This is a genomic window from Bacillus sp. FJAT-50079 (assembly GCF_018343515.1).
In the GTDB taxonomy this organism is placed as follows: domain Bacteria; phylum Bacillota; class Bacilli; order Bacillales; family Bacillaceae_C; genus Lederbergia.
In genome coordinates, this window is record NZ_JAGYPD010000007.1 from 115,343 (window position 1) to 230,685 (window position 115,343).

Here is a 115,343-nt window from a genome sequence, read left to right on the forward strand (position 1 = left end):
TGGCGTTAACATTGTAGAAAGTGAATGGTCGTCTTAAATTAAAAAGCTTGTCTGGGGGGAATCGAATGCATTCGTGCCGTGCATTGTAAGTACTTCATCAACGGTGTAAATGGAAATCCTTTTCGAAATCCCGCACAATGTAAAAGCTTCGTCACAAGGTAAATCGAATGCGTATCGAATGCCCGTGCAATGTAAAAACTTCGTCACAGGGTAAATCGGATGCGTATCGAATGCCCGCACAATGTAAAAACTTCGCCACAAGGTAAATCGGATGTGTTTCGAGTGCCCGTACATCGTAAAAACTTCACCACAAGGTAAATCGAATGCGTATCGAATGCCCGTGCAATGTAAAAACTTCGCCACAAGGTAAATCGAATGCGTATCGAATGCCCGTGCAATGTAAAAACTTCGCCACAAGGTAAATCGAATGCGTATCGAATGCCCGTACAATGTAAAAACTTCGCCACAAGGTAAATCGGATGCGTATCGAATGCCCGTGCATCGTAAAAACTTCACCACAAGGTAAATCGATGCGTATCGAATGCCCGTGCAATGTAAAAACTTCGCCACAAGGTAAATCGGATGCGTATCGAATGCCCGTGCATCGTAAAAACTTCACCACAAGGTAAATCGAAAGAGCTTCGAATGCCCATGCAATGTAAAAACTTCGCCACAGGGTAAATCGGATGCGTATCGAATGCCCGTACGTTGTAAAAACTTCGCCACAAGGTAAATCGGATGCGCTTCGAATGCCCATGCAATGTAAAAACGTCGTCATAGGGTAAATCGAATGCGTATCGAATGCCCATGCAATGTAAAAACGTCGTCATAGGGTAAATCGAATGCGTATCGAATGCCCATGCAATGTAAAAACGTCGTCATAGGGTAAATCGAATGCGTATCGAATGCCCGTGCAATGTAAAAACTTCGCCACAAGGTAAATCGAATGCGTATCGAATGCCCGTACAATGTAAAAACTTCGCCACAAGGTAAATCGGATGCGTATCGAATGCCCGTGCATCGTAAAAACTTCACCACAAGGTAAATCGATGCGTATCGAATGCCCGTGCAATGTAAAAACTTCGCCACAAGGTAAATCGGATGCGTATCGAATGCCCGTGCATCGTAAAAACTTCACCACAAGGTAAATCGAAAGAGCTTCGAATGCCCATGCAATGTAAAAACTTCGCCACAGGGTAAATCGGATGCGTATCGAATGCCCGTACGTTGTAAAAACTTCGCCACAAGGTAAATCGGATGCGCTTCGAATGCCCATGCAATGTAAAAACGTCGTCATAGGGTAAATCGAATGCGTATCGAATGCCCATGCAATGTAAAAACGTCGTCACAGGGTAAATCGGATGTGCTTCGAATGCCCATGCAATGTAAAAACTTCGTCACAAGGTAAATCGATAGTCCTTTTTATATAAAAATCGAGTGAAGAAAACCTTCACTCGGTTTATTTTAAATTTCGCTTCCATCATTATGAGCAGGTAGCATCATCCTAAGGGCTTTATCCTTTCGATATCCAAGCACGTATTCTGCCTGCATAATTGTATGGATCTCGCGTGTTCCTTCGTAGATCACCGGCGCTTTTGAATTTCGCAAATAGCGTTCAACGGGGTATTCATTTGAATACCCGTATGCACCGTGAATTTGCACGGCATCATCCGCTGCTTGATTGGCAAAATCACATGCTTGCCATTTGGCGAGCGATGTTTCTTGAGTGTTTCTTTTCCCGCTGTTTTTCAGCTCTCCAGCCCGATAGACGAGGAGGCGACTCATTTGTAGACCTGCTTCCATGTTTGCGATCATTTGTTGGACGAGCTGATGCTTGCCGATTGGCTTGCCAAATGTTTTACGATCATGGCAATATTTTATACTAGCTTCCAGACATGCCATGATTAAACCACAAGCACCTGCCGCAACGGTAAACCGCCCGTTATCAAGCGCAGACATGGCGATTTTAAAGCCTTCTCCTTCATTTCCAAGAACATTTTCTATCGGTACTTTTATATTGTCAAAATAAAGTTCTCCCGTATTGCCGGCGCGAATGCCTAATTTTCCTTTGATCGCTTTTGAGGAAAAGCCCTCCATCGTTCGTTCCACGATAAAAGCAGTGATGCCCTGATGTTTCTTTGCTAAGTCCGTATACGCAAAAACAAGGAAATGATCAGCTATGTCACATAAAGAAATCCATGTTTTTTGTCCGTTTAATACATAATGATTCCCGATTTTCACAGCCTTCGTTTGTATTGCAGCGACATCTGATCCTGCATCAGGTTCTGTTAACGCATAGGCGCCGATTTTTTCCCCTTTTGCTTGCGGGATTAAATATTTCTGCTTTTGTTCCTCTGTTCCCCATTGCAATAATGTCATTGAATTTAAGCCGGTATGAACGGAAACCGCCGTACGAAACGCGGTGTCCCCACGCTCAAGCTCCTCACAAACAATCGCCAAACTGTTATAATCCATCCCGCTGCCACCATATTGTTCCGGTATACAAACCCCCATGAGACCAAGATCAGCAAGCCTTTTTAAAATCCTTTGATCAAAATGCCCATTAGCGTCCCAATCTCGAATATACGGCATGATTTCTTTATCAACGAATTGTCGTACTGTTTTCCGAAGCAATTCCTGTTCAACAGTAAAATCGAAATTCATGAAATCACTCCCTTTTTATCTGTTTATGGTTTTTGATCCGGGAAAAGACCATTGTTTTTAATAAGTATAAACTTTTCATATTAAAGGTTGGGGCATGCTTGACTCAGAGTTACAAGTCAAATTGATATGATGCTTAGAAGCTGACTGCTCGCAATTTCCCTTGCTCATTTCTTTTCAAAATGTACTTAATCAAACGTTTGATTAGGGGAAGGAAGCCTAGAATGGCAATATTCTTTGGGTTTATCTTTTTCATTCCCTATACAAACGAATAATAACTTAAAATAACACCGATCCTCAAAATCCTTTGAAGATCGGTGTTATATGTTAACTCACGTTGTCTCCCTCTCGATTAATTTCACAGGGATGACAATATCAAGCTTTGCTCTCGTTTCTTCTTTGTTAATAAAATTCAATAAGGCATTTGCTGCTTCTTCGCCTAATTTCTTTTTGTTTTGGTCAATGGTTGTAATGCTTGGATAGCTATATTTCGAAATAGAAATATTATCAAAGCCGATGATTTTTACGTCTTGTGGCACGCTTATATTATTTTCTCTCATTGCGATTAATGCACCAAGGGCAAGCCAATCATTTGTGGCGAAGACGCCATCAAAGGTAATTCCCTCTTTAATGAATTTATCCACGGCTACCTTTGCTTCTTCGAAGGTAGTGTAGGTCAGGTCGATGATTAGTTCATCGCGGACTTTGAGGTTCCCTTTCTTTAAGGCATCTGCATATCCTTTATATCTTAGACGGATCGTTGAAAGGTCTTTTCTACTTCTAATGAGTAAAATATTTTTGCATCCTTCGTTTATTAATTTTTCTGCGGCAATATATCCGCCTACATAGTTATCTGATTCCACGATGGCAATGTTTTCATCAATATTAGGCTTGCGGTCGATACAAACAATCGGTATATTTCTGTGCAATGAATGGAGCGATAGATCTTCATTCCCTGATATATAAATTAATCCATCCACATTTTTCGCATCAAGGCTCTTTAAGTATTCCTGTTCTTTTTCTTCTTCATTGTTCGTATTACATATAAATACAGAATACCCTTCAGAGAAAAAGAAATTTTCAATTTCCAATACGATGCTGGAGAAAAATTCGTTTTTTATATCGGGAACGATTACACCAATGGATTTCGATTGTCTCATTCGTAAACTTTTGGCCACCATATTTGTTTTATAGCCGTACTCCTTGATAACGGCACGTACTTTTTCTTCTGTTTCTTTAGAAAATCTGCCATTTTGGTTGATTACCCGAGAAACAGTTGCGACAGATACATTGCATAATTCCGCAATCTCTTTCATAGATAAATTCTTTTTTTGGTTCATCGTGCACCTCACACATACTAATACTCCGATCATCACTATGCTACTATATAAATTTATTTTGTGAAAGCAGGGGAACCATTAAAATGAAGGACCTAACTCTAAATTTAGAGTTAGGTCCTAACATGCGTTATTTCACGTTGATTAATGGCTCACCATGCTTTACATCTCCAGCATTTAAAATGGATACATCAGTAAAGGATGCTGCATTTGTCACAATGACAGGTGTGTAAATCGGATATCCTTTTGCTTTAATTTGTTCTAAATCAAATTCTGCGATTAAATCTCCCGCATTCACATGCTGGTCTTGTTCTACATGTGCAACAAAAAGCTCGCCGTTCAATTCAACTGTGTTAATACCGATATGAATTAATATGTCGGCACCGTTAGCTGTTGTAATTCCATAAGCGTGCTTCGTAGGAAAAACGGTTGACATGACACCACTTGCAGGTGCATAAACCTTTCCATCAGAAGGAATGATGGCAATTCCTTCACCTAATAACTTTTCGGAAAATACACCGTCAGCTACTTCTTGTAAATCGACTACTTTCCCTGTGATAGGGCTGTTGATCACTTGCTCGCTATCGTTTGATGCAGGAACTGTTTTAACATGGTTCACTTGTTCTTCATTTTCACCATCTTCTGTTTCTTCGTCCACAGGATCTTCAAATCCTAAAATCATTGCTGCCACAGCTGCAACGACAAAACAGATTAATAAACCGATAACATATTTAGTGAATGTGCTTCCTACGAAAGCAGGTAAAGTTGTTAATCCACCGAATACAAAGGCATTGGCAATAACTTGGAACCCACCGATAAATGCGCCCCCAGCAGCACCACCAATAATTGCCGCAATGAATGGACGTTTAAGTTTAATGGCAACACCATAGATTGCTGGCTCTGTAATTCCCGCAAAGAAAATAGAAATTAATGCAGAAAGGGAGAATGAACGCATTCTTTTATTTTTTGTTTTAATTAAGACACCTAATGTTGCACCAGCGATACCAAAGTTAGCAGCCGCTGTAAGTGGGACAATTTTATCAAACCCTAATGTACTAATATTGCTGATCATAATTGGGTTAACTGCCCATTGTAATCCGAAAACAACGAAAACATTCCAAACGCCACCGATTAATGCACCGGTAATCCAACCATTTGTTTCACTCAAGTAATTAATCGCATTTGCTAGCCCTTCACCAACGTAAACACCGAATGGTCCGAATGCAATTGCTGTAAGAGGAACAATTATAATAAAAGAAATAAGTGGAACTAAAATGATTTGCATGCTTCTCCAAATATGCTTTTCTAAAAATCTTTCTAGATAAGAATATGCCCAAATTGCTAATATTGCTGGAATAACCGTCGAAGGATATGACATCAATACAACTGGAATACCAAAGAAATCAGTTGTTGCTCCATTTCCTAGCCCTTCAAGTAAACCCATGAAATCAGGGTGAATGAGGGAAGCTCCTATTACTGCTGCGATATATGGATTTGCTCCGAATCTTTTAGCTGCCGTCACAGATAGTAAGATAGGCAAGAAGTAGAATACACTTAATGATGCAGCTGATAAGATGCCGTATGTTCCAGAATCCTCGCTTATCCAACCAAGTTGATTACAAATCATTAATAATCCGCGTAATACCCCGGCACCAGCCAATACGGGCAATAATGGTGTGAAGATCGCCGATACGACGTTAAAGAATCGACCGATCACATTTCCAGATGCCTCTTCTTTCGGTGAATCTGATTTTTTTACTTCAATATTTGCTACATTTAATAAATCTTTATAAACATGTGAAACATGTGTACCGATAATGATCTGATATTGTCCGCCTTTATTAACGACAGACAATATATCAGGAGAGGATTTAAGTGCTTCTGTGTTTGCTTTTGAATCATTTTTTAATTTAAAGCGTAATCTCGTTGCACAATGTGTGACGGATGAAATATTATCTTCTCCACCTATATTTTTAACAATCATTTTTGCTAATTTTTCGTAAGTCATGGTGTTTTTCCCTCATTTCCAAATAGATAAGCGCTTTCCAGGCGAGCAAAGAAAAATAAGGGAGTACTTATTTTTCTTTGGATACCTATATTTAGCATAAAAATTGATCTTCAATTGTGCCAATCATTTCAACACGATTAGCATGTCTTCCACCTTCAAACTCTGCTTCCAGCCAAGATTTAACAATCATTTTAGCAAGTTCGCTGCCAATGACACGAGAACCGAAAGCGAGGATATTCGTATTATTATGCTGCTTAGAAAGCTGAGCCGTATAAGGCTCGCTACATACAACTGCACGAATTCCTTTTACTTTATTGGCAGAAATAGAAATTCCTACTCCAGTTCCACAAATTAAAATACCTGCATCTGCTTTCTTCTCAACAACTTCAAGTGCGACTTTCTGTCCGTATTTAGGATAGTCCGTGCGCTCTGATGATTGTGGGCCAAAGTCGACAACTTCGTGGCCGAGTTCTTGTAAGTATTCAATAATAGTTGGCTTTAATTCTAATCCAACATGATCACTTGCAATTGCAATTTTCATCATTTGTTCCTCCTATATTATAAAGCCCGAAGCTTCTCTGTAATTGTTTTGTATGATTCTTCTTTTCCAAAAAGGGCAGAGGTTCCTAATACAAATCCTTCAACTCCAACCGCTGATAACTCTTGAATTTTTTCTGGTGAAATCGCACCATCCACAACGACTTGGAACTGATTATTACCTTCATTTTTTATTTTGCAAAGCTCTTCGATTTTGTCGTTTACAAACGGTAAATATTTTTGTCCTGCAAATCCTGGGTTTACAGTCATGACGAGTACGTAATCGACTAAGCTTAATAACGGCTCGATCGATGCGATCGATGTACCAGGGTTAATAGCAATGCCTGGTTTGACATCATTTGTACGAATCCGGTCGATCGTTCTTGCCGGATGCATGTCCGTTTCAGGGTGGAAATAAATAATATCTGCGCCTTTCTCTGCGAATAAATCAATATAAGCAGACGGATTATCAATCATTAAATGAACATCAACGGTTTTTTTTGTCGCTGACCGGATGTACTCAAAATCTTGCAGCCCCATTCCAAAGTTTGGGACAAAATTCCCGTCCATGATGTCAATATGATAAATATCAACATTGGCTTCTTCTAATGCGTTCATTTCATCTTCCAAAGATCGGAAATTAGCGCACATCATAGAAGGACAAATTAACTTTTCCATGCTTAACACCTTCATTTCTTTTTATTTAATGCACATCGAGTAATCGTTTACCCATATGAGTAAACGATTACTCATCAATCAAAATAAAAATAAGGATGAGTTGTAAGTTTCGATGATACTTGGGTAATCGTTTACCTAATTTCATATTAACACGTTATGATAATAAATCAAGCTATTTTTGCAACTTCCTATTTCTTCGAAGAAGGAAATTGTCATGAAGTATACCAGACCAGTTATAACCAACATTAATTAAACGCTTGATTAATAGGATGCACATCGTAGGGGTTTATTTTGATTAAAAAGGGAATAGGATGGCAGAGATCATTTTTAGGAGGCAGATAAGAATGAAGATCAATGCTTTAGTTTTAAATTGCACGCTGAAAAAAAGCAGTGAACAATCGAACACCCGAGCATTAATCGAAAAGGTCACGGAAATTTTCGAGGAAAAAGGTATCAATACGGAGATTTTAACGATGGCTGATTACGATATAGGATTAGGAATTACCCATGAAGCAGTCAGTGAAAAAGATGAATGGCCAATGATCTTTGAAAAAGTGAAGAATGCCGATATTTTAATTATTGGTTCTCCAATTTGGCTGGGAGAACAAAGCAGTGTAGCTGTGAAAACAATCGAAAGACTATATGGAGGAAGCGGGTTAACAAATGAGAAGGGACAGTATATTTACTATAATAAAGTAGCCGGTGTCGTTGTTACTGGAAATGAAGATGGAGCGAAGCATGTTTCACGCTCGCTCATTTATTCCCTTTCTCATATAGGTTTTACGATTCCTCCGAATGTTGATACATATTGGGTTGGAGAAGCGGGGCCTGGACCATCTTTTATTGAAGCGAAAGGTGACCAAAATGATTTTACTATGCAGCATGCAAAAATCATGGCTTATAATCTAATCCATTTCGCCAAACTTTTTAAGAACCATCCCATTCCAGCAGAGGGAAATATAATCAAATAATTGTCATCTGCTTTAAATCATTCGATAAAGTTCAATAGCGATGTATATAGCTACACACCAAATAATAATTGCTGATACTTTATTAATGATCTTTAAAAAGTTACCTGTTTTATCAAAATTGCCGAGGGCTCTTCCTGCTATCGCTAGTCCTAGGAACCACAGGCAAGAAACGATAATGCAAGCCCCTGTAAATAAAATCTTTTCTGATCCAATGTAATTGAGTGAACTTGTTCCGATTACACCGATCGTATCAAGGATGGCATGAGGGTTTAGCAAAGATACGGATAAAGCGAACATAATCTGTTTTTTCGGAGACATTGCTTCAGTTTGTTGGCTTCCGTTTGTAGGGGAACTCTTCCAAACGGACCAGCCCATATATAGTAAAAATAATAATCCGATTGAAAAAAGGATCGTTTGTAAAATGGGAACCGTTAATACAATCATCGATACACCTAAAACAGCTAATAAAATGAGTAGAGTATCACAAATTGATGCTGTAATAATGACAGGAATGACTCCTCTGAATTTTCGCTGTGAAGCACCTTGATTAAAAATAAATACATTTTGTGCACCGAGTGGAAGAATTAACCCGAGTGCCATAATAAATCCGTGTAGGAATGCAGTTAACATGAAAGATCTCCTATTCTATCACTTTTTCTATTAGATTATACAATAAATCATGACTAAAGCTTTCCCTGATGGAAAAACTATTAAAGGAAATGAATCATTACTTGTTGAATTATATTAACGAAACTTAATTTTGGAGGGGAAGAAATGTTCAATACGATCGACGAGTTTTTAACAAACTGGGGTCATGAAAGTGGATCAACGCAAAAAATATTGGACGCTCTATCAGATGAATCGCTTAAACAGGAAGTTTCACCGCAGGACCGTACGTTAGGAAGAATCGCTTGGCATATTGTGACAACCATTGATGAAATGATGAGTCGCACAGGACTTATGCTCGAAGCTACGCCAGAAGATGCTCCAGTACCAGCATCCGCCCAAGAGATCGCCAACGCTTACAAAGTGTCTAGTGAGGCGATGGAAAAAGCAATTCAAGAACAATGGAATGACGAAACGTTAAAAGAAGAAAAGGATATGTATGGGCAAATGTGGACGATTTCGACTGTACTCAGCCTCATCATTACACACCAGGCACATCATCGTGGGCAAATGACTGTACTTATGCGTCAAGCAGGTTTAACGGTTCCTGGTGTATATGGACCGGCAAGGGAAGAATGGGCAGCATTTGGTGGACAACCGCCAGAAGTTTAAGAAGGATAAATATTAATGAATAAATAGTGAAAAACAGGTATACAAAATCAATCGTCTGATTTTGTATACCTGTTTTTTATTTGCAAATGATAATTATTATCGTTATACCAACTGTTCATATTGATAACATTAATAATCATTCTCAATTAAGTGAACTAATTCTCATTTATATTTGACAAACAAGAACTTATTTAATATGATAACTATATAATAATTATTATAAAGTAAGTGATAAATCTTATCAATTAAACAGATGGGGAAGGTGAAGTGATGAGCTCTCAAGTAGAAACGCTAGAAAATAAACAAGTCGTCACTAAAACAAATATAATAGAGAAGATAAAGACGAATGGTGAATTAATTGCAGCTGCTGGAAGTGGGGTGCTCATCTTATTAGGCTGGCTTGCTGATAAAGGTGGATTTATTACTGCATCAATTATTTTGTATGTCGTTTCTTTTTTTATCGGCGGTTATGCGAAGGCAAAAGAAGGCATTGAAGATACAGTTCAGAATAAAAAGCTCAACGTTGAAATGTTAATGATTTTAGCAGCAATTGGTTCAGTGATCATCGGTTATTGGATAGAGGGAGCGATATTAATCTTTATTTTCGCGATGAGTGGCGCCCTTGAAACGTACACGATGAATAAAAGTCATAAAGAGCTTTCAGCATTAATGGAAATGCAGCCAGATGAAGCGTTGAAAATAACAGATCATGGGGAATATTATGTTCCGGTTTCTGAATTAATTGTCGGTGATTATATTTTAATCAAACCGGGAGAAAGGGTTCCATCTGACGGTGAAATTACGAATGGAATGACAAATATAGATGAGGCTGCGATTACGGGTGAGGCAACACCTGTTTTTAAAGGAATCGGTGAGGAAGTTTTTGCTGGGACGATGAATATGAATGGCTCGATTACCGTTCGTATTACAAAGCCGAGCAATGAAACACTGTTTCAAAAAATCATTGAGCTCGTCCAATCTGCGCAAAGTGAAAAATCACCATCACAGCTGTTCATTGAACGCTTTGAAGGAAAATATGTAAACATCGTGTTAGCGGTTGTTACAATTATGATTTTTCTTCCGCATTTTCTGCTTGGCTGGAGCTGGAACGAATCGTTTTATCGGGCGATGATTTTGCTTGTTGTCGCTTCTCCGTGTGCGCTCGTTGCATCAATTACGCCGGCAACCTTAGCGGCGATTTCAAATGGTGCAAAGCGCGGGATTCTTTTCAAAAGTGGAATCCATTTAGAACAATTAGGTCATTTACAGGCGATTGCGTTTGATAAAACAGGGACACTTACGAAAGGGAAGCCGGAAGTAACAGATGTGATCGTTCGTGAACAAATGGATGCAGACGAGGTACTTCAGGCGATTGCATCGATTGAAAGGCACTCTAATCATCCATTGGCGAATGCGATTGTAAAATACGCTCGAACAAACATGGAGAGACCGTTTATCGAGCCGGACCAAATTAAGGATGTTCCTGGTTGGGGAATGGAAGCTGTCATTGACCATGTGCAATGGAGAATAGGAAAAAAAGGTTATTTTGATCAAGCAGCCGTAAAGCAATTTGTAGATAGTCCAGAAAGCAAGCTTGCAAGTGAAGGGAAAACGGTCGTATTTGCTGAAAAAGCCGGGGAACTTGTCGGATTAATTGCGCTGAAAGATATGGTCCGTGCTGAAACGAAGGAGGCAATTGATCAAGTAAAGCGTCAAGGAATTTACACGATCATGCTTACTGGAGATAGTGTAACGACCGCTGAGGCGGTTGCAGCTGATACTCATGTTCATGAGCGAATGGCCGAATGTTTGCCGGAGAACAAAGTGGAACATCTCCGAGCATTAAAACAAAAATATGGGAATGTGGCGATGGTTGGCGATGGAATCAATGACGCTCCCGCACTGGCAACAGCGAATGTTGGCATTTCAATGGGTGAAGGAACGGATGTTGCGCTTGAGACAGCTGATATTGTGCTGATGAAAAATGATTTATCACGCATTCCAGAAGCGATTCAATTATCGAAGCGAATGAATCGGATCATCAAACAAAATATTATTTTTTCTATTGGCATCATCCTTCTGCTCATTGCCTCCAATTTTCTACAAATGTTGGATTTGCCGTTTGGGGTAATAGGTCATGAAGGAAGCACAATTTTAGTCATTTTAAACAGCTTGCGTCTATTGAAGTAGGTATAACCATTTTTGACTTTTAAAAAAATGATATTGACTTCTAAAAAATACCTGCCTATAATACAATTTAAATAATTAAATCTAACTAGTACTGACCGGACAACCGGAAATACTCCCTTTTCATGAAAGTGGTATTTCTGGTTGTCTTTTTTATTTCAAGGGAAACGGGGAGCTCGTACATCACTTTAAAAAAATAATAATACTTCGTTCTTATCGAGAGAGGTTGAGGGAATGGCCCGATGACACCTCAGCAACCACCGTTTCATGCGGAAAGGTGCTACATCCAGCAAGTTGGAAACGACTTGAAAGATGAGAAGAAGCCTTCTGATATAGCGATATGTCTATTTAGGGCCTTCTTCTTGTTAAGAAGGCTCTTTTTTATTGGAAAAAGCCTTCTTATCAAAACATAAACATGGGGAGGTTGGAGAGTTATGAGTTTATTAAATAGTTTGCAAGAGCGAATATTGATCGGGGATGGGGCGACTGGAACTCTGCTCTATTCATACGGAATCGATCGTTGTTTTGAAGAGTTGAATCTCACACATCCAAATGAAGTAAGCCAAGTTCACCAAGCATATTTGAATGCAGGCGCAAACGTCATACAAACAAACACGTATGGAGCAAATTATATAAAGCTTTCAAGATATGGTTTAGAAGAAAGGGTAAAAAGGATCAATAGTGAAGCAGTGAAAATCGCGAGAAAGGCAGTAGCTAATAATGCTTATGTCGTGGGTACGATTGGCGGCATCCATGGTTCAGGTATACGGATTGAGACGAAGGAAGAATTGAAACGGAGTTTTCGCGAGCAGCTATACTGCTTGTTGCTTGAAGATGTTGATGGCCTTTTACTGGAAACATACTATGATTTTGATGAATTGACGACCGTTTTAAAAATTGCTCGTGAAGAGACAGATATTCCAATTATTACGAATGTATCGATGCATGAACCAGGAGTATTGGAAAGTGGAATTGAACTATCAGATGCATTTGTTCGTTTAGAAGAGCTAGGTGCAAATGTTGTTGGAGTGAATTGCAGGCTCGGTCCTTACCACGTTCTAAAAGCGTTGGAAACCGTCCCGATTCCAACTAAAGCATTTTTATCCGTTTACCCGAACTCAAGTCTTCCGGAATATCGCGAAGGTAAACTCCGCTATAAAACGGAGCCAGCTTATTTCGAAACGTATGCCCGTGATTTTCGCAATCAAGGTGTGCGATTAATGGGTGGATGTTGCGGGACAACACCAGAACATATTAAAGCACTGGCAGAAGGTGTGAAAGGATTGGCACCGATTAAGAAAAAGGAGGTGAGAAGTAAAAAAAGGGTAGAGATTGCTGAATCAAAACAACCGGATCACTTAACTTTATTTGAAAAAGTAAAAACAAGGAGATCAATCATTGTTGAATTGGATACCCCGAAACATTTAGATACGAACAAGTTTTTCGAAGGGGCACGAGCTCTAAAGGAAGCTGGAGTTGATGGGTTGACACTTGCCGACAACTCACTCGCTTCACCGCGTGTATGTAATTTAACAATGGCCTCACTCGTCAATCGAGAGCTTGATTTGCCTTCACTCGTTCACATTACATGCCGAGATCGAAATATCATCGGGTTACAATCCCATTTAATGGGTTTACATACATTAGGAGTCCGAGATGTATTAGCGATTACCGGTGATCCAACGAAAATTGGAGATTTTCCAGGCGCGACCTCTGTATTTGATGTCACATCATTTGAACTCATTAAGCTAATCAAGCAGTTTAATGAAGGGAGATCATTGTCGGGAAAGTCGCTTAAAGAGAAAACGAACTTTCATATTGCGACAGCTTTTAACCCTAATGTTCGAAATATTGGCAAAGCAGTTGAGCGATTAGAGAAAAAAATTCATTATGGGGCGGATTACGTCATCACACAACCTGTCTTTAGCAAAGAGAAAATCATTGAAATTAGTGAAGCGGCGAAGCATATAAAGGCGCCAATTTACATTGGGATTATGCCGCTCGTCTCAACACGAAACGCGGAGTTCCTTCATAATGAAGTGCCTGGAATCAAAGTGCCAGATGACATTCGCGCAAGAATGGCTGCAACGGCAGAAAACTCCGAGCAAGCAATCCAAGAAGGACTGCAAATTGCCAAGGAATTAATCGATACAGCGATGGTGCATTTTAACGGAATTTATTTAATCACACCATTTATCCGCTATGAATTAACGGTTGAACTATCCGCCTATATTCAACAAAAAGATCAACAAATAGCGGAAACGAAAGAATCACAATTTATCAGCTAACAAGAAATAAAAATGAAAGCAGGGAAATATTATGGCAAACGTATTAAGTTCAAATGTAGGATATCCAAGAATCGGTGAAAAACGTGAATGGAAAAAAGTGTTGGAAAAGTTTTGGAATGGGGACATTACTGAAGAAGGTCTGTTAAAAGAAACAAAAGCATTGCGATTAGATGGATTAAGAAAGCAACAAGAAAAAGGGATTGATCTCATTCCAGTTGGAGATTTTACATTATATGACCATGTGCTTGATACATCGATGATGTTTGGAGTTGTCCCAAAGAGATTTCAACATAATGGAACGAACTCATCATTGGAGACGTATTTTGCCATTGCTCGTGGAACAAAACAGGCCGTCGCCTCAGAAATGACCAAATGGTTTAACACAAACTATCATTATATTGTTCCAGAGTTTGATGATGTAAACCCAATATTAGTAGAAAACCGCCCGCTTACTTTTTATAAAGAAGCAAAGGAAGAATTAGGGATTGAAGGGAAGCCGGTCATATTAGGCCCGTTTACATTTTTAAAACTAGGAAAAGGAATCGAAGATTTTCCGGGACTGTTGAAAACATTCCTACCCCTTTATATTCAAGTATTGCAAGAGCTGAAAGAAGCTGGTGTTAAGTGGGTTCAACTTGATGAGCCGATTTTTGGAACGAATTTAACAGATGCCGATCTTGTACTCATTGAGCAAGTCTATGAATCAATTGCGCAAGCAGTACCAGGAATTAACATCATCGTCCAAACTTATTTTGAAACAATTGATTTTTATAAAGAAATTGTTCAGTTACCCGTTGCGGGAATTGGGCTAGATTTCATCCATGGAGATACCCTTCAGTCATTACGACAAAATGGATTCCCGAAAGATAAAGTGCTTGCCGCTGGGGTGATTGACGGAAGAAACGTCTGGCGTGCAGATTTGGAAAAGAAGCTCGATCTTCTAGCAACGATTCAGCAATTTGTTGATAAAGAAAGAATCATTGTTCAGCCATCATCCTCTTTACTGCATGTGCCCGTAACGAAAAAAACGGAGGAGGCACTCGATCCAATTATTAAAGCTGCACTATCATTTGCAGATGAAAAGCTTGAGGAAGTCGTCACGCTTGCGAAAGGTTTGAAAGATGGAAAGGAAAGCATTGTCGTAGAGCTCGAAGATAGTCATCATGCGATTCAGGCGTTAAACGATTCAACATATCGAAAAAAATCAGCAGATCAAATTGATGCTAACGAATTAAGTGCTGAGCGTGCTTTGCCATTCGCTGAAAGAATCGCTATTCAAAAAGAGATTTTGCAACTGCCATTATTACCGACAACGACGATCGGAAGTTTGCCGCAAACAGCGGAAGTGAGGAAGCAACGTTTAAAATGGCGCAAAGGTGAGTTGTCAAATCAAGAATACGAACAGTATATACAAACAGAAACGAAAAAGTGGATTCAAATTCAAGAAGAAATCGGTCTTGATGTGTTAGTCCACGGTGAATTTGAACGAACAGATATGGTTGAATATTTTGGTGAAAAGCTAAACGGCTTTCAAATTACCCAATTTGGCTGGGTTCAATCATATGGGTCACGTTGTGTGAAGCCGCCAGTTATTTTCGGCGAAGTATCATTCACACAAGCGATGACAGTAAAGGAAAGCGTCTATGCGCAATCATTAACGAATAAACAAGTGAAAGGAATGCTGACAGGTCCTGTCACCATTTTAAACTGGTCATTCGTCCGCGATGATATTGCTCGCTTCGATGTACTTAACCAAATTGCCGTTGCATTACGAAAAGAAATCGAAGAGTTGGAAAAGAACGATATTACAATTATTCAAGTGGATGAACCAGCGCTTAGAGAAGGGCTTCCACTCAAACGCGATCAATGGGAAACATACTTGCACGCCGCGGTCCATGCATTTAAGTTGGCAACAGCATCAGTAAAAAATAGCACACAAATTCATACTCATATGTGTTATTCGAGCTTCGGAGATATTTTTGAAGCGATCAGTGCGTTGGACGCAGATGTCATTTCCATTGAAACGTCGAGAAGTCACGGGGAATTAATTTCAACATTTGAAGAAAATATTTATGACAAAGAAATTGGGCTCGGCGTGTACGATATTCATAGTCCGCGAGTGCCTAGTAAAGCAGAAATCAAAGAAAATATTAATCGTGCGCTACAAACGATTCCTGCCAAGCAATTTTGGGTCAATCCAGACTGCGGCTTGAAAACGAGAAAAGAAAGAGAAACGATTGCTGCTTTGAAAATAATGGTAGAAGCCGCAAAAGAGGTAAGAGAAGCGCAACTTGCTTCGGTAAAATAAGAAAAGTGATTTGATCAACCGAAAGCTCCTGGCGATTCGGGAGCTTTCGCTAAATATGAATGAGTGGAGGAAAGAACGATGAACTACCAACTCGGAATTCTCGATCAAAGCCCGATCTTCCCTAATGCTTCGGCTTATGATGCTTTGCAGCAGACGATTCAATTGGCACAAAAAGCAGAAAAGTGGGGATATGCTCGTTTTTGGGTATCGGAGCACCATCAATTGGAACAAGTGGCAGGATCTTCGCCTGAAGTGTTAATTTCACATTTACTTGCGCGAACGAATACGATTCGAATCGGTTCAGGAGGAGTGATGCTTCAGCATTATAGTCCTTATAAGGTCGCGGAAAACTTTCATGTGCTATCAACATTAGCACCAGGAAGGGTTGATCTTGGTGTAGGAAAAGCACCAGGAGGATTTCCGTTATCGACAAAAGCATTACAGTTTGGAAGGGTGAACGATGGCAGGGATTTTGAAGAACGCTTAACTTTCTTGCAGCAATTAATTGAAGACTCCATTGCTGAGGGCGATCCGTATAAAGGTCTTCAGGCACTGCCGAAACCGCCGGAAAGTCCAAAAACTTTTTTACTCGGTTCTAGCGCAAATAGTGCTTTGCAAGCAGCTAAGCTTGGCATTCATTTCGTCTTTGCCCGCTTTATTAATTACGATGATTCGATACTAAAAGAAGCTGCTGAGGTTTATCGGAGTACGTACCGAAATGGCCGTTTCATTGTTTCTTTAGCAGTGATTGCGGCACCGACTCAGCGAGAAGCAGAGGAGTTGGCAAGCAATCATAAGTTATTTCGCATCCATCTTAAAAACAGTGGACGCACATTAACGGTTCAATCGTATGAACAGGCACTTGCTTTTGAGAAACAGGCAGAGGAACCTTTCGAAATTGAAGAAATACCTGCTGATATTATTGCCGGAACACCTTCATATGTGAAGGAATTATTAGATGAGCTTCATCAATCATATCAAATCGATGAATTTATTTTGCATACACCACTGCAAAAAGAAGAAGAGCGCGTTCGATCATTTCAATTGCTGAGCCCGTTAGGCATAGAAGGAATTAAAAGCGAAGAAAGAGATAGCGAATATGTCTCATAAAAAAATAAAATTGGGGATTATGCTGCACGGTCCTGGGAGCCATATGAACGCATGGAAAGATCCAGATGTTCCGAAAGATGCGAGTGTGAACTTGCAACATTATCAGTCGGTCATTCAGCGAGCGGAAAAAGCCGGTTTTTCCTTCGCATTTGTTGCAGATGGATTGTTTATTAATGAAAAATCGATCCCACATTTCCTGAATCGTTTTGAACCAATCACAATTTTATCTGCTCTAGCAGCGGTCACTGCAAAAATTGGTCTTGTCGGTACGGTCTCGACGTCATACAGCGAACCATTCACTGTTGCCAGACAATTTGCATCACTCGATAAAATTAGTGACGGTCGTGCAGGTTGGAACGTCGTTACTTCACCGTTGGAAGGAAGTGCAAAAAATTATCATAAAGGTGAACATCCATCACATACACAAAGATATGAAATAGCGGCGGAATATTTAGAAGTCATGAAAGGATTATGGGATTCCTGGGAAGATGATGCATTTATTCGCAACCGTGAAACAGGTCATTTTTTTGATCGAAACAAACTGCATCCATTGAACCATGAAGGCCATTACTTTTCAGTTGCAGGGCCTTTGAATATTGAACGCTCAAAGCAAGGACAGCCGGTTATTTTTCAAGCGGGGGCTTCTGAAGTAGGAAGAGATTTTGCAGCACAAGAGGCAGATGCGGTATTTACAAATGCTGAAACGTTGGAACAAGCGAAAGCATTTTATGATGACGTGAAAGCACGCGTGGAAAGGAAAGGCCGGAATAAAGAGGAAGTGCTCGTTTTTCCTGGAATCAATCCGATGATCGGCTCGACAGCAGCGGAAGCAGCAGAAAAATATGAACGAATTAAACGTCTAGTTTCCATCGAAGAAGCTCTGAACTATTTAGGCCGCTATTTTGACCATTTTGATTTCAGTGGTTTTGCCTTAGATGAACCGTTTCCGGATATTGGAGATGTCGGGAGGAATAGCTTTCAATCAACAACGGATCAAATTAAACAAATGGCGCAGCAGGAAAACTTAACTTTGCGGGAAGTCGCATTACGAGTTACAACACCTAAAAGTTCTTTTTTTGGGACATATGAACAGGTTGCTGACCAATTAATTACGTGGTTTGAACAAAAAGCGGCAGACGGTTTTATCTTCAGTGGTCCTGTACTAGGAAGCATGTATACAGATTTTATTGACCATGTCATTCCAATTTTAGAAGAACGAGGCTATTATAGCTCGCATTATGATAGTGACACATTAAGAGGTCATTTGGGATTGCGGTACAAAGAAAATCACTATGCAAGAATCATTCAATAAAATAGGGGGAATTGATTATGAGTAAAGCATTATCAGTCATTGTTTGGTCTAAAGAAGGCTGTCATTATTGCGAAGAGGTAAAACAGTTTTTGCAAGAAAAAGAGATTCAGTATGAAACCGTCGATGTGACGAAGCATGATGAGAGAAGAGATATTTTAGAAGTGAAATATGGTGTGCGCTATGTTCCGGTTGTTGAAATTGGCCGTGGCAGCGTGTATGAGGGGGTAACGGAATTAGGCATTCCACATTTGGAGAAAGCACTTGAACGAGTACAAAGGGTAAAAATTTAAATGTTAATCCGACTAAATCGATAAGTTAAGTTTGGTGTATGGAGGAGGTTTATATGGTCGACACAGTTATTGTTCAGGATTTAGTTGAGGAAGAGAAAGAAGCCGTTCGTCAATTACTAGTGGAAAGCTATCTACAATACGAGCAAGGATATACGGATCCGCAAGTATGGAAAGATTATTTGCAGGATATTATCGCTTCGGTAGATAATCCGCACGTCGATAAGATTTTAGTCGCGAAAAATGGTCAAGGAATTATTGGAAGCTTGCAGCTGTTCCAATCATCTGACCTAGCATATGAAAGACCAGAGCTGCAAATTTACTCGCCGATTATTCGCTTGCTTGCCGTCCATCCAAGTGCAAGAGGGCATGGTGTGGCACAAGCGCTATTAAAGGCAAGTGTAGACTATGCGAAAGCTTTAGGAGCAGAAAATCTATATTTGCACACGAGTGATTCCATGCAAAAAGCAATTCGGTTATATGAATGGCTTGGCTTTAAGCGAGATCAAACGAAGGAATTTATGAAGAGTGATATTTTAGTAAAATGCTATCGGTTTGATTTATCCCACATATAAGCTGACGTAAGACTTCCGCTTTAAAATAAAGAATTCTCAACATTAGTTAGTGGCACCTGAAAATCCGGTTGATCGAGGTCTGAACGATGCAGGCCACAACAGCGTTGCCACTGGACGTGGTGATTTTAGCCGGTGTACCTTTGTTCTTCTTATCAGGGGGGAAGAACCCAGCTGATGAAGTTTCACTGTATTAAGGAGGAAAATGGATGAGTCAAACATTATTAGAGTCGCGGTTAATCACGATCTTCCGCCATTTGCATCAGCATCCGGAAGTATCGATGAAAGAATACGAGACGACAAAATCCATTCAAAATTGGTTAGAAGAGTCGCAGATTGCGATTCGACCAACGAAGCTGGAAACGGGAGTGTTTGCCGATATTATTGGGGGAAAACCCGGACCAGTCATAGCGATTCGGGCTGATATTGATGCATTGCCAATCGAAGAAGAAACTGGACTTCTATATGCGTCGAAAGTCAAAGGTGTCATGCATGCTTGTGGTCATGATTTCCATACGGCTGCTGCGATTGGAGCCGCTTATTTATTAAAGGAGTGCCAATCTGAGCTGAAAGGGGATATAAGGTTTATTTTTCAACCTGCTGAAGAATTAGGCGGAGGAGCGGAACAGGTAATAAAAGACGACCAGCTTCAAGGTGTTCATGCGATCATTGGTCTTCATAATAAGCCTGATTTACCAGTGGGAACGATTGGATTAAAGGATGGTCCATTAATGGCATCAGTCGACCGCTTTCATATCGTACTGCATGGGAAAGGAAGTCATGCTGCGATGCCGCAAAACGGGCAAGATCCAATTGCAGCAGCAAGCCAGCTCGTTACCGCTTTGCAGACGATTGTGAGCAGGAATGTTTCACCGCTGCAAAGTGCTGTTGTAAGTGTTACGAAAATAACGGGCGGAACGACTTGGAATGTCATTCCTAATGAGGTCACGCTAGAAGGGACGATTCGGACCTTTGATCACTCCATACGCGAAGAAGTAAAGGCAAGATTTAATGCGATTGTCCAAAACATAGCCGTTGCTTTTGGCCAAGAAGCGACAATCGGTTGGTTCCCAGGTCCACCGCCACTATATAACCATTCGAAAATAACGGATATTGCCCGTAAAACGGCAAAGCAGCAGTCCTTGCATGTTATTCAGCCAGAGCCAACGATGGGGGGAGAAGACTTTGCGTGTTATCTTGAACAAATCCCTGGTACCTTCGCTTTTTTTGGCACAAATGGCAAGGAAGATTGGCATCATCCAGCCTTTACTATCGATGAAACAGCAATTGTAAAAGCCGCTTATTTTTTATACGAAACGGCAAGGAATTTATTAGACGAAAGTTTTACAAATACAGATGAATAAGGGAGAAGAGAAAATGACAAAGACAAAAGGGTTACTCGTTACATTATTGGCATTCGTACTATTTGTATTAGGAGCATGCAGCAACAATGGGAAAACAGCAGCGGAAAATCAAACAGACAAAAAAGGAGAGGTTACATTAAAAATTAGTGCATCATCGACACCACATGCAGAGATTTTAGAGTTTATCGCACCAGATTTAGAAAAAGAAGGGGTGAAGTTGGATATTGTCATTACGTCAGACGGTATTCAAACGAATCAACAAACAGCGGATAAACAATTGGATGCTAACTTTTTCCAACACACACCGTATTTAGAGCAAGTAAATAAAGATAGTGGTTTAGATTTAGTGAACGTATTAGGGACACATATTGAACCATTTGGTGTTTACTCAAAGAAAATCAAATCGATTGAAGAATTGTCCGACGGTGCAAAAATAGGTATACCGAAAGATCCTGTAAATTTCTCACGTGCATTATTGCTTTTTGCATCGGCAAATATTATTGAATTAACTGAGGATAAATCAGGTGATTATACGATTGAAGACATAACGAAGAATGAGAAAAACTTAGAGTTCATACCTGTTGATGGGCCCGTGCTTGTTCGTTCTCTTGATGATGTAGAAGCTTCGGCGATTAATACGAATTATGCGCTTGAGGCGAATTTTAAACCGCTGGAAGATGCGCTTATTATTGAAGGCAATGATTCACCGTATGTGAACATTTTAGTTACTCGTCCAGATAATAAAGATGACGAAGCGATTCAAAAGCTCATAAAAGCTTTAACGACAGAAAAAGTTAGGGAATTTATTTTAGAGGAATACGATGGTGCCGTTGTTCCTGCATTTTAAGCAAGAAAGGAGGCTGCAGCTATGATTGAATTCTGTGAAGTATCGAAAGTGTTTGCTAGTGGCAATCGGCAAATTGAAGCCTTAAAGGATATTAATATGACAGTGGAAAAAGGCGATATCTTCGGTGTCATCGGCTTTAGTGGAGCAGGGAAAAGCACACTCATTCGAACCGTCAATTTATTAGAATATCCGACATCAGGAGAGGTCATTGTTGATGGTGTTAATTTAGCAAATTTATCCGAAAGAAATTTGCGTGAAGCAAAGAAAAAGATCGGAATGATTTTTCAACATTTCAATTTGCTCAATTCAAAAACGGTCTACGATAATGTTGCCATGCCATTATTATTAAGTAATAAAAAGAAAAAAGAGATTAAAAAGCGTGTGGATGAAGTTCTTCGTTTTGTCGGATTGGAAGATAAAGCGAAGAATTATCCTGACCAGTTATCCGGCGGACAAAAGCAACGCGTTGGAATTGCCCGTGCCCTAGTTACAAATCCATCGATTTTATTATGTGATGAAGCGACATCGGCATTGGACCCACAGACAACAAAGTCTATTTTGCAGTTATTGAAGCAAATTAATCAACAATATAAAATTACGATCCTTATCATCACACATGAAATGGAAGTAATAAAAGATATTTGCAATCGGGTCGCAGTGATGGAAGACGGACGTGTCATTGAATCAGGCAATGTGTTTGATCTTTTTGCTCAGCCACAAACGGAGACAACGCGTAATTTTGTTCGATCGGTTGTTCGTGATGAAGTGCCAGCAAGTGTGTATAAGTTGTTAAAAGAACATGATCAGCTTTCACGTATATATAAAATTGATTTTTTTGGAGCAAGTTCGGGGCAGCCAATCATTTCGAAAACAGCAAAAAAGTATCAGGTCGATCTTAACGTCTTATTTGGCAATATTACGGAGTTGCAAGGGATTCCATTTGGTAATTTGATCGTTGAATTAATCGGTGACGATCAAGAAATTGGGCGAGCAATCCAATTTATCAAGAGTCAAAATGTTGAAGTAAAGGAGGTAAAGGCGAATGGAAGTAAGCACACAGATTATCGTGAAAGCCGTCTGGGATACGCTTTACATGGTTAGTGTATCGCTCTTTTTTGGCAGCATCATCGGCATCCTATTAGGGATATTATTAGTTGTAACGCGAAAAGGCCATATTTTGGAAAATAAATTCATTTTTAATCTTGTCAACCCGGTCGTTAACATATTTCGCTCGATTCCTTTTATTATTTTGCTTGTCGCAATCATTCCCTTCACAAGGCTTCTTGTCGGTACATCGATTGGGACGACAGCGGCAATCGTTCCTCTTGTTCTCCATATCGGTCCGTATTTTTCAAGACTTGTTGAGAACTCTTTGTTGGAAGTTGATGAAGGCATCATTGAGGCTGCGAAGGCGATGGGGGCTTCTCCATTCCAGATTATTTATCGGTTTTTAATTCCGGAAGCTTTTGCATCGTTAATTTTAAGTGTGACGACCGCAACGATTGGGTTAATTGGTGCGACTGCAATGGCCGGAGCAATCGGAGGAGGAGGACTTGGTGATGTCGCCATCACGTACGGCTATCAACGCTTTAGCACAATTACGATTCTTGTTACAGTCATCATTTTGGTCATCATGGTTCAGGCAATCCAAGGCCTAGGAAATATATTGGAACGAAAAATTAGACGGGTGCAATGAAACGAAGGGGGAGGCGCTATGAAAAAATGGATTATCCCGGTCATGCTTATTTTTGGGATGGTTTTAACTGGCTGCTCAAGTAATGAAACAAAGGCAGATAAAGGAAAGACGGAAATAAAAGTAGGGATAAGAAGTTCAGAGCTTCGTACTTGGGAGTTTTTACAAGAAAGAGGGAAAGAATCAGGCTTGGACATTGAACTTGTCAATTTTTCCTCAGCGGTTGATCCGAATCAGGCGTTAGCAGCAGGTGATATTGATGTAAATGCTTATCAGCATGTTGCGCATTTAGATTTTTATAATAAAAGCAATAAAACAGAACTCGTTCCAATCGGAGCGACGATCATTGCTCCGCTCGGTTTGTACTCGAATAAATATCAATCGGTCGATGATATCCCTGATGGTGCACAAATTGCTGTTCCAAGCGACCAATCGAATTGGGGGCGCGCTCTATTGTTGCTGCAAGAAGCAGAATTATTAAAAGTTGTCGATGATTTTGATGGAAACGGTGGAGCGGATAAAATAAAGGAAAATCCCAAAAAACTTGAAATTGTTCCAGTGGACGCTGCCAATACGCCACGAGTGATGGAAGATACGGCGGGATCAGTCATTAATAATGGGGTTGCAGTTGAGGCGGGCCTTTCATTAAAAGATGCACTTATTCATGAAAGTATTACGGCTAAACCTTATATTAATGCAATTGTAGCAAGAGCTGAAGATCAAGATAATGAGTTGTTTAAAAAATTAGTCGCTCTTTATCAATCAGAAGAAACAGCTGCATTTATTGAAGAGACGTATAAGGGAAACTATATTCCTACTTTTATTAGTTTGGAAGAGCTAGCGACGTATAAGGAGACGTATACGAATAACTAGAGAGGAGCATTTGATTATGGCAAAGGAAAGACAAATGAAGCTAGCAGCTTATTTAATCGGCTCAGGGATGCATGTTTCCTCATGGCGCCACCCGGCGGCCAAACCGAACGCAAGCATTGATATAAAAACATTGCAGAACCTGGCGCAAATTGCCGAAAAGGGAAAATTTGATCTTGCATTTATTGCGGATAGCTTAGCGATTAATCATGAATCACATCCGCAAATCCTTAATCGATTTGATCCGATTGTGCTCATTACGGCCTTAGCTGCGGCAACAGAAAAAATAGGAGTGGGGGCAACAGCCTCTACCACGTATAGTGAGCCGTATATTCTCGCGCGCCAGTTTGCCTCTGTTGACCATATTAGCGGTGGCCGCGCAGGATGGAATTTAGTGACAACGGCGGATGCGACAGGGGAAACGGCGTTAAATTTTAGTCGGGAAAAGCATTGGGAGCATGATCATCGTTATGAACGTGCAGAGGAATTCATTGATGTTGTCCAAGGATTATGGGATTCATGGGAGGATGATGCGTTTGTTTATAATAAAGAGACGGGCCAATTTTACGATCCATCTAAGTTGCATGAGGTAAATTTTAGAGGAAATTATTTTTCGGTAAAAGGTCCATTAAACATTGCCCGTTCACCACAAGGACAGCCGGTCATTATCCAGGCGGGGGCTTCCGTACCTGGACAGCGATTAGCTGCTCGAACAGCAGAAGTCGTTTTCGTCCATTGGGATGATATTGAACAAGCAAAACATCATTATCAAACGTTTAAAGCGCAATTGAAGGACTTTGGAAGAAGTGAAGACGAACTTCATATCCTTCAAGGCATTTCTCCGATCGTTGGGGAAACAGAGGAAGTGGCTCTTGAAAAATATGAGCAATTGCAAAATCTAATTGATCCTTATGAGAGCTTGAAGTTCGTATCTGGTTATATGGGAAATGTTGATTTCTCCAAATACTCTCTAGAAACGCCAGCAAAGGAAGTCGAGTTTCCAGAAGTAAATAGCATCCAAAGCCAATTTAATGAAATGAAAAAAATCATTGATGAGGAAGATTTGAAAGTAGGCGAGCTATATACGCGATTTTTCGGTGCGGCGAAAAAGGATCGATTTGTTGGAACACCAACACAGATAGCAGATGAAATGGAAAAATGGTTTACAGAAAAAGCAGCTGATGGATTTATGATCCAATTTCCTTTATTACCGAGTAATTTGCAGGACTTTGTAAAATTAGTTATTCCTATTTTACAAGAGCGTGGATTATTCCGTTTAGATTATGAAGGTGAAACACTGCGTAGCCATCTTGGTTTAAAAAAACCGGTCAATCAATTTGTTTTAGAAAAAGCGACGCTGTAAATGAAAATAAGTCTGTCTAAAAGATAATACTAATTGGTCTTTTGGTAAACATCGTGCACTCGATTTCCACTATTGGTGGTTTATTGCCGGAAAGGGTAAATCGTGCGAGTTTCGAATGCCCGTATTGGTAGCCTTTTTTCGGAAAGGGTAAATCGAACGAGTTCCGAATGCCCGTATTGGTAGCCTTTTTTCGGAAAGGGTAAATCGGTCGAGTTCCGAATGCCCGTATTAGTAGCTTTTTTTCGGAAAGGGTAAATCGTGCGAGTTTCGAATGCCCGTATTGGTAGCCTTTTTTCGGAAAGGGTAAATCGAACGAGTTCCGAATGCCCGTAATGGTAGCTTTTTTTCGGAAAGGGTAAATCGGTCGAGTTTCGAATGTCCGTAATAGTAGCTTTTTTTCGGAAAGGGTAAATCGGTCGAGTTTCGAATGCCCGTATTAGTAGCTTTTTTTTGGAAAGGGTAAATCGAACGAGTTTCGAATGCCCGTATTAGTAGCTTTTTTTCGGAAAGGGTAAATCGAACGAGTTCCGAATGCCCGTATTAGTAGCTTTTTTTCGGAAAGGGTAAATCGGTCGAGTTTCGAATGTCCGTATTAGTAGCCTTTTTTCGGAAAGGGTAAATCGGTCGAGTTTCGAATGCCCGTATTAGTAGCTTTTTTTCGGAAAGGGTAAATCGAACGAGTTCCGAATGCCCGTATTGAAAACTTTCCGCGGGAGAAGGGCAATCGGATGAAGTTCGACTGACTAAAATGATGTAAATAGGCTATCAGGAGGAAATGGTTAACTACCTGTGCAGAAAAAAAGGGGCTATTCTGACTTCTAGGACAGCCCCTTTTGATACTAGACGTTAGTTGAGCAAGCAACTTCAACTTTTCGTTTTTTTGCTAATGAGCAATGTAATTTGTGCCATTGTAAATGAGAGGGAAGACTTCTTTCGATAAGCTAAATATTTAGGCTTCCAAAAATCTGCATATTTATCTTTAAATTTTCTTAAGCCTTTGAAATGATAGAAAAACTGTCCATGCAAAAACATTTGCGCAGCAATTTTTTCACTTAAAAATGAAAATTTTGAAAGACCGACATTTGAAAGAGGTGCCATTCCTAAGTTAAATATTTGATAGCCTGAATCCTGTGCCCAATGAAATAAGGAAAGAAAAATAAGGTCCATCGTTCCGTTTGGAGCGTTAGGAGTAAATCGCATCAAATCAACGGAAATCATTTTCTTGTTATTATACATCGGCATAATACTAGCAAAGCCAAGCGTTTGATTCGGCCCTTTTAATACGATTATATTTGCCTGATTTAAGTAATGCTCATCAAAATAACCAAGAGAAAAACCTTTTTCGTTTCTCTCGCCAAGCCATTGATCAGAAACCACTTTTAATTCTTGAATGAGTGCTAGATTATATGGTGGGCTGAGGATTTCCGCTTTATAGCCTTCCCTTTCAAATTTATTCACAATCGTCCTGAAATTTTTTGCCTTTTTCCCTGAAAGTGAAAAGTTATTTAATTGAATAAAGGCTGCTTCTCCGAGCTTAAAGAAGTCAAAACCATATTCGTGTAAGTATGGGATTGTTTGATCGCTAATTTCGTAAAAGACGAGCTGGTAGCCGTATAAATCAGCGGTTTCCAAGAAGTTTGCGATTGCAGAAGAGAAATCCGCTTCCTTTCCAACGGGATCACCTAAAATGATGATTTTATCCGCATATGTTTGATACGAAAAAAGAACAGTATTTTTTTCATTCCAAAAAACAAATTTATCATGTAAAAAAATGAGATGGGACATCTCAGTTCCTGTATATGTTAAAAGATGCTGTTTAATCTTACCCTCTTGATCAACCGAAGCTTCCATTTCCATTTGTTTTGGCTGGCGAATGACATAGCCTAATATTAATATAATCCCTGCAATAACAATGCCGATAATGGCACTATAAAATAAATCGCGGTAATCAGTAATAATATAAGGTTGAAGTTTTACCGGGAGATTGAATTTAGCCGTTGGTAAATTAACATAGCCGATGACTACATACATAGCAGTAATAACAAATATAATGGCAAAATCAAAAATGGCCTTTCCCCAAGTTAATACATATCCCTCTCGGTAGAAGCGTTTTTTCGACATTACTAATAGCAGGGCGACAATAAATAGGAAAATCGTTTCTTCATAATCGATTCCTTTTAAAACGCTGAAGATCGCAGCGAGCGAAAGCACAAAAATGGTTAAATGATACGCTCTTTTTACTTTATACTCAATTCCTCTACATAGACCGAGTAATAAAAATCCGGCGGCGACCGTTAATTGATGGGATACATTCATGACTGGCTGTGATAAAAATTCCTCAGCAATTTTTAAACGGTTCAAAATGCCCGGAACGGCCGCTGAAAGTAATAAAATAAGTCCTGACAAAAATACTAATAAAGTTAATAATGAGTGGCTAACGTTTTGAAAAATAATATTAGGTAAATTGTTCCATGATCGGTTCCATTTGTCCCAGTATTCTTTAATGAATAAGATGGAAGATAGAAGAAATGGAAAGAAAAAATAGCTTAAACGATAAAAAATAAGTAACGCAAGTACTTTTTCATCTTGAATGCCGACACTTTCCATTCCCCATATGAAGACAAGATCAAACGATCCAATTCCGCCTGGAATCATACTGACAACACCCGCACTGCAAGCAATTAGAAAGATAGGTATTAACTCACGCACAGAGATGGAAATATTTAATGCGGCAACTAAATACCAAATGACGAAAAAGATGGCAATCCATTCAAGCAACGATGCCATGACCAGCTTGGCAATGGTTTGCCCGTTTAAAGAGGCGGCATTCCCTCTTTTATGCCGAAACCATTGAAAAAGTAAAAGTAATGGTAAGTAACAGCATACAGCTATAACGGCTAAAATGATCCATTTTGTATTGCTTAGTAGCGAAAAGTCTCGATAGCCAACTAGGACGATCCATGCAAGGAGTGAAAGGCCAGTTAAAGAAAAAAGCGTAATTGATGTTATATTTCCTAGTAAACCTTGCTTTTCAGCTTTATGTTTTGTGAAAAAGTAACTTCTAAGCGCTAAGCCAATGATCCCGCCAAACCCCATAATGTTTGAAAATGTATTAACAATAAAGGATTGTTTCAACAACATTTTTAACGGGATATTTATACCTAAAATCTTTACGAGAATTACATCATATAAAAACATTGGAGAAATGGCACAAAATCCAATGAGAAAAATTAATACGAACTCCAAATTGTTTAGATGACTTACTTCTTTTCGAAGCAAATCCATATTTGTTTGACTTCCGATTTTTTGAATCTCAAAAATAGCTAATACTAAAAGGAGTAACGGAAACAGCATTTGCAGTAACTGAAATAACCGTTCCTTACGAATCCACTTCAATATGAATCACCTCACCAGAGCATCGGGAAAAATAAATCTGATTGTATCGTACCACTAATAGGTTAAAAAAAGTGGTGAAAAGTATGATTTATTTCAATTATTTATCGATAGATGTAATGAATAGACAACCGCCGGTTCCTTAGCAAAAACCGGCGGATTGCTCACTTATTGATCAGATTTTTCTGCGCCATTTTAATCATTTCTTTCACCATATTGCCACCGATCTGACCACCAATTTTTCCCGCTTGCTCAGAAGTAAGCTGGCCATTGTATCCTTTTTTTAGCGGAATGCCTTGTTCCTTGGCGACTTCGTATTTAACATTATTAGGATCTGACATATTTACATCATATCCTTTTGCTTTCATTACGCGTCCTTTTAATTCGTTTAACCCTTCACGAGCTTCGGGAACTAGAATTTTGTTATTCCTTGCCATACATATCCCTCCTCTTAGGATAGTATTTCCCATAACAAAATACATATGAAATCGGGAGCTACTTTTCAGTACAGCAAGTCTGAGGTTAGTGGAGATGAATCGTCTTAGGAATTGGCATGGAACGACAAAAAGTGAAGTGGTCAGTAGAAGTGTATTAGATAACTGTATTGAAAGCCAGCATACGAAAAAAGTGCTTTAAAGTATCTTTCAAAGCGGCGTTGAAGGACTAAACTTGGAAAAATACGGTAGAGTAGCTTTTGTAAAGAAGATGGAAGGATAAAGTCAGCCAAGATAAGAAAAGAACTGCCCTTTGTGATGGACAGTTCTTTTGATTTATATTTCTGCCCTCTTCAACATAATTCGAGTTGTGGACGGCGTTAAAATACTTGTCTTTTCTCTTGTTCCTCGACACCTTGCATATATTTAATTCTGCGTTGTGCCGATGCTTGGCTTACTTGTTCGTCTGCGTGATAGGAAGAGCGGACTAACGGACCTGACTCACAATGGCTGAATCCTTTTGATAAGGCGATTTGCTTCAATTCTTCAAATTCATCAGGGTGGTAATAACGTTCAACCATTAAGTGTTTCTTTGTCGGCTGTAAGTATTGACCGATTGTCATAATATCGACGTCATGCGCGCGCAAATCATCCATCGCTTGTATAATTTCTTCCTTCGTTTCACCAAGACCGACCATAATGCTCGATTTTGTCGGAGTTAAAGGAGAAATTTCTTTGACGCGTTTTAATAATTCTAGAGAACGGTCATATGTTGCTTTTGCCCGGACCCGTGGCGTTAAGCGTCTAACGGTTTCGATATTATGGTTGAAAATATCAGGGCCACTAGCCATCAAATTACTTAAGCTTTCATAATCACCTTTCATATCTGATGGTAATATCTCAATCGTACACCCTGGAACTTTACGACGAATCGCTCTCACGGTTTCAGCAAATACTGCCGCGCCGCCATCATTCAAATCATCACGGGCAACAGCTGTCACAACGACATGCTTTAATCCCATGATTTCCACAGAATCGGCTACTCGCTCTGGCTCGCCCCAATCAAGCTCGTTTGGCAATCCTGTTTTTACCGCGCAAAAACGGCACGCCCTCGTACATACATCACCAAGAATCATAAATGTAGCTGTTTTCCGCTCACTCCAACATTCGTGGATATTCGGGCAACGTGCCTCCTCACAGACCGTGTTTAGCCCTTTTTCCCGCATGAGCTTTTTTAATCCAAGATAGGACTCATTCGTATTGATTTTTGTTTTTAACCATTCCGGCTTCCTTATGTACTCTTTTTGACGAACCATTATGCAAGCACCTGCTTTCGATTTCTGTTCATATTCCATTCTGTTGAGCGATATTTCGCATCAGCTAAGGCGTGAACCTCTTCCCACTGCTGATCAGTAAGCTCGAATGTTTTCAACTGTAAGTTCAATGCTTGTTCAAAGCCTTTTGTAAAAGCTTTTGCAGCCATTTCATATGTAATTTTCGTTTCTGACACTTCATTCATTGCAATTGCTTTATTAGAAAAAGCCTTTCGTTGTCTTTCTCTCAATTTCTCTGTTGAAAAAAGAAATAAATCAAATAACATTTGTTTATCAATTGTAAAAGGGAGCGATCCGTGCTGGAGCAGTACTCCTTTTTTTCTCGTTTGCGCATGTCCGGAGATCTTTTTTCCGTCTACGAGCATTTCATAATCGGAAGGCTTTTCAAAACAAACGGCAGTTCCTTGCTGTCTGTATTGTTCCTCTGGAAGTGTGTAGTCGGCGTGAATACCAAGCTCTTTAAATCCAGCCATAATGCCTTTCGATAAAGTAAAATAAGCCTCGCGGATTGAATCCGAAATGTATGGATTATCTTCTGAAACAACAACACTATATGTGAGCTCATCATCATGTAAAACAGCACTTCCACCGGTCAGTCGACGGACAAACTCACAGTCATAATGGTCAATAGATGAAAAGTCAATGGATTTTTCAACCTTCTGAAAATGACCGACGGAAAGTGTTGGTTTGGACCAACCATAAAATCTTAGAATAGGTGGAATTCTTCCCTCGCTATGCCAGTGAAGGAGTGATTCGTCCAAGGCCATATTCACCGCGGCATCGTGATAACCAGTATGGAGCAAACCCCATGTATCATTCACTATTTCTTCCTCCTTATGATAAAAACGCATATTGTAAAATGCGCCTCACATTCCCATGCTGGGATTCCATAATTGAGTAGCTTTCGTATGATTCTTTTCCGGCAATCCAATAGAAGATTAAACCAACCATAATTATAGGGTATATCAAAATATTATACAAACGTTAGGAATTTTTTAAAAAAGGATTGTCTTTTTTAAAATAAGGGAATATACTACATTACAACAGTAATGCACTATGTCGGAAGGAGGGTATACGTGATTTTACAATCAGATGGTATAAAACCGATTTACGTGCAAATTGCGGAGTGGATTGAAAATGAAGTCATAAGTGGTAGCTTTACGACAGATGACAAAGTTTATTCGCAATATCAGTTGGCAGAGATGTTTAATATTAACCCCGCAACCGCGGCTAAAGGGTTGAACATATTGGTGGATGAGCAAATCCTTTATAAAAAGCGCGGGCTTGGCATGTTCGTCTTGGAAGGTGCAAAGGAGAAAATTTTGCGCAAACGAAAAAACGAAACATTAAAAGGACTCATTCGTGAGCTTGTCGTAGAAGCAAGCAGGCTTGGAGTTGAAGAGAAAGAATTGTTACAAATGATCAAGGAAGCGAGGCGAAAGCATGATGGAAGTGATTAAAAGTATGGAATTAACGAAGAAATATGGACGGGCGACAGTATTAGATCATATGTCTTTTGCGATTCGTGAAAACACGATAACGGGATTGATTGGGAGAAATGGGGTTGGGAAAACAACACTTTTGAAAATCCTTGCTGGATTTATCCATAAAACGTCGGGGGAAGTAACTGTTTTTTCTGAACGACCGTTTAATAGCTTAATCGTATCTGCAAATAGCATTATGATTGACGATCAAATGACGTGGCCACCGTCGATGAATTTGACTGAACTGATGGCTAGTGCAAGCAGCTTTTATCCAAATTGGAATGCGGAGTTAGCGAACGGAATGATCGAATATTTTTCGCTCAACCCGAATCAATCTTATGAACGCTTATCAAAAGGAATGAAGAGCACGTTCAATCTGATCATCGGCATCTGCGCTAGATGTTCGTTGACGATATTAGATGAGCCGACGACGGGAATGGATGCGGCGGTTCGCCAAGATTTTTACCGGGCGTTGTTAAAAGATTATCTCGCTCATCCACGCACGATTATTCTTTCAAGTCACCACTTACATGAAATCGAGCACCTGTTAGAGGATGTTCTGCTAATGAACGATGGAAAGGTGCATCTACACTTACCGATTGCCGAATTAAAGGAGCGGGCAGTCGGCTTACAAGGGATAAAGTCAGCAGTCGTTGGATGGACGATGGGGAGGAACATTCTTCATGAAAAAGAAATAGCACCTGGACGGGTGTTCTCGGTTGTGAGGAATGACTTTACTGAAGCGGATTTTGAGAGCGCCAGACTTGAAGGCGTAGAAATCAGTTCCATTTCAGCAAACGATGTATGCATCTATGAAACGAACAAAAACAAGGGGGGAATTGATGATGTCTTTCATCGAAATGAGTCTGACTAATGTCGTGAAAAGGCAATTTCGCTTTAAGCTAAAGGCATACAGTGGCATGTTTGGTACACTTGTCATTATGCAGTTGATCGGCTTAGTCTTTTCGTTATTAGGGCCATATCAATATTCCGGTTATGGATTGACTTCAGCCACGAATGTTAGCTTTCACTATTATTCCACCGATGTAGTTATTTTGTTTACAATGCTTTGGGCGTTTATTTCTGCACTTTTAATAACGACTAAGGCGACAAGATACGATGATTTTGCTTTTATTACGAATCGTATGAGCAGTTTGCTAGCGAATATTCTCTTTCTTTTCGCGGCAGGTGCAGTCGGTGGAATTTCAGCAATTTTATGCAGCTATATCGTAAAAATATTTTATTACTTTACGGGAAATATTGAATTCATGAGCAGTTCCCCTGGGCAAATATTCATTGGCTTTGTAGCTGCGACACTCTACGTCTTTCTATTTAGTGCTTTCGGATATCTCATTGGGGCATTCATTCAAATGAGCAAACTATTCATCATCATCTTCCCAGCACTTTTTATCGGCATGATCGCAGTCGGGGTACCGTTAGGGCAGGAAGAGAAGATAACGGCAATTTATCATTTTTTTGCATCTGAATCATCGCTTCTCTTGTTTGCATTAAAAATCATTATTGTATCGGGGCTTTGCTTTGTTTGTTCAGCTGCAATATTGAATCGTATGGAGGTGCGTAAATAATGGTCGTTTTGCCGACTCTAATTTTAATTTTGCTTATATTCATTGGCGTACCGTTATTTGCCATCTGGCTTCGTCGTCTTTCCCGTTCCAATCCGAATCGTAAGCGGATTGTGAAAATCGTAGTTGGACTCTATTTTTCCATCTTAATCGCAGCCCCGCTTGTATATGGCTTACTGCCAAATAAGCCTTCACATATCGTATTTGTAAAAGAAAAGGAAGCAAATGAAAGAACGGTGCAATTACGTAATGCTCTTTTCCACGGAAGAACTGATACGATTGAAGCGGATTTTATTAAAAATCAGTGGAAATTCGAATATGATGGCAGTAAACTTCAAATCGCACCAACAGAAGGATTTTTCGAAGGAGAGATTGTCATCGAACGAAAGACAGAAGCGGACGGAATGATTGAGGCGACGTATTATATGAGTACAATCTTAGCTCAAGTAGATGTAACAAAGGATTTGATTGTCCCCAATATTAAATTGAATAAAGATCGTTTGGAAATTGCCAGCAATCCTGGAACAATAGAGATCAGCTACTCATTTATGAAAAAAGAATTTCCAATTAGTCAATTTACGGGGGAGAATTTATTTGCGTCCTATTTTAGCGAGCCGCGCCAGTCGGTTGATATATTGTATTTGCGCATTCCCAAAAATGTAGATGTAATTAATGATCAGTATTTAGCGATTAGCTATATAGGGCATTAAATGTTCGGCCTCCGCGTTTAAATCCAAAAATTATGGCAATCATGCTAAGGATTCTAAACATAGGAGGTTTCCAATGATGAAAAAATGGCTTATGTTTGCGATGGCAACCGTTTGTTGTCTCTTCATTGTTGCTTGTTCTGCTAATGAAGAGGTAAACCCACAAGCAACAGGCGATGATGCCGTTCCGGTGAATAGTCATACACCAATCGAAGTAGATTTGATCAACACAAAAGGGGACAGTATCGGAAAAGCAACATTATCTGAAACAGATAAAGGCGTAAAGATTGCGGTAAAAGCGGAAGGGCTTGAACCAGGAACGAAGGCGATTCACATTCATGAAACAGGTAAATGTGTAGCACCTGACTTTACTTCTGCTGGCGCTCATTTTAATCCAGGCCAGCGTGAGCATGGCTTCGAGAATCCGAACGGCTTCCATGCGGGAGATTTGCCTAATATTGAAGTGTCAGCCCAAGGTACGGTCAATGCTATCATTACCGCACCGAATGTAACACTAAAGCAAGGTGAAAATTCTTTGCTTGATGAAGATGGAAGTGCTTTGGTCATTCATAAAAAAGCAGATGATTATAAAACGGACCCAGCGGGAAATGCCGGTGATCGAATAGTGTGTGGTGTAATAGGAAAATAATTAATAGGCTGCCTTGATTTGCTGAGGCGGCCTTTTCAATATATCAATTCTGAATGGTTGACCGTGATAAGGAAAATAAGACAAACTAGTTTTAATTCGAATTAGCAGAAGTCCCTCATTTCTATAAAGAGTTGAAGAAAAATTTTGCAGCTAGTGGGTTAAGCGAAGCTTCTACATTTCTTATTAAGGAATACCCTATATTAGCATAAGCGCTATTTTTAGGAGATGCTGTTTCGTCAAGCAGTTGAAAGAAGTGCCTATGTTGTTGATATATTAATTGGAAAAATAGAGAGGTCACACAAAAGCCATATTACTTTCCAATTTGGTAGCAAAGAAGAGGCATAAGTATATATATTCAAGAAATGGGTTATTTTTGGCAAGAAGAAGTTTTGCTTGAGTGGATAATGGAACAATATTAAAAGATTCGTCAAAATGAAGAGAGGTAGGGATATAACTAAAGCGATCAAATCTAAAGGAGAACAATAGAATAACTTAGCGTAGGAAATATACGTAGACTCCTGCGGGAGAAAAGGCCACGGTGAGACCTCGCAGTTCATAGCACGAGGAGGCTCAACAGCCACCCGTGGAAAAAGTGAAGTATATTTCCGGGGACGAGTTATTTGCAGTTGCCATCGTTCGCATTTGGATTTGATAAAAAGCTTTTGTCCCAGCCTCTTTCTTTTTTATTAATTTTTAATGCTTATCGGAATGGCATTTTAGGTTTCTAGAGATTAAAAATTTGCAAGAAGAAATAAATTATTGTTGACAAAAAAATAGACTGCGTTTATATTTAATTTATAAACAACTTGTTATAACGTTATATCTATCTCTTGTAATAAAGCGTTTACAAAAGGGGGTGTATTAGAAAATGAGTATAAGATTAATTTCTTCTCATATTTTTTTCACTCAACTTGTTATAACGTTATATCTATTTTGCGGCTTAAAACAGTAGTTTCATAAGAATATGTAAATAATCTTCATTTAACTTGTTATAACGATATACCTAGTGGTAGGATCGAAAAGTAGAAATGAAATAATTAATTATTTTAGATAGGTGATATTAAATGAAAGCATTTGTAATCGATAAGCAGTCAAAGCTTCCACTACATTTTCAAATCTATGAAGATATTAAGGGGAAAATAGAAAGTAAAAAATTACAAGCAGGTGACAAGATTCCTTCTGAAAAGGAACTTCAAACTTTATATGATGTTAGTAGAATTACGGTAAGGAGAGCTATACATGATTTAGAAAATGAGGGATTTGTTAAAAAGTCTCAAGGAAAAGGTACCATTGTTTGTAGCACTAAACAAAAATATGATTTAAAAAGGCTAAGTAGTTTTAGTGAAGATGTAAAGGAACATGGAGAAATATCAAGCTCTATTATTCGTGAATTCAAAATTGTAAAGGCTGATCATAAAACAGCTTATTCATTGGGAATATTGGAGGGAGAAGAGGTCTACTATTTAGAAAGGAGCCGGTTAAGCGGTGATACTGTAGTTGGTTTGCATAAGGCATTTATAAAAAAGACTGATGAAATTTCTCTTGATAGACTCGAATTCGATGAAACAACATCTTTATATGAAAGATTAAAAATGAAGGGAATCCAATTAAAATATGCCAATGAAATTTTAGAAGCGCAAATGCCTGATAAAGAGATTAAAAAAGGTTTAGGTATGAAAGACAATATACCGATCTTTTTTAAGGAACGAATTACTTATGATACATCTGGTGTCCCGATAGAATTTGTAAAAATGTATTATCGCTCAGATGTTTATCAATATAAAGTGACTCTTGATGTGAATGATGGAAGCAAAAATTTGTAAAAGGGGAATTTAAAAGATGAAAATATACGACGTTCACTCTCACTTAGGAAAAACAAGTTCTGGTGAAGAGAATACTCCAACAGATATTGTAAATGAGTTAGGGCGATATGGAATTTCTAAAATTGGCATAAGTAGCCTTTCTGGTATTTCGACAAGACAACAAAATGACACAATTTATAAGGCTATGAAAGAGTACCCAAATATTATAGAAGGATATGGGTTTATCAATCCTAAAGCTCCAGATGCAATTGAAGAAGTTCATAGGTGTTTAGGAGAATATAAAATGAACGGAATTAAGTTCCATTCATGGAAACATGGATACTATCCAGATAATACACCTAGTCTTAATGATATTTTCTTTGAAATAGAAAAATATGGGGTACATGTACAAACACATGTAGGAACTGCTCCATTATCAACACCATATGTTTGGGCCGAATATGCTAAAAAATTTCCTAATATAGACTTTCTATTTACTCATACGGGCTATTATGAGTTTGGCTTATCTACAATTGAATCAGTAAAAGATTTAGATAATGTATGGGTTGAGACTTCAGGACAAATGAATGTCGAAGTGCTAAAGAAATCTATTGACATTTTGGGACCTGGACGAGTTGTTTTTGGAGTAGATTGGCCGTATAAACTAGTAAATATTGAAATTGAAAAATTTTATGAATTAAATATTCCAGAAGATCAATTAGAGCATATTTTCTATAAGAACGCAGAATATTTGTGGAGGTATTAAAATGATCCATATTTTAGTAGTCACTCATGGCATGATGGCAGAAGGGATTGTTCAAACTGCCAAGATGTTCACTGGAGAACAGGAAAACTTAAATTATATTTCTTTAGAGGAAGGAATGGGTCAAGAAGAGCTAACAGCATTAATAAATGAAGAAATGAAAGGGATTCCAGAAAGGGAACAATTACTAATATTCTGTGATATCCTCGGTGGAACACCATTTAATGTAAGCAGTAGGCTAGCTTTTGAAAATGAAAATATTTCTATATTTTATGGAGTTAACTTACCAATCCTTGTTTCAGCTATTTTATCTAGAGATGGACAAAGTTTACTTGATTTAACCTCATTGCTTGTTGAGTCCAGCAATGAAAGTTTGGGATTAAGCACATTATAAAGGAGAGAAAAAAATGAACATTACCGTATTTAGAGTTGATGAGAGATTAATCCATGGACAAATTGTTACTGCATGGATTGCTTATGCAGATGCCACTCAAATTATCGTAGCAGATGATAAGGCTGCCAATGATGAGTTTCAAAAGTCGTTATTACAAATGACAACACCAAAAAATATTCAATTAAAAATCATTGGGATTGCAGAAGCTATTAAAACAATAAAAGAAGATACTAGCGATTCAAAAGCACTTTTAATTGTAAGAGGACCCAAGGAAGCGCTGCAATTGATTGAAGGGGGCATTGATTTAAAAGAGATTAACATTGGAAACATCAATATGAAAAAAGGCAAAAAGAAAATATTAGGAAATCTATGGGTTGATGATGAAGATATTAGCAATTTAACGAAGTTAAGTGAGGCAGGGATTTCCCTTGATGTTCGAACAGTACCAAATGAGCGAAGCCAAGATGCAATGAAATTAATTCTTAATTAATTTTCCGTCGGGAGGAAAAAATGATGGATATTCTACTTCAAGCTATACTAGTTGGGTTGTTTGTTACTATTGCTTATATTGATTCCCATACTTTACAAACGCATATATTTAGACCTATTTTTGTTGGCCCTGTTGTTGGATTAATTATGGGGGATGTTGCAACAGGGTTAGCCGTTGGAGTTACGATCGAATTAATGTTTTTAGCTGTTATCTTTGTTGGAACAGCTACACCTCCTGATCCGACACTTAGTACAGCGATTGCGGCAGGAATCGCAATTCTTGGTGGTGGCGGTACAGAACTAGCAGTAGCAACTGCTTTGCCAGTTTCATTTATTGGACAAATTGCTACAACATTTCAAAATACAGCGATCAACATCTGGTTTATGCATCGAGCAGAAAATGCTATATCAAAGTTAAATATTCGAGGATTGGTGTTAAATAATACGGTCTTTCCAATGTTAACGAACGTTATTCTTTATGGGGTTCCTGCTTTCCTTGCTATCTATTTTGGAGCTGATTTTGTTAAAGGAATCATAGAGGCAATTCCGGAAAAAATTATTACCGGTTTAGCTGCCGGTGGAGGAATGATTGGTGCTGTCGGGTTTGCATTACTATTAAGTACAATCCAAGTTAAAAAGTTCTGGCCATTTTTATTCTTAGGTTTCTTCTTTGCATCCTATTTAAATATCAATATGATTGGAATTGCATTATTAGGCGTAATCTGTGTATCACTATATTACTACTTAAAGATCGATGATAAAAACGCTAACGCATAAGGGGTGCTTAAGATGGAAAACGAAAAAAAATTAACTAAGAAAGATTTATGGAAAGTCTTTTGGAATCAAATGACCATTCGTACCGCAAATAACTATGAACGTCAGCAAAATGCCGGATTTACTCAAGCAATGATGCCTGTTATTGAAAAAGTTTATGATGATCCAGAAGATAAAAAGGAAGCGTATGAAAGACATATGGAATACTTTTTAACACAAGATATGGTTTCTGCCCTTCCCGTTGGTATTAGTGCCGCGATGGAAGAAAGGTATGCGAACGAAAGAGACTTTGATCCGTCTACGATTAACTCTGTAAAAACAGCACTAATGGGCCCTTTAGCTGGATTAGGGGATTCTCTTTTAAATGGTACTGCAAGACCAATTCTTGCAGGACTTGCGATCTCATTAGTAAGTGCTGGCACAGGATGGATTGGTCCATTCATGTTTGTGATTTGTATGGCGATCCTTTCCCTTGGTGTACGATATTTGGGCGTTTTCGAAGGATATAGACAAGGTGTTTCGCTTGTTTCAAAATTTCAGTCATCAGGACTAATTAGCCGAATTTCAGAATTGGCTGGGATTGCAGCTTATATTATTGTTGGAGGATTTATTCCTGCATTAGTTGTTGTACACATTCCGCTAGAATATACGTCCGGAGAAACAACGATAAAAATTCAAGAAACATTAGATAATTTAATGCCAGGTGTATTAGGTTTACTTTATACCGGTTTGATGTATTATCTGATCACGAAGAAAAAAGTTTCAGCTATTAAATTAATTTTCATTACGATGTTTATTGGGATTGCAGGAGTATATGCTGGTATTTTAGGTTAATAAATCAGAAGATAACCAAAGTGAGAAGGTGTGAAGAAAGTGATTATTGATATACATGCTCATATTAAAAGAGATGCAGAAAAACACAAATACCTTGAGCAAGAATTATTAGATGATATGAAGAAAAATAATATTTCTTTAAGGGTCGTCTCTGCGATTGAAGGAAAGTCAATACATGACCAAAATAATTATATCTCTGATTTTGTTTCGCGATATCCTGATCAGTTGATTGGGTGTGCTGTGATTAATCCTAAAGAAGATAACTCAATAGAAGAAGCTAAGAGAGTATTGGCTCTTCCTGGTATTAAAATGATTGAATTTAATTCGGTTGAACACGGTTACTATCCTGATAGTTGTGAAAACTTGGATGAAATTTTTAATATCCTTGGGGAAAATAAAATTCCCGTTAAGGTTTTTACAGGTATCGGCGCAAGGTCAATGCCACAGCAATGGGCGGTTCATGCTAAAAAGCATCCTAATATCCCATTTATATTCCTTCATATCGGTTGCTTTGATTATGGTTATGGGTGCGTTGATTTAGCTCTAGAAAATGAGAATGTCTATGTGGAAACATCCTATCAATATGAAATTCAAGTTTTAAGAAAGGCGTTTTCGAAATTGCCTAAAGAAAAATTATTCTTTGGTTCATCCTATCCAACTGTATTAACTAAATCCTCGGTAAATTTATTTGACATGTTTCATTTAGAAAAGGACTATCTTGAAAATATCTATTATAAAAATGCAATGGAATTATTTGAGTAATAGATTGACAGCGTTTTCCACTAATGATTAGTAAAGGGAAAGTGAGCGTGGAAAGTGAATAAAAGAAAGGTGGATTATTTGATATGGATAAAGAGGATGTACGAATACTCCTTCCTTACGATGTTCAACCATTATTTGATGATATCGTAGACCAAAGGGTGTTAGGGGCAAGTAATCACATTGCAATGATTGGTGAGATGATTGAATCAATCACACTAGATGGAAAGAAAAATAATAGTGAAATCAAAAATATTATAGAGAGAATCCAAGTAGTAACAAATTATTTTGTAAAGACAAGAGGAGAAGCAAGTCAGGCGATTAGTAATGCGATATTGCTAATGACGAATCATTTAGAACAGCTTGTAGATTCTACATTAGATGAGGCAGTGGATGAAATTATTAATCGCAAAAATAGCTATCTAGATTATAATAACAGTGCAACTGAGAAAGTAATTGATTATGCTAGCATCGTAGTTGAAAACATGAAAACGATTATGGTTTATGATTATTCAAGTACGGTAGATAAATTATTGAAAAAAATCGGTGGATCTGAGCACCAATATATAATCTATATTCCTGAAAGCCGGATTATTGACGGAGGAGTTCCATATGTAAAAACCTGTAAAGAGGCAGGGCATGCAATTAGGTTCTTTCCAGATGCAGCGATTATGTATTATTCAAAAGAATGTGATGTTGCGCTTATGGGGGCAGAAACGTTCTTCCCAGATGGCACTGGATTTAATACAACTGGTTCTGATTTAGTAGGATTAGCATGCGACTATTATAAAATACCATTGTATTTCTTAACTCCATTAATTAAATTAGATATCCGTCCAATCTATGGTTACAAAAAAGAGTTAGTAATTAATGATTTGGAAACAAAATTAATAGAAGAATGGCAGGATAAGAGTCTAGCAGAAAATATTAATTTTAAAGCACCTGAATTACTCGGTGTAGAACCAAAACATATCCGAGGTTTTATTACAGAAAAGGGAGTTATTCCGGCGGAACAGATGTTCAATGTAAGCTTAGAATATTATAAAGAGTTAGGGGGGGCCATATAATGAGGGAGGTTTTCCATCCAAACTGTACTGTTCTATCAATGATCCAGCCACCGCCACTTCCCGGAAGTTATCGACATATTGATCAAACGATCGATGAAATTGTGTATGAATCTTTAAAGGAAACAGAAATGGTGCAGGAAAATGGATTTGACGGCATTATTATTCAAAATATGAACGATATGCCGATCAAACAACATTCTGACCCTGAAGCAATTGCGTATATGTCAAGAATTGCTTATGAAATAAGAAAAGAGTTTCCAAATTTAACAATGGGGATCTTAATGAATTGGGATGGAGTATCTGGCTTGTCAGTAGCAGATGCTGTGGGTGCAGACTTTGTAAGGGTTGAGCATCTGTTTACAGGGGCCAATGTAACTAGTGCGGGAATTCTTCAAGCCCAATGTGTAGATATTGCAAGATTAAGAAAAAGAATCAGATCCAAAGTTCCAGTGTATGCTGATGTATACGAAGTACATGGAGTCCCTCTGGGGAGAAAACCTATCGAGGACGCTGCTTGGGAAGCAGTCCATGAGGCTTTTGCCGATGGTTTGTTTATTGCAGGCAGAAGCGTTGAGGAAAGTGTTGAAATAATTAAAAAGGTTAGGACGAAAATACCAGATACACCGGTATTTCTAGGGGGAGGGGCAACAGGAGACAATATTTTCGAACTGCTTAAACTTTACGATGGGGTTTCAGTGGCAACATGGATTAAAAATGGTGATATGAAGAATCCGATTGATCCCGAGAGAGCTAAAATATTTATGAATGAGGCTAATAAGGCAAAGCAGTGGCGAGAGAGCTTTAAATCAGAGTGAAGACCTAGCTTCATTTTAAAAAGTCGCAAGTAATTTGAAATTACTTGCGATTTAATCGTTTATCGATCTCCACCAAGAATGTTAAATAGACCGCCGATTCCACCTTCATCTTTAGAGCCACCAGATGCTGGCATCGCAGCAAATACACGGCTCGCCAGTCTTGAGAATGGCAGTGACTGAATCCAAACCGTCCCTGGTCCCCGAAGCGTTGCAAAAAACAATCCTTCGCCGCCAAATAATGCTGTCTTTACCCCTTTAACCATTTCGATATCGTAATGAACATCGTTTGTCATTGCGACGAGGCAGCCTGTATCGATTTTTACAACTTCACCAGGTTCTAACGTTTTCTTGTGAATCGTTCCTCCTGCGTGGACAAAGGCCATGCCATTCCCTTCAAGTTTTTGCATAATGAAGCCTTCTCCCCCGAAGAAACCAGCACCAAGTTTACGTTGAAAGGCAATCCCGACGGAGACCCCTTTGGCAGCGGCTAAAAAGGCATCCTTTTGACAAATGAGTTTGCCGTCGAGTTCAGATAAATCCATCGGAATAATTTTTCCGGGATATGGTGATGCAAAGGAGACATGTTTTTTCCCGGAGCCATCATTCGTAAATGTTGTCATAAATAAACTTTCTCCAGTAAGTAATCGTTTCCCAGCACCCATTAATTTTCCCATCAATCCGTTACCTTGGGAAGAACCATCTCCAAAAACGGTCTCCATTTTAATGTCACCATCCATCATCATTAAGCTTCCCGCTTCCGCGACAACTGTTTCAAATGGATCAAGCTCAACTTGAACAAACTGCATATCATCGCCAAAAATTTCGTAATCAATTTCATGATTATTCATCGTCAACACCGTCCTTTAAAACGTATACGAATCATGAAAAGAAAAGGTTTCGTGTATCGTTAAAGAGACATTTATAAAAAATAAAAGAGGCGTCAGGCTAAATACCTAACATCCTCTCAAATGAAGGCAACGCACATTAATTTTCATCCACATGCTTTATAAATTGCCTGTTTATTAACCAATTTCCATTATCTATTTTTAAAAAATCTAACTCCTAAGAGTTGATTGAAATTTCAGCAGTTGTTCCAACGTATGATTCTTCAATGTTTTACTAGCTACATTTATTCTACTTTACGTTACCTAGTAGTTCTGTCTGGCTGCTATCTAATATGCCATTTTGAGGAATTTCAATTTGAAAATGAGTTCCTTCTGACGAGCTTTCCACAATGCTAATATTTCCTAAGTGCTCTATGAATATCTTCTTTACAAAAGGCAAACCTAGTCCCATGCCTTTTTCTTTAAATGACATAAAAGGATCAAAGACACTATCCCAATTTTCCTGGGGTATTCCTTTTCCAGTGTCTATAAAATGAATAAGGATCGTGCCTTCATTTACTTCCGTTTTAATCGTGATATTTTTATTTTCTTTGTTGTTTGGAATGGCTTCAATACTATTATTAATTAAATTGATAAAAGCTTGTTCAAGGTTCGTTTTATTCACATATGCTTTAAGAGATTTGAAGTTATTCACAAACGTAATCTCTACATTATTTTTACGCAGCATTTCTTGAGTAAAGTCGATCGACTCTTGAATAACCGATTCTAAATCCTCAATTTTCAAGGTCACCTTTGATGAATTCATATATTTTACGTAATTGTTAACTAAATCTTCTAAATGTATAGAAGACCGATTGACCATATCTAATAAACTTTTATCTTTATCGGATAAGGTTTCACTCTTCGTTAATAATTTAGAAAAACCACTAATAATCTGATTTGTATTTTTCACTTCATGAATCAAACTTCCGGATAAATTTCCAAGATAGTCTAGCTTCCTCTGTCTCTCCATTAATTGATAATAATCGAGCTTGATATTCTCATTGAGCTTAATAAATTCCCGAACAATCAAGGTGGAGAAAGTGACGACTCCTATACTACTAGAAATACCCCCTGTTTCAGAAGAAAAATTCAGGAAACCTGATACGAATAATAAAATCGAATAGATACTAAAATTTCTCAAAAAGTATCTGATATTTACGTTCATGATTGTTTTTGAAATGATAAAAACTAGGGATTGGAAAAGGATAAAGCTGCCGACATGAATAATATAGATCCATGTGAGTGACCCGTATTCTGGAAAAAAATAATCGAGCGATGAATAAGTTTTCGTTAAATGAATGGCCTTTATGCCTAAAGGAGTCCAATTAATAATATAAACGATCGCACTCCAAATAATTAATACGTACAACGTTATGTTATTGAATAAAATCATCAAAATTTTGCTCAACCATTTATTTCCTTTTAGCATCGTCGGTTGTAATTTAATGATTGAATAAGCTACATAGAATACAACTGGAATAGAAAAAGTAGGCCCCATTCGAAATAACTTAAAAAGAATAAGAATGATCTCCTCTTTTAACAAGCCTTCAAAGTATAGGATTCCTACATCGAATTGCCACAATGTGATCAAAAGCATATATATAACCAATCCGACAGACAGTTTTGATTCTTTATAAAAGTTATGCATCGTTAGTGCTAAAACAATGGGAATTAATCCAATCGCACAGATTAGTAAGCCAATAATCATAGACCTTCACTTCTTTCTGCTTGGCTCATACTGGTTTGGTTATTTAATATTTTTTTACATAGGCACATGCGTTGTTTCCAGCATGACCATGATTTGTAATGGCAACTTCTTTGATTTCTTGGTATTTTGTTTCAGTAACGATATTCATGTCTTCAAAGCCATTTTTTGACGTTCGTATCGTCGGTGGAATGAAGTCGTACTGAACACTCAAGAAGGAGGAGATGACCTGCAATATGCCAACTACACCAAAGGGGTTTCCATACATGCTCTTAATGGATGAATAAGGTATTTGATGATTAAATAGTAATTTGGAACATTTGTATTCTATCTGATCATGTGTTCCTATGCCAAGAGCCTGACTATTAATATAGTCTGGTTGACGCCCTGTAATGATTTCCTTTAATGCATTAAGCATTTGTTCCCCTGTCTCATCTATGGAAAAGATATCTATCCCATCATTATTTGAAACGACTTCAACCATTTCTCCTTTAATATGTGCAGCTCGATGAACGGCATCTTCTTCTCTCTCTAATATAATAGCACCCGCTGCTTCAGCCATCGCAAATCCTTTGCTATTTTTATTAAATGGAACAGCCCCTTCATCAAGTGATTGATTAAGTGGCAAAGATCTCGTTTTGGCAAAAGCGTACGTTGTTGCTTGTGTAATGGGGCTATCTGTCCCACCAACAATCGCTACATCTACTTTCCCGCTTCTTAAATAAAGAAGGGCTTCCTCAATCGCTTCTAAACTTGAAGTACAAGCAGTTGTAATGGTTTTTGTAATTCCATTTATTCCTATGGAGCGAGCAATAGCAGCTGTAATACTGTGGTAATTGGCATAATGGGAAAATGTAATGGGAATGGACCGATAATCTCCTCTTTTTCCATGTTCAATCGAATCTTGAAATATTTTCTCACCAGATGCTCCTAGTGATGTACCGATAAAAAGTCCTACTTTTTTATTTTTTAAATCGATTTGAGCAGATTTTACCGCTTCTCTAGTAGCGGCGATTCCTAATTTTGTTACTCTTGGAAGCCGTTTTAGTTTAGGATCTATTTCATAATCCTCAAGCTCTTTTTTTATTAAACCAACGATGTTTGTTTCGTTTTTAGGACCGCTCTGCTCTACAATTTCCAATGAACATACGCCATTTTTGAGATTAAATAGAAATGCTTCAATATTTTTTGTATTTGGAGCCATAATCCCATATCCAGTACAAACTACCTTCATGCTAATTCTCCTTATTTGAGTATTTTTGACTATATAATTATATCAGATATACTCAATATTCCCTATTGCTAAATGCAGGTCAGTTTGTATTGAATGAGCGGTAAATGGTGGCTTCCTTATCTTCATATTTATAATAATAAAGAAGACTTTTGTTGGTATCAACTTCATATTGTACTAGGAATGCAGTCAATTGGTAAGAGGGAATAGTGCATTTCTATAAAATGGAATAATAGGAGTGATTGTTTTAAAAAATAATAAAAAGAAGTAAGCTTTTTAAGCATTGTAAAATAAAAAAAGTGTGCAAATTTTGCACACTTTTCATTACTTCGCTAACATCCACATATGTTGGCGTTCTTTTTTCGTTTCTTCGCCTTTATGTGTAAGTGTTACTGTGTAAGTTTTTGCGTTAGGCAATTTATCGCCTTGTTGTAATTCTACACGTTGAGCGTCCTTTACTTTTCCGCCGCCGTGTCCTACTTCTACATAAGTGCCAGCAACTGGTGCTGTTTCACCTGATTTTAAAAATTGATTCATTTGAAATTCCCTCACTTTGAATGTATTGCAAAACATATAAACCGATTATAACAAAGAAACAAGGTAAATTGCCAATTGGAATGAAAAAAAGTAAACTTTTTGTAAAAAAATCTTTAGTCTACAAGTCCGATCGATTGCAATCCATTAAAAATCCCCGAATCTGTTACTGCGGTCGTTTTTCGATTGCCATATGCAAATAAGTCAGGATGCCCATTTCCCATAACAAAACCTTCACCGACCGTTGATAGCATTTCTTTATCATTCATCCCATCTCCAAATGCAATGGTCGCTGCTATTGGGATAGGGATATGTCCGATTATTTTTTGAATAGCTTCTCCCTTATTGACCGTATCTCGGATCACATCATAGCAATCCCGGAGACCATCGACATTTACTTGGGCAAAATGATAGCTAGGATCGCCTTCGTAAAGACGAGAGTCCCCATCATTCAGATGGATCAAAGTAGCACCGAGAATTTGGTCGGCAATCTCGTCGTGATATTGATCATTATGCTTCATTTGGAACTTTTCAATGAAGTTCCTTACAGATGGTACATCCAAGTTTGTAAAAAAATTTTTCTCATTTGTATATAAAACAATTTCATGTCCATGCTTTTGTGCGATATTTATAAATTCTCGCACCGTTTCAGCTGACATTGGTTCATGTACAATCGTTTGCTCTTTATAAATAGCAAGTGCGCCATTATATCCAATAAAGGAATGGATATTTAGTTCCTCAGCTAAGTCTGTGATTTCGTGAATCGGTCTTCCTGTCGCCAAAAACACTTCTATGCCCCGCTTCTGAACTTGCAAAATCGCATCTTTTGTTGATAAATCATACGTATGATCGGGCTTTAAGATCGTTCCGTCAATATCTAAAAACAAAGCTTTATAATTCGTCATTTATTAATCCTCCAAGTAAACAATAATATAAGTGTACCATATGCGAACAGCGGGTTAAAATCGGTTCAATTCTAAGTTTACCGTTTTTCAACATAGCCCTTAGCCTGGAATATTGATTTTAGCAGATCGTTGATTGTAGCGGCAGGAGCGAATATAGGAACGAAGCCTAAGGTCGCCACATCGTGTGGCAACGGCTTAGTGACCAACATCCTGTTGGCCTGAGGAGCTCACGACCCGCCCGCGGAAAGCGTCCCCTAGAGCGAATAATCAACAGTAATCTGAAGTAGATCCTCTCCTTTTAAAAGACTTAAAATAGGTATCCAAAAATGCAATTTTTGGATGCCTGTTTTCATAAAAAGGTCAAGCTTTATTTTGGGGTAAACTTAAGGTTCAATCCTTTGACAACGCTTTCCAAAATGAAGATGATAGAAGAGAGGAAAAACGAGAAAGGGAGAGATGAAAAATGAAATACCGTCGATTAGGTCGCTCGGGACTAAAAGTGAGCGAAGTAAGCTTAGGAAGCTGGCTTACATATGGGAAATCAGTGGAAGATAATGTTGCGGAGAAGACGATACATAAAGCATATGAACTAGGCATTAACTTCTTTGACTCTGCTAATGTGTATGAACGTGGAGAAGGCGAGAAAGTAATGGCAAAAGCGTTGAAAGAGTATGCAAGGGAGTCTTATGTCATTACAACAAAGGCATTTTGGCCAATGGGGGATGGGCCTAATGATCGCGGATTATCACGTAAGCATGTATACGAACAGGTGCATAATAGCTTAAAGCGAATGAATCTAGATTATGTCGACATCTTTTACTGCCATCGCTATGATCCGGAGACACCAGTTGATGAAACCCTTCGTGTCATTGATGATTTAATTCGCCAAGGAAAAGTGTTGTATGCAGGAGTAAGTGAGTGGACTGCGGCTCAAATCGAGGAAGCGGTTGGAGTGGCAGATAAATATTTACTTGATCGCATCGTTGTCAATCAACCGCAATATAGTATGCTTAATCGTTATATCGAAAAAGAGGTACTGCCAGTATCTAGTAAATATGGAATTTCACAAGTTGTCTGGTCTCCGCTCGCGCAAGGAATGTTGACTGGAAAATATAAAGATGGAAAAATTCCAGAAAATAGCCGTGCAGCAAACGATACAATTAATACATCTGTGAAAAATTTTCTTACAGAAGAAAATCTTAAAAAGGTCCAGCAATTGGGCAAATTAGCTGAAGAGCTTAATACAACATTGCCTGCCCTTGCAATTGCTTGGATTTTACGTCAGCCTAATGTGGCGAGTGCGCTTGTAGGTGCAAGTCGTCCGGAACAAATTGAGGCAAATGTAAAGGGAAGCGAACTGGAATTGAAAACAGAAGTCATTGAGAAAATTGAAGGAATTTTAGCGTAAATCATGGATTTAATCATAATTCAGCCTCTGTATTAATCGTACAGAGGCTAATTTTATATTTGTCACATATACCTTGTGAAAAAAGTACGTGTAAAAACGTTTCCAACATTTAAATAAAAGGCATTGACTGAAAAAAAATTGAGTGCTATGATGCATCTAATTAGTTTGTTTGGTAGTCAAATAAATTATACATAGGTAAAGTCGAGGTGCTTGTGTATTTGAAGAAGATAATGATTCGAAATGTAAGCAGTTACTGTAAGCGTTTTGTTTAGAGTAGAAGGGCTGAATAGTAATGACGGTGTAAATATCATAATATTCGTAATTTTGAAAAGGAATTCAACTATTGCGTAAATAGCTAATGGAGGGGTAAAAATGGCTCAACCAGTAAGTCAATTTGAACAAGAGATGATACATAACAAACCTGAATTTAGAAAATTTGGTATGCGGGATAAAGTAGGTTATTTATTTGGTGATTTTGGTAACGATTTCTTCTTTATTCTTGTCGCTTCATTTTTAATGGTTTACTATACAGATGTTTTTCATATTAATGCAGCTACTGTTGGGACCCTCTTTTTTGTTGCTCGATTATGGGATGCGGTTGCGGATGTGACATGGGGGCGTTTCATCGATACGAGAAAACCAAGTAAACATGGGAAATTTAAACCGTGGATTTTTAGAATGTCCTTCCCACTCGTTATTTCCGGTGTATTAATGTTTGTAAAGATTCCGGGAATGTCAGATGGTTTTTATTTAGCTTATGCTTTTGTTACTTACATTCTTTGGGGAACTTTATATAGTACAGTCAATATCCCTTATGGTTCAATGGCGTCTGTCATTACGAGTGACCCAGTTGAACGTACATCTTTATCTACTTTTAGAGCAATGGGCGCAGTTCTGGCTGGATTAATTATTAATGTAGGGGGACCATTGCTGTTATTTACAAATAATAAGGCAGATGCAAATGGTTTTCTACTAGCGGCAATTATTTTTGGTTTTCTTTCTATCTCTTGTTATATGGCATGTTATAAATTATCGACTGAACGGATTGTTGCACCTGAAAGGGAAAAACAAAAAGGGAATTTAAAAAAGACAGTAAAAGGGATGGCTAAAAACAAGCCTTTAATATGGATCTTAATTATTTCATTAACCTTTATGGTCTGTTTTATGCTACTTGGTGCAGTAAACGTCTATTTGTTTAAAGATTATTTCAGTAACGCAAAAGCATTGAGCTTGGTTGGGCTAACTCAAACTGGTGCTACCGTCCTTGCCTTGCCGCTTGTAAGACCACTGGTAGCGAAGTTCGGTAAAAAGGAACTTGCCGCGGCGGGATTGTTATTAGCTGGTATTGTATATGGCCTTTTATACTTTTTACCAAAATTAACGGCGATTGAATTTATCATTATCATGACTGTAGGTAAATTTGGATATGCGTTTTTCAACTTGGTTATCTGGGCGTTTGTAACAGATGTGATTGATTACCATGAATATATAACAGGTTTACGAGAGGATGGGACTGTATATTCCGTCTATTCATTTGCTCGTAAAGTAGGACAAGCGATTGCAGGCGGTATCGGTGGTATTGCAATAGCGGCAGTTGGTTATGATGTCACCCGTGAAGTGCAAACGCAAGGTGCGCTGGATGGTATTCATGCCTTAGCCACTTTATTGCCTGCTATCATCTTTTTAGCTTTATTTTTGATGTTAGTATTTCTATATCCATTGAACAAGAAGCGAACACTTCAACTAGCTGTTGAATTAAAAGACAGAAGAAAGTCATAAACAAGAAGAAGCGAAGATATATGTAACGTAGCGATCCATTCCTTCATTTTATCGAGGAAAGGATCGCTATTTTCTTCTGTATAATGATGCTCTATCGGTGCTGCCAAAGAAGCAGAAAGATGAAATGTCAAAAAATTTTCGATTCAGTAAAAATAGTGCATTTGATTACGCTTTCATTTTACATACAATGAGGATAAGCCCAATGAGTAGGGAGGTTATTGTTCGTGAACAGTCGATTTTTAACGACCGTAAATCATGCTTGTGATTGGATTCTTACATTGCTCTATTTAAATTTCCTCTGGATTGTTTTTACTCTAGCCGGATTCGTTGTCGGGGGTATATTTCCAGCCACGGTCTCTCTGTTTTCAATTATGAAAAATTCAGTTCGTGGTGATGAACGAGGGTCGATCTTTAAGTCCTTCTGGTCCGTTTATAAACAGGAATTTCTAAGAGCAAATCGTTTAGGATATACATTGGTTTTTATAGCTGTCGTTTTATATTACGATTGGCTATTTACAAATGTTGTTGGTGGAACAATCGGTATGGTTGCAAAAGGCATTTTATTAGGTTGTGTATTCTTATTTGGAATAACAGTTGTTTATATTTTTCCTGTTTATTTACAAGCAGGAGGAAAGGTTTTTGCTTCTATTAAATCGGCATTCCTCATTGCAATAACGTATCCGATTCATACGATGATTATGTTTATTTCCATTTTCTCTTTATGCGTCGTTTTCATCCTTCTGCCAATGGCAGGTTACCTGTTTGCAACGAGTGGTTTATGTTGGGTAATTACGTTTTTCTCTCTCCATCTATTCCGAAAGATTGAAAAGCAAGCAGAAGAAATGCAGGAACGCAAAAAGAGGCAGTTAGCAACAAATCATTAAATGTAGTCATACAAAATAAGAGAGGTGTAACAAATGAGCATGGAAGCAAAGGAAGTATTAAATAAAGTTGAACATGTAAAAGTGAAAAAGAAGCGAAGAAGTCTAGAAAATGAGAACAAGATTGGATTCTTGTTCGTTGCTCCGATGTTAACGGGAGTAGGAATTTTAGTTTTAATCCCTATCATCGCAACTTTTATTTTAAGTTTTGCGGATTGGAATTTTATTAAAGGATTTTCCGCGATTAAGTGGGTCGGTCTACAAAACTATCAAGACCTATTTGCAAGTGAAGTATTTCGTAAATCAATCGTTAATAACCTATTATTCTTACTAACGGTCCCAATTACGATCGCTGTATCACTATTTATTGCGATTCTCGTTGATAAAAATGTATATATGAAAACCTATTTTAAAGTGGCTTTCTTTATGCCGTACATTTCCAGTATTGTCGCAGTTGCAATTGTATGGCAAGTATTATTCAGCCCGACAGAAGGACCAATCAATCAATTCCTTCTATCAATTGGAGTGGAAAATCCGCCTAAATGGATCGCAGACCCAGATTTTGCTTTATTCTCAGTGATGGTCATTCAAATTTGGGCAGCCATTGGTTTTAATATGATTCTCTTTTTAGCTGGATTACAATCGATTCCAAAAGAGCTTTATGAAGCGGCTGATATTGATGGAGCAACGCCATGGAAAAAATTCCTTCACATTATGTTGCCATCTTTATCTCCGACAACGTTCTTCCTTCTTATCACAGGTATTATAGGGACGTTCAAAGTGTTTGACTTAATTGCCGTTTTAACAAAAGGTGGACCTGTAAATTCAACAACGATGCTCGTATGGCATTTATATGAAAGCGCATTTTTGAACTTGAAAATTGGTTATTCCTCCGCAATTGCGGTCATCTTATTTGTTTTCGTATTACTGATTACAGTAGTACAGTGGATTGGCCAGAAAAAATGGGTGAATTACTAAGGGGGAGAAAAAAGTGGAAAAGAAATGGAGTACAAAAAAACTTATTATAACCATCCTTGCATTTGTTGCTAGTATTGCCTTTTTACTTCCGTTTTTTTGGATGATTTCATCTTCCTTAAAAATTGAAGCGGATGTATTTAAATTCCCGATTGAATGGATACCAAAAAGATTTAATGGGGTAGAAAACTATAAAGAAGTTTGGGCGGGAGATTATCCATTTGCCCTTTACTACTGGAATTCAATTAAAGTTACCGTTATTACAACGGTCATTTCAGTAACAGTATCAGCAATGGCAGCATACGGATTTTCAAAGGTCAACTTCCCTGCCGGAAAAGTATTGTTTTTAATCGTTTTAGCAACATTTATGGTGCCGCAACAATCGATCCTAGTTCCACAGTTTATCTTATATCGTTATTTAGGATTATTTGATAGCCATTTGGGTTTAATCTTACTAGGAAGCTTCAGTGTATTAGGAACATTCATGTTAAGACAGTTTTTCATGGGGCTTCATCAAGATTATATTGACGCTGCAAAAATTGACGGGGCAGGACATTTTCGCATCTTTTGGTCAATTACGATGCCGATGGTTCGTCCGGCGATTGCAACATATGCGATTTTACGTTTCATTTGGACGTGGAATGATTACCAAAACCCATTAATCTTCTTACGTTCTGATGCGCTCTACACGATTCAGCTAGCGATGCAAAAATTCTCATCGCTGAACGGTGAATTTTACTCACTTATCATGGCTGCTGCGGTATCCGCGATTGTACCATTAGTGATTGTCTTCATTATTGGACAAAAACAAGTTATCGAAGGAATTGCCATGGGTGGAGTAAAAGGATAATCATCTATTTTAAAAGAACTGCTTTGATGTCTATCGAAGCGGTTTTTTTATGCGATTTTTTAGAAGCTGAATGTACTAAGCTAGTTTACTTGCTTTACTAGTTTACTTGCTTTAATAGAAGCTTTTTAATAGTTTATAAAAGCGATAACTAATGAATGATTCGAATATTATATGTAAATCTATGCGCAAACCTATGACCTACAACGCATACCCTGTTTTTTCCAAACAAGTCAAGAAATTTTTTATTTAGTCTAAATCCTTTATATGAAGATGATTGTGACTCCCTTAAACTGTAAGAGAAGTTATATTAAGTATCGGCAGTCTGTTAATAGGAGGGATGATGTGAAAAGGTCTATATGGATGCTTGTCATACCTTTTCTGCTTATTGGCATATTATCTGCATGTGGACTAAATGGAAACAAAGAGGTTAGCCAGCCTCTAAAAGAACGAGTGACCATTAAGCTTCATACACACGGTACAGAAGATGGGTATGCATGGAAAAAAATTATCAATGCATTTGAAAAGGAACATAAGCATATTCGCATCGAAGTCAATTCACTAAGTGAAATTCAAGATGCACAGGAGGCATTACAGAAAATAGATTTAGCAGCTGCCTCTGGAGAAGAAATGGATGTGCTTATGTTTACAAATACGACAGATTATACTCAACGTATTAAATTAGATATGCTTGAACCAATCGATCGATTTATTGAAGAGGAAGGATTTACTTTTGACGAGGAATATAAAGTGAATACACAAATGGATGGTCATTACTATGGTCTACCAGGGAAATTATTTACTTGGTACGTTCTAATAAATAAAGATCATCTTCAAGAAGCAGGGCTAAAAGTTCCAAAAAGCTGGACGTGGGAAGAGTACATGGAATATGCAAAACAAATGACGACAGAGGAGCGCTTCGGAACGTATTTTCATGGGCCGTTTGATGGCGCTTGGATTGAATTTTTAAAATTAAGATTAGTATCAAAAGAAACAAATGCCGGCTTTATTAAAAGTGATGGAACATCTAATCTTGATGATCCAATGTATAGGAAATCATTAGAAATGCGTTTAAAAATGGAAAAAGAGGATCAATCCGTATTTCCTTATTTGGCCATGATTTCCGAAAAGACAAATTATCGAGATTTATTTTTCAATCAGCAAATCAGTATGATGATTACAGGAACATGGATGAATTCAGAAATCGGTAAATCAGAGCATTTCCCATTGGACTTTGAGCTTGCATTTGCTCCTCTACCGCAAAATGATATAGATCAAGAGGGGGCTTATGCACCCATTGATGGTGATATTCTTTCAATCGCTTTACATTCGAAACATAAAAAGGAAGCATATGAATTTATCCGTTGGTATTCAACGAAAGGATTACTCATCCAAGGGACTGAAATGTCAGCTTGGAAGCAGGTGTCGGGTGATCAAATGAATGAACTGATCGATAATGTCATATCTAAGATCCCTTCAGAAAAAGTAGATAAGGAATCGTTTACGCACACACTTCAATATACATTGCCACCTGTTCTTGAAGAGCAATTGGTGCATATGTACGATATCAATCGAGAGTTAACGAGTGAATTTGAAAAATTTATACTCGAAAAACAGTCTCTTAATCAAACGTTAGAAAACTCACAAAAAATTGTTCAAGAAAAGATTGATCAAAATTAATAGAAATCCGGTTTGATTTAAAAATCCAATCGGATTTTTAACTTTTTGATCGAGATAATGAACGAATAGATCAAAGTGAGTGGAATAAGGTAAAGAAAATTGCAAAAAGGTAAAAAAATTATATGTTTACGGATAGTCCTCTTTTATATAATCAAGTTCATAGCAGACGAGATGAAATGTAATCGCTTTCTATTCCTGCTGAAAAGAGAATGTAGGAGGGGGAAAATGAAAAAGTTCTTTTTGTTATTTGTGAGTTTAGGTTTGGTTCTAGGAATTTTATCCGCATGTGGAGGCAAGGAAAAGGCAACTACCGGTGGAAGTGTAGAAGGGGATAAGAAAAGCGAGGAACAAGTAACCATTAAATTGCATACGCACGGAACTGAAAGCGGTTACGCTTGGAAGAAAACGATAGAGGCTTTTGAAAAAGAATATGAAAATATTAAGGTAGATGTTGTGCAATTAAGTGAAAAGCAAGATTCACGTGAAGCACTTCAGAAGATAGATTTAGCTGCTGCTTCGGGTGAGCAAATGGACGTGATCATGCTTACGAATTATGTGGTTGATTATCCAGCTCGTGTGAATATGGGAATGCTTGAGCCGCTCGATAAGTTTATTGAAGAAGAAGGCATTAATATGGAAGAGGAATACAAACTTGATTTGAAAATAGAAGATAGTTATTATGGATTGCCGGGAAAACTGAATACATGGTATGTCCTATTAAATAAGGATCATTTAGATGCTGCTGGTCTAGAAGTACCAAAAAGTTGGACATGGGATGAATTTATGGAGTACGCCAAAGCGTTAACGACCGAAGACAGATACGGGACGTACTTCCATGGGCCGCAAGGTGGAAGTTGGCAACAGTATATAACATTAAAGCAGATTACACAGGATGGAGTTGCTGACTATTTAAAGGCAGATGGTACTTCGAACCTGGATGATCCTTTATTCAAAGAAAGTTTGGCTATGCGTATAAAAATGGAAAAAGAAGATAAGTCTGTTGTTCCATATTCAAGTGTCATTTCACAAAAAATGAATTATCGCGATCAATTTTTCACTCAAGCAACAAGTATGGTGGTTACAGGCTCTTGGATGAATGCAGAGCTCGGCGGTTCAGATCGTTTTCCGGTTGATTTCAATATTGCTGTTGCACCGATGCCGCAAAACACTAAAAATGAAAATGTCGCTTATACTGAAAATACGGGAGATGTTGTTGCGATAGCTGCCAATTCAGAACATAAAGAAGCAGCATGGAAATTCATTAGATGGTTTTCAACAGATGGACAAATTGCACAAGGACTTAACACGCCAGCATGGGCAAAGGTTAGCGATGAAGAGTTAAGTACATTAGTCGAAAATGTCATCAATAATTCAGCAAGTCCAGAAAAGGTAGACATTGATTCTTTATTGCACACAATAAAAGTATCTGCCTCTGCTAAAAAAGGAAAGCCAGTACCTTATTCTAACGAAATAACCCAAGCGATCATTGTTGAATTCGAAAAGCTCATTCTTGATAAACAAGATCTTGATACAACTGTCGAAAATACCCAAAAGGCTGTACAGGAGCTCATTGATAAAAACAAGTAATTGGGTATGATCATCGAAGCGGTTAGTTTATCTATTTTAACTCTTAACTAAATAGAATGTGGTAAAGAAAATTTCAAATAGGTAAAAATAGTTTATATGTGAAGTTGGAATATTCAGATATAATCAGCGGTACAAGCGGATAATTATGGTTGTGTGCTACGAGAAATGAAAGGGCTTCCATTTTTATTTGCTGACAGGAACTAAAAAAACAGACAAGGTGGAGGGGGAAAATGAAAAAGTTATTATTGATGTTGGCGAGCATTGGTTTAGTACTCGGAATTCTGTCTGCATGTGGTGGGAAAGAAACAGGCAAGACAAATGGGGATAATGCAGGCGGGAAAGACAAAAGTGAAGAGCCCGTAACAATTAAATTGCACACGCATGGAACAGAAGATGGCTATGCATGGAAAAAAACAATAGAAGCATTTGAAAAAGAACACGAAAATATCAAAGTAGATGTTGTGCAATTAAGTGAGAAGCAAGATTCGTCAGAAGCGCTGCAAAAAATTGACTTAGCGGCTGCTTCCGGAGAGCAAATGGATGTTATTATGTTTTCGAATCCGGCTGCTTATGCACAGCGTGTTGCCTTGGATATGCTTGAGCCACTGGACGAATTGATTGAAAGAGACGGATACGAAATGAAAGAAGAGTATAAATTTAGTACAAAAGTAGGCGACCATTATTATGGACTACCAGGAAAATCTGTCTCATGGTATGTATTGCTAAATAAAGATCACCTAGATGCGGCTGGACTTGAGGTGCCGAAAAGCTGGACGTGGGAAGAGTTCATGGACTATGCAAAAAAATTAACGACAAATGACCGTTTCGGTACGTATTTCCATGGTCCTCAAAATGGTGCTTGGATTAACTATATGAGTTTAAAATTGTATTCAAAAGAAACAGATGCATCCTTTATAAAGGTTGATGGTACTTCTAACATAGATGACCCAATGTACAAGGAGTCATTAGCACTGCGTGTAAAAATGGAGAAAGAAGATAAATCTGCTGTTCCTTATGCAACGATGATTTCCCAACAAATGAATTATCGCGATATATTTTTTACTCAAGGAACGAGTATGATTGTAACAGGAAATTGGATGACCGCTGAGATTGGCGGATCATCAAGATTTCCGATCGATTTCAATATAGCAGTTGCACCAATGCCACAAAATGAACCGAATTCCGATGAGGCCTTCCAAGTGGTAGAAGGAGATGTTCTCGGTATTTCAGCCAATTCTAAACACAAAGAAGCAGCCTATACATTTATTAGGTGGTTCTCCACAGAAGGACAAATTGCTCAAGGACTTAATATTCCTGCATGGAAAACTGTTAGCGATGATCAGTTAGTTGGATTAATTGACACGATACTTGAGAACGCTGCAAGCCCAGAAAAAGTGGATAAAGAATCGCTCGTCCATTCAATCCAAATAGCACATTCCGCTGTGGTGGGAGAACCATTACCATATGACATGGAAATTAACCAAGCGTTATCGGTGGAATTCGAAAAGCTAATCCTTGATAAACAAGATCTTGATACAACCGTTGAAAACTCTAAAAAAGTGGTACAGGAGATCATTGATAAAAACAAATAAATATTAACAGATCATCAATAATAGCCGTTTCGATACAAGAAAAATCGAGACGGCTTTTTTATGTCATTAATCTTTGTTGAATCGTTGAATGTTCGATTATGAATAAAATGATCAAAACAAACGAAAAGGTCAAAAAAATTGCATTTTGGTAAAAATTTTATCTGTAAAAGATTGTCGAACTTTCATAGAATAAGAATATACCTAAGGCACAGGAGGTTGAAAGCGAATTCAATTTAATGTATTGTCTGGCAGCAAGGTTTGATTGTCAAAATGTAAGCCCTTTAACTTAAATCAGCAGAATTCTTCCACTTCTATAAGTGGAAGGTTGAATGTCGTATTACCTTTCAAATTAGAGGGAGATCATATTCCTGTACCTGACGCTTCGCTTTCGGTACAAAAAGATTTGCTGATTCAAGTTAAGCCTTTGGCAGAAGTCACAGATTTTTTCAAGCAAGCCTGAAAAAATCCCGACTTAATCGGTTAGAGGTAATTTTCACAAAGACATTTTCAAATGGGGGAAACAAAATGAAGAAATTTTTATCAATATTTGCTAGTTTGACACTGGCAACAGGTATTTTAGCTGCATGTGGAACAAGCGGTTCGGATGAAGGTAGTAAAGGTGGAGGAGCTGCTGAAGGACCGGTAACAATTAAGCTCCATACTCATGGTACTGAAGATGGCTATGCTTGGAAAAAAACAATCGATGCTTTTGAAAAAGAACATGAAAATATTAAAGTTGAAGTTGTTCAATTAAGTGAAAAACAAGATTCACAAGAAGCATTGCAAAAAATAGATTTAGCGGCGGCTTCAGGAGAGCAAATGGATGTGATCATGGTCACAAATCTTCCTGACTTTGCACAAAGGGTCGAGTTGGAAATGTTTGAGCCACTTGATGAATTTATTGAAAAAGAAGGATTTTCATATGATGACGAATATAAAGTAAACTATTCGATTGATGGTAAACATTATGGCTTCCCAGGAAAATATACTTCTTGGTACGTACTCATGAATAAAGACCATCTAGATGCAGCTGGTCTTGAAGTGCCAGAAAGCTGGACATGGGAAGAGTTCATGGATTATGCGAAAAAATTAACGACAGACGATCATTATGGTACGTATTTCCACGGGCCACAAGCTGGAGCATGGATCGACTATATGCAATTGAGAATGAAATCACAGGCTGAAGGTGTAGACTTTCTTAAAGCTGACGGAACTTCAAATCTAGATGATCCGATGTTTGCAAAATCACTAGAAATGCGCTTGAAAATGGAAAAAGAAGATAAATCAGCTGTTCCTTATTCAACAATGATTTCACAAAAAATGAATTATCGTGATCAGTTTTTCACGCAAGCAGCAAGTATGATCATTACAGGTACTTGGATGAATCCTGAGCTTGGTGGTTCAGATCGTTTTCCAGTTGATTTCAACGTAACAGTTGCACCAATTCCACAAAATAGTGCGGATCAAGACGGTGCATATACAGCAATTGGTGGAGATATTGTAGGAATTGCTTCCAGCTCCAAACATAAAGAAGCGGCATATGAATTTATTAGATGGTATTCAACAGAAGGTCAACTTGCACAAGGAATTAATATTCCGGCTTGGAAGGCTGTAAGCGATGAGCAGTTGGAAGCATTGGTTGATGGCATTCTTGCAGAAGCAGCTAGCCCAGAAAAAGTAGATAAGCAAGCATTGCTTCATGCGATCCAAACAGCAAAAGCACCAACGCTCGGAAAAGCTGTACCATATGCACTAGAAATCAACCAAGAACTATCAAATGAATTTGAAAAACTCATTTTAGATAAACAAGATTTAGATACAACAGTAGAAAATTCTAAAAAGATTGTACAAGACATTATCGACAAAAATAAATAAAAGTTATAATGGACATAGGGGCGAATTCGGTTTTCTGCCCCAATCTTTTTTTTAGGAGGTTGGAGATGAAAACACGAATCACAGATTTTTTTTCGTCCCTATCTTTTCGTAATAAAGTGATGCTCATATCCATTACTTGTCTTATCTTACCTGCAATTAGTACGTTCACTGCATATAATTATTTAACAAAGGATGCAGTGAAAGAGCAGGCAATTATTAGTGCAAATAATGAATTGAAATTAAAGGAAGAGTATTTAAATAAAATATTTGAGGATATGCTCTACATTCTTAACTTTATACAGATGGATTCCGAATTAAGTCATCTTCTTAGCGATTCAGGAAAAAATAGTGATTTTTACGAACGCTTCTTAAACGAAAAGAAGATTCAAAAAGTACTGGATACCGTTACGTTGCTTGGGCAAAATTCGTATGTTACGATCGTGCTCAAAGATGGAAAAACGTACACGAATTACTCGGCGACGGACTATGATCCAAAAAACTTACTTGAGGAAGAATGGATCCAAGATTTAAATAAAGTACGGGGATACCATTCAACGTGGCTTGCACCGCAACCGACCATGCTAAAATCTGAGAAAAAGCGCAGCCCCTTTCAAATCTCAGTTGCAAGGGCATTGCGTGATGGCTCTACGATTTATGGCTATGCAATGGTTACGATTCCGGGATATAAGATCACCGATATTCTAAAGGGAACCGACCAAGAGCATGGGGTCATTTTGCAAAATGAAGAGCATATTATGGTTGCCAATTATGGTGAAATGGCAGAACAGATGAATGAAGAAATCAATCATCATGTAGCTAATATTATTAAGTTAAATGGGAATAAATATTTAATTAATCGTTATGAAGTATCCATCCCTAAATGGGAATTAGTTTCGTTTATTAAATACGATAAGGCTGTTTATAGTATTAATTCAATCTTTAAAAAAGTATTTGTCGTTCAAAATGCAGCATTTATTTTATTCTTATTATTACTAACGTACTTATTACGAAAAGTGTTGAACCGGCTCGTCTATCTAAAAAGGATTGCGCAAGAAGTGCAAAAAGGGAATCTATCAACGAGATCGAAGCTTGCTGGTACGGATGAGATTGGTACCCTCTCGACCTCATTTAACCAAATGTTAGATAAAGTAAATGAAATGATGGAGCAAAATACACGTACAGAATCAAGAAAAAGGGAAGCGGAATTGGCGATGCTTCAAGCGCAAATTAATCCTCATTTTTTATTTAATGTGCTAAATTCGATTCGAATGAAAGTTTTAATCAAACGAGATCGTGAAAGTGCTGAGATGATCGGATCTTTATCAAAACTATTAAGGATGACGATCGATAAGAATAAAGGAATGATTTCCTTTCATGAAGAATTAGAGATCAATCAAGACTATGTCCGCTTAATGAATATGAGACAGAAGCAAAAGGTAGATGTCCATATCGAAGTTTCGCCTTACACCTATCTAATCCAAATTCCACGGCTTATTTTGCAGCCAATTATTGAAAATGCGATTATTCATGGACTGAATCAATCAGCCGGTACAGTTATCATCAGAGCATTCATTCAAAACGAGACCTTTATGATTCAAATTGAGGATAACGGGATCGGAATGGATAAGCAAAAAATTGATGTATTAAATGAGCAATTTAAAGAAATTGGATGGGAACAAGCGGAACCGATGAAAAAGGCAAGCGGCTTTTCTAGTATCGGGTTATCAAATGTGTACGAAAGAATGAAATTAACATTTGGTGAGAAGTTTTCGATGAAAATTGAAAGTGAACTTGGGAAAGGCTCGATCGTTTCAATGTGTATCCCAATAGAGAGGAGTCAAAATAATGTATAAGGTTATGTTGGTTGATGACGATTATCCAGTATTAGAGCTTCTTTCGGAGATGATCGATTGGGACGGTATTGGGTTAACTTTACAAAGCATGCATGAAAATGGAGCGGAGGCGTTAAAAGAGGCGGAAACAAACATGCCAGATATATTAATTACAGATATCGGGATGCCAAAGCTAAATGGGATTGAATTAACGAAAAACTTAAAGGCAAAGAAACCTGATTTAACGGTTGCCATCTTATCATGTCATAATGAGTTCGGATATGCTCAACAAGCATTGAAGCTACAAGTTCAAGAATATATTTTGAAAGATATGTTAGACATTGATGAAATTAACCAAATGTTGCTCCAATTTAAAGAAGCGATTGATAAAGAACGAAGCGCTAAAAAAAATCAGAGAAAAATGACGACGACGATTGAACGAAGTAAGTTAATCATGATTGAAAGATTTATTCATAAAACGGTTGATCATCCTATTTATAATGAAAATGAATGGTATAACGATGCTGCTGTTCTTGGGTTACAGGCCGGCTGCGAATATAAAATCATTCTATGCATCATCGATCAATATCAAGCAAGTATGGGCCGCTATCGAACGAGGGATATGCTGGATTTTGTTGTTCATAACGTCATTACGGAAGTGCTGAAGGACGAAAAGCATGTATCTTATGGCCATTTTCAATCAAATGAATCCTTTTTATTTCTGCCGAAACAAAAGGACAATCAAGCAACGATCAAGCTTATTAGAAAAATCCAATCCGCTTTGAGTCAAACACTTGGTATTTCGATGTCTTTTATGATCGGCAATACAGGGGAAAACCCACTCCAAATAAAAACAGAAATGACTCGGTTGCTTAATGCTACAACGGAAAAGTTTTATTTAAAGCCACAAAGTGTAGAAGAATTTAAACAATTAACTGTATCCAAGCAAAACATCTTCAAATGGTATGATGAAGCTTCAAAAGAATTAAAAGAAGTCATTTTAACAAGAAGCATGGATGAAAAAAATACTGTGTTTGAAAAGTGGATCCATTTTATCACCACCAATCAGTTCCCTGCTGAAGCAGTGAAAGACTGGATGTTAAAAATATTGCTCGATATTAAAGTAAGAATCCAAGCTTTAGCCTATTTTAAGCAATATGAATCAGCAGAAACATTGCACGATACATTTTCTAAAATCAATAGTGTGTATGAATTGGAAGATTGGCTAAAAGAGTATTTTATTGATGTAATTGAGTTTGCTAACACGGAGCCAATTACAAATATGGAAATTGCCAATGCTTGCAAATATATATCTGATCATATTAACCAAAAGATTACACTGGACGAAGTTGCCCAACATTTACATTTAAACTCCAGCTATTTTAGCCGTTTATTTAAAAAAGAAGTGGGGGAGACGTTTGTTAAATATGTAGTCAATCTGAAAATGAAGCGTGCCAAGGAGTTATTAGAACAAACGAATTATACGGTATATGAAATTAGTGAACAGCTAGGATACGATAATCAAAGCTATTTTAATAAAATATTTAAAGCAAGCGAAGGAGTCACACCAATTGAATATAAAAACGGGGTCTCTTCCTAATAAGGAGTGAGGAAATGAGCAAGCCTCATATTGTTTTTATTACGACAGATCAAATGAGAGATGATGTCATGGGGTGTGCAGGAAATGAGATCATCCAAACGCCAGCGATGGATTATTTAGCTAGGCGCGGAGTTCAATTTACGAAGGCGATTTCATGCCAACCTGTTTGCGTACCTGCAAGGGCGTCGATCATGACGGGGCTCGAGGGGGATCGTTTAGGAATCACTGAGTATCAAGAAGGGTTTGAGCTGCCGACAAATGAAACGCTCCCGCAGCTATTGCGTGACGGCGGTTATCAAACGAAGGCAGTCGGAAAAATGCATGTATATCCAGAAAGATGTCATTACGGCTTTGAATCAATGTTGATTTGTGAAGAAGGAAGAAAAATCGGCCAAGCAAACGATGAATTTCGCGGGTATGACGATTATGAAATGTGGCTAGCGGAACAAGGGTACGCTGGACAAGCATTTGCTCATGGCATGCCTAATAATGGTCATTCAATGACAGCTTGGCATTTACCTGATCATTTGCATCCAACGGAATGGATTGGTACAGAATCTTGTAAAGTAATCAAAACGAGAGATTGGACAAGGCCATTGTTTTTATGGGCATCTTTTACAGCTCCGCATCCACCATTTACTCCTCTGATGAAAGATTTATTGTTGTATGAGGAGGATGAAATGCGGGATCCCTTTCTTGGTGATTGGATCGATCGTCATCCTCACTTCCATCAAATAAGCCTCGGCATGTCTCACGGTGAGAAGAAAACAAAGAAAGAAATTGCGTTAGCCCATAAGGCGTACTATGCGTTAATTAGTCAGGTTGATCGCCAAATTAACCGAATAATCGGGACGTTAAGAGAAGAGGGAATGCTCGAAAATACGTGGTTTATCTTTACCTCTGATCATGGCGACAATATGGGAGATCATCATTTATGGGGGAAAAGAAACTTTTTAAGAGGATCATGTCAAGTTCCGTTTATCATCGCTCCGCCGCCGCGTGGGAATTTAGATGAAGTAATCGGGGAAAATTGGTTGCCAGGTGTGCAATCCAAATCGGTTGTTGGCTTGCAAGATATTATGCCTACATGCTTAGAAATTGCTGGGCTTGACGTACCTAGTCACATAGACGGAAAAAGCTTGCTCCCAATCGTCCATCAACCGGACACAGAAGTGAGGGAGACCATTTTAGGTGAAATGGGTAACCGTGGTGTCCGCACATTAATGCTGACAGACGGTCAATGGAAATATATTTGGTATGAACAAGATGGTCAAGAATTATTATTTAATATTGATAATGATCCATATGAAACGGAGGATCTTAGCCAAACAAACGTGAGTGAACTGTCCAAGTGGAGAGCAAAATTAATTGATAGATTGATGGAACGAAAAGATGATCGAGCGGTAAATGCTAACGAACTACAGCCATCAGCAGAAGGCGTATTATTTTCAAACGTAGTGAAAGCAAGATTAACAACCGATCATAATGTTAGAGGTATTCATATATGATTGAAAATTCGCAATAATTCCACTAATACCTCTTCGTATGTGAAGCAGGCATGGAGCAATGGAAGGTGGGAGTACGTATGGAACTCATACTTGTAATAGATATCGGCACCTCAAGCATGAGAGGGGTCCTTTATAATCAAAATGGAAAAATCAAAAAGATGATTCAAATCCATTATCGACCAACATATCTTTCGGATGAACGCGTTGAACAAGATCCGTTAGATTGGAAACATGCACTCATTCAAATTACAACTGAAGCTGTAAACTGGTCACAAGCTCAAAGGTTTACGATTAATGGAATTTCGGTCACCTCCCAACGAACATCAATTATTCCTGTAAATAAGGTAGGCGAGCCACTCCATCATGCGATTATGTGGCAGGATAAACGCACGTATGATATTTGCCAGGAATTAAAAGATGAATCTGAAGAGGTATATAAACGAACGGGCTCAAAAATTAACCCCGTTTTTACAGCACCGAAAATAACGTGGCTTAGGCGTCATATGCCTGATATTTACAACGCAGCCCATAAAATCATTGTCATTCCAGATTATGTAATATTCTTAATAACAGGAAAATTTGTAACCGATTACACCTATGGCAGTCGTTCTTCGTTAATGAACATCCAAACGATGGAATGGGATGAAGACTTGCTCGAGTTATTTGAAGTTGATAGGGAGAAGCTAAGTGAGCTTGTACAACAAGGTAGTGTCGTTGGATATGCGACGAAAGAGTTTTCCGATCTAACTGGACTTGCTAAAGGCACCCCGGTGATTTCTGCTGGTGGTGATCAACAATGTGCTGCTCTAGGAGCAGGGGTGATTGAAAACGGCACGATTCAAGCGACGACGGGAACAGGCTCTTTTATTATTGCTTCATCAGATACATTACAACTGGATCCAAAGATGAGGGCGATATGCAATGTTTCTGCCGTGCCGAATAAATATGTTTTAGAATCTAGCATCCTTACGACATCAACGATCACAAACTGGTTCTCTAATAATTTCTACTTAGAAGATAAAGAGACTTCGACCATTGAGAGGATGATGGAAGATGCCGCTGCATCACCAGTTGGTTCTAAGGGGCTAATAAGTTTCCCTCATTTTCAAGGCAGGGGCTCCCCCGATTGGAATCCACTAGCGACGGGAATGTTTTTTAATGTCACACTTGAATCGAGCAAAGGCGATTTTGTTCGTGCCATTTTGGAGTCGATCGCGCTTGAAATATCTGAAAATATCGATGTAATGAAGGAAATCCTCGGTTCGATCACTTCGATAAGCGTTGCAGGCGGATTAACAAAATCAAGTCTCTTTAATCAAATTCAAACAGACGTGTATAAGCAACAAATTTCTTTACCGGCTAACCATGAAACAACGTCGCTCGGTGCATGGGTATCAGCAGCAGTAGCGTTGGATTTGTTTACGTCTTATCAAGATGCTTTGAAAGAGGCAGAAAAAGGAACAGATCGAACATTCTATCAGCCGATTGCGGAAAATGTGAATGTTTATCAGCGCATTAAAACACGAAGAACAGCTTTGTATGAAAGTCTTTTGCATACAGGCATTTATGAAATGTTTCGAGAGGAAGCGAACGTATAAAAGTGAAAAAAGGTTGTTCAAAAAGTCGGTGCAATGGTCTTTTTGGACAACCTTTTTCTATTCCTTCAATACAATTCTTCGTCTTTTAAGACTATTTGTTAATAAGTTTGTTTGCTTTCAGTCTTATGCGAAGGCAAATCTGTCTGAATAGCAGTGATGTTATGCTGAAACTTTTGCTTTAACGCTAATTGTTCCATAAACAAAGGGTAAAAAAAAGATCGAAATTGTCAAAAAAATTTGTTGCTTTATATTTGAATATATAATACAATCAAATCAATCGAAACGATCAAAAAGAACATGCAGGAGTGTTTAAGTGATCGTTTACGCTGATATTTTATCTCGTATGGAGGTGCGTATTTCTTCTATTACGTAAGGTAATTTAGCTTTTTGATCAATTTGATTGAGTTGTTCATAGAGCTAAAGAACTTTTGAAAGAGTGGAAAGAAAAAATGAAAAGTGGATCAGTGTACCAACGTAAGAAAAAGATTGAGAATTACATTAGGAAACATGGATCTGCCAGCACTAATGAATTAAGTAAAATATTTTCCGTATCGGAAATGACGATTAGAAGAGATTTAAAAGAGTTTGAAGAAGAACATGTTTTAGAAAGATATCATGGTGGGGTTCGATTATGCAAAGACTACACGGATAATGAAATGCTCTATGAACAAAAGGGAGCTCAGTTCAGCAAGGAGAAGGCCGCGATTGCTAAGGAAGTAATGAAACTACTGCATGAAGGCGATACGATCTTTTTAAATTCGGGATCTACTTCATTATCCATTTTGCATGAAATCAATACGAAGAACGAAATGATCAAAGTGATTACGAACAATGCTTTAGCCCCTGTTGCCATTACAAACAGTCAAGTGGATCTAATGGTGACTGGTGGAGAATATAGGAAAAATTCGAAGTCGCTTGTTGGAGATTTAGCTACACATATTTTCTCTAAGGTCATAGCGAATAAATGTATTTTAAGTGTCAATGGTGTAAGCGTTGTACACGGTGTTTCAACAGCCGTATATCAAGAAACTTTAATCAATGAATTGATGGTACAACATTGTAAAGGAGATTGCATCGTTGTAGCGGATGGATCGAAAATTGGTAAGTTTTATAATTTTAGAAGCGTAGAGCTAGATAAAATTGATATTCTTGTCACCGATTCGACAGCTGATCGCAAATATGTTTCTGAAATTGAAAATGCCGGTGTTCGAGTGATCGTTGCCCATGTAGGCAAAAAATAAAAATTAAAAATGAAATGAGGAATAGGTCAATGAGTAAAATTTCAGATATTACAAGAGAATCTTGGATTTTAAATACATTTCCTGAGTGGGGTACATGGTTAAATGAGGAAATAGAAGAAACGGTAGTAGAGAAAAATACGTTTGCGACATGGTGGTTAGGCTGTACAGGTATTTGGCTAAAGACCGAAGGAAATGCGAACTTGCTTGTAGACCTCTGGTGTGGCTCAGGGAAAAGAACGAGACAAAATAAGCTAATGAAAACGGGTCACCAAATGCAAAGAATGAGCGGCGTTAAAAATTTACAGCCAAATTTAAGAACCGCACCATTCGTCATTGATCCATTTGCAATTAAAGAACTTGATGCCTTAATTGTTACACACTTCCATTCCGATCATTTAGATATTAATACGGCAGCAGCTGTGCTACAAAACTGTGATGAGTCTGTACCATTTATCGGACCACAAGCGGTCGTAGATATTTGGAAAGGGTGGGGAGTTCCTGAATCCAGACTTAAAGTCGTAAGACCGGGAGATACAGTGAAAATTAAAGATGTAGAGATCGTTGTGTTAGAAGCTTTTGATCGCACGGCACTTATTACTGTTCCAGAAGATGTTCAATTAAAAGGAAACATGCCAATGGATATGGACGAAGTTGCAGTTAACTACTTATTTAAAACAACAGGCGGAAATCTATATCATGCCGGAGATTCACATTACTCTAACATGTTTGCAAAACATGGAAATGAGCATGAGATCGATGTGGTTCTTGGAGCGTACGGTGAAAATCCAAGAGGAATTACTGATAAATTAACGTCTTCTGACATGTTAAGGATGGCGGAATCATTACGGGCAAAAGTTGTTATTCCAGTGCACTATGATATTTGGTCAAATTTCCAAGCGGATCCGAAAGAACTGCAATTAATCTGGGAATCTAAAAAGAATCGTTTGAAATGGGAATTTAAGCCTTACGTATGGCAAGTAGGCGGTAAATTCGTTTACCCGGATAATAAAGATGATTTAGAGTACCACTATCCAAGAGGATTTGACGATGCATTTGAAGGTGAAAATGATATTCCATTCCCGTCATTCCTATAATAGTTAAAAACAAAGAGGTTGGGACATAACTAAAATAATCAACTATAAATACGAACAGTGAACTAATTTAGCGGAGTATATTCCCGAAGCGGGTTTTATTCGCTAACCACCATTTTGTTCGGATATATCTTTGATCAAAATGTTTTTGTCTCAGCCTCCCTAAATTCATTGAAGGAGGAAAATAACAATGGCATTACCTAAACTACAAATCGCTCTCGATAATAATACATTAAGTGACGCAATTAAATCGATTTCCCAAGTAGGTGCAGAGGTAGATATTGTTGAAGTTGGGACGATTCTTTGTCTTACGGAAGGGATGGAAGCTGTCAGATGTATGAGAGCGCTCTATCCAGATAAAATTGTTTTAGCAGATACAAAATGTGCGGATGCGGGTACAACGGTTGCACGTAACTGTGCTGAAGCAGGTGCCGATTGGATGACGGTTATTTGTTGTGCGGAAATTCCAACAATGACATCCGCTTTAAAAGAATTAAAGGATGTTCAAATTGAATTATATGGCGACTGGACGTTCGACCAAGCGAAAGATTGGAAGGAAGCCGGATTGTCACAAGTTGTCTATCATCAAAGCAGGGATGCTCTTCTTGCCGGAAAAACTTGGGGCGATGAAGATTTAGCAAAGATTCGTAAATTAGTAGACATGGGCTTTAAAGTTTCCGTTACTGGTGGTTTAGAGGTTGATACAGTAAAACTATTTGAAGGGATCGCGGTTGAGGCGTTCATTGCTGGTCGTGGAATCAGAGACGCAGAAGATCCTGCACAAGCAGCAAGGGAGTTCAAAGCGGAAATCAAACGTTACTGGGGGAACGAATAATGAATCCGATCGGCATTTATGAAAAAGCTCTCCCAACTAAATTTAATTGGCATGAAAGACTGACAATCGCTAAAAATTTAGGTTTTGATTTTGTTGAAATGTCAGTAGATGAAACGGATGAGCGACTTTCACGATTGGAATGGAGCAAAGCAGAACGTGAAAACTTTGTTCAGCTCCTTTTTGAAACGGGTATGAAAGTGCCGACGATGTGCCTCAGTGGTCATCGAAGATTCCCACTTGGCTCCCATGATCAGGATACACGCAATAAGGCATTAGAAATTATGAAAAAGGCAATTGACCTTGCATCAGATATTGGGATTCGGGTCATTCAATTAGCGGGCTATGATGTGTATTACGAGGAGAAAGATGAACTAACAAGAAAATACTTTATTGAAAATCTTAAGCAATCTTTACAGTGGGCGGGAGCAAAGCAAGTCATTCTAGCAATCGAAATTATGGATGACCCCTTTATGAATTCTATTACAAAATACTTATCGATTAGCGCGGAAGTATCATCGCCTTGGCTCTATGTATACCCGGATTTAGGGAACTTATCAGCATGGGGAAATGACACGTTAAAAGAGCTCACGAGAGGGAAATTAGACATCGCTGCCATTCATTTAAAAGATACGCTAGCTGTTACAGATGATTTTGCAGGGAAGTTTAAAGGGGTAGACTTTGGGGCCGGATGCGTAGACTTTCAATCCAATTTAACATTATTACAATCACTTTCATATAGCGGGCCATTTTTAATCGAGATGTGGAATGAAACGAATAATGAGTATGAAAAAGAGATTAAGAAGGCACTGTCATATTTACTCCCAATTTTAAAGGAGGCAGGCTTTGATTATGAAGACAAGTTTGCTAGAGTTGAAAAAAGTTGTATATGATGCAAATCTTGCTTTGCCAGAGTATGGCCTAGTAAAATTTACGTGGGGAAATGTAAGTGTCATTGATCGAAAAGAAGGAATCGTTGTCATTAAGCCAAGTGGCGTACCTTACTCCAAAATGGAAGCGGAGCAGATGGTTGTTACCGATCTGGAGGGGAATGTACTTGAAGGGGATCTTCGTCCGTCTTCTGATTTATTGACGCATCTAGTTTTATACAAACATTTTCCTGATATTCAATCTGTCGTTCATACCCATTCGATCAATGCGGTCAAATGGGCACAGGCAGGAAGGGATATTCCCGCTTATGGTACTACACATGCAGATGCATTTTTTGGTCCAATCCCTTGTACGCGCAATCTTACTGAAGAAGAAGTCCAGCGTGCCTATGAGTTAGAAACAGGGAAAGTAATTGTTGAAACCTTCCAAGATCGTGAAATCGATCCGAACTCAGTTCCTGGAGTGATCGTGCGCGGGCATGGTCCTTTTACATGGGGAGAATCAGCCACCGCAGCGGTTGAGAATAGTGTTATTCTGGATGAAATCGCAGATATGGCGATGTATACGGAATTGATTAATAAAGAAAGTAATCCATTGCCGCAATATGTACTGAATAAGCATTATTATCGAAAGCACGGTGAGAATGCTTATTACGGGCAAAAGTAAAGTGAATAGTAAAAGCGAGGGTCGTTCCTTTAATAAGGAGCGGCCTTTTCGTGTCTAAAGAGCATGTAATGCGATTGAATAAGCAGAATCTAACGATCAATACGAATGTTTGAAATAAATAAAAAACTTGTTGCGTTTTATATTACTGTCAGTTACAATAAAAACAATCACAATACGATCAATAACTTCGATCGTTAAGATCGCAATGGTGATCACCTATGGATGTTTGGAAAGAAGTCAAGGTTGAAGTGGAAATTTTGTTGGAGGTGGCTGAATCATAATATTTTAAGCAATTGATGTAAGCGCTTAATACAGAAAAGGAGGGAACAAAAAATGGAAAATACTTTTGATTATGCTTTAACCGCCTTTCAATTTTTCTTTGATAACATTCTTGCTAAACCCGAATTCTTTATTGGTTTGTTAGTTTTTCTCGGTTATATGCTTTTGGGTAAGGGCTTGGCAGAGTCGTTCTCTGGATTTATTAAAGCGGCTGTGGGCTTTATGATTCTTTTAGTTGGCTCATCAGGAATGGTTGGTGCCTTTTCCCCAGTCCTTACTGGTTTGATTGAAAAGTATGACCTGAAAGCGGCTGTTATTGATTCCAATTTTGGGTATGCTGCAGCCAATAAAGGGCTAGAGAGTATCGGGGAATCAACGTCACTCACAATGGTAGTATTATTGGTTGGCTTCTTATTTAATATTCTACTTATAGCCTTGAAAAGAATTACTAAAATTAGAACATTGTTTATTACAGGCCATATTATGGTCAAACAATCAGCGTTTTTAACCTTTATGGTTTTCTACGCAGTTCCTTCATTAAGAAGTATTGAAGGCGCTATCATTATTGGGATACTGATAGGGACATATTGGGCGGTTTTTTCCAATCTTACCCTTGAGGCTACTGATAGTTTAGTAGGTGAAAGAGCTTTTGCAGTAGGCCATCCACAAATGTTTGGTATTTGGTTGGTCGATAAATTTGCGGCTAAGTTCGGTGATAAAAATAAAACGATTGATAACGTGAAGTTGCCAAAGGCAATTTCGGTCATGTCCGATAATGTAGTTGGGACATCGGTTGTCATGTTACTGATGTTCGGAGCAGTACTTATTGCACTTGGACCTGAAACGATGAAAGAATTAGATCCTGGAACATATAAAGATTTCTCTTTCGCTGCTTACGTAGTGTCAAAATGTTTGTCATTTACTGTTTTCTTCCTCATCCTCCAAATGGGTGTGAAGATGTTTGTATCGGAATTAATTGAGTCATTTATGGGAATTTCTAATAAACTTCTAAAAGGATCTGTTCCTGCTGTTGACTGTGCGGCCACTTTTGGCTTTGCAAATCCAAATACGATTCTATTAGGCTTTATTTGTGGAACGATAGGTCAAATTGTAGCGATATTGGGACTATTAGTGTTTAAATCTCCAATTATGATTATTTCCGGATTTGTTCCGCTATTTTTTGATAATGCTACATTAGCGGTCTTTGCTCACAACAAAGGCGGAGTGAGAGCTGCTGTAATTATGCCGATTATTTCCGGTGTATTACAAGTGTTGGGAGGAGCAATTGGTGTACTCATGTTCTCCCTCTATCAATTTGGCGGGTGGTATGGAAACCTTGACTTTGCTACTGCTTGGATAGGTTTTGGCTTCCTGATTAAGAACTTTGAAATTATTGGACTTGTGTTGGCGCTCATCATTATGCTTGCCATTCCACAATTACAATATTTAAGAAATAAAGATAAGTATTTTGAGGGCACATAATAATAAAAACATAAAAAAGGAGAGATTTATTATGCTAAAAGTATTAGCTGCTTGCGGTGCGGGAATTGGATCGAGTCAAATTATCAAAATGAAAATAAAAAAGGTATGTGAAAAATTAAATATTCCTGTTGAAATCTCACATTTGAGTATAGGAATGGCTAAATCAGAAGCGGACAAATATGATGTGATTTTTACAATGAATGGACTAGTTTCCAACTTTTCTAATCTGAAGGGCGATACGAAAGTAATTGGCTTAGTTAATCTTATGTCTGAAAATGAAATGGAAACAAAACTTAAAGAAGCATTAGGGATCGAGTAAAAAAATGAGGGAGTGTCTTAGTAATAAGATCTCTCCCTAGTTTTATCATCAATTTAAGTTTTTAAAACAAAAGCTGAGGTGAGTCCGATTACCGAGTTAAAGAAGCATAATATCGTATATATTCATACGCATGATAGTGGGAAAATTTTCAGTCCGTACGGCTATGCAGTGAATACACCTCATATTGAAGCACTGGCAAATGAGTCGCTTTTATTCAGACAGGCATTTGCTGCAAGTCCGACTTGCTCACCTAGTCGATCGGCGATGCTCACAGGGATGTATCCCCATTCATGTGAGATGCTTGGATTGGCAAATCGCGGCTTTTCAATTGCCGATTATGATTGGCATATTGTTTCTAACTTAAAAAAACATGGATATAAGACGGCTCTTTGTGGGATCCAACACGAAGCGGGACATTATTTAGATCATGAAGCTGGAGCGGAAATCATTGGTTATGACGAGGATATAACGAGCAGCAAGAATATTAAAAGCTATCAGCAACCATATAGTTGGGATTATGAGAATGCCTTAAATGTATCAGAGTGGCTGCGGTCCCGAAATTCAGAGCAACCGTTTTTCCTATCCTTTGGCATGTATTCAGCACACAGAGAATATCCGGTAGCGAATCATGACATTGTCAATCCGGATCGAGTAATGCCGCCACATCCGATTCCAGACAATTCGACCACCCGTGAAGATTATGCGAGACATTTAATATCTATTGGTCATGCAGATCATTGTGTCGGTCTCGTAATCAATGCATTGAAAGAAACGGGGTTGTATGAAAATAGCATTATTATTTTTACAACCGATCATGGTATAGCGTTTCCATTTTCAAAATGTAATTTATATGATGCCGGAATCGGAGTCGCGTTGATGATGAGAGTGCCTAGCAGTAAGGCGAATGGTTTAACGATGGATAACTTAATATCCCAAATCGATCTTTACCCAACGCTTTGCGAATTAGTTGGTATAGAAAAAGCAGATCGACTTCAAGGAGAATCTTTTGCCCGCTATTTTTATGATGAAATGGACCCGCATCGCAACAAGATTTTTGCAGAGATTAACTTCCATACATCTTACGAGCCTGCTAGATGTATAAGGACAGAAAGATATAAATATATTCGTTATTTTGATCATGAGTATTTAAAAATAAATATATCTAATATAAACGAATCTCCGACAAAGAAATTATTTATGGCAAACCAACTTGAAAATCGAGTGAAAGAGCCAGAAGCGCTATATGACTTATTGTATGATTCCGGTGAAAGAAATAATTTGATCGGAGATCCGAACTACTCTCGCATAATTGATTATTTTAGAAATGAAATGAATGAGTGGCAGCTAGATACGAATGATCCTTTAATAAAAGGGCCTATACGAAGAAAAAAAGAATGGAAAGTGAATAAAAAAACAAGTGTAGTTCCAAGTAGTAAAAATAGAGATGATTATGAAGTTTATAACGAGTAAAATGTAATCCTGCCATTCATATAACTTTTTAACCATTTCTGTAAGCGTTATCCTGGATTGTTAAAAAAGAGAAATGATGGTGATGTGATGTTAAAAAGTGTTTTTGATTTTATTGTAAATGACGTTCTTGGAAAGCCTGAAATTGTAATCGGGATTTTGGTAGCCATAGGATATATTTTACGGAAAAGCTCTGGGACAAAGATCATTACTGGTGCTGTAACTGCAATGGTCGGTATTACGATGCTATTAACCGGTGGAAAGCTGATGAGTGAGTATTTTAAACCAATTACTGCTGCTGTTAATGAGGCATATGGAATTAAGGGTTATATTATGGATTCTTATGCAATGAAAGCCGCCACCCAAAATATGTTGGGGGATAGTTTTGCCCTCGTCGGCTACGTTTTCATTGTTGCTTTCGCAGTCAATTTATTGATTGTGGCCTGCGGTAAATATACAAAAATGCACGGTGTGTTCTTGACTGGGCAAACTGGTATTGCTCAGGCGGCGGCGATGTTATGGCTAATGATTTTCTATTTTGGAAAACTCGGAATGAATAGTTTTTGGACAGTACTTATTTCCGGTACGATCGTCGGGATCCTATGGTCAATAGGTATTCAGCTCTCTACAAAACCGGTAAATCATGTAACAAATAATGCCGGTTTTACCATTGCTCATAACCAAATGTTTGGTATCTGGTTTTTCTCTAAGATTGCAAGGTTTTTTGGAGACCCGGAGAAAAGCAATGCTGAAAATCTTCGTTTACCCGGGTTTTTAGGAATATTTAATAGTAATGTTGTTGCAGTTGCAATTCTTATGTCTGTTTTCGTCGGCGGCTTTATGCTTTCACTAGGGATCGATGGTGTTCAGGAATTAGCGGGGAATACAAATTGGTTTGTCTACATTATTATGACGGGAATTACATTTTCCATGTATATGGTCATTATTTTGACAGGAGTCAGGATGTTTGTTGGGGAACTTGCTGCATCTTTTAAAGGAATTCAAGAAAGACTTTTGCCAAACGCTACTCCAGGGGTGGACGTTGCAGCGTTGCTTGCTTTCGGACCAAACTCTGCAGTTATAGGTTTCATTTTTACAACACTTGGAACACTGATTGGCATGGGAATTCTGCTTATCTTAAAACTACCAATTATGGTTCTAACTGGTTTTACCCCACTATTCTTTGACGGAGGACCAATTGGAGTCATAGCTAACAAATATGGTGGATGGAAGGCAGCGGCGGCATGTGGTACCATACTTGGATTAATTCATGTATTTGGGACAATTTGGATGATACCGATTAGTGGATTGGAAGATGAAATGGGTTGGTCGGGTATGTTTGATTTAAGTACAATCTGGCCTGCGATTGTTGAAGTATTTAGATTTATTGCAAGTTTATTAAGTTAACCTATAAAAAAATAAAAGAATACTAGGAGGAATTAACATGAGTAAAGAAAAAGTGAACTTATTGTTCGTATGTGGTTTTGGTGTTGGAAGCAGTTTAATGATGAAAATGTCGGTAGAGCCTGTCTTAGAACGATATGGAATTAACTGTGAGATGCAAGTAACGGCTGCTGGTGAGGCTAATGGATATTTAGATTGGGCAGACATTGTTGGAGTGAACGAAATGCTAGGTGATGTTCTTAATATTGATGATAAAAATATTGAATTTATCAGTGTTAAAAACTTAACGGATGGAGAAGCAATTTCCAAACAGGTATTGGAAATTGTTGAAAAGAAATTTCCAGAAGCTTTAATAAAGTAATATCATTTTAAAATAGCCGGAGTTTATGAAAACCCCTCTGAGTTGGTAGAAGAGGAGCTGAAATACTTTTAGCTAAATTCTCACTTCGTTGATTGAAATGAAAGGTGCAAGACTCCAACAGGAGGATGGATAATGGGAGACCCCGCAGGTGCGTTCTCCCGGATCCGTCTGCGGAAATCGAGCACCTGGAACTGAAATCAGCACTCATATACGAATAAATATAAAAACACTAGAATCTTAAACAGCTATTAATTTTTTGAAAAGCCACGTGTTTTCAGTGTCCTCCATTGCAAGTATGGGGGCCTTATGTAAAGGAAAGGAGAGATCGTCGTGAAGGCAATAGTAGTATTGTTTGATAGTTTAAATCGACATTATTTACCTCCGTACGGAAACGACTGGTCGATTGCTCCAAATTTTAAACGATTAGCTGACAAATCAGTCACATTTGAAAATAGCTATATAGGGAGCATGCCTTGTATGCCAGCTAGGAGGGAGTTACATACAGGGCGATATAATTTTTTACACCGGGAATGGGGACCTATTGAACCGTTTGATGATTCAATGCCAGAGTTACTAAAAAAATCGGGCGTGTATTCCCATTTAATAAGTGATCACTTCCACTATTGGGAAGATGGTGGCTCCACTTATCATAATCGCTATTCTTCCTGGGAGGTTGTTAGGGGACAGGAAGGAGATGCTTGGAAAGGAGAAGTGGAGGAGCCGGAAATACCAGAGGTCGTACGAGTCCCACAATCGCATGATGGTGGTGGTCCATCCTCATTATGGCGATATGAATGGGTAAATCGAAAGTATATGAAGAGTGAAGAAAAACAACCTCAATCAAAGGTTTTTTCAATGGGGGCCGAGTTTATCGAGAAGAATGTTGAATCCGATAATTGGATGCTCCATTTAGAAACATTTGATCCTCATGAGCCGTTTTTTGTACAACAGCATTATCTTGATATGTACGAAGATGATTATCAAGGTGCGTATTATGATTGGCCAAGGGGAGAAGCAGATGAGGATTCAGAAGTAATTGAACATGTAAGAAAACGTTATGCCGCATTATTAACGATGTGTGATAGAAATCTTGGGAAAGTCCTAGATTTAATGGATAAACATAATATGTGGAAAGATACGATGCTAATCGTTGGTACGGACCATGGTTTTCTATTAGGTGAACACGGCTGGTGGGGAAAGAATTTAATGCCTTATTATAATAAAATTGCCCATACCCCTTTATTTATATGGGATCCGAGAAGTGCTCATCAAAATGAAAGAAGGCAATCATTAGTTCAAATGATTGATTGGGCCCCTACATTATTGGACTATTTTAATATTGACATCCCAAAAGATATGCAAGGGAAGCCGCTTAAAGAAACGATCGCGGAAGATAAAATTGTTCGAAAGGCGAGTTTATTTGGGGTCCACGGTGGTCATGTCAATATAACCGATGGTAAATACCTGTATATGCGGGCTCCTGTTAATCCTGATAATAAACCATTATATAATTACACCTTAATGCCGGTCCATATGAAGAAACGATTTGATGTAGAAGAATTAAAACAGACTGAATACGTAGAACCATTTGATTTTACTAAAGGGGTTAAAGTGTTAAAAACACCAGCAAAAGATAAATATCAGGTTCATAAATATGGACATTTATTATTTGACTTAGAAAATGATCCCGAACAACTTGCTCCATTAAAAGATCCTAAGATCGAATCAATGATGATTCAAAAAATGGTTGAGATTATGAAGGAAAGCGATTCCCCGCAAGAACAATTTGAAAGGCTAGGATTACAGATATATATGGGAGGTTAATAATGTATTCTCTTAATAATATGATCACGGATGGTTCCGTTCAACTTGGAGTATCAGCAGAAAATTGGGAAGAAGCAATTAGAATCGGTGGATCCTTATTAAAGAAAAATGGCTTTATTACCCAACAGTATATCGATGCGATGGTCGATACTTGCAAAGAGCTTGGTCCATATATCGTTATCGCCCCGGGTTTAGCAATGCCACATTCGGCACCAGAAAAAGGCGTAATTAAACCAGCAGTTAGTTTAATTACACTTTCCCAACCGGTTGAATTTGGAAATAAGGATCATGATCCTGTCTCGGTTGTATTTTGTATCGCTGCTACTAAAGATCATGATCAGTTGGTTGCCGCACTTACTCAAATAACGGGTATTGCATCTAATTCAAACACTTTTAATAAATTGATTGTAGCCAATTCACTTGAAGATGTTAAAAGTATAATTGATGATTTAGAAAACTCGTTCATTTAGTAAAGTTCACCATATTGGCAGATGCTCAATCGTCGCATCAGACAGCTTGAATAATTCGTACACTTTCTCTAGGGGTGATGCAAATTGGGTATGAACGTGAATAAGTCTTGTTGTTCAATCAATAGAAATGTTCAAAAACTAGATATAGCTAAAACGGAGATAAATAAACTAGCAATAAACCGGTGCGGTCGTATGAAAGATATGGTTCATATTCCAGGTGGGGAATTTTTAATGGGGTCTGAGGAATCGAATGCCATTTCATCAGATGGGGAAGGACCAATTAGAAAAATAAGAATTCAGTCATTTTATATGGATCAATATGCAGTAACCAATTCTCGGTTTGCAGCGTTTATTAAAGATACTGGATATAAGACGGATGCTGAGGAATTTGGCTGGTCATTTGTTTTTAATCGTTTTTTATCTAAAGAAGCTAGTAAAAATATAAAAGAATTAGATACGGGAATACCTTGGTGGAGTGCGGTTGATGGGGCATGCTGGTCACGACCTGAAGGCTGGGGGTCCTCGATAGAGGATAGAATGGAGCACCCTGTGATTCATGTGTCTTGGAACGATGCGGTTGCATATTGTCAGTGGGCGGGAAAGAGGCTTCCGACCGAAGCGGAGTGGGAGTATGCTGCACGTGGTGGTCTGATTCAAAAACGTTTTCCATGGGGAGATGAGCTTTACCCTAATGGATTGCATGCATGTAATATTTGGCAAGGTGAATTTCCAAACAATAATAAAGGATCTGATGGGTATATTGGGACGGCTCCAGTAGATTCTTTTTATCCTAATCATTATGGCCTTTATAATATGGTCGGAAATGTATGGGAGTGGTGTCAAGATTGGTTTAGTCCATCTTATCATTTACATGACCGAACGAATAATCCACAAGGACCTCCTTTTGGAGAGATGAGATCGATGAGGGGAGGCTCCTATCTATGTCATGAATCTTATTGTTATAGGTATCGAGTGGCTGCCAGATCAGCAAATGCACCGAATAATACGACGGGAAACTTAGGTTTTAGATGTGTTCAAAATGGTAATAAAGATGATGCTAAAATTTTATAGCGAGTTATAGTAAATAGTGTTATTTATCCGATCTTTTTGATCGTTTTGTTCGAAAAAACGGGGTATGATGTAAGTAATAACCCGAGAGAGAGTGAATTGATAAAAATGAAAAATGGATCGGTATACCAACGTAAGAGAAAGATAGAAGATTATTTAAGAAAGCATGGATCTGCTAGGACGGATGAGTTAAGTAGGTTATTTTCTGTATCTGAAATTACGATTAGGAGAGATCTAAAGGATTTTGAAGAGAAAAATATTCTCGAACGATTTCATGGTGGTGTGCGCTTACTTAAAGATTATACGGATAATGAAGTTCTTTTTGAAGAAAAAGGGGAGAAGTTTAGTAAAGAGAAGGCAGCTATTGCAAGGGAGGTAGTGAAATTACTGAGTGCAGGCGATACGATCTTTTTGAACTCAGGATCAACCTCATTAGCTGTTTTAAATGAACTAAATAATCGGGACAAAACAATCAAAGTGATTACGAATAATGCTTTAGCTCCTACGGTGATTACGAATAATAACGTAGAGCTGATGATAACGGGTGGAGAGTATCGGAAGACATCGAAGTCGTTTGTCGGAGACTTAGCGGTTCCTGTTTTATCGAAGGTGATCGCAACGAAATGTATTTTAGGGGCGAATGGCATTAGCGCGGAGCATGGTATTTCTACATCTGTTTATCAAGAAACACTGATCAATGAACTGATGGTAAAGCATTGTAAAGGCGAATGTATCATTGTTGCTGACGGATCAAAAATCGGTAAGTTTTTTAGCTTTAAAAGTGTTGGGTTGGAAGAAATTGACATTTTGGTGACGGACTCGACGGCTGACCGTGATTATATTGCAAAGATTGAAAAAGCGGGTGTGAAAGTAGTTATCGCCCAAGTAGAGGAGGAGATTGAACAATGATTCGGGAAGAAATACAAGGTGTGGATTTTAAAATGTCTCTCATTGAGAATAACTCAATTTTATTAAATCAGGAAGCTGACACATGGCAAGAAGCTGTTAAAATGGTAGTAGATTTACTCGTTAAAGCGGGAACAGTTACCGAGGAATATTACGATAAAATTATTAAATCGACCGAAGAGCTAGGTGCGTATTATATTCTATGTCCGAAAATGGCGATGCCACACGCCCGTCCGGGAGATTATGTGTTAAAAGATTCATTTAGTTTTTTAACATTGAAAAAGCCGGTCCTATTTCCGGGTGAGCAAGAAGTAGATGTATTGGTTTGCTTAGCGGCTACGAACTCTGATAATCATTTAGAGCAGGCGCTTCCTCAAATTGCTACGTTCTTTTCTCAAGATCAAATTTTTGAAAAAATTTATCGATCTGCAACGGCAGAAGACCTACTAAAATTAATTTAATATGAACCATTTTAGCAAAAGGGACATGTTTGATAAAACGATGTCTCTTTTTTTATAGTATTTATACATAAATTGTCTTGTTAAGAGCAATATGAGTCAAGAATCATAGAAAATAGAGCATTGTGAGATAGTGAAAAAAGAAAGGGCTTTCGTTATACTTTAAGTAAGCCTTTACAAAGAGGCTCTTTTAGAAAAGGAAGATCAGTTAACAATTTAATATGATAGATGCAAAAAATAAAAGCGAGGAGAATGATGATGGAAAAAGTAAGATTAGGCATTATCGGTATTGGTGCGCAAGGCGGAACTTATGCCGGATTTATTTCAGAAGGAAAAGTGAAGAATACGGTCATTGGTGCGATTTGTGATATTGATCCAGAAAAAAAGGCGGTGTGTGCGGAGAAGTATCCAGACGTTCCATTTTACGATAATTATATCGATATGCTTGAGAGCGGCGATGTTGACGCTGTTGTGACAACGGTTCCCCACTACTTTCATCCAGAAATGGGAATGGAAGCATTAAAAAGAGGCATTCACGCTTTAGTAGAAAAACCAGCTGGTGTTTACACAAAGCAAGTGAAGGAATTAAATGAATTTGCTGCTTCAAAACCAGAGTTAACGTTCGGGATCTTTTTCAACCAACGTACAAACCCACTTTACCAAAAGCTAAAAGAATTGATTGACAATGGTGAAATTGGAGAAATCCGTCGGACAAATTGGCTAATTACAACATGGTGGAGACCACAAGGATACTATGATCAAGGATCATGGAGAGCGACATGGGAAGGCGAAGGCGGCGGTGTCCTTGTAAATCAAGCGCCACATCAGCTTGATCTATTCCAATGGATTTGTGGAATGCCTAAGACAGTAACTTCGAATGTGAAGTATGGCTATAGAAGAGATATTGCGGTTGAAGATGAAGTAACAGCGATGTTCGAATACGAAAATGGAGCGAGCGGTGTTTTTGTAACATGTACACATGATGTGTTGGGTACGGATCGCTTTGAAATATTAGGTGAAAAAGGAAAAATTGTTGTTGATGACAGTAAGAAAATTACAATTAAAAGACTTCATACGCCAGAACTTGAAATGAGTAAGTCCATGGATATGAGTGATGTTATGCGACTCTTCTCCGGCGGAGAGCAAACGGATATTTATACAGAAGAAGTGCTAGAGTTCGAAAGTGTATGGGGCGAACAACATATCAATGTTATTGAAAATTTCTCTGCTAATATTTTAGATGGTACACCATTAATCGCACCTGGCAGCGATGGCATTTACGGTGTTACATTAGCGAATGCGATTCATCTATCAAGCTGGTTAGATAAAGAAGTGGAAATTCCATTTGATGAAGAGCTGTACTTAGCTGAACTAAATAAAAGAATCGAAGAAGAAAAGAAACAATCAAATTAATTAGGACAAGCCTGGCACTCTAGTGTCAGGCGAATGTCCAGACAAGCATAGCTTGATATAATAGGAGGGGAAAACATGGAAAAAGGAAAAATTGGCGTTCAAATGATGATGCTTAAAGGGAAAGTTGAAGAAATAGGCGTTTATGAAACAATGAGAAAAGTTAGAGAGCTTGGCTATCGTGCGGTAGAGGTTTCACAAATTCCGATGACGGAAGAAAATGTGTCAGAGCTAAAAAGAGCAAGTGATGATTTTGAGATTGAAATTGCGGCAACATCGGCTGCTCTTGAACCGACAATGCCTGGAATGAAAGTTGAAACATTAACGAATGATTTCGACAAAATTGTAAGTGATTGCAAAAAATTAGATTGTAACTTCATTCGTATTGGAATGCTTCCATTAAATATTATGGGGGATAAAGATCAAATTTTAGCATTCATCCAAAAAGCTGAGGCGATGGCAGAAAGACTTGCTGAGCACGGAATCGAGCTATACTACCATAACCATCATATCGAGTTTCAGCAATATGATGGAAAATATTTAATTGATATGATGAGAGAAGGAACGTCAAAACTTGGATTTGAGCTAGATGTTCACTGGATTCACCGTGGCGGAGCTGATCCTGTTGATGTGATTAATCGTTTCGAAAACCGCATTTCTTTGTTGCATTTAAAAGATTACCGAATTGGTCAGCTTGATATGAGTGCGTTAGATCCTAAAGATATGAGTAAATTCATGCAAGCATTTACGAATATTATTGAATTTGCTGAGGTTGGCGAAGGATCACTTGATATGAAGTCGATCATTGATGCAGGACTTGCAAGTGGTTCGAAGTATTTCTTAGTTGAGCAAGATAATGTATATGGTCGCGATCCGTTCGACTGCCTAGAAACATCAGCGGAAAACTTAAGAAAGCTTGGTTATGCGGACTGGTTTTAATTCGAATCAGCAGAAGTCCCTACTCCTATAAGTATGATTCAAATTAGAGGGAGTTCAAACTCCCCGTACTTGACGCTTCGCTTTTGCTGATTCAGGTTAAGGAAGTCTGCTGCGGATGTCACAGATTTTTTCTAAAGGTACGAAAAAATCTGGACGGACATCATCGATGTAAAATAAAGAATAGTGTGGCTGCCCTTAAACGACTAAATGGGCAGCTTCTTGAGGTGAAGGAATGGATGATTGGCTAATCTCGAATTATCGAAGTAAAACAATAGGTGAACATGTACTCGACTTTCATTCACATGAACAATATGAAATTTACTATTTTCATGGCGGGGACTGTAAATATCTAATCCATCATACGATTTATGATCTTCAACCAGGCGATATTATTATTATGGATGGTTTAACCGCACATCGGGCAAATCCATCAACATTTGTCCCGTATGAGAGAAGTGTCGTTCATTTTTCTCCGAAGTGGATTGAGCCAATCATTGAATCATTACAAATGCCAGACCTTCTTGCTCCATTTAAAGAAATGAATAATAGTTTATTACGTGGAGAAGAAGGGATCGAGAAGCAAACAATCCTTAATTGTATGAAAGAGATTGATCGCCTGTTAAGAGCTGATCAATCATACTTTCTTGATGGAGGAAATTTGAAACAAAAGAGAGAAGTAGAAGCGGAGCTAAAGCTACTCGTTGTATCTATGGTTTTACAAATTTTTAAATTAAGTAAGCTGGAAAATACAAAATGGATGATGGACAAAAGCGAAAAAGACACCCATGTGGAAAATATTGCAAAATACATTAATGAACATTATCAGGAAAAGATTAGTTTGGATGATGTGGCCAACGCGCTTAATTTAAGCAAGTTTTATTTATCTCGTACATTTAAAGAAATAACGGGAACAACCGTTATGGATTATGTAATGACGTGCAGATTAAATCAGGTGAAATATGAACTAGAGATGAGCCCGAAGAAAACACTCGCAGAGGTGGCAATGGACACAGGGTTTGAAAGCCCCGCCCATTTTAGTCGCTTTTTCAAAGAAAAATTGGGAGTCACGCCATCAGAATATCGCAAAAGAAAACAAAAATGAGTAGAAAGAGCATCCGAATATTTGGGAGGATAGGCCATGGAAAAAGTAAAGGTTGGCGTCATTGGTTTAGGGAATATGGGGGCAAGTCACGCGAAGATCTTATTTGATGGAAAAGTAGAAGGGGCAGCACTTGCAGCTGTCTGTGATGCACGACCGGAACAGGGAGAATGGGCAAGGGATCTTTTTGGCGAAGAGGTTCAAGTTTTTTCTGCGATTGACGATTTCTTTAACGACGCTGACATCGATGGTGTATTGATTGCAACCCCTCATTACAGTCATCCAGAACTCGCTATTCGCGCGTTTGAAAATGGTTTGCATGTATTATGTGAAAAACCAGTTGGTGTCTTTACGAAAAATGTAAGGCAAATGAATGAGGTGGCTGAAAAAAGTGGGAAAGTATTTAGTTTAATGTTTAATCAACGAACGAATCCACTTTATCAGAAAGTAAGAGACTTGATTCAATCAGGAGAATTAGGAGAAATTAAGCGAACAAACTGGACGATTACAGATTGGTATCGTCCGCAGAGCTATTATAATTCTGCTGGTTGGCGGGCAACATGGGCTGGAGAAGGTGGAGGTGTTTTACTCAATCAATCTCCACACCAGCTTGATTTATGGCAATGGGTTACTGGAATGATGCCTGTCCGAGTTAGAGGTTTCTGTAGCTTTGGAAAATACCGTAATATCGAAGTCGAAGATGACGTAACGGCTTATGTAGAATATGAAAATGGAGCAACAGGTTTATTTATTACATCTATTGGTGAAGCACCAGGAACAAATCGCTTTGAAATTGTTGGTGATCGTGGGAAGGTTGTTATTGAGGATGATCAAATCACCTTTTGGCGCCTACGCCAATTGGAAAGTGAGTTTAATCGCGAGTATACAGGGCTATTTGGTCAGCCAGAATGCTGGAAAATTGACGTCCCTGTAACGGGAGAAGCAACACATCATCAAGGCATTATGGCGAACTGGGCAGATGCGATCCTAAATGGAACAGAATTATTAGCCCCTGGTGTAGAAGGAATTAATAGCTTAATGATTTCCAATGCCGTTTATTTATCTGCATGGACCGATAATTGGGTGGAACTGCCAATTGATGAAGATCTTTTCTATGAAATGCTTCAAGAAAAGATTCAACAATCGACTGCAAATATGAAGAGTGGAGTGAAATAAATATGAAAAATGATGGTATGAACTATGCTCCGAAAGGTAAAGTAAATCGTGTTGTTGCTGAAGGAGAATTTATTATTGCGGCGATATCCCTTGATCATGGACATATTTATGGAATGTGTAATGGATTAACGGAAGCAGGTGCAACATTAAAATGGGTGTATGATCCAGATCCTGCAAAAGTAGAAAAATTTATCGAATCTTTCCCAGGTGTGAAGGCTGCTGAAAGCCAAGAGCAAATTTTGCAAGATGAGGAAGTAAAGCTTATTGCAGCAGCTGCAATTCCATCCGAACGAGGACCGCTTGGCGTTCGCGTTATGGAAAGCGGAAAAGATTATTTTACAGATAAAACGCCTTTTACAACGATGGGTCAGTTGGAGGCAGCAAAAGAAACAGCCCAACGTACAGGAAAGAAATATATGGTTTACTATTCCGAGCGCTTGCACGTAGAAAGTGCTGTATATGCTGGACAACTTATTGAGCAAGGTGCAATTGGACGTGTGCTTCAAGTATCAAACTTTGCACCCCATCTCCTCAATGCACCATCACGTCCAGAATGGTTCTTCCAAAAAGAGAAATATGGCGGGATATTATGTGATATTGGAAGCCACCAAATTGAGCAGTTCCTCTACTTCTCTGGCAATACAGATGCGGAAGTCGTGCGAAGCCAAGTAGCAAACTATGCAGCGAAGGATTATCCGGAGCTTGAAGACTTCGGTGATGCGATGCTCGTTGGTGCAAACGGCGCAACTCAATATTTTCGTGTAGACTGGCTCACTCCAGATGGGCTTGGTGTGTGGGGAGATGGGCGTACATTTATCCTAGGAACAGACGGATATATTGAAATAAGAAAATATATTGACATTGCCCGTGATGCTGAAGGCGATCAAGTGTATTTGTCCAATAAAGAAGGAACGTATCATTATTCCGTAAAAGGCCAAGTTGGATTCCCGTTTTTCGGTGAATTGATCCTTGACTGCATCAATCGCACTGAAAATGCAATGACTCAGGAGCATGCATTTAAAGCAGCTGAGCTTTGCCTAATTGCGCAAGAGAAAGCAGTACGTTTGGAGTAGAAAGTAAATGAATGGAAATCCCGTGTAAGTGTGAAACGCCTTTAGGTTTTTCTATTCCACTAAGATTTAAAGTAAACAGGTTTTGGAAAGTAACACTTTTAGGATTTTTTACTTCATGCTTAGTTGAGGTTATACAATTATTCACTTCTATACGTTCATTTGATGTGGATGACCTTATACTAAATACACTTGGAGCAATGATAGGGTTTGTTCTTTATCGACTATTCGATAAAGTTAGACCCTTAACAAAAGCAAATTAGAATGATTTTCATGATAAAGCCTTAAATCTTTTAAAGAGATTAAGGCTTTTTGTATTCTGTCCCGTGTTTCCAAGGAGTTTGAAAAATTAATTCTCGATCAGCGAGATCTTGATAAGACGCTGGAAAAATCGAAAAATGGTACTAGAAATCAATGAAAAAAATAAGTAATTTTATCTAAATGAACAAAAAACTGTGGACTTCCACCAGTTTTTTATTTACATATCCTATACTACACAAGATATTATGAGTAGGCGTAATCAGAGGTAGTTAGATTGTATTACCCGATTTACTTCATAATTAGCGGTTATATCTAATCTCCCCTTATTCATTTCTAGGAAGAGGCTGATATCATGCCAACATGATGCGGCTATTGCCTATTCAATCTCATGCTATACTTAATATAAGTAAACAAGAAAGGATGCTATATTCATGAAGCAGCATGATTTTACGAGTGGCAATATTTGGAGACAGCTGCTCGTTTTTTCGATGCCGATTTTATTAACGAATTTATTGCAAGTTTCATATCAGTTTATTGATAGCTTATGGGTGGGAAATCTGCTTGGAGCGAATGCGCTCGGCGCGGTGGCGGTTTCGAGTACGGTTATTTTCACTGTATTATCTTTTATTATTGGTGTTAATAATGCTACGCTAACGATTTTATCCCAGTTAAAGGGGAAGGAAGACCCGAGACAACTGAAAAGCTACGTCAATGCATTTATCGTTATCCTATCGATCATGTCGATTTTGCTTGGGGTCGTCGGTTTTCTCTTTGCGGAACAGATTTTAAGATTACTAGGAACACCGGAAACGATGCTAGATTACGCAGTAAGCTATTTGCGAATTAACTTTCTTGGGATTCTTTTTTTATTCGGTTATAACTTTATTGGTACGGTGTTTCGGGCGTTAGGAAATAGTAAAACACCGCTTCGGTTTGTCACTATCGCTGTTATTTTAAATGCCGTTTTAGATCCTATTTTTATCTACGTGTTTGATTGGGGAATCGAAGGGGCTGCATATGCAACGGTCGTTGCTCAAGGAGTAGCATTTTTGTACGGTTTATTTGTGAGCTTACATCATAAACTGATTCCGTTTTCTATCCCAACAATTCCCAAAAGGGCAGAAGTGTCATTGATTTTAAAGCAAGGTATTCCTGCTGGCTTACAAATGATGGTGATTTCGGCTGGAATGGCTGCGATCATGAGTGTCGTCGCATCGCTCGGAGATAATGCCGTGGCGGGATTCGGTGCGGCTCAGCGGCTTGATAGCATTCTTATGCTACCTGCCCATGCGCTCGGTACAGCTGTGAATAGTATGGCAGGACAAAATATTGCAGCTGGAAAATGGCAACGTGTAAGGCAAATCTCATTATATGCCACTCTATTAAACTTAGGTGCGATGCTTATAGCTGCTGTCGGCATATTTTTCTTTGCGGGCTGGGGGATTCGTCTTTTTATTTCTGATGAAGGTGCAGTAAAGTTTGGAACGGAATATGTAAAAATCATCGCCTTCTTTTATCCATTTCTCGGTCTTAACTTCATTTGGAACGGAATTGTTCGTGCCTCGGGTGCAATGTTCCAAGTGCTCGTATTGAATATTATTTCATTTTGGATATTGCGCTACCCGCTCACTTTTCTGTTCACAAGTATGTTTGGTGAAAAAGGAGTAGGGATGGGAATGGCAGTCAGCTTTATGATTGGCAGTGTTACCGCATATGCTTATTACCGATTTGGGAATTGGAGGAAGAAAGAGTTGTTTAATGCTACTCTGTAAAAAATATGAAGTTGCCTTGAATAAGGAAGATAAAGGAGAATACAAAATGGAATTTTATCAAGCAAATCAACAGGATGTTGAAGGAGTTGCTGATCTGTTTGATCGATATCGGCAATTTTATCAACAGCCTGCAAGTAATACAGATGCATATAGATTTATAAAGGAACGTATTGTAAATGGTGATTCTATTATTTTTGTGGCAAAGAAAGAGATGGAATACATCGGGTTTGTTCAGCTTTATCCAACTTATTCTTCGATCGCCATGAAAAAGGCGTGGATTTTAAACGATTTGTATGTTGTTGAGAAGGAACGCCGAGTCGGTGTTGCTCAGCAATTATTAAATCTAGCAATGAATTTAGGTCAACAAACAGATGCTGCTTATATTACATTAGAGACAGCTCCTATGAATAGCGGAGCTAAACAATTATATGAAAAGAATGGGTTTGTTTGTGATACAGCATTTGAGCATCATACATTGAGCTTTACATCTAAATAATAAGAAATAAGAAAAGAAGAGTGTATATATTTTTATAACTACTCTTCTTTTTTGTATTATGAAGGTGAATGAAATTAAACAATCGAGCAAAAAGGGTTGCTCCTTAAAAACTGAAAAAATATAAAAAAATCTCGTAGCAGTTGAATTTCTTTTTTAAAAACTGTAAAGTGAACATAAACGAACAAAAGTGGAAGTGTGAATAGAATGCTAAGTGCGAAAAGACATGAAATCATTTTGGAAATTCTTGATAAAGAGAACATGATTAAAGTTTCTCAATTAAGTAAAGAGCTAGGTGTGACTGAAAAAACGATTCGTATGGATTTAATGACGCTTGAGGAAAAAGGTTTGCTGCAGCGTGTTCATGGTGGAGCAGTACCTGTTCAATCGTCCGGTTTGTTCCCGATTGCGGAACGCCAAGAAAAGTATACATCAGAAAAGCAGCGAATCGCACAAAAGGCTGTAGAAAACATTGAAGATGGAGATACGATTTATCTCGATGGCGGGAGTACGATGAGGGAAATTGCTAAACTTCTTGATCCGTACAGGGTAACGGTTATCACAAATGATCTGCGAATTGCTAGCATTATTGCTGAAATGAGTAAGCCAGATTTAATTATGCTAGGTGGAATGCCGGTTGGATCAACGACTTCGCTATATGGACCATTAGCTAAAGATGCCCTTCAAAACATTCATGTGAAACATCTTTTTCTAGCAACAACCGGTCTATCTTTGGAGCATGGTTTAACTGTTTTCCACACATTACATGCTGAATATAAGCGGGAAATCATGAAAATCGCAGAGCAAATTACGTTATGCTGTGACCATACAAAGATTGGTAATATGGCGTTATTTAAATTTGCCGATATACCTGAAGTCCACACGATCATTACAGATCAACGACCGGAAGATAAATATATTGACTATTTTTCAGAGAACCATGTAAAACTCATTGTCGTATGAGAAAGTTTCAAGTTAAGTATCTGGACGCAATTACGCCTTGGCGTAATTGATTTTATCGCTTGACATGTTCGAAAATGTTCGATAGTATTAAATTACGAACAAAATAATACATTAAAAGGATGTGTACCAATGTCCTCTATTTTTCAATTAGATGGAAAGACAGCCCTAGTTACCGGGGTTAGCCGTGGATTAGGGAAAGGGATTGCGTTAGGTTTTGCAAAAGCTGGAGCTGATATTGTAGGAATTAGTGTCAGCAACATGGATGAAACAAAGCAAGAAGTAGAAAAACTAGGTCGCAAGTTTTATGACATTACTGCTGATTTCTTAGATTTAGAGGCGGTAAAAAAAGCAGCCAAGGAAGCGATTGAAAAAGCAGGCAAGATTGATATTTTAGTAAATAATGCAGGGATTATTCGTAGAAATGATGCGAAGGATTTTACAGAAGAGGATTGGAACGACGTGTTGAACGTTAACCTTAATGCCCTTTATTCGATTAGCCATATTATCGGCAATCATATGATAGAAAATGAAAAAGGGAAAATCATTAATATCGCCTCGATGCTTTCATTCCAAGGTGGAATCCGTGTGCCGGCATATACAGCAAGTAAGCATGCAGTTGCGGGCTTGACGAAAGCGCTATCTAACGAATGGGCAAAGCTTGGTATAAATGTAAACGCTATTGCGCCAGGATATATGGCGACTGACAACACAGAAGCATTGCGGGAAGATCCTGTGAGAAGTACAAATATTTTAGGAAGAATTCCAGCAGGGCGTTGGGGAACACCAGAAGATTTAGTTGGCCCAGCGGTATTCCTAGCTTCTGATTCCTCTGACTATGTAAGCGGTCATATCTTATGTGTTGATGGCGGTTGGATGAGCAGTTAATGCTCGGTCGACACGCTTAAAAATATACTAAACTATTAAATTTCAGGAGGTTTTTTATAATGGAAATTCGTCACTCACGTCATTATAAAGAAGTAGAGCGCTTTAACACGGAAGAGTTAAGAGAGAATTTTTTAGTGCAAAACCTATTCGTTCCAGGTGAACTAAAACTGGTTTATTCACATGAAGATCGTATGATCGTTGGTGGAGCATGCCCGACAAACGAAGCAATTAAGCTTGATGCTGGAGATGCTTTAAGAACAGAATATTTTCTAGAGCGTCGTGAAATAGGAATCGTAAATATCGGTGGAGCAGGACTTGTTACTGCTGGTGGAAAAGATTATGAGCTTGGTCCAAGAGATTGCTTATACGTTGGTAAAGGTGTAGAAGAAGTTCTTTTCAAAAATGTAGACGAAGAGAATCCAGCAAAATTCTACCTAATGTCAACGACTGCTCATAAAGAAATTGAAATTCAAAAAATGAGCATTCAAGAAGCAACTCCAAATCATCTTGGTGCAGTAGAAACATCAAACAAACGTACAATTTATCAATATATCCATGCGGGCGGACTAAAAAGCTGCCAGTTGATGCTTGGTATGACAATTCTTGAAGATAATAGCCTTTGGAATACAATGCCAGCTCACGTTCATGACCGCCGTTCTGAAATTTACCTATACTTTGATATGAAAGAAGATACACGCGTATTCCACTTCATGGGTAAACCAGATGAGACTCGTCACCTTGTGATGAAAAATGAAGAAGTGGTTATTTCACCACCATATTCGATTCACTCAGGTGTAGCAACAGGTTCTTACACATTCATTTGGGCAATGGGTGGAGAAAACTACACGTTCACAGACATGGACGCAGTAGCAATGGACGAACTTAAATAATACCAAAAGTGCCGAGGATAACACTCTCGGCACTATTTTATCTATTGATGTTACTATTGACGAATATCGATCCATAAACGATCTTCCGCATTCATGTCTTCAGTGTCTCCGAAGCCACTGTAATGGAAAGCATCAAGAAAGATGGAATCCAGTTTATCCTCATCTACAAAATAACCTAGGTTAACCTTCACCGTTTGTCCTGGCTCGATACGGCCAATATTGTAAAAGCTTTTTCCGTCTCCGTGAGGTTCTAGATAATCCACTTCACCAGTCATTATACTTTCTTCGGCAATTCCATTTTCTCCAGCATAGTTCCATACATTTTTTTCCGATTTAAGCACTTGTAAAGACGGGTGCATGTAGATTTCTTCTATTGCTTGATCACTATTGTTTTTCACGGTTGTTGTCAGATAGACAAATTTGAGATTCACTAATTTGGACTCTACTAATTTGTGAATGGAATCCTTCCCATTTCCGACTTTATATACATCCCTTTTGTACGGGAGCAATTTATTCGTCTGATCTAAAGCCTTATTCTCGCTTAGCCTCTCAATGCCCATATCATTAAAATTCCCTTGTTTAAAATCCGAGATTGAATCAAAGACTTCTACTTTTTCTACAACAAATTCAAGTTTGCTAACAGATTCAGCGCTATCTAACGTTACTGGAACCCTTTGTCCTACATTAAATAATTGTTTGCTGTTTTTTTTCAAAGGAATAACGCGAGACTCCGTTGGTTCTTTCACATTGCTGAAAAGGGGTTCATCATAATCTACTGTATATGATGCCATTTCTTCTGATGTTGGTTCAAGTGAAATGTTCTCTATGACTTTCATCATTTGTTCATCACTCACATCATTTCCAATGTAACTTTGTAACATAATCCCTTCTTCCTCGAATAAGAGAAAGACCTGTCTATCAAACACTACATTTTTGTTTCCAGTATCTTTATTTACAATCACTGCTTTTCTGCCGTTTATCTCCTTTTCATCGTAGCCGACTGAATATAAAGTTTGGAAATCGGAGTTTTTTCCTAATCTCCAAAGAATGAATGAAAACCCACCATTTGCATAGTTATCTTTAAAGGAATATTTCATAGCTAAGCTATCATTGGCTTCCATATTTTCTGGTAAATAACCGACTTTCATTTGATACCAACTGTCTCTCTTTTTGAAAATCTTATTTGTCACTGAAACAATCACTTCATAATTTTGTTTTTGAACAATGATATCATAGGCCTTTACTGCTCCAAAAACAGTTGTTGGCATGGCAATCAATAAGCAGGCAGCGGCGATTAAAATACGATTCCTTTTACGTTTGGGTTGTGATTGTTTACCCTTCATTCTGATCTCATCCATAAACAATTTCTTTTTGAGCTTGTATGTATCTGAAAATTCATGTTGTTCATCCAGTTTATCAAAATCTTCTAAAGCAATTTTTTCGGCTAAGTCATCCATTTTTTTTAAGTTCTTCAATTTCATCATATTGTCGACCTCCTATAATATTAAGCACTCGTTTTCGAGCTCGTTCAAATTGCTTGCGGACGTTAACTTCGGTAATTCCTGTTAGCTTTGAGATTTCCCGATAAGTTAAGTCATAAAAGACTTTATACTTAAAAACCTGTTTGTAAGAATCTTTTAATGTTGTTAGCAATGTATCAATTTGAGCCTCAGTCATAAAAGACTGTTCCCACTTTTCAATATTTTCATCTGCTACTCCTGCCGTTTCTCTATGATATTCTTCTAAGAATATGTCACGACGTTTATTTTTCCGATAACTGTCAATCGCTTTGTTTTTCGCAATTCTTAAAATGTAGCGTTTAAGCTCTTGGGTGTCCAAGCCGCAGATTTTTTCAAGATGCTGATAAAGAGTAATAAATGTCTCTTGGACTGTATCTTCAGCCTGCTGAACATTATTCAAAATAGAATGGGCTACATAGTAAACTTTTTGTTCATACAACTCATATAGCTCTTCCATCTTTTCGTAATCTTTGTTTGTATTTTTCATCTTATCCCTCCTCTCACTCTATATAACGAATGGAAGCTGTACTTTTGTGACACTTCATCCAACTATTAGAAGGAGCCATAGCTGTAAAGTTTGCTTCATACAATTGTGAGTTGAAAACGTTGGTGGCTTGATATTCGTAGGAACGTCTAGATAAAAAAAGTTGCATAGTATGTAGCAACTTTAAAGTGAAAAGAAATTCTGGAGATTTCACGTGGTTTTTCTCCTAAAGTGGAAAACACTAAAAAGACTGACTCCTCGTCAGTCTTCTCTTACAGATGCACATGAATCTCGCTCAGTCAAAAGGGGATCGAGCGTTTGGATAAGGGGGATAGCTTCTGCTTTCTCGATCGAATGCAAGATCGTCTGAACAATTTTAACGGCCATTCGATCGACGGGGACGCCGACGCTAGTTAAAGGAATTTCCATATTTTCCATTTGTGGAATATTGTCGTAGCTGATGATGGAAATGTCTTTTGGGATGATTAAATTGGCTTCACGAATGGCTCGAACAATTCCGGCGCTAAGGTCATAGCTTGCTCCGATAACAGCGGTTGGCAAGGAGCTTGCTTGAAGGAACCGCTTTGCCGCCATGTAACCATCGTACCAGCTTAACCCCCCAGTATTGATTAAAAGATCATGATTAAATGGTAACTGGAAGTGTTCCATCGCCTTTTGAAAGCCTTTGTATTTTTCAATTTGCCGATCATCAATCGATGAAAAGTCACCAACGAAAGCAATATGTTTATGGCCATATTGAACAAGATGTTCAACCGCAGTGTACATCGCCTTTTGATAATTTACATCAATAATTGGTAAGTTTTTGCCTTCGCCAACACCATAAGAAATAATCGGGATTGAAATTGTAAAATTATCGAGCTTTTCATTATCTTCATTAAAAATAATGATTCCCTCTGCTTGGTATCTTTTAAAAATATCAAGCGATGTTTGAATTGGGTTGATCGATAGAATCATTGAATAGCCATTCCTTGTAATCTCCTCATTGATCTTAGTTGCAAGTACGGAATGGGCCATTCGCTCTAATGTTGGCCAGGCAAGACCAATCAGCTTCGATTCCTTTTTTACTAACCGCTGTGCTGCATAATTGGGTTCATATCCCATTTGATTCGCAATTTCAATAATTTTGTTTTTCGTTTCTGGTTTCACGAGCGGGCTATGATTTAAAGCCTTTGAAACGGTAGAGTAGCTAACTCCAGCTGCTACGGCAATATCTTTAATGGTTACAGACATGTCTATCACTCATTTATTTAATAGATTTGCCCATAATCATAACATAAATTAACAACGTTGTTAATTTAAAGTTTAATTAAGTGGAAAGCGCTTGAATTTTTTCTTTTTCTACTTTAAACTTAAAGATACCTAACAACGTTGTTATTTTGCGTTGAAATAATTTGAATGTAGGTGAATGGAATGAAAAAGTTTATGGATGATGATTTTTTATTAAATAGTCAAACAGCAATTGAGTTGTATCAAAATTATGCTAAAGATATGCCAATCATCGATTACCACTGTCATTTAAGTCCACAGGAAATATATGAGAATAAAACTTTTAAAAATATTACAGAAGCATGGCTATATGGCGACCATTACAAATGGAGAGTTATGCGTGCGAACGGAATTGAAGAAAAGTACATCACAGGCGATGCTGACGATTATGAAAAATTCCTAGCATGGGCGAAAACGGTTCCGATGACAATTGGTAACCCGCTTTATAATTGGACGCATCTCGAGCTGCAACGCTTCTTCGGCATTCACGATATTTTAAACGAAGAAAGTGCACCAGCTATTTGGGAGAAAGTAAATGCTCAATTAACAGGTGAAGGCTTTGGCGCAAGAGATTTAATCGTAAAATCAAACGTAGAAGTCGTTTGTACAACAGATGATCCAATTGATTCACTTGAATACCATGCAAAATTAAAAGAAGATAAAGAGTTCAATGTAAAAGTTTTACCAAGCTTCCGTCCTGATAAAGGACTTGAAATTAACCAAGCTGGTTATGTGGAATGGGTACAAAAGCTTGCTGAAGTTTCTGGTCAAAACATTGAAACGTACGCTGATTTCTTAGCTGCAATGAGTGCAAGAATCGAATTTTTCCATTCAAAGGGTGGACGAGTATCTGACCATGCTTTGAATACGGTCGTGTATACAGAGTGTACAGAAGAAGAAGCAGCTGATATTTTTGCCAAAGCTCTTAAAGGTGAAAGTGTATCTGCTGAGGAAGAGGAAAAGTACAAATCATACACGCTTACGTATATTGGAAAAGAATATGCGAGACTTGGCTGGGTTATGCAATATCATATGCATGCATTGCGTAACAATAACACAAGAATGGTTGAAAAATTAGGTCCAGATACTGGATTTGACAGCATTAACGACGGAATTTTAGCTAGACCATTATCACAGTTGCTTAACTCACTTGAAAAAGAAGATGCACTTCCAAAAACGATTCTTTATTCATTGAATCCGAAAGACAATTACGTTCTTGGAACGATGATTGGTAACTTCCAAGGTGGTGGAACGGCTGGGAAAATTCAGTTCGGTACTGCTTGGTGGTTCAATGATCAAAAAGATGGAATGCTAGAGCAAATGAAGGCACTCGCGAATTTAGGATTATTCAGCCAATTTATCGGTATGCTGACAGACTCAAGAAGTTTCCTGTCTTACACAAGACATGAATATTTCCGTCGTCTCGTATGTGACTTAATTGGTAGCTGGGTAGAAGGTGGAGAATATCCAAACGATAAAGCAATGCTAGAAAAGATTGTAAAAGGCATCTGCTATGACAACGCTAAAGAATATTTCCAATTTGATCAAGTTCAATGATTGAGCAATAATCAGTGGGGCTTTATCCCCGCTGATTATTTATTTTTGAAATGTGACAATTCATAGACAATTTAATATTTCATGATTTTAAATTGGAAAATCCGCTATAATATAAGGAATAATTAGCCCGGATCGGATTACGATCCGGGTCAATTTATACCCTTTTTAATTATGTGAAAATACGCTCAACATTTCACGATTACTTTATTTAAACATTAATGGAGGAAGAGACAGATGATAACGACGGCAATGGACATAAGAGTGGAGTCTGATTTTTTAGGCTCAAAAGAAGTGCCTGCTCATGCGTACTATGGAATTCAAACATTGCGTGCTGCAGAAAATTTTCCAATCACGGGATATCGAATTCACCCAGACTTAATTAAAGCGACAGCAATGGTAAAGAAGGCTGCAGCGGTTGCGAATATTGAAGTTGGTCTTCTTGAGAAGCAAATTGGAGATGCGATTGCGAAAGCTGCCGAAGAAGTGAGTGAAGGGCTTTTACACGATCAGTTTATTGTCGATCCGATTCAAGGTGGTGCTGGAACTTCTATCAATATGAATGCGAATGAAGTAATTGCGAATCGTGCGCTTGAACTACTTGGCAGGGAAAAAGGCGATTATGCATACATAAGCCCAAATTCACACGTCAATATGTCACAGTCAACGAATGATGCGGTTCCAACTGCGATTCACATTGCGGTACTCATTCAGTTGGATCAATTATTAGTAACGATGGAAAAAATGCACGCTGTTTTTGTCGAAAAACAAACGGAATTTGATCATATTATTAAAATGGGCCGTACACATTTGCAAGATGCGGTGCCGATTCGTCTTGGGCAAGAATTTGCGGCATACGCTCGTGTTATTGCCCGTGATATTAAACGGATTAGTCGTACACGTGAAAGTTTATATGAAGTGAATTTAGGGGCAACAGCAGTAGGGACAGGTCTTAATGCTGATCCGCAGTATATTATGTCTGCAGTTCGTCATCTTGCTGAAATAAGCGCCTACCCAATTAGACCTGCTGAGCATCTCGTTGATGCGACGCAAAATACGGATGCATATACTGAAGTATCCTCAGCATTAAAAATTTGCATGCTGAATATGTCGAAAATTGCCAATGACTTACGGTTGATGGCATCTGGACCGAAAGCGGGAATGGCGGAAATTAACTTGCCATTAAGGCAGCCAGGATCATCAATTATGCCTGGAAAAGTAAACCCAGTTATGGCTGAGCTAATTAATCAAATCGCGTTCCAAGTTAATGGAAATGATCATACGGTCAGTCTTGCTTCGGAGGCAGGTCAATTTGAACTGAATGTGATGGGACCAGTCTTAGTATTTAACTTATTGCAGTCTATTTCCATTATGAATAATGGCTTCAACGTATTTACGGAATATTGTGCACAAGGCATTACAGCTAATGAAGAACAAATGAAGCATTATGTCGATACGAGTATCGGAATTTTAACGGCTGTTAATCCACATATCGGCTATGAAGCAGCAGCAAAGATTGCAAGAGAAGCACTGCTCACAGGTAAATCTGTCAGAGAAATGTGTGTAGAGCACGGCGTGTTAACAGAAGCTGAGCTTGACCAAATTTTAAATCCATATGAAATGACAGAACCGGGCATCTCTGGTTCGGCATTATTAGTAAAATAAGCAAAGTGTAGACCGAGACTTGGTCTACACTTTTTTAAGATAAATAGAAATCGTTAGTTAGGTAATGCGGGATCAATCTCCGCCCGCACCGCCCCCGCCATCACCGCCGCCTCCGTCACCACCACCACCGCCGCTATCGCCGCCCCATCCACTATTCGAATCACTTTCAGCAAAAAAGCTATCGAAAAAGCTTCCAGGCGCTTTGCTCCAATTCCATGTTTTGATCAAATAACCGATAGGCTCTTCACCTGTCAGAACAAGTGAGGCTAATGGAGCTGTACTGGAAATGTCCTCAATCGGCCTTCGCGTATGAGTAGCAGCAATCGGAAATTTTTTCACCTTTAAGAGTATGGCACGTGTCATCCATTTTTCAAGCTCCTGATCAGAAGAATATTCTGGAATGCCATCATGTGCAAGCACTGCTTTAAAATGGCGAATTTCTGCTCTTCTTTCTGCCAGTTCCCTTGATAAAATATACCGCGGTGTTAACATGAAAACGATAATTAAAAGCAATAAGAATATCGATAAATGTGGAAGTAATTCTGTACCTACTGCCAAGAATCCAGCAATGATCGATACCGCAAATAATGAAATGATACGCCGCTTATTCGTTGCCGGCCATGCTTTTTTGATTGAAAAAAGGGCGAGGATGAGATAGACGATCATCCAAAATCCGTTATCAGGATGAACCAAATAAGCAATACAAACTGCAAGTACTGCTAAAATCATAAAAATACGGATCGTAATTAAATAAAACGTACCACTGATTTGTTTAGCTTCTGTCATTTGTTCTAAGACAGTGTCCATCCACAACTTTTCATTCTTTTTGATCTTTTCTACAACGCGATTATGACTATGATAATTTCCTCGCTTTTTGTTCGTTGCTGTTGCCCCATATAATTTATTCATAAAGAAAATACGAATGCCTTGTTTTACCCGCTTGCTAAATAACCAATCCATCAGCAGTTTCTCCGACTTGGTGAAAGCTGGGGTTGGAGGATTAAAGGTAAAAGTAAGGGTATGGTTCGGTGCTTCTGGTTCCCTTTGCAGCCTCGTGATTGTTGCCGTCTTTTTAGCCGTTGCATAGCCTCTTTCAACGAGTGAATAAACGCCAGCAAAGAAAGCGTATGAATCATATACTCCAGCTCGATCGATCATGTATAAGTCTAGAGGATCGTATTGTAACATATGATCGAGACTTGCCTCTCTTTTTAAACGGCGTTGAGGAAGCAGCAGTAGCATAATCGCCGCGACCACGAGCATTCCTGAAGCGATCATTAATGTGTGAGCAAACGTTGTTGAGTTATTTTGTTTGATGATGTTTCCGCCAGGCAGATTTTCTTCTTGAGCGATTGCTTTTTCCAAAGGGATCGGCTCGGTCGATTTTGCTTGCTCAGACATAATCGCGGATGGAAATAAGAGGCGTGTTTCCGTTAATTGATATGCCTTAGAATGGGGTGTGAAAAAACGTACCAATTCCTCTGATTTATGTGTGATTGTCCCTTCGGCATCATGAAAATAGGCATGATATTGATCAAGCTTCATTGTTTCTGGAAAGACGAGATCAATCGTCACATCATGTAAATCGACATCGTGATTCTGACCCGTACCGAAAAAGGGAATCGTTAAATCGCTATATGCTTCATAGGATTTTACGGCATTTTTTAGTATGTAAACATAAACAATCGTCTTCTGTTCATCTTGTGCAGGAAGAGTAGCAAAATAATGATTTTTTTCTAAGGAAACATCGAGTGCACGCAAGTCTTCTTTAGTCATGGCCCCAAGTTCAGTATTTGGATTGATGAGTTCATAAGCCTCAAAGTTTTCAACCCCGTCATGGTAATCACTATGGATCGAGCGCCTCACGACACTGTATTCGCCATTAAACATATAGGTGAAAGCCTCATTAACGAGTAAGTCACCGTTAGGAGAAATCCAGACTCTAATATGTACATCATCAATAGAAAGTGATCGAGCAGATACTTGTGGCACAAAAATAATAAAACATAAACAAGTGAATAATAAGTAGAGTTGTAACCTTTTCAACGTATCCCTCCATTGTGAATATTTTCCATAGAATCATAGCCTTTTGGAGTGATAAAGTCCATGGGGAAAAGGTATGAGATCTGTTGGAACGGATTGAATATTTCACTATGGAAAAACTTGGTCACAAATCAAAAAGGACAAGGCCCGACGCTCTGTCCTTTTTTGTTACTATTTCTCAATCTTAAAGCCAATTTTACCAAACTGGTCGGCGTTTTCCATTCTTTTAAAAGCTTGTTCGAATTGATCTAATGAAAAAATTTGATCCATAACAGGCCGGATTTGATGTTTTTCAATAAATTGAAGCATTTCCTTAAATTCTTCCGCGCTGCCCATTGTCGTTCCAAGCAGATTGTATTGTCCGTAGAAAAAGTCACGTAAATTTAGTTGGATTTCATCCCCAGCAGATGCGCCAAATGCAACGATTGTCCCGCCTGGGCGAAGCAGGCTAAGGGATTTGTTAAATGTTGCTGCTCCAACAGACTCAATGATGAGATCTACTTTTTCACCTTCGAGCGCTTCTTCCCAATCTATATTGCTATCAATCGCTTTATCTGCCCCAAGTTCAAGTGCTTGCTCACATTTTTCTTTCGAGCGCGAAGTAACATAGACGGTTGCCCCAACAGCCTTTGCAAATTGCAGAATAAAAGTTGCGACACCACTGCCAATACCCGGCAGGAACAATGTTTTCTCAGCAGCAATTTTACCCCTTGTAAAGAGAGCGCGATAAGCGGTTAATGCAGCAAGTGATAAGACGCCTGCTTCTTCCCATGTTAAATAATCTGGTTTCGGTACGATGTTTTCGGCAGGGAGTATGATTTGTTCGGCAAAAGTTCCATGCCCAGGCAAACCAACAATATCAAATCCTTTTGGCGGTGCCTCACTATTTTCCATCCAACCAAGCCCTGGATTAATGATGACTTCGTCTCCGACCTGAACATTTGTCACACCTTCGCCAACAGCAGCAACGATTCCAGCCCCATCAGAACCAATGATTAATGGTGGATCAGTTGGTTGATGGCGATGGAGCACAAATAAATCACGGTGATTTAAGCCAGCCGTTTTCAGACGAATTTTCACCTCGCCAGCCTGTGGCTGTGCTTCATCTATATTCCGATAAGATAATCCTTGTAATCCAGCAATCTTTTCATGTACGACAGCTCTCAATTCCATCCCTCCATTTGCCAAGTGACTGACTTTCGTCTAGCACTTGAACAATTCTGACAAATCTATCATACCCTATTTTTGTTATTTTCGTAACAAATCTCCTCGTTGTTAAAGTCCTAAACTTTCAATTTGATCCATAAATTGAGTGATTTCATTTAGAGTCTTCAAGATTTCCGAGTTTTCAAGTACCGCTGGGTCCAGCTCCCCATTTTCAATATTAGTTAAATATAAATCAATTCCTTCTTGAAGCTTCGTATTGGTGCTTTCGATTTTCTCATGAATTTCAGCAGCGATTGATGGAGCTTCGATTTCATTAAAAGCAATAATTTCTTCCTGCATTTTGAGCAATTCCATTTCTAAATTATCTCGTGCCTCAGTATTAGTGACTGCATCTTGGGCAAGAGAAGGGACTTCCTCAGCAAATCCCTTTGCGGTGTTTATATAGTCCGTTACTTTATTTGCATATTCGAGCGAGTTATTTACCTCACCTAGAAGCGAACAGCCACTAACGATTAGTATGGATAGTAATCCAATTACAGCAATGATTTTTTTCATGAATATCCTCCTGTTATTTATAAAGTTTTTTATACAAAGCAGCAATCAAATTTAAAATGAAAGCAGGTATCTTTTTTGGAAATAAAGATATTGAATAGAGACGGTAAAAGGCTCTTTTAAGATGTTCCCATTGTTTGTAATGCTTTGTTTGCCGAAATCGAGCTACATCAATAATTTTTATTTCTTCTTGAGAAGTTAAGAATATATTTCGCAAGTGAATATCAGAAGGGGTCAATCCTTCATTCTCAGCTAAGCTTAAGGCAAGATCAACTTCCTTAATATGGTCTTCTGAAATACGGATTCCGAGAGTTAGACATTCAAAAAGCGTGTGGCCTTCAATATAATCGATGACAATATAATTTGGGCCCGCTTCGTACAAAGTAGGGTAATAATCTATGTGTTGAATGCGATTATAAATATCCGCCTCTTCTTGGGCGATCTGATTAAATTGTGGAAAAAATACCTTTATTGCCTTGTTTGTATCTTTTATTTTAAATACAAAGGCGCTTCGTCCGACGCCAGCAAGGGTTAATGATTGATCAAACTGGATGAGCTTATTGTTTTGCTTGTCTATCACTACACTTGCTGCTAACTCGTTATAGAAACTTAACATATGAACTCCTTTCGACGTTATTGCACCAAAATAAAAAAGACCTTACCAAAGAATGGTAAGGTCTCGCAAACAACAAAGTTGCCAACAAAGCCGAGGAATGGATCCTGGATTGACGACTTTGTTGTATAGCTACTCCCCTTAAAGGATAATGGTTTATTTATTTTGCTGTTTTTATTATAGGGGTATGAATCCATGCCGTCAACGTAATAAACTTCCAAGTATCTTCAAACATCGTTAATAGTTTGTTCATACTTCCTGGATAAAATATACACATGAAGAAGATCAGGGAGGAATGGAACATGAAAGAGATCAACGAAAATAATGCAACGGATAAAAACCGTTGGAAGCCTGGGAAATCGAAATTGAGCCGGTTTTTATCGACAGTGGGTGCAGGTGTGATTGGATCGGTGTTGACTCTGACTGTTGTAACGAATACATCAATGTTGGAAAAAAATGATGTTTCAGGAACAAATGAGATTCCAGTTGTACAAACGGATAAAGACCAATCATATAATGTAGCACAAACATCAGCAAATTCGGCATCATTAGCAGATATGGTGGAGCATGCGTCGAAATCAATCGTTGGGGTTGTTAATTATAAATATAACGAGAATCGATTTGCAAGAGATTCCGAAATCCAGCCTGCTGGATCAGGGTCAGGTGTTATTTTTAAAAAAGAGGGAGATAACGCCTATATAGTGACAAATAATCATGTCATTGAAGGGGCAGAGAAAATCGAAGTGACGGTCGACAATGGCGATAAAATTGAGGCAGAGCTCGTTGGGGCTGACGCGTTAAGTGACTTAGCGGTTTTAAAAGTTGATGCAAAATATGCGGAACAAGTGCTTGAGTTTGGGGATTCTGATCAGCTTCGGGCTGGCGACGAAGTGATTGCGATTGGAAATCCACTTGGTCTCGATCTTTCAAGAACAGTCACTCAAGGAATTGTGAGTGCGGTCAATCGTTCCGTCAATGTGTCAACGTCTGCGGGCGAATGGGATTTAAATGTCATTCAAACAGACGCAGCGATTAACCCAGGAAATAGCGGGGGCGCCTTAATTAATGCAGCTGGTCAGCTAATCGGTATTAATAGCTTAAAAATTGCCGATAATGGTGTTGAAGGGTTAGGTTTTGCGATACCGGTTAATGATGCGAAACCATTAATTGATGAAATGATCGCCCATGGGAAAATTGAACGTCCATATATGGGCATTGGATTAGCGGATCTCGATCAAGTTCCGCAGCAATACGTACAGCAATTACCGTTAACGGTTGAGGGCGGTGTAATGGTTGCCAATATTGACCCAGAATCTTCGGCAGCAAAGGCGGGATTAAATGTACAAGACGTCATTGTTTCGATCAATGATAAGGAAGTGAAAAATTCACGTGAACTGCGAAAATTACTATACACCGAATATAAAGTAGGCGATACAATTACTCTAGACGTGTATCGTGGAAGTGAAGTAAAAACTATGAAACTTACCCTGACAGGTAAATAAGGACTCGCTACCTCTTATCGTTTTTCGGTAAGAGGTTTTGTAGTAGAATGATTAGTAAAGGCGGGTGTATTCAATGAAAATATTAGTAATTGAGGATAATGAAAGCGTTGCTTCAATGATTGAAATGTTTTTTGCTAAAGAAGGCATTGATGGTGAGTTTATCATGGACGGTCTTGAAGGGTATGCCCGGGCGAAGGAAGGCGAATGGGACTGTCTTATTGTTGATTGGATGCTTCCCGGCATGGACGGAGTGACTATTTGCCGCAAATTAAGGCAAGAGAATGAAACGGTGCCGATCATTATGCTAACGGCAAAAGATAGTGAATCAGATCAGGTGCTCGGTTTAGAAATGGGTGCCGATGATTATGTAACGAAGCCATTTAGCCCACTTGCACTGATGGCTCGCATTAAAGCTGTCACACGCCGATACAATCCACAAAAGTTGGATGCTAATATGATTGAAACGAGCCATTTTAAAATGGATAAAAGTACGAGAGAGGTTTATCTCGATGGAATGCCGATCTCTAATTTAACACCGAAGGAATTTGATCTGCTCTATCACTTTTTACAGCATCCACGGCAAGTATTTTCCCGTGAACAGCTGTTGGAAAGTGTATGGGGGTATCAATTTTATGGAGATGACCGTACCGTTGATGTTCATATTAAACGTCTCCGCAATAAAATTGGTTCAAAAGACCGAGACTTTTTCCAAACGGTTTGGGGTGTCGGCTATAAATTTGAAGAAAGCCCATCTGGTAACGAAAAATGAAAGTGAAATATCTTTATCAGCAGCTTGGCAGTCATATTAGTGTTTTAGTAATCGCCTTTTTAATTTTAAGCTTATTATTTTCTCAATTTGTTGAACGGTTTGTTTATGAAAATAAAATTGATGAGCTAAAGTCTTATGGAAATAATATATTGCAAGATCTGGAAAGGAATCGGGGCAGCTCGCAGCTTGTTTTGCGGCAATACGAAAACGTTCTGTCTGGACGAGAGATTCAATATAGTCTTTTCGATGATGACTCAACGATTATTTATTCGACGGGATTGCAAAGACCCGCTGTGGAGCTGACGGCGGAAGAGTGGCAGAAAATAAAGAGCGGACAAAGCGTCAGTATGAAGCAGGAGTATAAACGTTTCGGCGAAGGAGTTACGTTTGTTTTGCTTCCTTATATTCACCAAGATCAATTCACAGGCGGAATCTTACTTATTTCACCGATTCAAGGCTCGCGCGAATTGATCTCGCAAATGAATCATTATTTGGTTTATACCGTACTTATTGCTCTTGCAATTGCTTTATTGCTTAGCTGGATCGTTTCCACTTTTCATGTGAAGCGAATTAAACGCATGCAAGCGGCGACCTCTTTAGTTGCTGCCGGAGATTATTCAGTACGAATTCCTTCTTCAAGTTTCGATGAGATTGGCGAACTTGCCGATGATTTTAATAAAATGGTGAAAACCTTACATACATCGATGGAAGAGATCGAAAATCTTGAAAATCGCAGACGTCAATTTATGGCCGATGTCTCGCATGAATTACGAACGCCACTTACAACGATTAGCGGCGTCATTGAAGGAATTCGCAATGATATGATCCCAGAAGCGGAAAAAGAAAAAGGGATGTTACTTGCTAGCAAGGAAACGAAGCGATTAATTCGGCTTGTAAACGAAAATCTTGATTATGAAAAAATTCGCTCCAATCAAGTGAAGTTAGTAAAAGAAGAGATCCAACTTAGCGAAGTATTAGAGTTGATCAAGGACCAACTGGATAGTTTTGCGGAAGAAAAGAAGAATTGCATCCATGTGGATGTCGATCAAAATGTGATCGTGTATGCTGATTATGACCGGCTAATGCAAATTCTGATTAATATTACAAAAAACAGCATCCAGTTTACAGATCATGGAGAAATTACGTTGCGCGGAAGAGCGCATGGAAATGACACAATCATTGAGATTGAAGATACGGGAATGGGAATTGATCGTGATGAAATTGAAAAGATTTGGGGAAGGTTTTACAAAGCGATGCTGTCAAGAACGACAAATCCTTACGGAGAATTTGGGCTTGGGCTATCGATCGTAAAGCAGCTCGTGACGTTGCATAAAGGTGAGATTACGGTAGAGAGTGAGAAAGGGAAAGGGACGATTTTTATTATTTCTTTACCAGGAAAAGCGATTTCGTCGTAAAGAAATTTTCCACTTTAAACGGTTGATTTCCGCTCTAGGCACTTCGCTTTCCGCGGGGCGTGTCTTGAGCCGCTTCAGGCCACAACAGGATGTTGGTCACGAAGACGTTGCCACACGATGTGGCGATTTTTAAGGCTTCGATCCTAACTACGCTCCAGCAGGGTCTCAAGCTGCACGCTAATCCCGCAGGACATTGAATAAGCTTCTCCGAAAATGCGTCGTACGAAGGAAATGCGAAGCATTTTCGAGGAGTCTTCGTGCCTTCCGCTCCAATCAACGTGGTTACAAAATAAATACTAAATAGCCATGCCCGCCTGCATTCTATCCTTCCCTCTTCCATTTTTTATATGGATTAATCTGGTCCTCCTATATATGTAACACCATTCTTACTGTTTTTAGAATATGTCCACCAAAGTCGTCTTCAAATTCGGAAACGACTTTGAAGCCTTTTGCTTTGTAAAATGTTGTTCCGATTATATTGTCTTTTTCCACATTGATGAAGATTGCTTTTGCACCTTTTAATGTTTGGATGCCTTCATTTAGTAAAGCTGTTCCTATGCCTTTGCCCAGGTAATCGGGATGTAAATAGATTGCGGCCAGTTCAGCCTCATCATTTTCTTTTACGGGAGAAAAATTCGCAAAGCCTACAATCTTTCCATCGATCTCTGAAACCCAGATGAATGTATTCTTCAATCGTTTTTGCATCATTGTCTCACTATATGCGGACGTTAAGAAGTTTTCCTGAATTTTAGGTGGGATTATTCCTTCATAAGTGTAATTCCAACTCGTTTTAGCAATTTGCTGCACTTGTTGAATATCTTTTTCTCGCATTCCTCTGATAGTAAAAGACATGAAAATCACCTCTCGTTCAAATGATTCCTAATATTATAACATCCATTTATTTCAGATAGCTGGACTTTTCATAATCCATTTAATATTTGTTAATAATTTGTTCATACTTTTTCTGTATGCTAACGAAAGGTAGACGTGATGGAGGCGAAATGGATGGGAAATAAGAAATTTTTATTTTCGACGATTATATTGATCGTCGTTGGACTGGCTGTCATTTTCGGGGCAGCTTTTACACAAAGAGAAATTGTTGCAAATGTCGATGGAGAAAAGATTACAAAAAATGAATTGTACGATGTGCTCGTAGAACATTACGGAACGGATACACTTGATACGATGATCACTGATAAGATCGTTGAGCTTGAAGCAAAAAAGGAAAAAATATCAATTTCCAATAAAGAAATCGATGATGAACTCGCTGATTATAAGGAAGCATATGGTGGAGAAGAAGCTTTCAACTCGTTATTAGAGCAAAGTGGAATTGATGAGAAACAGGTTCAGGATGATATAAAGCAATATATTACGCTCAAAAAATTAATTGAACCACGGATTAACATAACAGATGAAGAAATGAAGGAATACTTCGAAGAAAATAAAGACCAATTTGACGAAAAAGAGCAAGTGCAAGCGAGCCATATTTTAGTTGAGGACGAGAAAACGGCAAAAGAAGTGAAAGAGAAGCTTGATGCAGGTGAAGATTTTGCTGAATTAGCTGCGGAATATTCAACAGATACGTCTAATGCTGAAAGTAGTGGAGAATTAGGATATTTTTCTCGGGGAGAAATGGTAGAAGAATTTGATGAAGTCGCTTTTGCAATGAAGAAAGATGAAATTAGCGATCCGGTCAAAACAGAGCATGGCTACCATATTATTAAAGTGACCGATCGAAAAGAGGCGAAAGAAGCTGCCTATGAAGATCATAAGGACGAAGTTAAGGAAACTTTATTTAATGAAAAACTACAAACAGAATATCCGACATGGTTAGATGAGAAAAAATCGGAATATAAAATAAAAAATTCATTGTCATAATTTCATGATGTAGAAGATTCTGGGTATGCTAAAGGTGAAATCGATATAAGGAGGAAAACGCATGAAAAAGATATCGGTCGCCTACATACTTGCGGCAATGTTTATGTTAGGAATGGTAATCTCTGCGCCAATGGTAGGTCATGCCCATGGAAAAGCCCATTTTTCTCAGAAGGACATCCATCCGGACTTATTAAAAAAACAAGCGGAAGAATGGGGAATTGATACAGAAGGAAAAGATGATGAAACCATTCGTAAAGAACTAAAGGAAATGCATATTAGAAAGCAAGCAGAAGCTTTAGGGATTAAAACGGAAGGGAAAGACATCGATACATTAGCGAAGGAAGTGCGCCGTGTTTGGGTAGAACAAATCGCCAAACAATGGGGCATTGCTACGGAAGGCAAAGATGACAAGCAGATCATGAAGGAAGTTAAAGAGGCGAGAGTGAAAAAGGCAGCAAAAGAGTTAGGGATTTCATCTGAAGGCAAAGACTTAAAGCAACTCGCACGTGAAGTCAAAGAAGCCCAACTGAAAAGACAAGCGAACGAGCTGGGCATTGATACACAAGGGAAAGATTTTAAAGAACTAGCTAAAGAAGTTCGCGAAAAAATGATCTATAATGCTGCTGAAAAATTAGGTGTTAACACAGAGGGAAAAACGCCTGAAGAAATATTTCATGAAATCATGATGAACCATGGTGATAAGGTTCGCGAGCTAAATTTATTTCCTTTTCAAAAGGACAATATCATTTTCTTAAAAGGCGATCATAATAAATAGGGAGCTTCCATTGCGAAGCTCCTTTTTGTTTGAGAGCAGCTCACGGCGTATTAACACTTCAGTTTGCAAAATATACCCATGAGAATCTACTTCAAAGACTTTTGCTTATTAATTTATCAAATCGGCTCCATAAGCATCTTCCGTAGTAAATGAAGCTCTATTTCTCATTTTCGGAAACATATAAATAAAGAAGATGATACATTTTCGATTAAAAAACATCATGAACGGGTATTTTTATGATAAGGAATTTATTTTGAAAGGAGTCATGACAGTGAAAAAAATCCAATTATTGGTCGGGATCCTTTCTATATTGCTTTTTACTGCGTGTCAAGGAAATGTAGAACCTGCACCACAGGATGAAACCAATGGTCAAAACGAAGAAGTGAAAGAGGGGGAACAAGAGCAAGAGCCTGTAAAGCAGCCGGAAGAAGAAAACAAAGAAAATCCTCCCCAAGTTGCGCTTTCGGACTTTTTTATGAAGGATGGGACCGTTGCGAATTTTAAAGGTGAAGGAAATGAATTTGCTCAATATACAGCGAAAACAAAATGGTTGAATGACCGTTACGTCAGCATTTACGAGGACAACGGCGGAACGGTAATGTTAAGAACGTATCGGATTGATGACGATAAAATTGTTGTCGTTTTAGAAGAAGGCGAATCATATGATGAATATACTCCAACAGATAGTGAGCTTGAGCAGCTTAAACCATTGTACACGTATTTAAAGCTTCCGTTAGAAAAAGATGAAACGTTCGATGGATGGAAAGTGATCGACAATGCCGCGACGATTGATACTCCACTCCAACCGTTTCACGATGTGATCGTGCTTGAAAAGAGAAGCGATGACGGCTCAATCAATCGTAAATATTTTGCGAAGGATTTTGGTGAGATCAAACGGGAATTTAAGATGAGTGAAGGCGATGAAGAAATGACCGTTACATCAACGATTGAAAAAGTAGAATAAAGATGTGCAATAGTAAAATCCAGTCCATTTGAAATGAACTGGATTTTTTATTTTCTATAAATGACAGTTGTTAGCTGTTTTTATGATATGTCCGCGGTGATTTTCTTTACTTTTGTGCGTATTGAGATAAACACCCCGATAATAATAATAAATGCTCCAATTAGTTGTGGAACTGTAACACTAAATCCCAAGATGAAAAAGCCAAAGACCATCGCAACGAACGGCTCTAAATTTAATAAAAGCGCTGCTTTTGTCGCACCTACTTTATGAATCGAGCTATTCCAAAGATACGTACATAACCCATGCATAACAATTGCTGTAATGATTAACAGTACCCAATATCGCAAAGGGACGGACCAAACAACAGATGTGTTTTTCCAAGGAACCATTGGCAAGAGGAAAGCAAGTCCAAATATATTGCTATACAAAGTGATCATGGCCGGATGGATGGTTTTCGTTAAATGTTGGACAAAAATTAAAAAGATCGAAAATGACAACATTGTAATCGCGATTAACAGTTCTCCTTTTCCGACCTTTGGCACAAAAAACGAACCACTTGTAATCACTAACCAAACTCCTAATAAGGCGATAAATGAGCCTAACCAAAACGGTATTTCCTTTCTTTCTTTAAACCAATAAGAGGAAATCACTGCGGTGACGATGGGGGAGAGGGCTAATATTAATGCAGCTGTTACTGGGTCGGTATATTGCAAGCTTGCATAAAAACTCCACTGGTTGATCGTTACGCCAAAAAAGCCGGCGACCGCGATCCATATATACTGGGTGAATGTTAATTTGCTTTGATGAATGTAACGGAATGTCACGAAAAAGAGAAAAATGACAATAAAAATAAGCCGGAAAAATGCAATAACACTTGGATCAAAATTTTCGACTAAAATCGATCCAAACACAAAATTACTGCCCCAAGCAATAATGCAGAATAAAAGTATGGAGTAAACAATGATTGGATTACCTTTTCTCAATATGAATTCCTTCTTTCTAGTCTCCAATTGTAGCAAGTATACATCAAAAAGAAAGGAGAGTAAAAAGATGCAGGTGGGTCAGTTAATTTAGAAAAATCAGCTAATTGAAGGGGGATTTCTAGCAACAAATCATGTCATTGTTAGAATTGGGAAGTGAATTCCACAATAAAAATATGTTAATATACGATAAAAATATATTGCAAAACAATAAACCCCTTGTTAAAATCAAATTGAAATTAAATGGATGAGGTGCTTTTTATGAAACGTGAAACAATCTTTTTAAAGTTCACTGTTGTTCTTATGGGACTCCCAGTCCTTGCTTTATGTATATTTATATTACCGAAGATAGCTGTATTTTTTGCGGAATTAAATCCAAAATTAGCTTTTTTGCAATATCCTTTTTTAATCGGGCTGTATATTGCAGCAATCGTATTTTTTGTTGCATTGTACCAGACGCTAAAACTGTTAAGCTATATTGATAGGAACTTAGCTTTTTCGGAATTATCGGTCCAGGCCTTGAAAAACATTAAATACTGCGCGATCACGATCAGTGCTTTGTTTGTCGTATTTATGCCGCTCATTTATCTTATGGCGGAGGTTGATGATGCCCCAGGCTTAATATTAATTGGATTGGTTATTATTTTTGCTTGCATGGTGGTAGCAGTTTTTGCGGCTGTTCTTGAGAAGCTATTAAAAAATGCCATCGATATAAAATCAGAAAATGATTTAACAGTTTGAGGTGTATACAATGGCAATTATCATTAATATTGATGTAATGTTGGCGAAAAGGAAAATGAGTGTAACAGAGCTTTCAGAAAGAGTTGGAATTACGATGGCTAATCTCTCCATTTTGAAAAACGGTAAGGCTAAGGCGATTCGGTTATCAACTTTAGATGCGATTTGTAAAGCTTTAGACTGTCAGCCTGGGGATATTTTAGAATATAGAAGCAATGAGGGCAATGAAGAAGATAAGTAAAAATGTAACTAAGTCTTGATCGTAAATCGCTTAAAAATAGCAGCTGAGTCATTCAGTTGCTATTTTTAATAGAAACCTATTTGCCTGAACAAGTAGTAGGTTAGATCGGTTATCTTTGCTACTATACAAGTAGGGGAGTGATCGTTATGAAGCTTTTCTTATTGGCAAAAGACGCACTAGAGACACAAGGAATACGCTGGATGCTAGAATCCCATTTTACGGGCATTGAATTGTCTGTTTACAATTCTTTTGCAGACGTTATAAATGATATTCAGCATAAGGGGAAACCTGACCTGGCCATTATCGATATGGATAAATGGCAAGAGGAAGAGAGCTCCATTGAAAAGTTTTTACAAAAACAATCGATTCATTGGTTAGGCCTATCATCAGAACGTATTTTTCAGACAGCCTACCGCGGCTTGCGTTTTCGTGCGCAAGATGTGTTATTTCGTCCGTTATCACCTGTTGAATTGATGAAACAAATTCAGCAGCTTAGATTTCAATTACGTAATGAACGTAATCAAAGTGCTAGAAAAGAAAAAAAGGAAACTTCCTCTTATCAAATCGATTACGCCGATTTTTTCTTAACAGAACGAGTGCTTGAGCAGCCAGTGATGATGTCTGCTTTTTTAACGCCAAACGGACATACACTGCCGCTTTTATACGATACGTTACAACACTATCCATTTTCAGGAGAAAGTCAGTTTTTCGCTTTTTCGTCATACATCCTATGCGTACATGAAGCACAAGATGATCGTATATTAAAAGGAGAATTTCATGCTTTTCTTTCACATTGGAAGGAAAGATTTGCAGACCCGCTCGCAATCATCGTAAACGATACAACAGAGCCGCAAGTATTAAAGGGGCTCTATCAAAAATCGAAGCAGCTGACAGAGCTCGTTTTTTTTGAAGGGTACGATATTATTATATTGGCAAACAAGCTTGATAAATGGCGGGAGCTTGATCCCTTTTTAACACCTGTGGAACAAAGAGAATGGATTGAAATGCTAGAGAAGAGAGACACAAAATCGATTCAAAAATGGGTTGAGCATGAATTTTTAATGTATGAACAGCCGTATCCGGACCCGGAAATGGTCCGTGTTCGTCTTACGAGTGTGCTTGCGCAAATTCGTCGATATATGAAGTCGTATCAATTACAAAATGAAGAATGGGACAAGGCTTATCATGAGGTTTTTCAGCAAATTGTTCGTCAGCCTGTTGTCTATCAAATTGTTCAGACATTGCTTGCATTTATTACCAAACTGATGTTAGCTGGGCATCAACTTCTTCAAGGTGGTGCTTATACGCTTGTAGATAAAACAAAGGCTTTAATCGAATCGAATTACTGGGATGCACAATGGAATTTAGCGGCATGTGCCGAAACAATTGGAATCAACAAAAGTACATTGAGCAGGCGCTTTGCAGCAGAAGCGGGACAGACATTTCGTGATACCCTTCATCATGTACGCATACGTGAAGCGAAAAGATTATTGAAGGAATCTGATCTTCCCTTAGAGGAAATTGCTCGTTTAACAGGTTACACCCATCAGACTTATTTTAATGCTAAATTTAAACAGTTGGAAAAATGCACCCCGACCGCTTACCGACTTCAATTATAGAAGGGTTGAAATAAATAATAAAAATGTAAGCGTGTGCAAAACTTAATGCAATCAATTATAAAATAAGCGTTATTTTATAAATGAATAGTTAAATCTTCCTTGTAAAATGAAAGTATAGACGAGGGAGGTTGTTATATTGGGGGCGATTACAAATGGTAAGATTATTCGCTATCGAGGGACGGAATTGCAAACAAAAGGCTGGCTTCAAGAAGCTGCACTAAGAATGCTCATGAATAATTTAGATGAAGAGGTAGCGGAACATCCTGAAGATCTTGTTGTTTATGGAGGGATTGGCAAAGCCGCCCGAAATTGGGATTGTTTCGATGCGATTGTAAAATCATTGAAGGAGTTAGAAAATGACGAAACATTGCTCGTACAATCTGGTAAACCGGTAGCAATTTTTAAATCACATCCAGACGCGCCAAGGGTTCTGATTGCCAATTCAAATCTCGTTCCAGCTTACGCAAATTGGGATACTTTCCAT

Annotated in this window: 105 protein-coding genes and 1 riboswitch (2 of these 106 running past the window's edge); of the genes, 81 read left to right on the forward strand and 24 right to left on the reverse strand. The window is 38.3% G+C overall.

Annotated features, from left to right (window positions below):
* Nucleotides 1-37: the end of a saccharopine dehydrogenase family protein gene (locus KHA95_RS18845; RefSeq protein ID WP_213139103.1), read on the forward strand. The gene continues 1,106 nt to the left of window position 1, outside the view; 37 of the gene's 1,143 nt are visible here — the last part of the coding sequence; the start codon falls outside the window, past its left edge; it ends in the stop codon at nucleotides 35-37.
* Between the two features lie 1,427 nt (nucleotides 38-1,464).
* Here the strand turns inward: KHA95_RS18845 and KHA95_RS18850 are convergent.
* The 5 genes from KHA95_RS18850 to rpe all read right to left on the reverse strand — a co-directional run bounded on the left by KHA95_RS18850 (nucleotide 1,465) and on the right by rpe (nucleotide 7,221).
* Entirely contained in the window at nucleotides 1,465-2,664 is a 1,200-nt protein-coding gene (locus KHA95_RS18850) for an acyl-CoA dehydrogenase family protein (RefSeq protein WP_213139104.1), read from the reverse strand.
* A gap of 329 nt (nucleotides 2,665-2,993) precedes the next feature.
* Nucleotides 2,994-4,001 (reverse strand): LacI family DNA-binding transcriptional regulator, encoded by a 1,008-nt coding sequence (locus KHA95_RS18855; RefSeq protein ID WP_213139105.1) that lies wholly within the window; start codon nucleotides 3,999-4,001, stop codon nucleotides 2,994-2,996.
* A gap of 127 nt (nucleotides 4,002-4,128) precedes the next feature.
* Nucleotides 4,129-6,006 (reverse strand): beta-glucoside-specific PTS transporter subunit IIABC, encoded by a 1,878-nt coding sequence (locus tag KHA95_RS18860; RefSeq protein WP_213139106.1) that lies wholly within the window; start codon nucleotides 6,004-6,006, stop codon nucleotides 4,129-4,131.
* Nucleotides 6,007-6,097: 91 nt separating this feature from the next.
* Nucleotides 6,098-6,547 (reverse strand): ribose 5-phosphate isomerase B, encoded by a 450-nt coding sequence (gene rpiB / locus KHA95_RS18865; protein WP_213139107.1) that lies wholly within the window; start codon nucleotides 6,545-6,547, stop codon nucleotides 6,098-6,100.
* Nucleotides 6,548-6,564: 17 nt separating this feature from the next.
* On the reverse strand, nucleotides 6,565-7,221 hold the full coding sequence (rpe, locus tag KHA95_RS18870) for a ribulose-phosphate 3-epimerase (RefSeq protein WP_213139108.1): 657 nt from the start codon (nucleotides 7,219-7,221) through the stop codon (nucleotides 6,565-6,567).
* Nucleotides 7,222-7,565: 344 nt separating this feature from the next.
* On the opposite strand from rpe, the gene KHA95_RS18875 reads away from it, so the two are divergent.
* Nucleotides 7,566-8,192, forward strand: coding sequence for a flavodoxin family protein (locus KHA95_RS18875; RefSeq protein WP_249317097.1), 627 nt, complete (start codon nucleotides 7,566-7,568; stop codon nucleotides 8,190-8,192).
* A gap of 12 nt (nucleotides 8,193-8,204) precedes the next feature.
* On the opposite strand, the gene KHA95_RS18880 is transcribed toward KHA95_RS18875, so the two are convergent.
* Nucleotides 8,205-8,822, reverse strand: a complete 618-nt coding sequence (locus KHA95_RS18880; RefSeq protein ID WP_213139109.1) for a LysE/ArgO family amino acid transporter — start codon at nucleotides 8,820-8,822, stop codon at nucleotides 8,205-8,207.
* A gap of 144 nt (nucleotides 8,823-8,966) precedes the next feature.
* Between KHA95_RS18880 and KHA95_RS18885 the strand changes: the two genes are divergently transcribed.
* The 14 genes from KHA95_RS18885 (at nucleotide 8,967) to KHA95_RS18950 (ending at nucleotide 25,671) form a co-directional block, all read left to right on the forward strand.
* A complete protein-coding gene (locus tag KHA95_RS18885; protein WP_213139110.1) occupies nucleotides 8,967-9,470 on the forward strand; it encodes a DinB family protein in 504 nt (167 codons plus the stop codon).
* Between the two features lie 270 nt (nucleotides 9,471-9,740).
* Nucleotides 9,741-11,660 carry a heavy metal translocating P-type ATPase gene (locus tag KHA95_RS18890; RefSeq protein ID WP_213139111.1) on the forward strand — a complete coding sequence of 640 codons (1,920 nt, stop codon included), beginning with the start codon at nucleotides 9,741-9,743 and terminating at the stop codon, nucleotides 11,658-11,660.
* A gap of 207 nt (nucleotides 11,661-11,867) precedes the next feature.
* Nucleotides 11,868-11,976, forward strand: a riboswitch (SAM riboswitch).
* Nucleotides 11,977-12,091: 115 nt separating this feature from the next.
* The gene (locus KHA95_RS18895) at nucleotides 12,092-13,945 is read left to right on the forward strand and encodes a bifunctional homocysteine S-methyltransferase/methylenetetrahydrofolate reductase (protein WP_213139112.1); all 1,854 of its coding nucleotides are present in this window, start codon (nucleotides 12,092-12,094) and stop codon (nucleotides 13,943-13,945) included.
* A 31-nt stretch (nucleotides 13,946-13,976) separates the two neighbouring features.
* On the forward strand, nucleotides 13,977-16,253 hold the full coding sequence (gene metE, locus KHA95_RS18900; protein ID WP_213139113.1) for a 5-methyltetrahydropteroyltriglutamate--homocysteine S-methyltransferase: 2,277 nt from the start codon (nucleotides 13,977-13,979) through the stop codon (nucleotides 16,251-16,253).
* Between the two features lie 78 nt (nucleotides 16,254-16,331).
* Entirely contained in the window at nucleotides 16,332-17,363 is a 1,032-nt protein-coding gene (locus KHA95_RS18905) for an LLM class flavin-dependent oxidoreductase (protein ID WP_213139114.1), read from the forward strand.
* On the forward strand, nucleotides 17,353-18,675 hold the full coding sequence (locus tag KHA95_RS18910; RefSeq protein ID WP_213139115.1) for an LLM class flavin-dependent oxidoreductase: 1,323 nt from the start codon (nucleotides 17,353-17,355) through the stop codon (nucleotides 18,673-18,675). Before KHA95_RS18905 ends, KHA95_RS18910 begins: the two co-directional genes overlap by 11 nt.
* 17 nt (nucleotides 18,676-18,692) lie before the next feature.
* On the forward strand, nucleotides 18,693-18,965 hold the full coding sequence (locus KHA95_RS18915; protein ID WP_213139116.1) for a glutaredoxin family protein: 273 nt from the start codon (nucleotides 18,693-18,695) through the stop codon (nucleotides 18,963-18,965).
* A 53-nt stretch (nucleotides 18,966-19,018) separates the two neighbouring features.
* Entirely contained in the window at nucleotides 19,019-19,537 is a 519-nt protein-coding gene (locus tag KHA95_RS18920) for a GNAT family N-acetyltransferase (RefSeq protein WP_213139117.1), read from the forward strand.
* 206 nt (nucleotides 19,538-19,743) lie between these two features.
* Entirely contained in the window at nucleotides 19,744-20,898 is a 1,155-nt protein-coding gene (locus tag KHA95_RS18925) for an amidohydrolase (RefSeq protein WP_213139118.1), read from the forward strand.
* 13 nt (nucleotides 20,899-20,911) lie between these two features.
* Complete coding sequence (locus tag KHA95_RS18930) at nucleotides 20,912-21,745, forward strand: MetQ/NlpA family ABC transporter substrate-binding protein (protein ID WP_213139119.1); 834 nt, start codon at nucleotides 20,912-20,914, stop codon at nucleotides 21,743-21,745.
* A gap of 21 nt (nucleotides 21,746-21,766) precedes the next feature.
* Nucleotides 21,767-22,846: a methionine ABC transporter ATP-binding protein gene (locus KHA95_RS18935; protein WP_213139120.1), complete on the forward strand. Its 1,080-nt coding sequence runs from the start codon at nucleotides 21,767-21,769 to the stop codon at nucleotides 22,844-22,846.
* On the forward strand, nucleotides 22,788-23,441 hold the full coding sequence (locus tag KHA95_RS18940; protein ID WP_213139121.1) for a methionine ABC transporter permease: 654 nt from the start codon (nucleotides 22,788-22,790) through the stop codon (nucleotides 23,439-23,441). Before KHA95_RS18935 ends, KHA95_RS18940 begins: the two co-directional genes overlap by 59 nt.
* 18 nt (nucleotides 23,442-23,459) lie before the next feature.
* The gene (locus KHA95_RS18945) at nucleotides 23,460-24,311 is read left to right on the forward strand and encodes a MetQ/NlpA family ABC transporter substrate-binding protein (RefSeq protein ID WP_213139122.1); all 852 of its coding nucleotides are present in this window, start codon (nucleotides 23,460-23,462) and stop codon (nucleotides 24,309-24,311) included.
* Between the two features lie 16 nt (nucleotides 24,312-24,327).
* Nucleotides 24,328-25,671 carry an LLM class flavin-dependent oxidoreductase gene (locus KHA95_RS18950; RefSeq protein ID WP_213139123.1) on the forward strand — a complete coding sequence of 448 codons (1,344 nt, stop codon included), beginning with the start codon at nucleotides 24,328-24,330 and terminating at the stop codon, nucleotides 25,669-25,671.
* Nucleotides 25,672-26,535: 864 nt separating this feature from the next.
* Here the strand turns inward: KHA95_RS18950 and mprF are convergent.
* The 4 genes from mprF to KHA95_RS18970 all read right to left on the reverse strand — a co-directional run bounded on the left by mprF (nucleotide 26,536) and on the right by KHA95_RS18970 (nucleotide 31,656).
* A complete protein-coding gene (gene mprF, locus KHA95_RS18955) occupies nucleotides 26,536-29,067 on the reverse strand; it encodes a bifunctional lysylphosphatidylglycerol flippase/synthetase MprF (protein WP_213139124.1) in 2,532 nt (843 codons plus the stop codon).
* 161 nt (nucleotides 29,068-29,228) lie between these two features.
* Nucleotides 29,229-29,501: an alpha/beta-type small acid-soluble spore protein gene (locus KHA95_RS18960; RefSeq protein ID WP_213139125.1), complete on the reverse strand. Its 273-nt coding sequence runs from the start codon at nucleotides 29,499-29,501 to the stop codon at nucleotides 29,229-29,231.
* Between the two features lie 377 nt (nucleotides 29,502-29,878).
* Nucleotides 29,879-30,814, reverse strand: coding sequence for a lipoyl synthase (gene lipA, locus KHA95_RS18965; RefSeq protein ID WP_213139126.1), 936 nt, complete (start codon nucleotides 30,812-30,814; stop codon nucleotides 29,879-29,881).
* The gene (locus KHA95_RS18970) at nucleotides 30,814-31,656 is read right to left on the reverse strand and encodes a lipoate--protein ligase family protein (RefSeq protein ID WP_481748462.1); all 843 of its coding nucleotides are present in this window, start codon (nucleotides 31,654-31,656) and stop codon (nucleotides 30,814-30,816) included. Before KHA95_RS18970 ends, lipA begins: the two co-directional genes overlap by 1 nt.
* A gap of 252 nt (nucleotides 31,657-31,908) precedes the next feature.
* On the opposite strand from KHA95_RS18970, the gene KHA95_RS18975 reads away from it, so the two are divergent.
* From KHA95_RS18975 to KHA95_RS19040, 14 genes are all read left to right on the forward strand, one after another.
* Nucleotides 31,909-32,292 carry a GntR family transcriptional regulator gene (locus KHA95_RS18975; protein ID WP_213139128.1) on the forward strand — a complete coding sequence of 128 codons (384 nt, stop codon included), beginning with the start codon at nucleotides 31,909-31,911 and terminating at the stop codon, nucleotides 32,290-32,292.
* The gene (locus KHA95_RS18980; protein ID WP_213139129.1) at nucleotides 32,279-33,190 is read left to right on the forward strand and encodes an ATP-binding cassette domain-containing protein; all 912 of its coding nucleotides are present in this window, start codon (nucleotides 32,279-32,281) and stop codon (nucleotides 33,188-33,190) included. The genes KHA95_RS18975 and KHA95_RS18980 overlap by 14 nt, the downstream gene beginning before the upstream one ends.
* Nucleotides 33,162-33,902, forward strand: coding sequence for a hypothetical protein (locus KHA95_RS18985; RefSeq protein ID WP_213139130.1), 741 nt, complete (start codon nucleotides 33,162-33,164; stop codon nucleotides 33,900-33,902). The genes KHA95_RS18980 and KHA95_RS18985 overlap by 29 nt, the downstream gene beginning before the upstream one ends.
* Nucleotides 33,902-34,609, forward strand: a complete 708-nt coding sequence (locus tag KHA95_RS18990) for a hypothetical protein (protein WP_213139131.1) — start codon at nucleotides 33,902-33,904, stop codon at nucleotides 34,607-34,609. The genes KHA95_RS18985 and KHA95_RS18990 overlap by 1 nt, the downstream gene beginning before the upstream one ends.
* Before the next feature lie 76 nt (nucleotides 34,610-34,685).
* Entirely contained in the window at nucleotides 34,686-35,255 is a 570-nt protein-coding gene (locus tag KHA95_RS18995; RefSeq protein WP_213139132.1) for a superoxide dismutase family protein, read from the forward strand.
* A gap of 1,064 nt (nucleotides 35,256-36,319) precedes the next feature.
* On the forward strand, nucleotides 36,320-37,078 hold the full coding sequence (locus tag KHA95_RS19000; protein ID WP_213139133.1) for a GntR family transcriptional regulator: 759 nt from the start codon (nucleotides 36,320-36,322) through the stop codon (nucleotides 37,076-37,078).
* A 16-nt stretch (nucleotides 37,079-37,094) separates the two neighbouring features.
* The gene (locus KHA95_RS19005; RefSeq protein ID WP_213139134.1) at nucleotides 37,095-37,823 is read left to right on the forward strand and encodes an amidohydrolase family protein; all 729 of its coding nucleotides are present in this window, start codon (nucleotides 37,095-37,097) and stop codon (nucleotides 37,821-37,823) included.
* Between the two features lies 1 nt (nucleotide 37,824).
* Nucleotides 37,825-38,214 (forward strand): PTS sugar transporter subunit IIA, encoded by a 390-nt coding sequence (locus KHA95_RS19010; protein ID WP_213139135.1) that lies wholly within the window; start codon nucleotides 37,825-37,827, stop codon nucleotides 38,212-38,214.
* Between the two features lie 13 nt (nucleotides 38,215-38,227).
* The gene (locus KHA95_RS19015; RefSeq protein ID WP_213139136.1) at nucleotides 38,228-38,704 is read left to right on the forward strand and encodes a PTS sugar transporter subunit IIB; all 477 of its coding nucleotides are present in this window, start codon (nucleotides 38,228-38,230) and stop codon (nucleotides 38,702-38,704) included.
* Nucleotides 38,705-38,727: 23 nt separating this feature from the next.
* Nucleotides 38,728-39,480 carry a PTS mannose/fructose/sorbose/N-acetylgalactosamine transporter subunit IIC gene (locus KHA95_RS19020; RefSeq protein ID WP_213139137.1) on the forward strand — a complete coding sequence of 251 codons (753 nt, stop codon included), beginning with the start codon at nucleotides 38,728-38,730 and terminating at the stop codon, nucleotides 39,478-39,480.
* 12 nt (nucleotides 39,481-39,492) lie between these two features.
* Nucleotides 39,493-40,311, forward strand: a complete 819-nt coding sequence (locus KHA95_RS19025) for a PTS system mannose/fructose/sorbose family transporter subunit IID (RefSeq protein WP_213139138.1) — start codon at nucleotides 39,493-39,495, stop codon at nucleotides 40,309-40,311.
* Between the two features lie 39 nt (nucleotides 40,312-40,350).
* The gene (locus tag KHA95_RS19030) at nucleotides 40,351-41,073 is read left to right on the forward strand and encodes an amidohydrolase family protein (protein WP_213139139.1); all 723 of its coding nucleotides are present in this window, start codon (nucleotides 40,351-40,353) and stop codon (nucleotides 41,071-41,073) included.
* Nucleotides 41,074-41,156: 83 nt separating this feature from the next.
* Nucleotides 41,157-42,137, forward strand: coding sequence for an IF-2B domain-containing protein (locus KHA95_RS19035; protein WP_213139140.1), 981 nt, complete (start codon nucleotides 41,157-41,159; stop codon nucleotides 42,135-42,137).
* Entirely contained in the window at nucleotides 42,137-42,952 is an 816-nt protein-coding gene (locus tag KHA95_RS19040; protein WP_213139141.1) for a BtpA/SgcQ family protein, read from the forward strand. The genes KHA95_RS19035 and KHA95_RS19040 overlap by 1 nt, the downstream gene beginning before the upstream one ends.
* A gap of 59 nt (nucleotides 42,953-43,011) precedes the next feature.
* Here KHA95_RS19040 and KHA95_RS19045 read toward each other — a convergent pair whose 3' ends face one another.
* The 5 genes from KHA95_RS19045 to KHA95_RS19065 all read right to left on the reverse strand — a co-directional run bounded on the left by KHA95_RS19045 (nucleotide 43,012) and on the right by KHA95_RS19065 (nucleotide 48,214).
* Nucleotides 43,012-43,800: a TIGR00266 family protein gene (locus tag KHA95_RS19045; RefSeq protein ID WP_213139142.1), complete on the reverse strand. Its 789-nt coding sequence runs from the start codon at nucleotides 43,798-43,800 to the stop codon at nucleotides 43,012-43,014.
* A gap of 286 nt (nucleotides 43,801-44,086) precedes the next feature.
* Nucleotides 44,087-45,547: a sensor histidine kinase gene (locus tag KHA95_RS19050; protein WP_249317100.1), complete on the reverse strand. Its 1,461-nt coding sequence runs from the start codon at nucleotides 45,545-45,547 to the stop codon at nucleotides 44,087-44,089.
* A gap of 43 nt (nucleotides 45,548-45,590) precedes the next feature.
* Nucleotides 45,591-46,778 carry a beta-ketoacyl synthase N-terminal-like domain-containing protein gene (locus KHA95_RS19055; protein ID WP_213139143.1) on the reverse strand — a complete coding sequence of 396 codons (1,188 nt, stop codon included), beginning with the start codon at nucleotides 46,776-46,778 and terminating at the stop codon, nucleotides 45,591-45,593.
* A 321-nt stretch (nucleotides 46,779-47,099) separates the two neighbouring features.
* A complete protein-coding gene (locus KHA95_RS19060) occupies nucleotides 47,100-47,312 on the reverse strand; it encodes a YjzC family protein (protein ID WP_213139144.1) in 213 nt (70 codons plus the stop codon).
* A gap of 113 nt (nucleotides 47,313-47,425) precedes the next feature.
* Complete coding sequence (locus KHA95_RS19065; protein WP_213139145.1) at nucleotides 47,426-48,214, reverse strand: HAD family hydrolase; 789 nt, start codon at nucleotides 48,212-48,214, stop codon at nucleotides 47,426-47,428.
* Between the two features lie 463 nt (nucleotides 48,215-48,677).
* Between KHA95_RS19065 and KHA95_RS19070 the strand changes: the two genes are divergently transcribed.
* From KHA95_RS19070 to kduI, 39 genes are all read left to right on the forward strand, one after another.
* Nucleotides 48,678-49,622 carry an aldo/keto reductase family protein gene (locus tag KHA95_RS19070; protein ID WP_213139146.1) on the forward strand — a complete coding sequence of 315 codons (945 nt, stop codon included), beginning with the start codon at nucleotides 48,678-48,680 and terminating at the stop codon, nucleotides 49,620-49,622.
* A gap of 372 nt (nucleotides 49,623-49,994) precedes the next feature.
* The gene (locus KHA95_RS19075; RefSeq protein ID WP_213139147.1) at nucleotides 49,995-51,401 is read left to right on the forward strand and encodes an MFS transporter; all 1,407 of its coding nucleotides are present in this window, start codon (nucleotides 49,995-49,997) and stop codon (nucleotides 51,399-51,401) included.
* Between the two features lie 224 nt (nucleotides 51,402-51,625).
* Nucleotides 51,626-52,285, forward strand: a complete 660-nt coding sequence (locus tag KHA95_RS19080; RefSeq protein ID WP_213139148.1) for a YesL family protein — start codon at nucleotides 51,626-51,628, stop codon at nucleotides 52,283-52,285.
* A gap of 33 nt (nucleotides 52,286-52,318) precedes the next feature.
* Complete coding sequence (locus KHA95_RS19085; protein ID WP_213139149.1) at nucleotides 52,319-53,260, forward strand: carbohydrate ABC transporter permease; 942 nt, start codon at nucleotides 52,319-52,321, stop codon at nucleotides 53,258-53,260.
* 13 nt (nucleotides 53,261-53,273) lie between these two features.
* Nucleotides 53,274-54,107 carry a carbohydrate ABC transporter permease gene (locus KHA95_RS19090; protein ID WP_213139150.1) on the forward strand — a complete coding sequence of 278 codons (834 nt, stop codon included), beginning with the start codon at nucleotides 53,274-53,276 and terminating at the stop codon, nucleotides 54,105-54,107.
* 342 nt (nucleotides 54,108-54,449) lie between these two features.
* Nucleotides 54,450-55,784, forward strand: a complete 1,335-nt coding sequence (locus tag KHA95_RS19095; protein ID WP_213139151.1) for an ABC transporter substrate-binding protein — start codon at nucleotides 54,450-54,452, stop codon at nucleotides 55,782-55,784.
* Between the two features lie 225 nt (nucleotides 55,785-56,009).
* Nucleotides 56,010-57,371 (forward strand): ABC transporter substrate-binding protein, encoded by a 1,362-nt coding sequence (locus KHA95_RS19100; RefSeq protein ID WP_213139152.1) that lies wholly within the window; start codon nucleotides 56,010-56,012, stop codon nucleotides 57,369-57,371.
* Nucleotides 57,372-57,601: 230 nt separating this feature from the next.
* Nucleotides 57,602-58,963, forward strand: coding sequence for an ABC transporter substrate-binding protein (locus KHA95_RS19105; protein WP_213139153.1), 1,362 nt, complete (start codon nucleotides 57,602-57,604; stop codon nucleotides 58,961-58,963).
* Between the two features lie 525 nt (nucleotides 58,964-59,488).
* Nucleotides 59,489-60,838, forward strand: coding sequence for an ABC transporter substrate-binding protein (locus tag KHA95_RS19110; RefSeq protein ID WP_213139154.1), 1,350 nt, complete (start codon nucleotides 59,489-59,491; stop codon nucleotides 60,836-60,838).
* A gap of 65 nt (nucleotides 60,839-60,903) precedes the next feature.
* On the forward strand, nucleotides 60,904-62,691 hold the full coding sequence (locus tag KHA95_RS19115) for a cache domain-containing sensor histidine kinase (protein ID WP_213139155.1): 1,788 nt from the start codon (nucleotides 60,904-60,906) through the stop codon (nucleotides 62,689-62,691).
* Nucleotides 62,684-64,270 carry a response regulator transcription factor gene (locus KHA95_RS19120; protein WP_213139156.1) on the forward strand — a complete coding sequence of 529 codons (1,587 nt, stop codon included), beginning with the start codon at nucleotides 62,684-62,686 and terminating at the stop codon, nucleotides 64,268-64,270. Before KHA95_RS19115 ends, KHA95_RS19120 begins: the two co-directional genes overlap by 8 nt.
* Before the next feature lie 14 nt (nucleotides 64,271-64,284).
* Complete coding sequence (locus KHA95_RS19125; protein ID WP_213139157.1) at nucleotides 64,285-65,778, forward strand: sulfatase-like hydrolase/transferase; 1,494 nt, start codon at nucleotides 64,285-64,287, stop codon at nucleotides 65,776-65,778.
* Nucleotides 65,779-65,855: 77 nt separating this feature from the next.
* Nucleotides 65,856-67,376, forward strand: a complete 1,521-nt coding sequence (locus KHA95_RS19130; protein ID WP_213139158.1) for an FGGY-family carbohydrate kinase — start codon at nucleotides 65,856-65,858, stop codon at nucleotides 67,374-67,376.
* A gap of 449 nt (nucleotides 67,377-67,825) precedes the next feature.
* Nucleotides 67,826-68,617, forward strand: coding sequence for a DeoR/GlpR family DNA-binding transcription regulator (locus KHA95_RS19135; protein ID WP_213139159.1), 792 nt, complete (start codon nucleotides 67,826-67,828; stop codon nucleotides 68,615-68,617).
* A 29-nt stretch (nucleotides 68,618-68,646) separates the two neighbouring features.
* Nucleotides 68,647-69,711, forward strand: coding sequence for an L-ascorbate 6-phosphate lactonase (gene ulaG / locus KHA95_RS19140; protein ID WP_213139160.1), 1,065 nt, complete (start codon nucleotides 68,647-68,649; stop codon nucleotides 69,709-69,711).
* A gap of 187 nt (nucleotides 69,712-69,898) precedes the next feature.
* Nucleotides 69,899-70,543, forward strand: coding sequence for a 3-keto-L-gulonate-6-phosphate decarboxylase UlaD (locus KHA95_RS19145; protein WP_213139161.1), 645 nt, complete (start codon nucleotides 69,899-69,901; stop codon nucleotides 70,541-70,543).
* Nucleotides 70,543-71,433, forward strand: coding sequence for an L-ribulose-5-phosphate 3-epimerase (locus tag KHA95_RS19150; RefSeq protein WP_213139162.1), 891 nt, complete (start codon nucleotides 70,543-70,545; stop codon nucleotides 71,431-71,433). The genes KHA95_RS19145 and KHA95_RS19150 overlap by 1 nt, the downstream gene beginning before the upstream one ends.
* On the forward strand, nucleotides 71,393-72,097 hold the full coding sequence (locus KHA95_RS19155) for an L-ribulose-5-phosphate 4-epimerase (protein WP_283248189.1): 705 nt from the start codon (nucleotides 71,393-71,395) through the stop codon (nucleotides 72,095-72,097). Before KHA95_RS19150 ends, KHA95_RS19155 begins: the two co-directional genes overlap by 41 nt.
* Nucleotides 72,098-72,430: 333 nt before the next feature.
* Entirely contained in the window at nucleotides 72,431-73,858 is a 1,428-nt protein-coding gene (locus tag KHA95_RS19160; protein ID WP_213139163.1) for a PTS sugar transporter subunit IIC, read from the forward strand.
* Nucleotides 73,859-73,889: 31 nt separating this feature from the next.
* A complete protein-coding gene (locus KHA95_RS19165; RefSeq protein ID WP_213139164.1) occupies nucleotides 73,890-74,177 on the forward strand; it encodes a PTS sugar transporter subunit IIB in 288 nt (95 codons plus the stop codon).
* A gap of 78 nt (nucleotides 74,178-74,255) precedes the next feature.
* A complete protein-coding gene (locus KHA95_RS19170) occupies nucleotides 74,256-75,647 on the forward strand; it encodes a sulfatase family protein (RefSeq protein WP_213139165.1) in 1,392 nt (463 codons plus the stop codon).
* A gap of 87 nt (nucleotides 75,648-75,734) precedes the next feature.
* Nucleotides 75,735-77,051 (forward strand): PTS sugar transporter subunit IIC, encoded by a 1,317-nt coding sequence (locus tag KHA95_RS19175; protein ID WP_213139166.1) that lies wholly within the window; start codon nucleotides 75,735-75,737, stop codon nucleotides 77,049-77,051.
* A 37-nt stretch (nucleotides 77,052-77,088) separates the two neighbouring features.
* Entirely contained in the window at nucleotides 77,089-77,409 is a 321-nt protein-coding gene (locus KHA95_RS19180) for a PTS sugar transporter subunit IIB (RefSeq protein WP_213139167.1), read from the forward strand.
* A gap of 330 nt (nucleotides 77,410-77,739) precedes the next feature.
* Nucleotides 77,740-79,233 carry a sulfatase gene (locus tag KHA95_RS19185; protein ID WP_213139168.1) on the forward strand — a complete coding sequence of 498 codons (1,494 nt, stop codon included), beginning with the start codon at nucleotides 77,740-77,742 and terminating at the stop codon, nucleotides 79,231-79,233.
* Between the two features lie 2 nt (nucleotides 79,234-79,235).
* Nucleotides 79,236-79,703: a PTS sugar transporter subunit IIA gene (locus KHA95_RS19190; RefSeq protein ID WP_213139169.1), complete on the forward strand. Its 468-nt coding sequence runs from the start codon at nucleotides 79,236-79,238 to the stop codon at nucleotides 79,701-79,703.
* Nucleotides 79,704-79,793: 90 nt separating this feature from the next.
* Complete coding sequence (locus KHA95_RS19195) at nucleotides 79,794-80,774, forward strand: formylglycine-generating enzyme family protein (RefSeq protein WP_213139339.1); 981 nt, start codon at nucleotides 79,794-79,796, stop codon at nucleotides 80,772-80,774.
* 105 nt (nucleotides 80,775-80,879) lie between these two features.
* Complete coding sequence (locus KHA95_RS19200) at nucleotides 80,880-81,680, forward strand: DeoR/GlpR family DNA-binding transcription regulator (RefSeq protein ID WP_249317126.1); 801 nt, start codon at nucleotides 80,880-80,882, stop codon at nucleotides 81,678-81,680.
* On the forward strand, nucleotides 81,677-82,138 hold the full coding sequence (locus tag KHA95_RS19205; RefSeq protein ID WP_213139171.1) for a PTS sugar transporter subunit IIA: 462 nt from the start codon (nucleotides 81,677-81,679) through the stop codon (nucleotides 82,136-82,138). Before KHA95_RS19200 ends, KHA95_RS19205 begins: the two co-directional genes overlap by 4 nt.
* A gap of 255 nt (nucleotides 82,139-82,393) precedes the next feature.
* On the forward strand, nucleotides 82,394-83,548 hold the full coding sequence (locus KHA95_RS19210; RefSeq protein WP_213139172.1) for a Gfo/Idh/MocA family protein: 1,155 nt from the start codon (nucleotides 82,394-82,396) through the stop codon (nucleotides 83,546-83,548).
* Between the two features lie 75 nt (nucleotides 83,549-83,623).
* Nucleotides 83,624-84,484, forward strand: a complete 861-nt coding sequence (locus KHA95_RS19215) for a sugar phosphate isomerase/epimerase family protein (RefSeq protein ID WP_213139173.1) — start codon at nucleotides 83,624-83,626, stop codon at nucleotides 84,482-84,484.
* 232 nt (nucleotides 84,485-84,716) lie between these two features.
* A complete protein-coding gene (locus KHA95_RS19220) occupies nucleotides 84,717-85,586 on the forward strand; it encodes an AraC family transcriptional regulator (protein WP_213139174.1) in 870 nt (289 codons plus the stop codon).
* A gap of 36 nt (nucleotides 85,587-85,622) precedes the next feature.
* Entirely contained in the window at nucleotides 85,623-86,759 is a 1,137-nt protein-coding gene (locus KHA95_RS19225; RefSeq protein ID WP_213139175.1) for a Gfo/Idh/MocA family protein, read from the forward strand.
* 2 nt (nucleotides 86,760-86,761) lie between these two features.
* The gene (locus tag KHA95_RS19230; protein ID WP_213139176.1) at nucleotides 86,762-87,832 is read left to right on the forward strand and encodes a Gfo/Idh/MocA family protein; all 1,071 of its coding nucleotides are present in this window, start codon (nucleotides 86,762-86,764) and stop codon (nucleotides 87,830-87,832) included.
* 11 nt (nucleotides 87,833-87,843) lie between these two features.
* Complete coding sequence (locus KHA95_RS23405; RefSeq protein ID WP_213139177.1) at nucleotides 87,844-88,092, forward strand: VanZ family protein; 249 nt, start codon at nucleotides 87,844-87,846, stop codon at nucleotides 88,090-88,092.
* A 429-nt stretch (nucleotides 88,093-88,521) separates the two neighbouring features.
* A complete protein-coding gene (locus KHA95_RS19240; protein ID WP_213139178.1) occupies nucleotides 88,522-89,862 on the forward strand; it encodes an MATE family efflux transporter in 1,341 nt (446 codons plus the stop codon).
* 46 nt (nucleotides 89,863-89,908) lie between these two features.
* Nucleotides 89,909-90,358 (forward strand): GNAT family N-acetyltransferase, encoded by a 450-nt coding sequence (locus tag KHA95_RS19245; RefSeq protein WP_213139179.1) that lies wholly within the window; start codon nucleotides 89,909-89,911, stop codon nucleotides 90,356-90,358.
* Nucleotides 90,359-90,562: 204 nt separating this feature from the next.
* Nucleotides 90,563-91,318, forward strand: coding sequence for a DeoR/GlpR family DNA-binding transcription regulator (locus tag KHA95_RS19250; protein WP_213139180.1), 756 nt, complete (start codon nucleotides 90,563-90,565; stop codon nucleotides 91,316-91,318).
* A gap of 129 nt (nucleotides 91,319-91,447) precedes the next feature.
* Entirely contained in the window at nucleotides 91,448-92,203 is a 756-nt protein-coding gene (gene kduD / locus KHA95_RS19255; RefSeq protein WP_213139181.1) for a 2-dehydro-3-deoxy-D-gluconate 5-dehydrogenase KduD, read from the forward strand.
* A gap of 59 nt (nucleotides 92,204-92,262) precedes the next feature.
* Nucleotides 92,263-93,093, forward strand: a complete 831-nt coding sequence (gene kduI / locus KHA95_RS19260) for a 5-dehydro-4-deoxy-D-glucuronate isomerase (protein WP_213139182.1) — start codon at nucleotides 92,263-92,265, stop codon at nucleotides 93,091-93,093.
* Nucleotides 93,094-93,146: 53 nt separating this feature from the next.
* On the opposite strand, the gene KHA95_RS19265 is transcribed toward kduI, so the two are convergent.
* The 3 genes from KHA95_RS19265 to KHA95_RS19275 form a co-directional block, all read right to left on the reverse strand.
* Nucleotides 93,147-94,577 (reverse strand): DUF4367 domain-containing protein, encoded by a 1,431-nt coding sequence (locus tag KHA95_RS19265; protein WP_213139183.1) that lies wholly within the window; start codon nucleotides 94,575-94,577, stop codon nucleotides 93,147-93,149.
* Complete coding sequence (locus tag KHA95_RS19270) at nucleotides 94,543-95,100, reverse strand: RNA polymerase sigma factor (protein ID WP_213139184.1); 558 nt, start codon at nucleotides 95,098-95,100, stop codon at nucleotides 94,543-94,545. Before KHA95_RS19270 ends, KHA95_RS19265 begins: the two co-directional genes overlap by 35 nt.
* Before the next feature lie 258 nt (nucleotides 95,101-95,358).
* Nucleotides 95,359-96,348: a LacI family DNA-binding transcriptional regulator gene (locus tag KHA95_RS19275; protein WP_213139185.1), complete on the reverse strand. Its 990-nt coding sequence runs from the start codon at nucleotides 96,346-96,348 to the stop codon at nucleotides 95,359-95,361.
* A gap of 180 nt (nucleotides 96,349-96,528) precedes the next feature.
* Here KHA95_RS19275 and uxaC point away from each other — a divergent pair, with 180 nt between their 5' ends.
* Both uxaC and aspA read left to right on the forward strand, forming a co-directional pair.
* A complete protein-coding gene (gene uxaC / locus KHA95_RS19280; protein WP_213139186.1) occupies nucleotides 96,529-97,941 on the forward strand; it encodes a glucuronate isomerase in 1,413 nt (470 codons plus the stop codon).
* Nucleotides 97,942-98,175: 234 nt separating this feature from the next.
* A complete protein-coding gene (gene aspA, locus KHA95_RS19285) occupies nucleotides 98,176-99,603 on the forward strand; it encodes an aspartate ammonia-lyase (protein ID WP_213139187.1) in 1,428 nt (475 codons plus the stop codon).
* Nucleotides 99,604-99,675: 72 nt separating this feature from the next.
* Here aspA and KHA95_RS19290 read toward each other — a convergent pair whose 3' ends face one another.
* The 4 genes from KHA95_RS19290 to KHA95_RS19305 all read right to left on the reverse strand — a co-directional run bounded on the left by KHA95_RS19290 (nucleotide 99,676) and on the right by KHA95_RS19305 (nucleotide 103,981).
* Nucleotides 99,676-101,649, reverse strand: a complete 1,974-nt coding sequence (locus KHA95_RS19290) for a DUF2207 domain-containing protein (RefSeq protein WP_213139188.1) — start codon at nucleotides 101,647-101,649, stop codon at nucleotides 99,676-99,678.
* Between the two features lie 168 nt (nucleotides 101,650-101,817).
* A complete protein-coding gene (locus KHA95_RS19295; protein WP_213139189.1) occupies nucleotides 101,818-102,813 on the reverse strand; it encodes a zinc-binding dehydrogenase in 996 nt (331 codons plus the stop codon).
* Between the two features lie 108 nt (nucleotides 102,814-102,921).
* Complete coding sequence (locus KHA95_RS19300) at nucleotides 102,922-103,368, reverse strand: DUF6376 family protein (protein ID WP_213139190.1); 447 nt, start codon at nucleotides 103,366-103,368, stop codon at nucleotides 102,922-102,924.
* Between the two features lie 13 nt (nucleotides 103,369-103,381).
* Nucleotides 103,382-103,981, reverse strand: a complete 600-nt coding sequence (locus KHA95_RS19305; RefSeq protein ID WP_213139191.1) for a protein kinase family protein — start codon at nucleotides 103,979-103,981, stop codon at nucleotides 103,382-103,384.
* Between the two features lie 299 nt (nucleotides 103,982-104,280).
* Here KHA95_RS19305 and KHA95_RS19310 point away from each other — a divergent pair, with 299 nt between their 5' ends.
* From KHA95_RS19310 to KHA95_RS19320, 3 genes are all read left to right on the forward strand, one after another.
* On the forward strand, nucleotides 104,281-105,480 hold the full coding sequence (locus KHA95_RS19310) for a S1C family serine protease (RefSeq protein WP_213139192.1): 1,200 nt from the start codon (nucleotides 104,281-104,283) through the stop codon (nucleotides 105,478-105,480).
* 73 nt (nucleotides 105,481-105,553) lie between these two features.
* On the forward strand, nucleotides 105,554-106,249 hold the full coding sequence (locus KHA95_RS19315; RefSeq protein ID WP_213139193.1) for a response regulator transcription factor: 696 nt from the start codon (nucleotides 105,554-105,556) through the stop codon (nucleotides 106,247-106,249).
* Nucleotides 106,246-107,664, forward strand: a complete 1,419-nt coding sequence (locus KHA95_RS19320; RefSeq protein WP_213139194.1) for a HAMP domain-containing sensor histidine kinase — start codon at nucleotides 106,246-106,248, stop codon at nucleotides 107,662-107,664. Before KHA95_RS19315 ends, KHA95_RS19320 begins: the two co-directional genes overlap by 4 nt.
* Before the next feature lie 366 nt (nucleotides 107,665-108,030).
* Here KHA95_RS19320 and KHA95_RS19325 read toward each other — a convergent pair whose 3' ends face one another.
* Nucleotides 108,031-108,516: a GNAT family N-acetyltransferase gene (locus KHA95_RS19325; protein ID WP_213139195.1), complete on the reverse strand. Its 486-nt coding sequence runs from the start codon at nucleotides 108,514-108,516 to the stop codon at nucleotides 108,031-108,033.
* A gap of 153 nt (nucleotides 108,517-108,669) precedes the next feature.
* Between KHA95_RS19325 and KHA95_RS19330 the strand changes: the two genes are divergently transcribed.
* The 3 genes from KHA95_RS19330 (at nucleotide 108,670) to KHA95_RS19340 (ending at nucleotide 111,281) form a co-directional block, all read left to right on the forward strand.
* Complete coding sequence (locus tag KHA95_RS19330) at nucleotides 108,670-109,542, forward strand: peptidylprolyl isomerase (protein ID WP_213139196.1); 873 nt, start codon at nucleotides 108,670-108,672, stop codon at nucleotides 109,540-109,542.
* A gap of 61 nt (nucleotides 109,543-109,603) precedes the next feature.
* Nucleotides 109,604-110,317 (forward strand): hypothetical protein, encoded by a 714-nt coding sequence (locus KHA95_RS19335; RefSeq protein ID WP_213139197.1) that lies wholly within the window; start codon nucleotides 109,604-109,606, stop codon nucleotides 110,315-110,317.
* Nucleotides 110,318-110,588: 271 nt separating this feature from the next.
* On the forward strand, nucleotides 110,589-111,281 hold the full coding sequence (locus KHA95_RS19340; protein WP_213139198.1) for a hypothetical protein: 693 nt from the start codon (nucleotides 110,589-110,591) through the stop codon (nucleotides 111,279-111,281).
* Nucleotides 111,282-111,361: 80 nt separating this feature from the next.
* Here the strand turns inward: KHA95_RS19340 and KHA95_RS19345 are convergent, their stop codons facing one another.
* Complete coding sequence (locus tag KHA95_RS19345) at nucleotides 111,362-112,264, reverse strand: DMT family transporter (RefSeq protein ID WP_213139199.1); 903 nt, start codon at nucleotides 112,262-112,264, stop codon at nucleotides 111,362-111,364.
* A 258-nt stretch (nucleotides 112,265-112,522) separates the two neighbouring features.
* Between KHA95_RS19345 and KHA95_RS19350 the strand changes: the two genes are divergently transcribed.
* From KHA95_RS19350 to hutU, 4 genes are all read left to right on the forward strand, one after another.
* Complete coding sequence (locus KHA95_RS19350) at nucleotides 112,523-113,002, forward strand: DUF2975 domain-containing protein (RefSeq protein ID WP_213139200.1); 480 nt, start codon at nucleotides 112,523-112,525, stop codon at nucleotides 113,000-113,002.
* 10 nt (nucleotides 113,003-113,012) lie between these two features.
* Nucleotides 113,013-113,240 carry a helix-turn-helix domain-containing protein gene (locus tag KHA95_RS19355; RefSeq protein WP_213139201.1) on the forward strand — a complete coding sequence of 76 codons (228 nt, stop codon included), beginning with the start codon at nucleotides 113,013-113,015 and terminating at the stop codon, nucleotides 113,238-113,240.
* Between the two features lie 146 nt (nucleotides 113,241-113,386).
* On the forward strand, nucleotides 113,387-114,859 hold the full coding sequence (locus KHA95_RS19360) for a helix-turn-helix transcriptional regulator (protein ID WP_213139202.1): 1,473 nt from the start codon (nucleotides 113,387-113,389) through the stop codon (nucleotides 114,857-114,859).
* A 136-nt stretch (nucleotides 114,860-114,995) separates the two neighbouring features.
* A protein-coding gene (hutU, locus tag KHA95_RS19365; RefSeq protein ID WP_213139203.1) for a urocanate hydratase crosses the window boundary here: on the forward strand, nucleotides 114,996-115,343 show its 5' portion. It continues 1,332 nt past the right edge of the window; the window shows 348 of its 1,680 coding nt (coding positions 1-348); it begins with the start codon at nucleotides 114,996-114,998; the stop codon falls past the right edge of the window.

Excerpts from the sequence above, each read along its gene's own strand:
- KHA95_RS18850 (WP_213139104.1), bottom strand. The coding sequence starts at position 2,664 with ATGAATTTCGATTTTACTGTTGAACAGGAATTGCTTCGGAAAACAGTA.
- KHA95_RS19355 (WP_213139201.1), top strand. The coding sequence starts at position 113,013 with ATGGCAATTATCATTAATATTGATGTAATGTTGGCGAAAAGGAAAATG.
- KHA95_RS19325 (WP_213139195.1), bottom strand. The coding sequence starts at position 108,516 with ATGTCTTTTACTATCAGAGGAATGCGAGAAAAAGATATTCAACAAGTG.
- uxaC (WP_213139186.1), top strand. The coding sequence starts at position 96,529 with ATGAAAAAGTTTATGGATGATGATTTTTTATTAAATAGTCAAACAGCA.
- KHA95_RS19060 (WP_213139144.1), bottom strand. The coding sequence starts at position 47,312 with ATGAATCAATTTTTAAAATCAGGTGAAACAGCACCAGTTGCTGGCACT.
- rpiB (WP_213139107.1), bottom strand. The coding sequence starts at position 6,547 with ATGAAAATTGCAATTGCAAGTGATCATGTTGGATTAGAATTAAAGCCA.
- KHA95_RS19320 (WP_213139194.1), top strand. The coding sequence starts at position 106,246 with ATGAAAGTGAAATATCTTTATCAGCAGCTTGGCAGTCATATTAGTGTT.
- KHA95_RS19145 (WP_213139161.1), top strand. The coding sequence starts at position 69,899 with ATGGCATTACCTAAACTACAAATCGCTCTCGATAATAATACATTAAGT.
- KHA95_RS19085 (WP_213139149.1), top strand. The coding sequence starts at position 52,319 with ATGAGCATGGAAGCAAAGGAAGTATTAAATAAAGTTGAACATGTAAAA.
- KHA95_RS19035 (WP_213139140.1), top strand. The coding sequence starts at position 41,157 with ATGGATAAAGAGGATGTACGAATACTCCTTCCTTACGATGTTCAACCA.
- KHA95_RS18945 (WP_213139122.1), top strand. The coding sequence starts at position 23,460 with ATGAAAAAATGGATTATCCCGGTCATGCTTATTTTTGGGATGGTTTTA.
- KHA95_RS19225 (WP_213139175.1), top strand. The coding sequence starts at position 85,623 with ATGGAAAAAGTAAAGGTTGGCGTCATTGGTTTAGGGAATATGGGGGCA.
- KHA95_RS19190 (WP_213139169.1), top strand. The coding sequence starts at position 79,236 with ATGTATTCTCTTAATAATATGATCACGGATGGTTCCGTTCAACTTGGA.
- KHA95_RS19240 (WP_213139178.1), top strand. The coding sequence starts at position 88,522 with ATGAAGCAGCATGATTTTACGAGTGGCAATATTTGGAGACAGCTGCTC.
- KHA95_RS19175 (WP_213139166.1), top strand. The coding sequence starts at position 75,735 with ATGTTAAAAAGTGTTTTTGATTTTATTGTAAATGACGTTCTTGGAAAG.
- KHA95_RS19230 (WP_213139176.1), top strand. The coding sequence starts at position 86,762 with ATGAAAAATGATGGTATGAACTATGCTCCGAAAGGTAAAGTAAATCGT.
- KHA95_RS19110 (WP_213139154.1), top strand. The coding sequence starts at position 59,489 with ATGAAGAAATTTTTATCAATATTTGCTAGTTTGACACTGGCAACAGGT.
- KHA95_RS18860 (WP_213139106.1), bottom strand. The coding sequence starts at position 6,006 with ATGACTTACGAAAAATTAGCAAAAATGATTGTTAAAAATATAGGTGGA.
- KHA95_RS19050 (WP_249317100.1), bottom strand. The coding sequence starts at position 45,547 with ATGATTATTGGCTTACTAATCTGTGCGATTGGATTAATTCCCATTGTT.
- KHA95_RS19040 (WP_213139141.1), top strand. The coding sequence starts at position 42,137 with ATGAGGGAGGTTTTCCATCCAAACTGTACTGTTCTATCAATGATCCAG.
- KHA95_RS19275 (WP_213139185.1), bottom strand. The coding sequence starts at position 96,348 with ATGTCTGTAACCATTAAAGATATTGCCGTAGCAGCTGGAGTTAGCTAC.
- KHA95_RS19150 (WP_213139162.1), top strand. The coding sequence starts at position 70,543 with ATGAATCCGATCGGCATTTATGAAAAAGCTCTCCCAACTAAATTTAAT.
- KHA95_RS19165 (WP_213139164.1), top strand. The coding sequence starts at position 73,890 with ATGCTAAAAGTATTAGCTGCTTGCGGTGCGGGAATTGGATCGAGTCAA.
- KHA95_RS18895 (WP_213139112.1), top strand. The coding sequence starts at position 12,092 with ATGAGTTTATTAAATAGTTTGCAAGAGCGAATATTGATCGGGGATGGG.
- KHA95_RS19310 (WP_213139192.1), top strand. The coding sequence starts at position 104,281 with ATGAAAGAGATCAACGAAAATAATGCAACGGATAAAAACCGTTGGAAG.
- aspA (WP_213139187.1), top strand. The coding sequence starts at position 98,176 with ATGATAACGACGGCAATGGACATAAGAGTGGAGTCTGATTTTTTAGGC.
- KHA95_RS19195 (WP_213139339.1), top strand. The coding sequence starts at position 79,794 with ATGAACGTGAATAAGTCTTGTTGTTCAATCAATAGAAATGTTCAAAAA.
- ulaG (WP_213139160.1), top strand. The coding sequence starts at position 68,647 with ATGAGTAAAATTTCAGATATTACAAGAGAATCTTGGATTTTAAATACA.
- KHA95_RS19045 (WP_213139142.1), bottom strand. The coding sequence starts at position 43,800 with ATGAATAATCATGAAATTGATTACGAAATTTTTGGCGATGATATGCAG.
- KHA95_RS18990 (WP_213139131.1), top strand. The coding sequence starts at position 33,902 with ATGGTCGTTTTGCCGACTCTAATTTTAATTTTGCTTATATTCATTGGC.
- KHA95_RS18855 (WP_213139105.1), bottom strand. The coding sequence starts at position 4,001 with ATGAACCAAAAAAAGAATTTATCTATGAAAGAGATTGCGGAATTATGC.
- KHA95_RS18875 (WP_249317097.1), top strand. The coding sequence starts at position 7,566 with ATGAAGATCAATGCTTTAGTTTTAAATTGCACGCTGAAAAAAAGCAGT.
- KHA95_RS18925 (WP_213139118.1), top strand. The coding sequence starts at position 19,744 with ATGAGTCAAACATTATTAGAGTCGCGGTTAATCACGATCTTCCGCCAT.
- KHA95_RS23405 (WP_213139177.1), top strand. The coding sequence starts at position 87,844 with ATGGAAATCCCGTGTAAGTGTGAAACGCCTTTAGGTTTTTCTATTCCA.
- KHA95_RS19270 (WP_213139184.1), bottom strand. The coding sequence starts at position 95,100 with ATGAAAAATACAAACAAAGATTACGAAAAGATGGAAGAGCTATATGAG.
- KHA95_RS19065 (WP_213139145.1), bottom strand. The coding sequence starts at position 48,214 with ATGACGAATTATAAAGCTTTGTTTTTAGATATTGACGGAACGATCTTA.
- KHA95_RS18935 (WP_213139120.1), top strand. The coding sequence starts at position 21,767 with ATGATTGAATTCTGTGAAGTATCGAAAGTGTTTGCTAGTGGCAATCGG.
- KHA95_RS19005 (WP_213139134.1), top strand. The coding sequence starts at position 37,095 with ATGAAAATATACGACGTTCACTCTCACTTAGGAAAAACAAGTTCTGGT.
- KHA95_RS19000 (WP_213139133.1), top strand. The coding sequence starts at position 36,320 with ATGAAAGCATTTGTAATCGATAAGCAGTCAAAGCTTCCACTACATTTT.
- KHA95_RS19135 (WP_213139159.1), top strand. The coding sequence starts at position 67,826 with ATGAAAAGTGGATCAGTGTACCAACGTAAGAAAAAGATTGAGAATTAC.
- lipA (WP_213139126.1), bottom strand. The coding sequence starts at position 30,814 with ATGGTTCGTCAAAAAGAGTACATAAGGAAGCCGGAATGGTTAAAAACA.
- KHA95_RS19265 (WP_213139183.1), bottom strand. The coding sequence starts at position 94,577 with ATGATGAAATTGAAGAACTTAAAAAAAATGGATGACTTAGCCGAAAAA.
- KHA95_RS19360 (WP_213139202.1), top strand. The coding sequence starts at position 113,387 with ATGAAGCTTTTCTTATTGGCAAAAGACGCACTAGAGACACAAGGAATA.
- KHA95_RS19070 (WP_213139146.1), top strand. The coding sequence starts at position 48,678 with ATGAAATACCGTCGATTAGGTCGCTCGGGACTAAAAGTGAGCGAAGTA.
- KHA95_RS19180 (WP_213139167.1), top strand. The coding sequence starts at position 77,089 with ATGAGTAAAGAAAAAGTGAACTTATTGTTCGTATGTGGTTTTGGTGTT.
- kduD (WP_213139181.1), top strand. The coding sequence starts at position 91,448 with ATGTCCTCTATTTTTCAATTAGATGGAAAGACAGCCCTAGTTACCGGG.
- KHA95_RS19055 (WP_213139143.1), bottom strand. The coding sequence starts at position 46,778 with ATGAAGGTAGTTTGTACTGGATATGGGATTATGGCTCCAAATACAAAA.
- KHA95_RS18885 (WP_213139110.1), top strand. The coding sequence starts at position 8,967 with ATGTTCAATACGATCGACGAGTTTTTAACAAACTGGGGTCATGAAAGT.
- KHA95_RS18920 (WP_213139117.1), top strand. The coding sequence starts at position 19,019 with ATGGTCGACACAGTTATTGTTCAGGATTTAGTTGAGGAAGAGAAAGAA.
- KHA95_RS18940 (WP_213139121.1), top strand. The coding sequence starts at position 22,788 with ATGGAAGTAAGCACACAGATTATCGTGAAAGCCGTCTGGGATACGCTT.
- KHA95_RS19100 (WP_213139152.1), top strand. The coding sequence starts at position 56,010 with ATGAAAAAGTTCTTTTTGTTATTTGTGAGTTTAGGTTTGGTTCTAGGA.
- KHA95_RS19120 (WP_213139156.1), top strand. The coding sequence starts at position 62,684 with ATGTATAAGGTTATGTTGGTTGATGACGATTATCCAGTATTAGAGCTT.
- kduI (WP_213139182.1), top strand. The coding sequence starts at position 92,263 with ATGGAAATTCGTCACTCACGTCATTATAAAGAAGTAGAGCGCTTTAAC.
- KHA95_RS18930 (WP_213139119.1), top strand. The coding sequence starts at position 20,912 with ATGACAAAGACAAAAGGGTTACTCGTTACATTATTGGCATTCGTACTA.
- KHA95_RS18915 (WP_213139116.1), top strand. The coding sequence starts at position 18,693 with ATGAGTAAAGCATTATCAGTCATTGTTTGGTCTAAAGAAGGCTGTCAT.
- KHA95_RS19075 (WP_213139147.1), top strand. The coding sequence starts at position 49,995 with ATGGCTCAACCAGTAAGTCAATTTGAACAAGAGATGATACATAACAAA.
- rpe (WP_213139108.1), bottom strand. The coding sequence starts at position 7,221 with ATGGAAAAGTTAATTTGTCCTTCTATGATGTGCGCTAATTTCCGATCT.
- KHA95_RS19305 (WP_213139191.1), bottom strand. The coding sequence starts at position 103,981 with ATGTTAAGTTTCTATAACGAGTTAGCAGCAAGTGTAGTGATAGACAAG.
- KHA95_RS19245 (WP_213139179.1), top strand. The coding sequence starts at position 89,909 with ATGGAATTTTATCAAGCAAATCAACAGGATGTTGAAGGAGTTGCTGAT.
- KHA95_RS19105 (WP_213139153.1), top strand. The coding sequence starts at position 57,602 with ATGAAAAAGTTATTATTGATGTTGGCGAGCATTGGTTTAGTACTCGGA.
- KHA95_RS19335 (WP_213139197.1), top strand. The coding sequence starts at position 109,604 with ATGAAAAAGATATCGGTCGCCTACATACTTGCGGCAATGTTTATGTTA.
- KHA95_RS19125 (WP_213139157.1), top strand. The coding sequence starts at position 64,285 with ATGAGCAAGCCTCATATTGTTTTTATTACGACAGATCAAATGAGAGAT.
- KHA95_RS19315 (WP_213139193.1), top strand. The coding sequence starts at position 105,554 with ATGAAAATATTAGTAATTGAGGATAATGAAAGCGTTGCTTCAATGATT.
- KHA95_RS18985 (WP_213139130.1), top strand. The coding sequence starts at position 33,162 with ATGTCTTTCATCGAAATGAGTCTGACTAATGTCGTGAAAAGGCAATTT.
- KHA95_RS18880 (WP_213139109.1), bottom strand. The coding sequence starts at position 8,822 with ATGTTAACTGCATTCCTACACGGATTTATTATGGCACTCGGGTTAATT.
- KHA95_RS19300 (WP_213139190.1), bottom strand. The coding sequence starts at position 103,368 with ATGAAAAAAATCATTGCTGTAATTGGATTACTATCCATACTAATCGTT.
- KHA95_RS18960 (WP_213139125.1), bottom strand. The coding sequence starts at position 29,501 with ATGGCAAGGAATAACAAAATTCTAGTTCCCGAAGCTCGTGAAGGGTTA.
- KHA95_RS19220 (WP_213139174.1), top strand. The coding sequence starts at position 84,717 with ATGGATGATTGGCTAATCTCGAATTATCGAAGTAAAACAATAGGTGAA.
- KHA95_RS18950 (WP_213139123.1), top strand. The coding sequence starts at position 24,328 with ATGGCAAAGGAAAGACAAATGAAGCTAGCAGCTTATTTAATCGGCTCA.
- KHA95_RS18980 (WP_213139129.1), top strand. The coding sequence starts at position 32,279 with ATGGAAGTGATTAAAAGTATGGAATTAACGAAGAAATATGGACGGGCG.
- KHA95_RS19350 (WP_213139200.1), top strand. The coding sequence starts at position 112,523 with ATGAAACGTGAAACAATCTTTTTAAAGTTCACTGTTGTTCTTATGGGA.
- KHA95_RS19155 (WP_283248189.1), top strand. The coding sequence starts at position 71,393 with ATGAAGACAAGTTTGCTAGAGTTGAAAAAAGTTGTATATGATGCAAAT.
- metE (WP_213139113.1), top strand. The coding sequence starts at position 13,977 with ATGGCAAACGTATTAAGTTCAAATGTAGGATATCCAAGAATCGGTGAA.
- KHA95_RS19025 (WP_213139138.1), top strand. The coding sequence starts at position 39,493 with ATGGAAAACGAAAAAAAATTAACTAAGAAAGATTTATGGAAAGTCTTT.
- KHA95_RS18910 (WP_213139115.1), top strand. The coding sequence starts at position 17,353 with ATGTCTCATAAAAAAATAAAATTGGGGATTATGCTGCACGGTCCTGGG.
- KHA95_RS18995 (WP_213139132.1), top strand. The coding sequence starts at position 34,686 with ATGAAAAAATGGCTTATGTTTGCGATGGCAACCGTTTGTTGTCTCTTC.
- KHA95_RS19200 (WP_249317126.1), top strand. The coding sequence starts at position 80,880 with ATGAAAAATGGATCGGTATACCAACGTAAGAGAAAGATAGAAGATTAT.
- KHA95_RS19130 (WP_213139158.1), top strand. The coding sequence starts at position 65,856 with ATGGAACTCATACTTGTAATAGATATCGGCACCTCAAGCATGAGAGGG.
- KHA95_RS19010 (WP_213139135.1), top strand. The coding sequence starts at position 37,825 with ATGATCCATATTTTAGTAGTCACTCATGGCATGATGGCAGAAGGGATT.
- KHA95_RS19215 (WP_213139173.1), top strand. The coding sequence starts at position 83,624 with ATGGAAAAAGGAAAAATTGGCGTTCAAATGATGATGCTTAAAGGGAAA.
- KHA95_RS19020 (WP_213139137.1), top strand. The coding sequence starts at position 38,728 with ATGGATATTCTACTTCAAGCTATACTAGTTGGGTTGTTTGTTACTATT.
- KHA95_RS18905 (WP_213139114.1), top strand. The coding sequence starts at position 16,332 with ATGAACTACCAACTCGGAATTCTCGATCAAAGCCCGATCTTCCCTAAT.
- KHA95_RS19205 (WP_213139171.1), top strand. The coding sequence starts at position 81,677 with ATGATTCGGGAAGAAATACAAGGTGTGGATTTTAAAATGTCTCTCATT.
- KHA95_RS19250 (WP_213139180.1), top strand. The coding sequence starts at position 90,563 with ATGCTAAGTGCGAAAAGACATGAAATCATTTTGGAAATTCTTGATAAA.
- KHA95_RS18890 (WP_213139111.1), top strand. The coding sequence starts at position 9,741 with ATGAGCTCTCAAGTAGAAACGCTAGAAAATAAACAAGTCGTCACTAAA.
- KHA95_RS19115 (WP_213139155.1), top strand. The coding sequence starts at position 60,904 with ATGAAAACACGAATCACAGATTTTTTTTCGTCCCTATCTTTTCGTAAT.
- KHA95_RS19160 (WP_213139163.1), top strand. The coding sequence starts at position 72,431 with ATGGAAAATACTTTTGATTATGCTTTAACCGCCTTTCAATTTTTCTTT.
- KHA95_RS19210 (WP_213139172.1), top strand. The coding sequence starts at position 82,394 with ATGGAAAAAGTAAGATTAGGCATTATCGGTATTGGTGCGCAAGGCGGA.
- KHA95_RS19015 (WP_213139136.1), top strand. The coding sequence starts at position 38,228 with ATGAACATTACCGTATTTAGAGTTGATGAGAGATTAATCCATGGACAA.
- KHA95_RS19330 (WP_213139196.1), top strand. The coding sequence starts at position 108,670 with ATGGGAAATAAGAAATTTTTATTTTCGACGATTATATTGATCGTCGTT.